18 protein-coding genes and 3 pseudogenes (1 of these 21 cut by a window edge) are annotated in these 95,974 nt (G+C 71.9%); 7 read left to right on the forward strand and 14 right to left on the reverse strand.

Annotation, left to right across the window (positions count from 1 at the left end; genetic code table 11):
* The 3 genes from ACZ4XD_RS14445 to ACZ4XD_RS14455 all read left to right on the forward strand — a co-directional run.
* On the forward strand, positions 1-631 hold the 3' portion of the coding sequence (locus ACZ4XD_RS14445; RefSeq protein ID WP_468041922.1) for a GNAT family N-acetyltransferase. The gene continues 242 nt to the left of window position 1, outside the view; 631 of the gene's 873 nt are visible here — the last part of the coding sequence; its start codon lies beyond the left edge, outside the window; it ends in the stop codon at positions 629-631.
* 612 nt (positions 632-1,243) lie between these two features.
* Complete coding sequence (locus ACZ4XD_RS14450; RefSeq protein WP_468041925.1) at positions 1,244-4,705, forward strand: NACHT domain-containing protein; 3,462 nt, start codon at positions 1,244-1,246, stop codon at positions 4,703-4,705.
* Between the two features lie 259 nt (positions 4,706-4,964).
* Entirely contained in the window at positions 4,965-5,408 is a 444-nt protein-coding gene (locus ACZ4XD_RS14455; protein ID WP_468041928.1) for a hypothetical protein, read from the forward strand.
* A gap of 187 nt (positions 5,409-5,595) precedes the next feature.
* On the opposite strand, the gene ACZ4XD_RS14460 is transcribed toward ACZ4XD_RS14455, so the two are convergent.
* A complete protein-coding gene (locus ACZ4XD_RS14460; protein ID WP_468041930.1) occupies positions 5,596-6,093 on the reverse strand; it encodes a hypothetical protein in 498 nt (165 codons plus the stop codon).
* Positions 6,094-6,549: 456 nt separating this feature from the next.
* Between ACZ4XD_RS14460 and ACZ4XD_RS14465 the strand changes: the two genes are divergently transcribed.
* Together ACZ4XD_RS14465 and ACZ4XD_RS14470 are read left to right on the forward strand one after the other, a co-directional pair.
* Positions 6,550-8,106: an AbgT family transporter gene (locus ACZ4XD_RS14465; RefSeq protein ID WP_468041932.1), complete on the forward strand. Its 1,557-nt coding sequence runs from the start codon at positions 6,550-6,552 to the stop codon at positions 8,104-8,106.
* A 55-nt stretch (positions 8,107-8,161) separates the two neighbouring features.
* Positions 8,162-9,652, forward strand: a complete 1,491-nt coding sequence (locus ACZ4XD_RS14470; RefSeq protein WP_468041935.1) for an amidase family protein — start codon at positions 8,162-8,164, stop codon at positions 9,650-9,652.
* On the opposite strand, the gene ACZ4XD_RS14475 is transcribed toward ACZ4XD_RS14470, so the two are convergent.
* A complete protein-coding gene (locus tag ACZ4XD_RS14475; protein ID WP_468041937.1) occupies positions 9,642-10,694 on the reverse strand; it encodes an Lrp/AsnC family transcriptional regulator in 1,053 nt (350 codons plus the stop codon). The genes ACZ4XD_RS14470 and ACZ4XD_RS14475 overlap by 11 nt on opposite strands.
* 429 nt (positions 10,695-11,123) lie before the next feature.
* On the opposite strand from ACZ4XD_RS14475, the gene ACZ4XD_RS14480 reads away from it, so the two are divergent.
* Positions 11,124-12,779 (forward strand): flavin monoamine oxidase family protein, encoded by a 1,656-nt coding sequence (locus tag ACZ4XD_RS14480; protein WP_468041940.1) that lies wholly within the window; start codon positions 11,124-11,126, stop codon positions 12,777-12,779.
* Positions 12,780-12,851: 72 nt separating this feature from the next.
* Here ACZ4XD_RS14480 and ACZ4XD_RS14485 read toward each other — a convergent pair whose 3' ends face one another.
* Both ACZ4XD_RS14485 and ACZ4XD_RS14490 read right to left on the reverse strand, forming a co-directional pair.
* Positions 12,852-13,613: a thioesterase II family protein gene (locus ACZ4XD_RS14485; protein ID WP_468041942.1), complete on the reverse strand. Its 762-nt coding sequence runs from the start codon at positions 13,611-13,613 to the stop codon at positions 12,852-12,854.
* 263 nt (positions 13,614-13,876) lie between these two features.
* Positions 13,877-14,659 (reverse strand): DUF3159 domain-containing protein, encoded by a 783-nt coding sequence (locus ACZ4XD_RS14490; RefSeq protein WP_468041945.1) that lies wholly within the window; start codon positions 14,657-14,659, stop codon positions 13,877-13,879.
* Between the two features lie 540 nt (positions 14,660-15,199).
* Between ACZ4XD_RS14490 and ACZ4XD_RS14495 the strand changes: the two genes are divergently transcribed.
* Complete coding sequence (locus tag ACZ4XD_RS14495; protein WP_468041947.1) at positions 15,200-16,489, forward strand: cytochrome P450; 1,290 nt, start codon at positions 15,200-15,202, stop codon at positions 16,487-16,489.
* Positions 16,490-16,571: 82 nt separating this feature from the next.
* On the opposite strand, the pseudogene ACZ4XD_RS14500 reads toward ACZ4XD_RS14495, so the two are convergent.
* From ACZ4XD_RS14500 to ACZ4XD_RS14545, 10 genes and pseudogenes are all read right to left on the reverse strand, one after another.
* Positions 16,572-22,352, reverse strand: a pseudogene (locus ACZ4XD_RS14500) (SDR family NAD(P)-dependent oxidoreductase); the annotation flags it as partial.
* A 28-nt stretch (positions 22,353-22,380) separates the two neighbouring features.
* On the reverse strand, positions 22,381-23,283 hold the full coding sequence (locus ACZ4XD_RS14505; RefSeq protein ID WP_468041949.1) for an FG-GAP repeat domain-containing protein: 903 nt from the start codon (positions 23,281-23,283) through the stop codon (positions 22,381-22,383).
* A 56-nt stretch (positions 23,284-23,339) separates the two neighbouring features.
* Positions 23,340-26,435, reverse strand: a complete 3,096-nt coding sequence (locus ACZ4XD_RS14510; protein WP_468041952.1) for a non-ribosomal peptide synthetase — start codon at positions 26,433-26,435, stop codon at positions 23,340-23,342.
* Positions 26,436-26,471: 36 nt separating this feature from the next.
* Positions 26,472-27,257, reverse strand: a complete 786-nt coding sequence (locus ACZ4XD_RS14515; protein WP_468041954.1) for a hypothetical protein — start codon at positions 27,255-27,257, stop codon at positions 26,472-26,474.
* Between the two features lie 198 nt (positions 27,258-27,455).
* Positions 27,456-37,259 carry a type I polyketide synthase gene (locus ACZ4XD_RS14520; protein ID WP_468041974.1) on the reverse strand — a complete coding sequence of 3,268 codons (9,804 nt, stop codon included), beginning with the start codon at positions 37,257-37,259 and terminating at the stop codon, positions 27,456-27,458.
* 33 nt (positions 37,260-37,292) lie between these two features.
* Positions 37,293-48,323, reverse strand: coding sequence for a type I polyketide synthase (locus ACZ4XD_RS14525; RefSeq protein WP_468041956.1), 11,031 nt, complete (start codon positions 48,321-48,323; stop codon positions 37,293-37,295).
* 8 nt (positions 48,324-48,331) lie between these two features.
* Entirely contained in the window at positions 48,332-65,323 is a 16,992-nt protein-coding gene (locus ACZ4XD_RS14530; protein ID WP_468041958.1) for an SDR family NAD(P)-dependent oxidoreductase, read from the reverse strand.
* Positions 65,324-65,330: 7 nt separating this feature from the next.
* Positions 65,331-70,832 (reverse strand): annotated as a pseudogene (locus ACZ4XD_RS14535) (type I polyketide synthase); the annotation flags it as partial.
* Positions 70,833-70,917: 85 nt separating this feature from the next.
* Positions 70,918-81,597: pseudogene (locus ACZ4XD_RS14540) on the reverse strand (SDR family NAD(P)-dependent oxidoreductase); the annotation flags it as partial.
* A 49-nt stretch (positions 81,598-81,646) separates the two neighbouring features.
* On the reverse strand, positions 81,647-95,974 hold a 14,328-nt coding region (locus tag ACZ4XD_RS14545), incomplete at its 5' end, for an SDR family NAD(P)-dependent oxidoreductase (RefSeq protein WP_468041961.1).

Consider the following 95,974-nt stretch of genomic DNA (forward strand, 5'->3'; position numbering starts at 1 on the left):
CGAACACGCCGACACCCTCGCCGCCCACCTGGCCGCCCTTGGGCACTCCCTTCCCTTCGTCAGCGCGGACCACAGCACCGCCACCGCCTTCGCCGAGGCGTGGCAGCGGCGCACCGGCGCCACACCCACACTGCGCGACCGGATCCGCCTGTACCGCCTCGGCACCCTCATCCCACCCACGCCGGCCCCAGTAGGCCGGGGCCGACCGGTGGGCGAACAGGACCGTGAGCAACTCATGCTCTTCTTGCGCGAGTTCACCACGGACGTCAGGGAAGCCGTGACCATAGACGCCGCTTCCTGGGCCGGCACACGCTTCGCCGACAAACACTTCACCTTCTGGGAGACCCCGGACGGCACGGCGGTCTCCCTGGCAGGCGCGACGTCGATGGTCGGAGGCATGGTCCGGGTGGACCCCGTCTACACCCCGGCTCATCTCCGGGGCCGAGGCTACGCGGGCGCCGTGACGGCCGAGGTGAGCCAGGCCGCGCTGACCGCAGGGGCCACCGACGTCGTGCTGTACGCCGACCCGGCCAACCCCACCAGCAACGCCCTCTACCAGCGCCTCGGGTACCTCCCCCTCGCCGAGTGGGCCGTGTACGACTTCGCTTCGACCGAACCGGAAGCCGGGTAGGGACCCGGAACCGGTCAGCCGGCGCCGGTCCCGGAAGCGGCCGGAATGGCGTGCTCTCCGATCGCCATCGCGTTGATGTGGCGGGCCGTCCCCTTCGTCCGGCGCGCTGGAGGGGGCGGGTCGCCCCCCTCGTCCGGCGCGCTGGAGGGGGTGGCGTAGCGGCAGGACGAGGAGCACGTGGGCAAGCACATCGCGACAGGCGTGACACGGGCGGTCTCGCGGTCTGCCCGCGTACCCCCTGTGTGGTCCGGTGGCGAGGTCGGGCGAGGGCTGGTAGCTGTGGATGGAGGGCGCACATCACCTCATCGTCTCGCCCCCGGAAGTATCGGAGTCCGGCGACGCACAGGCTCGCATACTGATCGTTCCTTCCACCCAACCCGGCCGCGGGCGCCCTTTCCGGTGACAGCGTGGGAGTTGGTGTTCATGACCCATGGAGCCCACCCGCCCCCGGTCAGGATCGTCGTGGGTTCACCGGAGGGTGGCGTCTTCAGGGAGAACTGGACGCGAGTGCGGCGCCCGGTCGTGGCCGTGTTCTGGCACTGGCGGACACGGTGGCTGCTGCACCGGGGAATGATTCACCCGAGACGATGGTGGAATCCGTGGGGGACCACTGTGGGGATCGCGTTCCTCTGCGTTCTGACTCTGGTGCTCGTGGCGTGGGGCATTGGCGGCTTGCTGGTCGTCATTCATCACGGCTGGCGTCAGCAGTGGTTCAGCCCGGACCACATGTGCTCCAGCGGTGTCGGCGCTTCCTGCGGAGCGTTCACCGGGGTCGTGATGCCGGTGTTCCTGCTGGCCGCCTCGACCGTGCTCTTCGTGGTGTGGAGGCTGTGGCGGGTACGCCGGTTCGCCACGCTCCCGGCGAGGAAGGAGCCTGGCCGCTTCGTTCAGACGGCGGGCAGCCTCATGGACGAGGTGGTCGGTCGCGATCAGCTCTGCAACGCGATCATGAACAACCTGCGGGACAGGAATGTCCGGCGCCCCCATGTCATCACCGGCAAGGTCGGATCGGGTAAGACGGCGGTCCTGGTCCATCTGGCCGGCAAACTCGCCGCCCAGGGAGCCGTCCCCATTCCGGTGCGGCTGCGCGACGCCCAAGAGGGGCTGGATTTCTGCAAGCTGGCCAAAGAGCGGTTCGACGCCGTGGTGCAGCCGGTAGTCCGGTCCCCCGCGGAGTCGGACAGAGTCTGGCAGTGGCTCCGGCAGCACTCGGACCGGATCGTCGTACTCGCGGACGGCCTGGAAGAGGCGCTCAACCAGGACGACAAGGTGAGCGGTCAGCGCGACATCCTCATCCGGGAGGCGATCGCGCGGGCGGACGACGAAGAGCTGCCGCTGGTGATCGCCTCGCGGCCGCACGATCCGTTGCGCGCGATGCAGGCCGCGATCTCGGAGCTGGAGCCGTTGAGCGATGAAGCGTCCTTGCAGTACGTCGCCCGCAGTGGCAGCTGGCGCGCCGACCCGATGCTGCTCGACCGGATCGTGGAAGCCGCCAAGATGTCCGAGTCCCCGCTCTACCTCCAGATCGCCAAGGATCTGCACAGCAGGGATTTGCTGGAGTCGCTGTGGACGGAGGACGAAGGCGGGGCCGATGTCGTACTCCATGACAGCTGGGCGCTGCGGGCGGACCTCTTGGAGAGGTGGCTCGACGCGCTGGTCGACGGGGAGATCTACCCCGAACTGCCCATCGGCCGTGACACGAGGCAGACGGTGGTGGAGTACATCTCGGCGCTGGCCTGCATCGGGCTGGCCGCCGACCACGGTGTTGTCGGGCTCTGGGAGCTCGATCCGTCCATAGGCCGGGACCAGAGCGACAAACCCGGGAGCGACGGCGAGGCGCGGCGCGCCGATGACGGATGGAACAAGCGCATCGCCATGACACTTGACTGCCAGGTGCGCCGGTTGCGGTGGGCGCAGGTCACGCAGAAGTCTGATCAGGGTAGGGAGGGCGACGCCCCTCATCGCGTGGGCAACCCCGGGCAGGGCTGGTCAACCCCTGTGGAGGGCCCCCGAATCGATGTCCGGCTGGCGGCGACTTGGGGCATGCGTATGGGGCTGGTGCATGAGGATGGGAAGGCGGTTCACTTCCAGCACAGCATCATGCAGTCCTATCTCGGATCCCGCCTCCTGCCGAGGATCTGCGACAGCAAGGACGAAGGCCGGCTCACGAAAGTGCTGAAAACGGGCGGACGAGAACTCCTGATAGCCCTCACGCTCCACTCGCGCTCGCTGAATGGGCATTGCGAAGGCGGTGGCTGCGGAAAGCCTGAGCCCAAAAAATGCCCGGACTTCGTCATATGCAGGCTGCTGCAGGACCGAGCCATGGAATTGCTGAAGGAAGCGGATGAGGGAAAGGATATGTGGGGCCGGTGGCGGGCCAGCAGGGACGGGGAGCTTGACGATCGCGGCAGTCCGCGCCTGAGGGCACTGGAAATGTTCGGCGCCGCCGTGGAAATAGACAGCGTCGCAGCAGCCCCGGAGCAGGACTGCATCCTTAAGATGATCAGGAGGAACTGGGGTCGCCTGGGCCGGGGCGAGGACCCCGTGAGACTCCGCGAGGCGAAACTCACTCTGGTGAAGCAGTGCGGTGCGGCGGCACGCCGGGTGGCTGCCGACCGGAGATGTAATCCGGCCTACGGGAAATTGTTTGACATTGGCTGCCATGAATTTGACTACCACGTGCGCGCCGGAATAGCGCAGGAGATAGGAACAGGCGGCGAGCAGGCGTACATGGCCGTGCATGACCGCCTGCTTGAGCCCGCACTCGACGTGCGGGAAACCGAATGCAGCTCGCGGCACGCATGTGTGCCGCCGCTGGGGCCGCCGGAGGACCGGGCACAGGGGGAACGGATGCACCGCGCGCGGCGGCGGGAGCGCGTGCGAGGCCGGCTGCGGGAAGAGTGGAAGGCAGCCGAGCAGGAGGCCCGGTGGGAGAAGTGGAGATGGAACTGCGACACGATGCGGGCTTGGGTCCTCCCCATGCTCGTGGACTCCACCATGATGACCCGTCACCTGGACTCCCCACGGGACGACTTGGAGAACTGGGTGGACATCGCGACCGGGGAAGCCGGCCACTCGGCCGATGTCGTGGCGCCGGGCACCGACATCGGCCTGGGCGTGACACTGGCTCAGGGGTTCAAGTTCGCCGCCAACCGCCGACCTGGCCCGCAGTCCGACAGACAGGCCCGGGAGTGGCTGGTCAAGCACGCCCAGGAGATGCTGAAGCGCAGCACGTTCTGGTACACCCGGCTGACGCTGCTACAGGCCCTGACCCTGTGGGCCCTGCCCGATGACGTCAACGAGGACCGGCCGATCCGTGGGCACGGGGCGGACCCCCGGGGCCAGGTCGAGGAGTGGCTGACTCTGGAGGAAGGGAGACGGAACGGGGAAGGCCGGTGGACGGAGCACCCGCTGGTGAAGGCGGCCGGCGAATTGGCGGTCCGTGCGCTACAGACCCGGCGCCCCGAACGGTTCCTGTGGATCGATGAGGCTGCCACCGCCAACGGTGTGGGCACCGAGGTCGGCCTTCCCGAGGACCGGCGTGCCCATAACCTCTGGATCCCGCCGTCCACGGGCTGGAGCACGATGGATCCCCTGGCCCAGCAGTTGCTCGCCGATGTGCTGCTGCTGGTGGTGCTCGGCGAGCGGGGGTACCGGCCGAGGGATCTGTTCCGCATCCTGGACTTCTGTTCCCGCGAGCGTACGCAGGTCCCGTCCTGCGTCATCAAGAACCGCAGCAGGCTGGACCCCGTACGGGGAGTGGAGCGCACTCTGCAACCCGGGTCCAACTGCACGGACGAGTGCCGACTGAGGCTGTGCCCGTATCCGGCAAAGGTGGAGAACCTGCGGATGGAGTTCAGCGAGGTCTTCTGCCTCCAACAACGCGACCTGCTGCAACGGTGGCGGCCCCGGACATGGCTCGGCCTGCGTTTCCGGCGGAAGGCTCCTTGGCAGCACAAGGTGCCGGTCGCCGGTATGCGCCGGTTCTGGGACCAGATGGGAGAGCGGGCGCGGGACGTGAACCCCGACGAGGCGGACCGCACCCGGACACGAGCCCGCGGGTACAGCCCTTAGGGTGCGCCACCATCTCTATTCCTCCCGCGCGCCCGCCGCGCGTCTCGTCGGGCTCGGACGGGCCGGTCAAGGCCCCTGACCATCCCTCTCGCCACAACCCCGAGAGCAGGGGCGGGGAGCCATTACGGGCCATCCCCGGCGAGACCCTGACAGCGGCGGGGCGTGCGCTTCGTCCGGGTGGACGAGGAACGGGCGGCGGGTGGGCTAGATCCTGGAGACGGCCGTCGAGGGGGCGGTGCTTCAAAGCGGAAGGGACATGATGAGCACGCACAGGTCGCGCCCCGCCGGGGTTTCCGAGGACAGGCTGAGCCGGCCACGCATACGGCAGGGGTTCCGTAGCGCCAGGTTGCTCGTCGGCTGCTATGTCGGCCTCAGTGCGCTGACGCTCCTCGCCATCATCCTGCTGCGCAACCACCCTGACCTCGTGACCGATGCCGTCTGGGTCCGCGCGACCATCGTCGTAGTCACGTCCCTGCTCATGGCCTCCTTCGCCACTCGGGCGGCGCGCGGCCACCGTCGCTCCTACCTCCGACTGCGGTGGGCCTCCGGCATCATGGTGGTGGCCATTGCGGTCATCATCGCGGTGCCCAGCGCCTTTCCGCTGTGGCTGAAGATGGAGCAGGGGGTCTGCGGTCTTCTGCTGGCCGGGGTCTTTGTGATCGTGCATGGCAAGCAGTTGCGCGCTGCGTTCGCCGAAAGGTAGGGCGGGTTCGCGCGGAAGGACGTGCGACTGCGGGCGCGGGCTCGTCTCGTCCCGCCCGGTGCGCGAGACCGCGCCTGTTCCCTTTCCCTCCGCACACTCCGCAGTCCCGCGCTCAGGCGGGCCGCCCGCGACCGGCGTACAGATCTGCGCGGACGAGAGCAGCCCGCGCAGATCCGTCGGTGGGAGGTCAGTCGAGGTCGTCCGAGTAGTCGGTGGTGGAGCAGCCGTCGATCTCGCCGTCGTCCGTCGAATTGCCGGAAGGAGCCTTGAAGTCCGGGGTGCAGTTGAGGAACAGCAGTCCGGCCTTGAGGAGTTGGCGCCGCTGGTCGTCGCTGCTCGGGTCGACGGCGAAGTCGTCGCCGATCATGAGGTCGTCCTGCTCGTCCTCGTCTCCCTTGACGGCGGTCTGGAACGCCTCCATGTCCTCGACGGTGAGGAAGTCGACGTCACCGCCGCCGCCCGCCGGGTCCTCGCACTCGCCGCCGCCGTTGATGCCCGTCAGCCCCATGGCTTCCACTCGCTGCACCTCGGGAGGCGTGGCGATGTCGACGCTCTCGCAGTGGAGCGTCGACCGGAGAAAGTCCCCGGCGTCCTGGGGTGAACCCACGGAGGGCAGACCGCAAGCGGAGACCGACGCCAAGGCGCAGACGGTTCCGGCAGTGGCGAGTATTCGGTGGAAACGCATGACGTCCCTTTGCAGTTGTGGCTTTGGGCCGAGCGCGCGCTTACCGGTTAGGGCGGGCGGTGCCTCGGCTGCGAGGGTGAAGAAAGCCCTCGGCTCTCTCCCCCGCTCCCCCGCCGTGATCAGTTGACCGGGACATGGTAAGCGGAAGCCAGGTCAAGGACGCACCGTCACTTGACCCGTCGGCTGCCGGGGCGGGCCGGCGGCCGTAATCGTCAAGCGGCGCCGCGGGCTCCACCGGCCCGGCCGGGCCGGGCACGTCGAGCTGAGCCCAGACCAACCCAGCCGAGCCCGGTCGAGCCGAGCCGAGCCGATGAACCGGGCCTCGATGGCCGTTTTTCTGCGAATTCGGGGCTCCGATAGACATTCCTCTTCACCTTTCCCGAGCCTTGCACCGCCCGCCCGATAGTGGCCCGCACGCACACCGCCGACACGCTCCGGGACGAGAGGCAGGCAGCAATGAAGGCACTGGAACGGAACGTGCTTCCGCTGGACGGGTGGCTGGGACGAGTGGAGCGGATGGTCAACCGGCTGCCCCATCCGTTTGTGCTCTTCGCCGGCATCTTCGGGCTGGTCGCCGTGGTGTCGACGGTGATTGCCGCCTGCGGTGTGTCGGTTCAGGTGCCGGGGGAGAAAAGCCCGACTCCCGTGCTCGGCGCGCTGACGCCGGAGGGCCTCAGTCATCTTCTCGGCACGGCCATCGACTCCTTCACGGCCTTCCCCGCACTCGGGCCGGTGCTGGTCATCGCCATGGGCATAGGGGTCGCGCAGGGTACCGGCGCCTTGGAATGTCTGATGCGGATCGCGTTCCTGCGGGTGTCGCGGCGCTGGGTTCCCTACCTTGTCGCCTTCGTCGCGTGTCAGGGGCACGTACTGGCCGATTCCGCCTACATCCTGCTGCCGTCGCTGGCCGCGATCGTCTTCAAGGCGGTGGGGCGGAACCCGGTGGCGGGCCTGCTCGGTGCCTTTGTGTGCGTGGGGAGCGGCTATGACGGCGGGATTCTGCTCGGCACTCTCGATGTGACCACGACCGGGATCACGAAGAGCGCGGCGGAGCTGCTGCCGGGCATCGACGGCTATCACGTACATATCGCCATGAACTGGTTCTTCACCGCGACGACCGGACTTCTGCTGCCCCTGGTCGGCGGTTTCCTCATCGACCGGGTGCTCGAACCACGGCTGGCGCCCTGGAACCCCAAGTACGACCCGGCGCATTCCGGAGCGGAGGACGGTGCGGCCACGGAGGCCCTGGCGACCCCGGCGCAGCGTCGGGCGCTGCTGATCAGCGGTGGGGTGACGCTGGCGGCCGCCGCGGCGATGGTCACCGCGTGGCTGCTGCCGGGCAGTCCGCTGCGTGGGGAGGACGGGGTGCTGGCGCCCTCCCCCTTCGTCGACAGCCTCGCCCTCGTGTTGTCCGGGCTGTTCTTCGTCTTCGGTGTCGTCTACGCCCGCTGTGGCGGGGTCGGCAAGGAGGCGCGTGCCGTCTATCCGCACCTCGTCGGCGCGGTGCGGGACATGTCCGGGTTCGTGGTGCTCGTCTTCGCCATCGCGCAGACCATCAATCTGCTGACGTGGAGCAACTTGGGCAAGCTGTTCGCCATCGGACTCGCGGAGGGTGCGAAGTCCGCCGGGCTCGGCGGATTCGGGATTCTGCTCGCCGTCGTCCTGGTGACCTCGCTGCTGAACCTGCTGATCACCTCGGGCTCCGCCCTGTGGTCGATCCTGGGCACCGTCATGGTGCCGGCCGGGATGCTACTGGGCCTGTCGCCCGCCGCCATGCACGCGGCCTTCCGGATCGGCGACTCCGTGACCGGGGCGATCACGCCCATGCAGGTCTTCCTGTACTTCGCGCTGGTCTCGGCGCAGAAGTACCAGCCCGAGCTGAGACTCGGCACGGTCATCTCCCGGCTGGTGCCGTTCGCGCTGTCCTTCGCGACGGTCTGGACCGTGATCCTCACCGGGTTCTACTTCCTCGACCTTCCGCTGGGCCCCGGCGCCCCCATCCATCTGCCGTAAACATCGCCCCCCTCAAGCAACTCCCCCTCGACCAAGGCAAGGACTGCAGATCTCTGTGACCGAGAATGACCTCCTGTGGCTGCCGGCCCGGGAACTGGTGGAGCTCCAGCGGCGCCGTGAGGTGTCGGCGCGCGAACTCCTCGCTGCGCACCTCGCCCAGATCGACGCGGTGAACCCGAAGGTCAACGCGATCATCACGCTCGCCGAGGACCGCGCCCATGAGCTCGCCGCCCGCGCCGATGCCGCCGTCGCACGGGGCGAACTGCTGGGCCCCCTGCACGGCCTCCCGGTCGCGCACAAGGACCTCGCCCCGACCAAAGGCATCCGCACGACCTACGGTTCTCCGCTCTACGCCGACCATGTGCCGGACCATGACGCGCTGGTCGTGGAGCAGTTGGTGCACGCGGGTGCCGTCACGGTGGGCAAGACCAATGTGCCCGAGTTCGGTGCGGGCATCCAGAGCACCAACGAGCTGTTCGGCCCCACCCGCAACCCCTACGACCTGAGCCTGACGGCCGGTGGCAGCAGCGGGGGCGCGGCGGCCGCCGTCGCGACGGGCATGGTGGCCCTCGCCGACGGCGGTGACACCGGCGGCTCGCTGCGCAACCCGGCGGCCTTCTGCAATGTGGTGGGGCTGCGGCCCTCGGTGGGCACGGTGCCGATGTGGCCGGCCAACGATCCGTTCGCACCGCTGAGCATCCAGGGCCCGATCGGCCGCACCGTCGACGATGTCGCGCTCCAGATGGCGGTGCTGACCCGGGCCGATCCGAGGTCCCCCTGGGGCCTGGGCGATCCGTCCCGGTTCCAGGTCGGCCTGGAGGGCGACTTCTCGGACGTACCGGTGGCGTGGAGTCCGGACCTCGGCGGCCAACTGGCGGTGGACGACGCCGTACGCACCGCGATGGAGCCGGTGCCCGGGGCCCTGGCCGGGATCTCCCGCAAGGTCGGCGTTGCGGCCCCGGACATGACCGGCGCCGACGAGGCGTTCCGCACCCTGCGCGGCTGGTACCGGGCGCTCAACTACGGTGACCGGTACGCCGCGAACCCGGAGGCGTTCGGCATCAGGGTCCGCCAGGACATCGAGAACGGGCTGGCAACGACCTCGGCCGGTCTGATGCGCGCACACCAGCTGCGCGGGCTGCTCTTCCAGCGGTTCGTGGAATTCACCCGCGAGTACCGCTATCTGGTGACGGTCACGACCCAGGTGCTGCCGTGGAGCGCGGATCAGCTGTGGCCGGAGCGCATCGGGCACACCAGGAGCGAGAACTATCTCGACTGCATGCGCTCCATGTACTGGTTCACGGTGCTCGGTGTGCCCGCCCTGTCGGTGCCGGCCGGCTTCACGGCGGACGGGCTGCCGGTCGGGGTGCAGATCGTCGGGCGCAGCGGTGACGACCTCGGCGTGCTGCGGCTGGCCCGGCAGATCGAGCGGACGCTCGGTGCGGGGCTGCGGCGGCCGGCCGTCGCGCTCCCGGTCCCCGGCGACGGTACGGACCGCGCCCACGTCACCGGCAACCGTACGGGCAGCGCCCGCGTCACCGGCTGAGGCCGCTCGGCCGCCAGATGTCGAGGGGGACGACGCCACGGCTTCGTCCCCACACATCCAGCAGATGACCGCACAGCTTGTCCTGGCGCAGCACCACGGAACGGTCCGCGATCTCCGCGTACGGCAGCGCCCGGCGCAGCTGCACCGCCCAGTCGTGGAGCGCGTCCACCGAGTGCAGGGTGACGGTGACCAGCAGGTTGTTCGCGCCGGACAGCGCCGCGCAGCTGCGGGTCTCGGGGAAGGCGCCGAGCCTGCGGCCGGCCTCCTCCAGCCGCTCGTCCGGGACGTTGAGCCACAGCAGGGCGCCGGTCGGCCAGCCCGCGAGCGGCCGGGCGACATCGCAGCGCAGGAGCAGGTCACGGTTGCCCAGCAGCCGGTTCAGCCGGCGCTGCACGGTCCGGGGTGTGACACCCAGCTCGGTGGCGATATCGGAGTAGCGGAGCCGGCCGTCTTTGCTCAGCGCGACGATCAGTTCGCGCTCCCAGGTGCTGTACGCGGTGGCCTCGGCGCCCTGCGGTTCCGGCCCGGTGCGGAGCAGAGTCCGCTCCTGGCGCTGGTTCAGCACGCCCAGGCGCCACTGCGAGCCCGTGCGGAAGTTGCGGGTCACCAGATGGGAACGGACCCGGACGACGCCCTCCTGCCGGGGCAGGCTCGTGAGGAGGTAGTCGGACATCGAGGCGAAGTCCGGGGTGAAGGCGATCGCGAACAGGTCATAGGTGCCGGCGACATGCTGGAGGGTGAGCACATGGGGCTGGTGGGACAGCTCGGCCGAGACCTGAGCGGCGCTGCCCGGCTCGCAGTGGATTTCGACGAAGGCCCGGCACGTCCGGTAGAGGAGACCGGGGCCCAGCGCGGGGGTGACCCAGGCCAGGCCCTTGCTGCTGAGGCGCTCCCATCGGCGGGCCAGTGTCACCGCGTCCTGGCCGAGCACCTTTCCCAGCTCGCTCCATGTCGCGCGGGGCGCGGTCTGGAGGGCGTTGGCCAGCAGCAGATCGGCCTCGTCCAGCTGTTCCGGACGCGGCACCTCGATTTCGCTGCTCACCTGACGAGTCTATAGAGGGGGCACTTCCCTCTCCAGGATGCCGCCCCATATGGCGCCGGACCGTAATCCCGGGGCCTGGAAGCCGGCCCCGCCCGCAGCGAAACAGCGCGGCCGGTGGCACCGAATTCCGGTATGCGGAGTTCTTGGTCCGGCGGTCCCGAGGGGCGGGCAAAATACGCTCCGGACTCGTCGGGCAGATACCCCTGAATCGCCTTCAGGGGGTGCGCGCGGGCCTGCGGGCCCGGCTTTGTGAAGCCGGGGTCGGTAGGGGTTGCCGCGCGTTATGCGCAAAAATTAGGTTCCCACCGGGGAATACCGGTGGCCCACGGGGAACTTCGTACGGCGCGTGCCGGCACTCCTCTCTGCGGGAACGCCGACCCGAGTGGTATCGGGATCCGCTCCGACCGCGACCGATCGAGAGGTTGCCTCATGACCTTGGCCAGTTCGGAACGAGTGACCATGTTCGTGCCGGATTTCCCTTTCGCCTATGACGACTGGCTGCGACATCCGGCCGGGCTCGGCACCGTACCCCGGCACCGGCACGGCACTCCGGTGGCGGTGATCGGCGGCGGGATGTCCGGGATGACCGCGGCCTATGAGCTGATGCGGCTCGGGCTGCGGCCGGTGGTGTACGAAGCCGAGCAGCTGGGCGGGCGGATGCGTTCGGTGCCGTTCCCGGAATATCCCGCGTTACAGGCCGAGATGGGCGCGATGCGCTTTCCGCTGTCGGCGACCACGCTGTTCCATTACATCGACGCGCTCGGGCTGCGTACCTCGCCGTTCCCCAATCCGCTGGCGGCCTGCACGCCCGCCACTCTGGTGAATCTGGAGGGGCGCACACACCGGGCGCGGTCGGCGGCCGATCTGCCCTCGGAGTTCCAGGAAGTGGCGGATGCCTGGGCCAAGGCGTTGCAGGACCGCGCCGAACTCTCCAGCTTGCAGGACGCGATCCGCCGCCGCGATATACCCGTACTGAAGGCGATTTGGAATCAGCTGGTCAAGGAGTACGACGACCAGTCCTTCTACGGTTTCCTCGCCACCAGTCCGGCCTTCGCGTCCTTCCGGCACCGGGAGATCTTCGGCCAGGTCGGTTTCGGCACCGGCGGCTGGGACACGGACTTCCCGAATTCCATCATCGAGATCCTCCGTGTCGTGTGCACCGCGGCGGACGACGACCAGATGACGATCGAGGGCGGCGCCCAGCAAGTGCCCCGTGGGCTGTGGACGCTTCGGCCCGACCGGCTCGCGCACTGGCCGGCCGGCACCTCGCTCGCCGGTCTGCACGAGGGCGCTCCCCGGCCCGCCGCCGTGGGCATCCGGCGCGATGCCGAGGGCTATACGGTGACGGACGCCGACGGGCGCCGGGACCGGTATCCGGCCGTGGTGTTCAGCCCGCACGTCTGGGCCCTGCTCAATCACGTGGACAGCGATCCGGAGCTGCTCCCGGCCGACCTGTGGAGCGCCGTCGAACGTACCCACTACATGGGTTCCTCCAAGGTGTTCGTGCTGACGGACCGGCCGTTCTGGCTGGACACCGATCCGGACACCGGCCGGATGGCGATGGGTATGACCCTCACGGACCGGATGCCGCGCAGCGTCTATCTCTTCGACTCGGGCCCGGACCGGCCGGGTGTGATGTGCCTGTCCTACACCTGGAACGACGACTCCCTGAAGTTCGCCACCCTGTCGGCGGAGCAGCGGCTGGAGCTGCTGCTGACCAAACTGGGCGAGATCTATCCCGGGGTGGATATCCGCTCGCACCTCATCAGCGCGCCGCTGACGATCACCTGGGAGACCGAGCCGCGGTTCATGGGGGCCTTCAAGGCCAATCTGCCCGGTCATTACCGTTACCAGCGCCGCCTGTTCAGCCACTTCATGCAGCACGAGCTCGATCCGCGGCATCGCGGCTTCTTCCTGTGCGGCGACGACATCTCCTGGACCGGCGGGTTCGCCGAGGGCGCCGTGACCACGGCGCTGAACGCGGTCTGGGGCGTGGTCAACCACCTAGGCGGCAGCACGGCTCCGGAGAATCCCGGTCCCGGCGATGTCTTCCACGAGATCGCGCCGGTCCGGCTCCCGGAGTGAGCCCGCGGGGTCTTCGGGCCGCGTACGGAGGGCCTGCACCGGACGGTGCAGGCCCTCGTCATCTCTCTGCGGTCAGACGGTTCCGGAAGTCGCCGACACCGCTTGGGAGATGGCGGCAATGATGCGGGGCGCTTGGGCGTTCAGGTAGAAGTGCCCGCCGGGGTAGGTCTGCAACTCGAAGCGGCCCATGGTGTGGTCGACCCAGGAACGGGCCTCGTCGACGCTCACCTTCGGGTCGCTTTCCCCGATCATGGCGTAGACGGGGCAGTTGAGCGGCGGCCCCGGCTGATAGCGGTAGGTCTCCGCGGCCCGGTAGTCGCTGCGGATCGCGGGCAGCACCGCGCGGAGCATCTCCTCGTCGTCCAGCGTCTGGGACTCGGTGCCGTTGAGCGCCTTGATCTCCCGGACCAGGGCGGCGTCGTCGTACAGGTGCGCCGTCTCCTCGCGGTGCCGGGACGGTGCCCGGCGGCCGGAGGCGAACAGGGCCTGGAGGGTGATGCCGCGCTGTTCGAGACGGAGTGCCACCTCGAAGGCGAGGGTGGCGCCCATGCTGTGTCCGAAGATCGCCAGCGGCCGGTCGGTCCAGGGCAGCAGCCGCTCGGTCACCTCGTCGGCGAGGTCCGCGATGTTGTCCAGGCAGGGCTCGGTCCGGCGGTCCTGACGGCCGGGGTACTGCACCGCCAGCACATCGATCGCCGGGGCGAGCGCCCTGGACACCGGGAAGTAGAAACTGGCCGAGCCGCCGGCATGGGGCAGGCAGACCAGCCTGGTCGCCGCCTCCGGCGCGGGATGGAACCGTCGGATCCACAGATCCTCATCGGCGTGCGCATTCACGTGTGCGTCCCCTCAGATTTCCGTACGGGTGAGAAACCCCTCGCACGACAGTGCTTGCCGGCCGTGCCGTCGGCAACCCCTAACCCTCGGCGGACGCCCCTACGGTAAGGGAGCAGAAACCACGATTTCCGGTCCGCGACAACGGACCGGAAATCGTGGCGGTGTCATACCCCTGGCAGCGACGTTCGCGAACCGCCACCGACACGGGGGAGGGGCATTCACCGGGGTCGCCTCACCCACCGTCTTGCGTGGGCTCGGCGTCGCTATTCTCCGCGGCTTTTGGCGGTCTCCGTATCCGCCGGTCCGCTCTCCTCGGAATCCGCCTGCTGCTTGGGATCCTTGTAATTCGGGTCGTGCAGTTTGCGCCGCCCGTCGACCTTACGGACCGCCCAAATACTGGTCATGACGGCGAAGAAGGTCAGCGGCCAGCCCATGACGAGCCGCGCGATGCCGAGCCAGGTGGTCTCGTCCATGTTGTAGAGCCACCGCTCCACCGCGAACCGGGAGAAGCTCAGGAACGACCAGAGCAGCGTCGCCAGGTCGTAGTAGAACAGCGACTTGCGGTCCTTGCGCCAGAATGCGCCCTGGAGGTTGGCCGCCGACCAGACCTGGCCGATCAGGGGCCGGCGCACCAGGACGGACAGCAGCAGAATGCTCCCGATACCGACGGTGATCCAGTTGCCCAGCAGGTAGTAGCCCTTGGCCTCGCCGACGAACACGGCGACGCCGGAGGTGATGAGGACGGTGCCGAGCCCGACGAACGCGGCGGCCAGCTTCTCCTTGCGCAGCAGTTGGAAGATGCCCACCAGGACCGCGGTGCCGATGGAGGCCCAGATCGCCGGCCACATGCTGGTCAGCGCGTTGACCACGATGTAGGTGATGACCGGCAGGATGGTCAGGATCGTGCCGTAGACCCCGCCGATGTACTCCCAGGCGTAGGCCAGCTGGTCCTGGAAATTCTCCGGTACCTTCTTCGGCTCGTCCTTGCCGGCCTGTTCCGGTGCGTCGGTCACGGACGAGGAGTGCGACTCGGCCGAGTGGTTCACGTCTCCCCCAGGTGAGAGTTTCCGGCCTTGGCTCGGTGGCGGCTATGCGGCCTGGTCACATCGGTGTCGTGCACGGTTCGTTCTCCCCACGAGGCTCTTCAACATGTCCCATGGTGGCCGGAGACGGTCCCTCGGACATCCCAGCTAGGTCCCAAGAAAGGGTGGAGGTAGCTCTACCCCCCGGCCGCCGGAGGTGCCCGGGGCGGTCGCTTCGCCCACCGCCGGGACGCGGCCGCTCACGCACGGACGATTCACCGCATAGCGCCGGCCCATTCCACCCGGGTCCGGCGAGTTGAGCAGGGGTTTTACGCTGCATGGCGCGCGTATTTCGGATTATTCATCCGCCGCCGAATTGGCGTCCGAAATGAGTAATGCGAGGGCATTTCTTCGTTCGCTCTTCGTCGCTCTGCGGGACGTCTGGCGCGCAATGGCGAACACCTCGATAAATGCCTGGCAAAAACTTTTCGATCTTGACGGCGCCACCTCTCGCTAATAAGTTCCTGGCCTGTCGCCTGGCAATTACCTTGAGGGGAGCATTCCATGACGGAGATTGACAGCAACGGGTCGGTGCGGGAATTGAGCTTCCCCATGGCCCGGCGCTGCCCCTTCGCCCCGCCACCGGAGTACGAAAGGCTGCGAGCGGACTCGCCGCTGGTGCGGGTGCGGCTGCCGCACGGCGGTTCCGCGTGGGTGGTGACCCGGCATGCGGAGGCCCAGCAGCTGCTGACCGACCCACGCGTCAGCTCGGATGCGAACCGTCCGGGCTTCCCCAGCGTCCGGCCGCCCCAGGAGCCGCCGGCCGACGAGGGCACGGACGCGGCCGAACCGCTCACCGCCGAGCAGCTCACCGAGCTGGCGGAGATCGCCCAGTTCCACGAGGGCCAGTTCATCAACCTGGATCCGCCCCGGCACAGTCACTACCGGCGCATGCTCATCTCCGAGTTCGGTGCGCGGCGGATGAACGAACTGCGGCCGGAGGTCCAGCGCATCACCGACCGGCTGGTCGACGACATGCTGGCGAAGGGCTCCCCGGCGGACCTCGTGGAGGATCTGGGGCTGCCGCTCTCCTCGCTGGTCATCTGCCGGTTACTCGGTGTCCCGTACGAGGATCACGAGTACTTCCAGTCCGCGACCAGGACCCTGGTCCAGCTGGACGCCGAGCCCGAGCAGCTCAAGGCGGCGATGGAGGGGCTCATCGACTTCCTCGACGAGCTGGTCAAGGCGGCCGTGCGGGAACCCGGCGACAACCTCATCGGCCGGCTGATCAACGAACAGGTCGGCAGCGGTGAGCTGACCCGTGCGGCGCTGGTGGGCATGGCCTTCCTGCTGCTGACCGCCGGACACGAGGCGACCGCGAACATGCTTCCGCTGGGCATGCTGACCCTGCTGGAGCATCCGCGGCAGCTGGCCGAACTCCGCGCGGACCCCGCGCTGTTGCCCGGCGCCGTCGATGAGCTGCTGCGGTTTCACTCCGTGTCGGACTGGGCGGCCTTCGACCGGGTCGCCGTTGAGGACATCGAGATCGACGGCCGGAAAATCATGGCCGGTGAGGGCATTTTCGTGCTGAGCGCGTCGGCCAACCGGGACGAGCGGGCCTTCGAGCGCCCCGATACGTTCGACATCCACCGCAAGGCCCGGCACCACATCGCGTTCGGATACGGGGTGCATCAGTGCATCGGGCAGAATCTGGCCCGCGCCGAGTTGGAGATCGGTCTGGGCACGCTGCTGCGGCGGATGCCCACTCTGCGGCTCGACAAGCCGATGGATGAACTGCCGTTCAAATACCAGAACTTCGTCTTCGGACTGCATGCGATGCCGGTCCGCTGGTAGCCGGTCCGCTGGTAGCCGCTCCCCCGGCGTCACCGGCCCCCTGTGGGCCGGGGCCGGTGACCCGCCGTGGGGAGACCGGTCGTTATCGGCCGGCCTCCAGTTCGCTGTCGAGGATGTCGAAGAGTTCCTCGGCCGTGGCGGCCCCCAGGGCGGACTCCTCCGGCCGCTCTCCGGGGCGATGCGTTTCGGTCCATGTGGTGAGCAGTCCGCGCAGCCGGGCCGCGACACCGGCGTACTCCTCGTCGTCCGGCGCCACGGCCGCCAGCTCCGCCTCCAGCCGGCGGATTCCGGCGAACACCGAGGCGGTCCGGTCCGCTTCGCTCTCGATGAGGCGACCGGCCAAGTGCTCCGCGACGGCCTCGGGCGTGGGGTGGTCGAAGACCAGCGTGGAGGACAGGGTCACCCCGGTGGCGGTGGTCAGCCGGTTGCGCAGTTCGACCGCGGCGAGCGAGTCCAGGCCGAGTTCGAGGAAGCCCCGGCCGCTGACCACCGCATCCGGGCGGTCGTAGCCGAGGACCTCGGCGACCTGCGCGCGGACGAGGTCCCGCAGGGTGCGCCGCTGCTCCTCGGCGGAGAGCGCCGCCAGCCGGGTGGCCAGGGATTCCGCGGCCGGGGCCGGTGCCTGGGCGTCGGCGGCAGGCCGGGACGGTGCCCGGACCACCCCGGCCAGCAGCGCGGGGACGCCCCCGGGGCGGGCCCGCAGCACGGCCTGGTCGATGCGCAGCGGGACCAGGGTGGTCTCCGCGGTGGCGAGCGCGGCGTCGAACAGCGCCAGGCCCTCGGCCGGGGCGAGCGGCGGGAAGCCGGACCGGGCGGCCCGGCGCAGACCGGCCTCGCCGAGCCGGCCGGCCATCCCGTCGGCCTCGTCCCACAGCGTCCAGGCCAGCGCGGTCGCCGGGCGGCCGGTGGCCCGGCGGTGCCGGGCGAGCGCTTCGAGGAACAGGTTGGCGGCGGCGTAGTTCGCCTGGCCCGCCCCGTCGAGCAAGGTGGCGGTGGAGGAGAACAGCACGAACCGGGTGAGTTCCAGGTCCGCGGTCAGTTCGTGCAGCAGCCAGGCCGCCTCCGCCTTGGGCCGGAAGACGTCGTCGAAGCGTTGCGGGGTCAGCGAGGTGAGGACCCCGTCGTCGAGCACCCCGGCGGCGTGGACCACGGCGCGCAGCGGATGCGCGGCGGGGACCCCGGCGAGCAGCCCGGCCAGGGCCGCACGGTCGGAGACATCGCAGGCGGCCACGGTCACGGTGGCGCCGAGCGCGGTCAGCTCGGCGCGCAGGTCCGCCGCACCCGGTGCGTCCGGTCCCCGGCGGCTGACCAGCAGCAGGTGCCGCACCCCGTGCGTGCTGACGAGGTGCCGGGCGACGAGCGCGCCGAGCCCGCCGGTGCCGCCGGTGATCAGCACGGTGCCCTCCGGGTCCCAGTCCGTACCGGTGTCCGGTGGGGCGACCCGCGCCAGCCGTGGCAGGCACAACTCGCCGTTTTTCAGGGCCAGTTGGGGCTCCTCGGTGGCCAGCGCACCGGCCACGGCCGGGCCGGAGGCCGGCCAGGAATCCACGTCGAGCACGGTGATCCGGTCCGGGTGTTCGGCCTGCGCCGAGCGCACCAGGCCCCAGACCACCGAGGCGGCGAAGTCGTCGCCCTCGGTCACCAGGGCGAGCCGGGAGCCGGCGAACCGCTCGTCGGCGAGCCAGGACCGCAGCAGCGTGAGGACGCGGTGCGCGATGCGGCGGGCGGCCTCGGGCGGCGCGCCCTCGGCGGGGGCACAGGGCACCACCAGGAGGTCCGGTACGTCCATGGCGGCGAGGTCGGTGTGACAGCGCAGGCGGACCCCGCCGGACCGTAGCGCGCGGCCGAGGGGGCCGTCGCCGTCGCCCAGCAGCGCCCAGTCGCCGGCCGGTGTGCCCGGGGTGGCCTTGGTGCTCCAGTCCGGCCGGAACAGCGACTGGGCCACCACGCCCTTCCGGGCCGCCGCGGTCTGTTCGGCGGCCACCGGCCGGGAGACCAGGGAGCGCACCGAGGCGACCGGGGCGCCCGTGGAGTCGGCGAGGTCCAGGGCGACCGCATGGTCCCCCGCGGCGGACAGCCGCACCCGCAGCGCCTTCGCGCCGACGGCCCGCAGGGTCACCCCGGACCAGGCGAACGGCACCCAGGGCCGTCCGTCCCGTGGGACGAACTCCCCCAGGTCCAGGGCGTGCAGGGCCGCGTCGAGGAGCGCCGGGGACAGCGCGAAGTCCGTGCCGGCGGCCCCCTCGGGCAGTGCGGCCTCGGCGAACACCTCCGCGCCACGGCGCCAGGCGGCGCGCAGGCCCTGGAACTCCGGCCCGTAGTCGTAACCGCGCTGCGCCATACCGTCGTAGAGCCCGCCGAGATCCACCGGTTCCGCCTCGGCCGGCGGCCAGACGCGCAGGTCGGGGCCGTCGTGGTCCGGGGCGGTGGCGGTGAGCCGGCCGGTGGCGTGCCGGGTCCAGGGCACCTCGTCCGGATCGTCCTCGGCGCGGGAGGACACCAGGACCCCGCGGTCGCCCTGTTCGTCCGGCGCGGCCACCTCGACCTGGAGCCGTACCGCACCGGATTCCGGCAGCACCAGCGGGCTTTCCAGGGTCAGTTCGGCCAGGACGGGGCAGCCCGTGCGGTCGCCGGCGTGCAGGGCGAGGTCGACGAAGGCGGTGCCCGGCAGGAGGACGGCGCCGTTGATGGCGTGGTCGGCCAGCCAAGGGTGGGAGCGCAGCGAGAGACGGCCGGTGTATGAGCGGGTGTCCGCCTGCGCGGACTCGATCACCGCGCCGAGCAGCGGATGTCCGGCATCGGCCTGGCCGAGCGCGGCCGCGTCCAGCTGCTGGTCCCCGGCGTCCAGCCAGAACCGCCGCCGCTGGAAGGCATAGGTGGGCAGGTCCACCGGGTGACCGCAACCGCCGTGGAACGCGGTCCAGTCCACCTCCGCGCCGTGCGCCCAGGCAGCGGCCAGGGCACCGGTGACCTCGCGGGTCTCCGCGCGGTCGCGGCGAAGGGTGGGCAGGAACACGGGCCGGTCCTCGCCGGGCACACAGTCCGGTGCCATCGCGGACAGCACCGCGTCCGGCCCCACTTCCAGGAAGGTGCGCACCCCGTGGTCCGCCAGCGCGCGGATACCGTCGGCGAACCGGACGGCGCCGCGGACATGGTCCACCCAGTAGTCCGGTGCGCACAGTTCCTCGCCGGTGGCGATCCGGCCGGTGAGGTTGGAGACCACCGGAATCTTCGGCGGCTTATAGGACATCACGCGGGTCACCCAGCGGAAGCTGTCCAGCATCGGCTGCATCCGCTGGGAGTGGAAGGCATGGCTCACCCGCAGCCGCTGGGTCTTGTGGCCGCGCGCGGCGAGGGTGGCGGCGATCCCGGTGACGGCGTCCTCGTCCCCGGAGAGCACCACCGAGGCGGGCCCGTTGACCGCGGCGAGGCCCACCCTCCCCTCGAATCGGCTGAGTTCGGCGGTGACCTCCTCCTCGGTGGCCCGTACGGACACCATCGCGCCGCCGGCCGGGAGTTCCTGCATCAGCCGGCCACGGGCGGCGACCAGGGCGGCCGCGTCGGGCAGCGACCACACCCCGGCCACATACGCGGCGGTGACCTCGCCGAGGGAGTGGCCCAGCAGGAAGTCCGGCCGCAGCCCCCAGGACTCCAGCAGCCGGAACAGCGCGGCCTCCAGGGCGAACAGCGCCGACTGGGCGTACACCGTCTCGTCCAGCAGGGCGGCCTCGGGACTCCCCGGCTCCGCCCACACCACGGCGCGCAGCGGGCCGGGCAGATGGACGTCCAGCTCGGCGCAGATCTCGTCCCAGGCGCGGGCGAACACCGGGTGGGCGGCGTACAGTTCGCGGCCCATCCCGAGCCGCTGGGCGCCCTGGCCGGTGAACAGCACGGCGACCGCGCCGGACCCGGCCTGTCCTTGGCGGACCCCCGGCCCCGGCGCGCCCGCGGCCAGGGCGTCGAGGTCGCGGGTGAGCTCCTCCCGGTCGGCGGCGACCAGTACGGCGCGGTGTTCCAGCTGTGCCCGGGTGGTGCCCAGTGCGCGGCCGACCTCGGTGAGGGCCTGCTCGGGGTGCTCGTCGAGGAAGGACTTCAGCCGGGCGGCCTGCGCCCGCAGGGCGTCGGGGGTGCGCGCGGAGACCGGCAGCGCGAGGACCGGGGGGTGTGCGGTGACGGGCGGCGGTGCGGGGGCGGGCGGGGCCTGTTCCAGGATGAGGTGCGCGTTGGTGCCGCTGAAGCCGAACGAGGAGATGCCGGCCCGGCGCGGACGGTCCGTGCGCGGCCAGGGCCGTGCCTCGGTGAGCAGTGCGGCCGTGCCCTGCGCCCAGTCGACATGCGGGGTGGGCTCGGTGACATGCAGGGTGCGGGGCAGCAGTTCCTGCCGCATCGCCATGATCATTTTGATGATCCCGGCGGCACCGGCGGCGGCCTGGGTGTGGCCCAGGTTGGATTTGACCGAGCCCAGCCACAGCGGTTCGGTACGTCCGGTGCCATAGGCCGCGATCAGGGACCGGGCCTCGATCGGGTCGCCGAGCCTGGTGCCGGTGCCGTGCGCCTCCACCGCGTCGACCTCGTGCGGGTCCAGTCCGGCGGCGGCCAGGGCCTGGCGGATCACCCGCTGCTGGGCGGGGCCGTTGGGCGCCGTGAGGCCGTTGGAGGCGCCGTCGGAGTTGACCGCCGAGCCGCGGACCAGGGCGAGTACGGGATGCCCGGCGCGGCGGGCGTCGGAGAGCCGCTCCACGACCAGTACGCCGACGCCCTCGGACCAGCCGGTGCCGTCCGCGTCGGCCGAGAAGGGCTTGCACCGGCCGTCCGGGGCGAGGCCGCGCTGCCGGGAGAAGGACAGGAAGGTGCCGGGCGCGGCCATCACGGCCACCCCGCCGGCCAGGGCCACCGAGCACTCCCCCTGCCGCAGGGCCTGGCAGGCCAGATGCAGCGCGACCAGGGAACCCGAACAGGCGGTGTCCACCGTCATCGTGGGGCCTTCCAGGCCCAGGGCGTAGGCGACCCGGCCGGCGATGACGCTGGTGGTGTTGCCGGTGGAGAGATGGCCCTCCAGCCCGCCGGCCCGGGTCAGCCGGGGGCCGTACTCCTGGGGCTCGGCGCCGAGAAAGACCCCGGCGCGGCTGCCGCGCAGCGCGGTCGGGTCGATGCCGGCCCGCTCCAGCGCCTCCCACGAGGTTTCCAGTACGAGCCGCTGCTGCGGGTCCATCGCCTGCGCCTCACGCGGGCCGATCCCGAAGAACTCCGCGTCGAACTCCGCCGCGTCGTGGAGGAATCCGCCGCGGCGGACGTACGTCTTGCCCGGGGCGTCCGGGTCCGGGTCGTACAGGGTCTCCGGGTCCCAGCCGCGGTCCTCGGGCAGTGCGGTGATGACCTCGCCGCCCTCGGCGACCAGCCGCCACAGCTGTTCCGGGCCGCCGATCCCGCCGGGGTAGCGACAGCCGATCCCGACGATGGCGATCGGGTCCGCTTCGTCGGCCGCACCCGTCTGCCGCGGGGGCTCGGAGCTGGTCTCCGTGCCGTCCGTGCCGTCCGTGCCGTCCGCACCGAGCAGTCCGGTGCGCAGCTGCCGGGCCAGCCGTACCGGGGTCGGATGGTCGAAGGCCACGGTGACCGGGAGCGGCAGTCCGGTGGCCGCCACCAGCCGGACATGCAGATCGGCCGCGGTGAGCGAGTCGAATCCGAGGTCGGTGAAGGGGCGGTCCGGGGCCAGGGTCCGCGGTGCGTCGTCGGGCCGGACCCGGCGCAGCGCCCCGAGGGCGTGGTGGCACACCAGATCCAGCAGCGCCCGGTCCTGCTCGGGCCGGGACAGCCCGTGCAACTTCTGGATCAGTGAGGGGTTTTCGTCGAGGGCATTCATACGCGGACTCCGACCGAGGGCCTGTGGATCAGGTGAGCGTGTGGTACTCCGCGCAGTCCTGGAGGACGGCGACCGGGGGGTGGAAGGTGTTCATCGGCTTCTTCCGGTCGAAGCTGCCGGAGTGCGCGTACGCCACCAGGACGCCGTCCCGCTGCCGGACGAGCAGATCGGGGTTGCCGTCCAGGTCGATATCGGTCACCGCGAGCGCGTCCTCCAGCGGGTTCCAGTCCGCTCCGAGGTTGCCGACGGTGTACCAGGTGCCCTGACCGGCTCCGTCGCCGAGGAAGCCGTCCGGTCCGGGCGGGAACTCGTAGACGCACAGATCGCCGTTGTCGCGCAGGATCAGCAGATCGAGCCGGCCGGTGCCGGTCACATCGGCCATGCCGAAGGGGAAGTCGGTGGGTTCGGTGACGGTCAGCCGCTGCGGCGTCTTGTCGAAGGTGTCGTTCTCCACCACGTCGCCGGTGTTGCGGAACCAGTCCACATGGCCGAGTTCGCTCTCCCGGCCGAAGGTGTCGTCCTTGCCGTCCCCGCTGACGTCGGCGACGCCGATGCTCTCCCAGATCCGGCCGTCGTCGCGGCGGCCGGACATCCGGATCGGCTCGCTGAGGGTGTTCAGGCCGTTGAGGCCGCCCTTGTTCTCGTAGAGGTAGACCCCGTGCGGATGCTCGGTGTTGACCGATTCCTCGCTGCCGGCGAGCACGCTGGCCAGACCGTTGCCGCGGATGTCGATGGTCCGGATGATCAGGTGCTTCTCCCAGCTGAAGTCCACACCGATCGTTACCGGGTCGAGAAAGGTGCGGGTGCCGTCGAACGTTCCGCTGTGCGGGAAGACCAGCAGTTCACCACTGGTGTCGTGGCGAACGAGCAGATCCCGCTTGCCGTCGCCGTTGAAGGATTTGCAATGGCCGTTCATGATCATCGCCGGCATGTCTCAACTCTCCTCGGTCAGCCGATCGTGTGCCTGGTGGCGCGGGTACCCGGGGGTCAGTCGGTACCGGGATCCACCCCGCGGGACCGCAGGAACGCGGCAAGCCCCAGGGGGGTGGGCAGTGCGAAGAACTCGGCGAGGCGGATCTCCGCTCCGAAGGACTCCTGGATCCGCTGCACCAGCAGCGCGGCGAGCAGGGAATGCCCGCCCAGGACGAAGAAGTTCGCGTCGGCGGTGACGTCCTCCCGGCCGAGCAGCTCGCGGAACATCGAGAGCAGCGCGTCGACCAGGGCATCCTCGTGGTGTTCCGCCGCCGCGCCGTGGCCGGCCGCGGCGCGGCGGGCGGTGGCCAGCCGGGTGAGATGCGGGTAGTCCACCTTCTCGTTGGCGTTGGTGGGGAGTTCATCGGTGAGGACGAAGTCGTGCGGCACCGCGGACGAGGGCAGCTTCGCCCTGGCGTGTTCCCACAGCCGCTCGGCGAGGCCCTCGGTGGGGTGGGCCACCACGAAGGCCACCAGCACGGCGTCCGCGCTGAGATCGCCGACGGTGACCACGGCGGCGTCCGTCACCTCGGGGTGTTCCCGCAACACCGCCTCGATCTCGGCGAGTTCCAGGCGGTTGCCGCGGAGCTTGATCTGTCGGTCCACCCGGCCGAGCACCTCCAGTGTTCCGTTGTCCCGCCAGCGGGCCAGGTCTCCGGTGCGGTAGAAGCGCCCGTACTCGGGGTGCTCGCCGAACCGTTCGGCGGTGAGTTCCGGGCGGTTGTGGTAGCCGATCGCGACTCCGGCGCCCGCCAGGCACAGTTCGCCGTGCACCCCGAGCGGGAGTTCCCGGCCGACCGGATCCAGGACGAACGCGGTGGTGTTCCGCAGCGGGGTGCCGGCGTGCACCGCCCCGTCAGCGGCGTCGAGCCTGCCCGCGGTGGACCAGATGGTGGTCTCGGTGGGGCCGTAGACATTGCGGACCTCAGCGGCGGCCTCCAGCAGCCGCGCCGCCAGGTCGGCGGGGAGCGCCTCGCCGCCGCACAGCACCCGCCGGCCGGCCAGCTGGTCGCCCACCTGATCGAGCACGGTCCGCCAGGTGGTGGGGGTGGCCTGCACGATGCCCACGTCGTGCCGGACCAGCAGGTCCCGCAGCACGCCGCCGTTCACCCGGGCCTCGTCGGGGGCGACGGCCAGCCGTCCGCCGGAGGTCAGCGGGAGGAACAGCTCCAGCGCGGAGATGTCGAAGGCGAAGGTGGTCATCCAGAGCGTGGCATCGCCGGGGCCGGGCGCGAGCTCGTCGAGGAAGTGCCGGACGAGGTTGGCCAGGTTGCCGTGCGAGACCTTGGTGCCCTTGGGGCGGCCGGTGGAGCCGGAGGTGTAGATGAGATACGCGCAGGAGGCGGGGTCCGGGTCCGCCGGGAGGGCGGCGGGCCCGCCCTCCGCGGTGCGGAGACCGACCATGTCCAGGCGGGGGGTGCCGTCGGGCAGGGTGACCGTGTCACCGGCCAGTACGGCACGGGCGCCGGAATCCGAGAGCTGGTAGGCGATCCGGTCCGCGGGATGGTCGGGGTCGACCGGGAGGTAGGCGCCGCCGGCCAGCCAGACGCCCAGGGCCGCGGCGGCGAGTTCGGGTCCGCGGCGGGCGGCCACGGCGACCACCTCGCCCTCGGTCACCCCGGAGGCGGTCAGCAGCGCCCGGGTGTCCGCGGCCGCCTGCCACAGCTCGGCGTAGGTCACGTTCCGGTCGCCGTGCGCGACGGCGACCGCGTCCGGTGCGGCGGCCGCCCGTTCGGCGACGGTGCGCAGCACGGACGGGGTCGGTGCGTCGGTGGCGGTGCGGTTGGCCGCGGCGATGACCGTACGGTCCCGCTCCGACCACGCGGACAGTTCGCCGACCGGCCGGTCCGGTTCGGCGCCGGCCGCGACCAGCAGTGCGTCATAGCGCTGGAGAAGGAGTGCGACATCGGCGCGGCGGTGGGACTCCACCCCGTACAGCGCCTCGACGGTGATGCGGTCCGGCTCCGAGAGGATGTCGAATTCGAGGTTCATCCGGCTGTAGCCGTTGCGGACCATCAGGGCCCGCGCCGGGAGACCGCCGATGGTCGTCTCCGCGGACAGCCCGCCGGGCAGGTAGTTGAACATATGCCGGAACAGCGTGGTGCTCCAAGCGGAGTTGACCCGCGGGATCTCCGGCAGCAGCAGGTCCACATGCACATCGACATGGGAGACCGCCTCCAGGAACACGTCCCGGGCCTGCCGCACCAGCGCGCGAAAGCTCTGTGCCGGGTCGGTCCGGACGCGCAGCGCCAGGATGTTCACGTAGTAGCCGATGGCACCGGCGGCCTGCTGCCCGCGGATGTCGGCGGGCGAGCCGATCACGATGTCCGGCCCGGCGCCGTGCCGGGCGAGCAGCAGATAGTAGGCGGCGAGCAGGATGACGGGTTCGGAGGCCCGCAGCTCCCTGCGCAGCCGGCGGACCACGTCCCGGGCCTCGTCGGAGAGGTCGTGCGCGACGGTGGCCCCCTTCAGGGTGGTCTCCGCGCTCCCCTGCCGGTCCATCCACAGATCCAGCGCGCCGGCGTCGAAGCCGCTCAGATGGTCGCGCCAGAACCGGAAGCTCTCCGGCCGGGGTTCGTCGGCGGCGACCGCCGCGACCGGCACGATCGCCTCGCCGGAGAGATCCTTTCCGGCGAGGACCGCGTCGTAGAGCCGGGTGAGCTCACCCATCACGATCTGCGCGGACGCCACATCGAACACCAGGTGGTGGGCCACGACGCAGAGCACATCGCCCTCGGGCGCCTCGACCTGGCAGATCCGCAGCATGGGCCGGCCGTTGAACTTGAACGGGCGGGCGGCGAGCGCGGTGAGATCGTCCGCCAGCCCGTCCGCCGTCGACCGGCTCACCTCGATGTCGACCGTGGCGTCCGCCGGGGCCAGGACCGCCTTGCGCAGCCCGGCGCCCTCGTCATGGAAGACGGTGCGCAGCACCTCGTGCTTGCGCAGGAGCCGGGCGGCGGCCTCGCGCAGAGCCGTGGTCCGCAGCCGGCCCGCCACCTGGATGGCGGCCGGGATGTTGTTCACCCCGCTGTCCGGGACCAGCTTGTCGAGCAGCCACAACGCCTCCTCTTTCTGACTGGCCCGGGAGAGGGGCGTACTCATGGGCTGCATGCGCGAGTTCCTTTCGACGTGCTGGGGGGCGGTCCGTCAGCTCAGCAGGCCGGTGACCGTGGTGGCGACGTCGGGCGTGCGCAGCAGATCGGCGTGCTCGACGGGGAAGCGGATCTCCTTGGCCACCCGGTCGGCCCGGTCGGCTTCGGACAGCGGGTTGAGGCCGCTGGTGGGGGTCGCGGAGGTCATCGCGGTCAGCGACTTCCAGCCGGCCGTCGGGTCGAGGTCGCTGCCCCGGACGAAGAAGTGCAGGAACAGGCCGAAGGTGGCGACGAATTCCTCGCTGCGCTTGGCGTCCAGGCCCACCCGTGCGAAGGCCGCGCCGCCGACCTCCCGGAAGATCTCCAGCAGCCGCTCACCGAACTGCTTGATGTCGCCCTCGTCGGTCAGCGCCTGCCCCGCGGCCTGCTGGGCGTGCGCGACCTCCTCCGGCGTGAGCAGCCCGGACATCCCCTCCATGGTGGTCAGGAAGTGGTGACAGACCACATCACGCCGGGGCAGCTCGGGGTCGAAGCCGATGAGTGCGGGCGTCTCGCCCTGGCTGCGCCCGATGCGCTCGGCCAGCGCCGCCGCGTAGACCGCTCCGACGCAGTAGCCCATGACGGCCCGGACCGGGCGGCCCTCCCGGAGCACGTCCGCCGCCCAGCGCTCGACGTAGTCGGCGCCGGTCATTCCGGCGTCCTCCTCCGGGGCGGGCGGCAGTGTCTCCCAGAGCGAGAATTGCGGATGGGTGAGCGCGACGAAATCCGGAAAACCTGCCTGCGGCCTTCCGGTCACCGCGAAATCGACCGCGAGTACCAGATCCTTTCCGTCCGAAGTCAACGATTTCCACGAGCCGGGAACTGCCATGTGGATTCACTCTCCGAGCTGAGCGTGTCGGTGCACGCAGCGTATGGGCGTACCAGGAGCCGGAACACCCCTAAGGAACCCCTTAGTACCCCGAACCGGCCCAGGGGGAAGGCCGGTTCGCCGGACGGGACGGGCCCGTCCGGCGAGGACCTGAACAACACCCGGGCGGTGTCAGGCGAGTTCGGATTCCAGGAACTCGACGACCGCGTTGGGGGTCGGATAATCGTAGACAAGCGCGGCGGGCAGCGACAGTCCGGTGATGCGGTTCAGCGCATTACGGAATTCGACGGCGGACAGCGAATTGAATCCGGCATCGAGGAAATCGAGGTCGGGTTCGACCGCCGCGGCGCTTTCGTGTCCCAGTGCCCGGGCCGCCACACCGCGGGCGATTTCCAGCAGTGTTTCCTGCCGGCCCGCCGCGTCCTGCTCCTTCAGGTAGGCCCGCAGCGCGTCCGGATCCACCTCGTCGCCGGTGTCCGCCGCCGCGGGTTCCTGGGCGAGCCGGCGCACCTCGGGCAGGGCACGCAGCAGCGAACCGGTCCGGGTGACGGCGAGTTCCGCCCAGTCCGCCTCGGCGACCGTGACGGACTGCTCGCCGCACTCGACCGCCCGGACGAACACGCTCTCCGGGGAGAGCGCACCGTCCCAGCAGAGCACCGTTCCGCTGAGCCCCTCGGCCCGGCGCCGGCGCACCAGCTCCTCGCGGTACGCGCCCGCCGCGGTGACCGCGGCCCGCGACGGATCGCCCCAGGTGCTCGCCGCCGGGGCGAGCAGGACGAACGCGGCGGTGTCACGGGCGAGTTCGTGCAGAATCTCGGACTCGTGCACGGCCCGCTCCAGCACCTGGCCGAACTGCGCGACGGTGGCGGAGCCGACCGGCTGGTCCTCGGCGCTGCCGATGCCGTGCACGACGGTGCTCAGCGGATGCGCCGCGGGGACGCGGCCCAGCAGCCGGGTCACCGCCTCGCGGTCCGTCAGTGCCTCGTCGATGACGGTCACCGGGACGCCGAGGGACTCCCCCGCGAGTGCCGGGGGCACCAGCAGATGCGCGGCGCCGTTGCGGGCCAGCCAGCGGGCGAGGGGCGCCCCGGCGGCGCCCAGTTCACCGGCGAGCAGCACGGTGCCCGTGGGCCGCCAGGGCCGGTGGGCGGCGCCCCGGCCGGCGTGGCCGAGCCGGCGGGCGAACACCCCGGAGGGGCGCAGGGCCAGCTCGTCCTCACCGTCGGCATCGGCCAGCAGCTGGGCCAGCCAGGCTCCTTGACGTGCGTCCAAGGACTCCGGGAGGTCGATCAGGCCGCCCCGGTGTCCGGGCCGGGCCGCGGCGACCGCCCGGCCGAGACCCCACACCAGCGCCGCTGCCGTCCCGGCCGTACGGCCCGTACGGGTCAGCGAGACCGCGCCCCGGGTCAGGGACCACAGCGGTGCTTCCGGCGCCGCGTCGTCGAGCGCCTGGGCCAGTGCCATGGTTCCGGCCACGCCGGACGGGACCGCGGGGTGGTCCGGATGCGGCTGCTCGTCCAGCGCCCACAGGGAGACCACTCCGGCGATGCCGGCCGGGAGTCCGGCGAGCAGCCCGGTCAGCCGTTCCCGGCCGGCGTCCGCGCCGGTCACGGTGAGCTGCCGCACCTCGGCGCCGTGCGCCCGCAGCGCCTCGGCGACCGACCGTGCGCAGTCTCCCTCCAGGTGCTGCTCCGGGACGAGCAGCGCCCAGGTGCCGGACAGTTCGGCGGTGGGCAGGTCGCTCACCGCGTGCCAGTCGGCCCGGTAGCGCGTGCCGTCCACCGCGGACTCCCCACGGCGGAGGGCGGACAGCGCCGGGAGCAGCGCACCGATCGGCTGGTTCTCGTCGAGGTCCAGGGTACGCAGCAGTGCCCCGAGGTCCTCCCGTTCCACCAGCTCCCAGAAGCGGGATTCGACCGGGTCGGAGGCGTCCGGCCGGCCTTCGCCGGACGGGCCGTCGGCCTCGGGCCAGTACCGCTGCCGCTGGAAGGCGTAGGTGGGCAGGGCGACCCGGCGGCCACCGCCGCACAGCGGGAGCCAGTCCACCGTGGCGCCGCGGACATGGGCACCGGCCAGGGCCTGGAGCAGTGCTTCGTCCTCCGTCCGGTCCTTGCGCAGCGCGGGCAGGAACTCCCCGCCGGGCAGACTCTCCTGGCCCATGGCGCTGAGCACACCGCCGGGGCCGAGTTCGAGGAAGGTGTCCAGCCCCTCGGTGTGCAGCGCCTGCATGCCGTCGTGGAAGCGGACGGCTTCCCGCACGTGCCGGACCCAGTAGCCGGGGTCGCGCAACTGGTCCGGCTCGGCGAGCCGGCCGGTCAGGTTGGAGACCACCGGGAGGCGCGGTTCGGCGTAGGTCAGGCTTTCGGCGACGGTGCGGAACTCGTCCAGGACGGGGTCCATCAGCGGCGAGTGGAACGCATGGCTGACCCGGAGCTGCTTGGTGCGGTACCCCTTGTCCGCCAGGGTCGCGGCGAGTTCGGTCACCGCGGCCCCGTCGCCGGAGAGCACCACGGCCTCCGGCCCGTTCACCGCGGCGATGCTCACCTGGCCGGAGAGCAGCGGAAGTACCGCGTCCTCGGGGGCCCGTACGGCGACCATCACGCCGCCGGGGGGCAGGCTCTGCATGAGCCGGCCGCGGGCCGCGACCAGCTTCGCCGCGTCGGCGAGCGACCAGACACCCGCGAGATGGGCCGCGGTGACCTCGCCGATGGAGTGGCCCAGCAGGGCGTCCGGGACCACGCCGAGGGATTTCACCAGCCGGAACAGCGCGACCTCGACGGCGAACAGCGCGGCCTGGGCGTACTGCGTCTGGTCCAGCAAAGCCGCCTCGGGGGTACCTGGTCCGGCCCACACCACCTCGCGCAACGGCCGGGGCAGCAGGGCGTCGAACGCCGCGCACACCTCGTCCCAGGCCCGGGCGAACACCGGGTAATTCTGGTGGAGTTCGCGGCCCATCCCGAGGCGCTGGGCACCCTGGCCGGTGAAGAGCACGCCGATCCGGCCCTCCCCCGCGACCCCGGAGACCACGCCCGCCGGGGTCGTCCCCGCGGCCAGCGCCCGGGCGCCGGTGAGCAGCGTCTCGCGGTCCCCGACCAGCACGGCGCGGTGCCGTAGCGCGGACCGGGTCGACACCAGGGAGAAGCCCACGTCCACCGGGTCCGGGCCGTCCTCGGTGAGGGCGGCCAGCCGTCCGGCCTGGGCCCGCAGGGCCTGGGCCGAGTGCGCGGAGAGCACCCACGGCAGCACCGCGGGAGCCGGTCCGGTGCCGGCGGCGGCCGGGGTACGGGCCGCCGAGGGCTGTTCCAGGATCAGATGCGCGTTGGTGCCGCTGATCCCGAACGAGGAGACCGCGGCCCGCCGGGGCTGTCCGGTCTCCGGCCACTCGCGGGCCTCGGTGAGCAGCTCCACCGCGCCGGACTCCCAGTCCACGTGGGTGGAGGGCCGGTCCACATGCAGGGTCCGGGGCAGTACGCCGTGCTGCATGGCGAGGACCATCTTCATCACCCCGGCCACACCGGCCGCGGCCTGGGTGTGCCCGATGTTGGACTTGATCGAGCCGAGCCACATCGGGTGGTCCTCGGGCCGGTCCTGTCCGTACGTCGCCAGCAGGGCCTGCGCCTCGATGGGGTCACCGAGGGTGGTGCCCGTGCCGTGTGCCTCCACCGCGTCGATCTGATCGGCGTTCAGCCGGGCGTTGGCCAGGGCCTGGCGGATCAGCCGCTGCTGGGACGGGCCGTTCGGCGCGGTCATCCCGTTGGAGGCGCCGTCCTGGTTCACCGCCGACCCCCGCACCACGGCGAGGACCGGGTGCCCGTTGCGCACCGCGTCGGACAGCCGCTCGACGAGCAGGACGCCCGCGCCCTCGGCCCAGCCGGCGCCGTCGGCCGCGTCCGCGAAGGACTTGCACCGGCCGTCCGGGGCGAGCCCGCGCTGCCGGGAGAAGTCGACGAAGGTGCCCGGCGTCGCCATCACCGACACCCCGCCGGCCAGGGCGAGGGAGCACTCCCCCTGCCGCAGGGCCTGTACCGCGAGGTGCAGGGCGACCAGCGAGGACGAACAGGCCGTGTCCACGGTGACCGCGGGGCCCTCCAGGCCGAAGGTGTAGGAGATCCGGCCGGAGACGGCGCCACCGGCGACGCCGACGCCCACATAGCCGTCGAGCTGTTCGGACGCGGCGGTCAGCATGCCGTAGTCGTTGTACATCACCCCGGCGAACACACCGGTGCCACTGCCCTTCAGCGTCGCCGGGTCGATCCCGGCGCGTTCGAAGGTCTCCCAGGAGGTCTCCAGCAGCAGCCGCTGCTGCGGGTCCATCGCCAGGGCCTCCTTCGGGCTGATCCCGAAGAAGCCGGCGTCGAACCGCGCCGCGTCGTAGAGGAATCCGCCCTCGGTGCAGTAGCTGGTGCCCGGGTGGTCCGGGTCCGGGTCGAAGAGGCGCTCCATGTCCCAGCCCCGGTCCGCGGGGAAGGCGGACACCGCGTCCGTGCCGCTGGTCAGCAGCTGCCACAGCTTCTCCGGTGAGTCGACGCCACCGGGGTAGCGACAGCTCATCCCGATGATGGCGACCGGCTCATCGGCGCGGACGGCGGCCGGTGCACCGGTCGTGGGGCCGGCGGCCGCGCCCAGCAGTTCGTTCCCGACGAACCCGGCGAGCTCCAGCGGGGTCGGATAGTCGAACACCAGGGTCGCGGGCAGCCGGAGGCCGACCGCCGCGCCGAGCCGGTTGCGGAGCTCGACCGCGGTCAGCGAGTCAAAGCCGATCTCCTTGAACGGCCGGGTGGATTCCACGGCGTGCGGACCGGCGTAGCCGAGCACGGCCGCGACCTGGGCACGGACCAGGTCGAGCAGGGTGCGGTCCCGTTCCGCCGCGGACATCCCGGTCAGACGCTCACGCAGTTCGGAGGTGGCGGCGGCGCCGCTGTCCACCTGCCGTCGGCCGGGCGTCCGGACCAGGCCGCGCAGCAGCTCGGGCACCATCCCGGAACCGGCCTGCTGCCGCAGTGCGTCCAGGTCGAGCCGCGCGGGGACCAGCAGCGCGTCCCCCGCGGCGCGTGCCGCGTCGAACAGCGCGACGCCCTGTGCCGTGGACAGGCCGGTCATGCCGGAGCGGGACATCCGGGCGAGCGCGGCCTCGTCCAGTGCCTCGGTCAGCCCGCTCGCTTCCGTCCAGCGGCCCCAGGCCAGGGAGAGCGCGGGAAGCCCGGTGGCCCGCCGGTGTGCGGCGAGGGCGTCGACGAAGGCGTTGGCAGCGGCGTAGTTCGCCTGGCCGGAGCCGCCGAGGACACCGGCGGCGGAGGAGAACACCACGAAGGCCGCCAGGTCGAGGTCCCGGGTCAGCTCGTGCAGATGCCAGGCGGCGTCCACCTTGGGCCGCATCACGGCGTCCAGGCGCTCCTGGTCCAGCGACTCCAGCACCCCGTCGTCCAGGGTGCCGGCGGCGCTGATCACGCCCGTCAGCGGACGGTCTTCGGGGATGGCGGCGAGCAGTTCGCGCAGCGCCGTACGGTCGGCCGCGTCACAGGCGGCGATCTCCACCTCGGCGCCCAGGTCCCGCAGTTCGGCCTCCAGCGCGGCCGCGCCCTTGGCGGTGTGGCCACTGCGGCTGGTCAGCAGGAGGTGCCGGACGCCGTGTTCGGTCACCAGATGACGGGCGAACAGCGCGCCCAGGGTTCCGGTGCCGCCGATGATCAGTACGCTGCCGCCCGGGGTGAACTCGGGTGCGGGGTCGGCGGATACGGCCATCCTGGCCAACCGCGGCAGCCGGATCTCACCGGATCGCAGGGCGAGCTGGTCCGCGCCGAGGGCCAGTGCGGCGGGCAGGGCACGGGCAGAGGTCTCCAGCCCGTCGGAGTCCAGGAGGACGAACCGGCCGGGGTGTTCGGACTGGGCGGTGCGCAGCAGGCCCCAGACCGGGGCGTGCACCAGATCCGTCAGGTCCGCCCCGGGCTCGGTGGCCACCGCGCCCTGGGTGGCGATCACCAGCCGGGCGTCGGCGAACCGCTCCTCGGCCAGCCAGTCCTGGGCGAGTCGGAGCAGCCGGCCGGTCGCTTCCCTGACCGCCGCGGTGACCTCGGGCGCCTCCGGCGGGGCGCAGGAGACGAGCACGGTGTCGGGCACCGGCGCACCGGCGTCCATGGCGCGGCGCAGCGCGGCCAGTTCCGGGTACTCGTCGACCCGGGAGCCGGCAGCTTCGAGTGCCGCGCGGTGGTCCGGCCCGGCCGCGCCGAGCAGGGCGACGGTGCCGGCGGGGAGCTCCGCCGGGACCGGCGCCGGGGTCCAGTCGACCCGGAAGAGCGCGTCGTGGAAGCTGGGGCCGGTTCCGTCGAGAGTGTCCGCAGTCAGCTGACGCAGCATCAGGGAGCCCACCGAGGCGACCGGGGCTCCGGTGGCGTCCGCGACGGTCACCGAGAGCGCGTTCGTGCCCGTCGGGGACAGCCGTACCCGCACGGTGCCGGCGCCCGCGGCGTGCAGGCGCACCCCGGACCAGGAGAACGGCAGCCACGGCCGGTCGCCGCCCCCGTCCTCGACGAACCCGCCGAGGGCGAGCGGGTGCAGGGCCGCGTCCAGCAGCGCGGGATGCAGTCCGAACGCGGCGCCCTCGTCCTCGGCCGCCTCGGGCAGCGCGACCTCGGCGAACAGCTCGCCGCCGCGTCGCCACACCGCGCGCAGGCCCTGGAACACCGGGCCGTAGGACAGTCCGGTGCCCTCGAACCGTTCGTAGAGGCCGTCCCACTCGACGGGTTCGGCCCCCTCGGGCGGCCAGGACTCCGCGCGCGGGCCGACGGCGCCCGCACCCGTGGCCAGGGTGCCGGTGGCGTGGGTGGTCCAGAGCTCCTCGTCGGGTGCGTCCTCCGGCCGGGAGCGCACACTCAGCTCACGGCGGCCGGCGTCGTCGGGCCCGCCGACGGCGAGCTGGAGCCGGATGCCGCCCCGGTCGGGCAGTACCAGCGGGGCCGCGAGGGTGAGTTCCTCCAGGACCTCGCAGCCGACCTCGTCTCCGGCGCGTACGGCCAGTTCCACGAACGCGGTGCCGGGCAGGACCGCCCGCCCGGCGACCACATGGTCGGCCAGCCAGGCGTGGGTGGACAGCGACAGCCGCCCGGTGAACAGCACTCCCTCGTCATCGGCCAGGGTCACCACGGCGCCGAGCAGCGGGTGCCGGGCGGCGCTCAGCCCGAAGCCGGCGGCGTCACCGGCCGCGGTCATCGTGCCCTTCGGCCAGTACCGCTGCCGCTCGAAGGCGTAGGTCGGCAGGGCGACCGTCCCGTGCGCGGCCCCGGCGAACACGGCGGCCCAGTCCGGGCTCCGCCCGTGGGCATGCACCTGGCCGAGCGAGGTGAGGAACCGGGCCACCCCGCCCTCGTCGCGCCGCAGCGAACCGGTGACCAGCGCGGATCCGCCGGCCGCCTCGATGGTGTCCTGCACGCCGAGCGCGAGCACGGGGTGCGCGCTGACCTCGATCAGGGTGCCGTAGCCGGCGTCGAGCAGACCGCGGACGGCGGGCTCGAACAGCACGGTCTGCCGCAGACTGCGGTACCAGTAGTCCGCGTCCATGGTCGTGGTGTCCAGCCAGTCCCCGGTGAGCGTGGAGTACACCGGGGTGTCGGCGGCCCGCGGGCGGACCGGTGCGAGCACCTCCAGCAGCCGCTCCCGGATCTGCTCCACCTGCGCCGAGTGCGAGGCGTAGTCCACCTCGATCCGGCGGGCGCGCACCCCGTCGGCCGCGCAGCCGTCCAGCAGCTCTTGCAGGGCCCGCGGTTCACCGGAGACCACCACCGAGCCCGGCCCGTTGACCGCGGCGACGGACAACCGCTCGCCCCAGGCCCGCAGCCGCTCCTCGACCTGGTCCAGCGGCAGCGGAACGGACACCATGCCGCCGTGGCCGGCCAGTTCGATCAGGGTCTTGCTGCGCAGGGCGACCACCCGGGCCGCGTCCTCCAGGGACAGGGCCCCGGCCACACAGGCGGCGGCGATCTCGCCCTGGCTGTGCCCGACCACGGCGGAGGGGGTGACGCCGCAGGACTGCCACAGCGCGGCCAGTGAGACCATCACCGCCCACAGCGCGGGCTGCACCACGTCCACCCGGTCGAAGCCCGGTGCGCCCTTGGCGCCCCGCAGTACGTCGGTCAGCGACCAGTCGGTGAACGCCGACAGCGCGGTCTCGCACTCCCGTATCCGGGCGGCGAACACCGGGGCGGTGTCGAGCAGTTCCACGGCCATGCCGGCCCACTGCGATCCCTGGCCGGGGAAGAGGAAGGCGGCCTTGCCCCGGCTGCCGGCGATGCCTTCCACCAGGTTCCCGGCGGGTTCACCGTGTTCCAGCGCGGTCAGCCCGCCGAGCAGCTCCGCGCGGTCCGCGCCGACCACGACAGCCCGGTGCTCCAGGGCGGCCCGGGTGGTGGCCAGGGAGTATCCGACGGTGGCCGGGTCCAGCTCCGGCCGGTCCGCCACGAAGGACCGGAGCCGGGCGGCCTGTGCCCGCAGCGCCCCGGCGGTCGCACCGGACAGGATCCAGGGCACGGTGCCGGTCGCGGCCAGGCCCGGGGTCCGGGCCGGGGCCTCCTCGGCGGCCGGGGGTCCGGCCTCGGCGGCGGGGGCCTCCTCCAGAATCAGATGCACATTGGTGCCGCTGATGCCGAACGAGGACACCCCGGCGCGCCGCGGATGGTCGGCGCTCTCCCACGGCTTGGCCTCGGTGAGCAGTTCCACCGCGCCGGACTCCCAGTCCACATGCGGGGTGGGCGCGTCCACGTGCAGCGTCTTCGGCAGCACCCGGTGGCGCAGCGCCATGATCATCTTGATCACGCCGGCGATACCGGCGGCCTGCTGGGCGTGCCCGATGTTGGACTTGACCGAGCCGAGCCACAGCGGCCGTTCCCCGGTCCGTGCCTTGCCGTACGTGGCGAGCAGCGCCTGCGCCTCGATGGGGTCACCGAGGGTGGTGCCGGTGCCGTGCGCCTCTACCGCGTCGACCTGGGCCGCGGTGATGCCCGCGTTCTCCAGGGCCCGGCGGATGACCCGTATCTGGGACGGCCCGTTGGGCGCGGTCAGGCCGTTCGAGGCGCCGTCCTGGTTCACCGCGGAACCGCGCAGCACCGCGAGCACCGGATGCCCGTTGCGGAGCGCGTCGGAGAGCCGCTCGACGAGCACCACGCCGACGCCCTCCGCCCAGCCGGTGCCGTCGGCCCCGGCAGCGAAGGCCTTGCAGCGGCCGTCCGGGGACAGTCCGCGCTGCCGGGAGAAGCTGGTGAACACCCCGGGGGTGCCCATCACGGTGACCCCGCCGGCCAGCGCCAGGGAGCACTCCCCCTGGCGCAGCGCCTGGGCCGCCATGTGCAGGGCGACCAGCGAGGACGAACAGGCGGTGTCCACGGTCACCGCGGGGCCCTCGAAGCCGAAGGAGTACGAGACCCGGCCGGACAGCACGCTGCTGGCCACGCCGGTCATCGTGTAGCCCTCGGACGCGTCCGGCAGCTGCTGGATCACCGGGACGTACTCGGCGCCGCTGGCACCGAAGAAGACCCCGGTGTCGCTGCCCCGCACGCTGGACGGGTCGATCCGCGCGTCTTCGAAGGCCGCCCAGGCGGCTTCCAGGACCACCCGCTGCTGGGGGTCCATGGCGAGCGCCTCGCGCGGGCTGATGCCGAAGAACGCGGCGTCGAAGTCGATCGCGTCGTAGACGAATCCGCCTTGTTTCACATAGCTCTTGCCGGATTTCTCCGGGTCGGCGTCGTACAGCTCGTCGGTGTCCCAGCCGCGGTCGGCGGGGAAGTCGGAGATCGGGTCCGCGCCTGCGGCGACCAGATCCCAGAGCTGCTCCGGGGTAGCCGCCCCCGGGTAGCGGCAGTTCATGCCGATGATCGCGAGCGGCTGCCGGCCCTTCTCCTCGGCCTCGCGCAGGCGCTGCCGGGTGTCGTGCAGATCAGCCGCGACCCGCTTGAGATAGTCGACCAGCTTCTCTTCATCCGCCATCAGGCGCGCCTTCCTTGTCGGTCTCCGGCTTGCGCATCAGGAGAGTCCGAGTTCGTCGTTGATGAACGCGAAGACCTCGTCGGTGCTCGCCGCTTGGAGCCTGTCCTTGACATCGGTCGGGCCGGCCGTGGACCGCCGGTCCTCCCAGGCTTTGGTGAGGGCCTGCAACCGGCTGGTGATGGAGGCTCCGGCGCCCTCGTCCGGGGAGAGGGCGGCGAGGGCGCCCGCCAGCCGTTCGAGTTCGCCGAGCACCACGGCGGCCGGATCGGCGGCCTCGGGGGCCAGCGTCTCCTTGAGGTGCGCCGCCAGCACGTCCGCGTTGGGGTAGTCGAAGACCAGCGTGGCGGGCAGCCGGAGTCCGGCGGCCCCGTTCAGCCGGTTGCGGAACTCGACCGCGGTCAGCGAGTCGAAGCCCATTTCGTTGAACGCCCGGCCCGGTTCCACCGCGGCCGGCGAGCCGTGGCCGAGGACGGCCGCGGCCTGCTCCCGGACGAAGTCCAGCAGGACGCCGTCGATCTCCTCGGCGGTCAGGCCGGTCAGCCGCTGGGTGAAGTCGTCCGCCGAGCGGGTTGCCGCCGCCACCGTCCGCCGGGCCGGTGTCCGCACCAGCCCGCGCAGCAGTGGTGGTACGGCCTCGGCGGGGGCGCCGCGGAACACCGAGACGTCCAGCCGGGCCGGCAGCATCGCCGGTTCGTCGGCCCGCAGTGCCGCGTCGAAGAGCGTCATGCCCTCTTCCGTGGACAGCGGGGGCATTCCGGCCCGGCTCATCCGCCGGACATCGGCCTCGCCGAGGTGCCGGGTGATACCGCTGGTCTCCGTCCACAGGCCCCAGGCCAGCGCGGTGGCGGGCAGCCCGTTGGCGCGCCGGTGGGCGGCCAGCGCGTCCAGGAACACATTCGCCGCCGCGTAGTTGCCCTGCCCGGCGCCGCCGAAGGTGCCGGCGGCGGCGGAGTACAGGACGAAGGCGGCGAGGTCCTGGCCGGCGGTGAGCTCGTGCAGATTCACCGCGGCGTCCACCTTGGGCCGCAGCACCGTGTCGAGCCGTTCCGGGGTCAGCGAGCCGATCACCCCGTCGTCCAGGACTCCGGCGGTGTGCACCACCGCGGTCAGCGGACGGTCGGCGGGGATGCCGGCGAGCAGTTCGCGCAGCGCCGTGCGGTCGGCCGCGTCGCAGGCGGCGATCTCCACCTCGGCGCCGAGTGCCCGCAGTTCGCTCTCCAGCTCCGGTGCGCCGTCCGCCGACCGGCCGGTGCGGCTGGTCAACAGGAGGTGCCGGACGCCGTGTTCGCGTACCAGGCGCCGGGCGGCCAGTCCGCCGAGGGTGCCGGTGCCGCCGGTGACGAGGACCGTGCCCCGTTCGTCGAGGCTCTCCGGCATGGTCAGCACGATCTTGCCGGTGTGCCGGGCCTTCGCGAGGTACCGGAAGGCGTCCGGAGCACGTCGGACATCCCAGGTGGTGACCGGGATCGGCCGCAGCGCACCGGAGTCGAGCAGGCGCACCACCTCCCGGAGTACCTCGCCGACCCGCTGCGGACCGGCGCCTGCCATCAGGTCGAAGGCCCGGTACTCCACACCGGGGTAGGCGGCCGCGACCTCCTCGGGGGTACGCACATCGGTCTTGCCCATTTCCAGGAACCGGCCGCCGCGGGGCATCAGACGCAGCGAGGCGTCCACGAACTCGCGGGCCAGCGCGTCCAGGACGACATCCATACCGCGGCCGCCGGTCGTACGGCGGAACTTCTCCTCGAAGTCGAGGTCACGGGAGGAGGCGATGTGCTCCTCGTCGAGACCGCTCGCGCGCAGGGTGTCCCACTTCCCGGCGCTGGCCGTGCCGAAGACCTCAGCGCCGAGGTGCCGGGCCAGCTGTACGGCGGCCATGCCGACACCGCCGGCCGCGTTGTGTACCAGCACCGACTCCCCGGCCTGGAGTCCGCCCAGTTCCACCAGGCCGTAGTAGGCGGTGGAGAAGACGATCGGCACCGAGGCGGCCCGGACGTAGGACCAGTCGTCGGGGATCCGCGCCAGCATCCGGCTGTCGGTGATGGCCACCGGTCCGAACGCGCCGGCGAACATGCCGATCACCCGGTCGCCGGGGGCGAAGGCGGTGACCTCGGGGCCGACTTCGAGGATGACGCCGGCCGCTTCGATGCCCATGGCCGCCTTCTCCGGGTACATCCCGAGGGCGATCATGACATCACGGAAGTTCAGCCCGGCCGCGCGCACCCCGATCCGGACCTCGCCGGGGACCAGGGCACGGTCCGCGTCCGAGGGCACCAGCGCGAGGTTGTCGAACGTACCGGCGCTGGTGACATCCAGCTTCCAGGCCGGGCCCCGGGCCGGTGGCACCAGCGCGCCGCCGGAGGCGAGGGACGCCAGCCGCGGGGTGCGCAACTCACCTTTACGCAAGGCAAGTTGCGGTTCGCCGGAGCCGAGCGCCGCGGCGAGCAGCTCCGGGCCGCCCGAACCGTCCGAGTCGATCAGGACGATCCGCTCCGGGTTCTCCGACTGCGCGGACCGGAGCAGGCCCCAGACCGGGGCGGCGGCGAGATCCGCGATGCCCTCGTCGGCGTGCACCGCGACCGCGCCGCGGGTGACCACGGCCAGTGTCGTGTTCTCCAGGCGGTCGTCGGCCAGCCAGTCCCGGGCCAGCTCCAGCATCCGTCCGCTCAACTCCCGTATCGCATAGGGGAGTTCGTCGGAACCGGTGTCGCCGGTGCAGGGGACGAGTACCACCTCCGGCGCCGAGGTGCCACTGTCGAGCGCGGTGGTCAGCGCGGCCAGGTCGGCGTACCGAACGGCCTGCTCCGGTGCCTCGTCGAGCGTTCCGAGGGTCGCCCAGCCCGTGGTGCCGGCGGGCTCGGCGGCGACCGCCGGCCAGTCGACCCGGTACAGCGAGTCGGGCAGGGACGGCGCCGCGACCGTGGCGGCCGGGTCCTGCCTGCGCAGGACCAGGGACTCCACGGTGGCGACCGGGGTGTTCGTCTCGTCCGCCGCGGCCACCGAGACGGCGTCCGTACCGGCCGGTGCGATCCGCACCCGCAAGGTGGCGGCGCCGGCCGCGTGCAGCGTCAGACCGCTCCAGGCGAACGGGAGCCGTGCGCCCCCTCCGTCGGTGAAGAAGGAGCCCAGCCCGGCCGCGTGCAGTGCGGCGTCCAGCAGGGCGGGATGCAGCCCGAAGGAATTGGCGTCCTCGGCAGCCGCCTCGGGCAGTGCGACCTCGGCGAAGACCTCCTCGCCACGCCGCCAGGCCGCCCGCAGGCCCTGGAAGACCGGGCCGTAGTTCATGCCGGCCTCGGCCAGCCGCGGGTAGTAGTCCGCGGTGTCGACGGGCTCGGCGCCGGCCGGGGGCCAGGCGGTTTCGGCGAACGCGCCGGGGGCGCCGGCGGGAGCCAGGACACCGGTGGCGTGCTGGGTCCAGGTCTGCCCGGTGGCGTCCGACTCCGGCTGGGAGTGCACGGTCAGCGAGCGGCGGCCGTCCTCGTCCGCGGCGCCGACCACGAGCTGGAGCCGGACCGCGCCCCGTGCGGGCAGCGCCAGGGGCGCCGCCAGCGTCAGTTCCTCCAGCAGGCCGCAGCCGACCTCGTCACCGGCGCGTATCGCCATCTCGACGAACGCGGTGCCGGGCAGCAGGACCAGGTCGCCGATGGCGTGGTCGGCGAGCCAGGGGTGGCTGTGGGTGCCGATCCGCCCGGTGAACAGGATCTCGTCGGCTCCGGCCACCGCGACGGCGGCGCCGAGCAGCGGATGACCGGCCGCGCCCAGTCCGGCGGCGGTGACATCACCGGCCGTACCGGAGGGCCGCGGCCAGTACCGCTCGCCCTGGAAGGCGTAGGTGGGCAGGTCCACCCGCCGCGCACCGCGTCCGGAGAAGAAGGCCGTCCAGTCGACCGGGACGCCCCGCAGCCGCAGCCGGGCGAGCGCGGTCACCGCGGCCCCGTCCTCGGCGCGGTCCCGGCGCAGCGTCGGCACCAGCACGGTGTCCTCGCCGGTCACACACTCCTGGCCCATGCCGGACAGCACACCGTCCGGGCCGACTTCGAGGAAGGTCCGCACCCCGGCGGCCTCCAGGGCCCGCACCCCGTCGCAGAACCGCACCGCACCGCGGACATGGCCGACCCAGTAGTCCGGCGAGCAGGCCTCCTCCGCGGTGAGCGGCCGGCCGGTCACGTTGGACACGATCTCCATCCGCGGTGCCCGGAAGGTCAGCCCGGCCACGGTCCGCCGGAAGGCGTCCAGCATCGGTTCCATCAGCGGGGAGTGGAAGGCGTGGCTGACCGCCAGCCGCTTGGTGGTGACCCCCGCGGCGGCGAGGGTTTCCGCGACCTCCAGTACGGCCTTCTCCGCACCCGAGATGACCACGGAGGCGGGGCCGTTCACGGCCGCGATACCGACCTCGTGCTCGCGCCCGGCCAGCAGTGCGGTGACCTCGTCCTCGGTGGTGCGGACCGACACCATGGCGCCCTCGGCGGGCAGTTCCTGCATCAGCCGGCCGCGCGCGGCGACCAGGGCACAGGCGTCCGGCAGCGACCACACCCCGGCCACATGGGCCGCGACCACTTCACCGATGGAGTGGCCGACCAGCCGGTCGGGGCGGACGCCCCAGGACTCCAGCAGCCGGTACAGGGCGACCTCGACCGCGAACAGGGCGGCCTGGGTGTATTGCGTGCGGTCCAGTAACGCGGCGTCCGGGGAGCCGGGTTCGGCCCAGACGATCTCCCGGAGCGGGCGGGGCAGCCACCGGTCCAGTTCGGCGGCGGCCTCGTCGAAGGCCCGCGCGAAGACCGGGTAGCGGCGGTGGAGTCCGGCGCCCATGCCGACCCGCTGGGCGCCCTGGCCGGTGAACATCACCGCGAGCGCACCGGTGGTGGCCGTGCCGGTCACCACCTCGGCCCCGGCGGCACCGGAGGCGAGCGACGCCAGTCCGCGCCGGAGGTCGTCAAGGTCCGTACCGATCACCGCGGCCCGGTGTTCGAAGGCCGACCGGGAGGTGAGCAGCGACCAGGCGATGTCGGCGGGCGCGGGGTCCGGGACGGCCGTGAGGTGCTCCGCGAGCCGTGCGGCCTGGGCGGCCAGCGCCTGCGGGGTCTTGCCGGAGAGCACCCACGGGAGCGGGCCGTCCGCCACCGCGTCGTCCACGGGAGGCGCCGGAAGGTCCGGTGCCTGCTCCAGGATCAGATGGGCGTTGGTGCCGCTGAAGCCGAAGGAGGACACCCCGGCCCGCCGGGGCCGGTCCAGTTCGGGCCAGGTCCGGGGCGCGGTCACCAGTTCCACCGCGCCGCTGGACCAGTCCACATGGGTCGAGGGCGCGTCCACGTGCAGGGTCTGCGGCAGCATCCCGTGCCGCATGGCGAGCACCATCTTGATCACGCCGGCGACCCCGGCGGCGGCCTGGGTGTGCCCGATGTTCGACTTCACCGAACCGAGCCACAGCGGCCGGTCGGCCTCGCGCTCCGCCCCGTACGTGCTGAGCAGGGCCTGCGCCTCGATGGGATCGCCGAGGCGGGTGCCGGTGCCGTGCGCCTCCACCGCGTCCACCTCGGAGGCTTGGAGACCGGCGGCGGCCAGGGCCTGCCGGATCACCCGGGCCTGGGAGGGCCCGTTGGGCGCGGTCAGCCCGTTCGAGGCACCGTCCTGGTTGATCGCGGAACCCCGGACCACGGCGAGCACCGGATGGCCGTTGCGCACCGCGTCGGAGAGCCGCTCGACGAGCAGGACGCCGACGCCCTCGCCCCAGTTGGTGCCGTCGGCGCCCTCGGCGAAGGCCTTGCACTTGCCGTCGGGGGCCAGTCCGCGCAGCCGGCTGAACTCGATGAAGGAACCGGGGGTGGTCATCAGCGTCACCCCGCCGGCCAGGGCCAGCGAGCACTCCCCCGACCGCAGGGCGGCGGCCGCGAGATGCAGCGCCACCAGCGAGGAGGAGCAGGCGCTGTCGATGGTCATCGTGGGGCCTTCGAGGCCGAGGGCGTAGGCGACCCGGCCGGACATCACGCTGTAGCTGGTGCCGGTGCCCAGGAACCCGTCGGGCCCCTGCCCGGCACCGGCCAGGACACTCATGTAGTCGTTGCCGTTGGCGCCGACGAACACGCCGGTGTCGGTGCCGTGCACGGTCGCCGGGTCGATCCCGGCGGTCTCGATGGCCTCCCAGGCCACTTCGAGCAGCAGCCGCTGCTGCGGGTCCATCGAGAGCGCCTCCCGCGGGCTGATCTCGAAGAAGCCGGCGTCGAATTCGGCCAGACCGTCGATGAACCCGCCGTGCCGCACATAGCTGGCGCCGGCCTGGTCGGGGTCGCTGTCGTACATCCCCTCGGTGTCCCAGCCCCGGTCGGCGGGGAACGGAGTGATCCCGTCCCGCCCCTCGGCCAGGAGCTGCCACAGCTGCTCCGGGGTGCGTACCCCGCCGGGCAGCCGGCAGCCCATGCCGACGATGGCGATGGGTTCGTCGGACGCCGCGACGGTGGCCGGGGTGGCCGACGGGGTGCCGGCGGAGTCCGTGATCTTGTCCCGCAGATGGCGGACGAGGACCGCCGGGCTCGGATAGTCGAAGATCATCGTGGCGGGCAGGGTCAACCCCGACGCGGTGGTGAGCCGGTTGCGGAACTCCACCGCGCTCAGCGAGTCGAAGCCCAGATCCTTGAACGCCCGTGCCGGGTCGACGAGTTCGGGGCTGTCGTAGCCGAGGACGTCCGCGATCTGGGTGCGGACGAAGTCCAGCAGCGCCTTGTCCCGGTCGGCGTCGGTCAGCCCGGCGAGTTCCCGGCGCAGCGCCGAATCGGCGACCGCCGGGCCGTCACCCCCGCTCAGCAGACCGCGTGCCTCGGGCACCCCGGCGAACAGCGGGCTCGGCCGGGCGAAGGTGAAGCCGGGGATGAACCGGTCCCAGTCGACATCGGCGACGGTCAGACAGGTCTCGTCCTGGCCGAGCGCCGCGACCAGCGCGCTGATGGCCAGTTCCGGTGCCATCGCGGGCAGTCCGCGCTGACGGAGCTGGTCCTGTACGGCGGCGTCCTCGGCGAGGCCGCCCCCGCCCCAGGGGGCCCAGGCCACCGAGGTGGCGGTGAGTCCGCGGGCCCGGCGCTGTTCGGCGAGGGCGTCGAGGTAGGCGTTGGCCGCGCCGTAACCGGCCTGGCCGCCGCTGCCCCAGATCCCGGCGACGGAGGAGAACAGCACGAAGGCGTCCAGCTGCCGGTCCCCGAGAAGGGCGTCCAGGTGGGCCGCACCGGCGACCTTGGAGGCGAGGACCCCGTCGAGGTCCGCTTCGCCGAGCTCGGTGACCGGCACGACCGGCCCGCCGGTGCCGGCGATGTGCAGCACCGCCGAGGGGGGTTCGGGCAGGCCGTCGAGCAGCCGGGCGAGGCTTGCCCGGTCGGCCACGTCGCAGGCGGCGAGAGTGACCCGGGCACCCAACGCGGTGAGTTCCGCGACGAGTTCGGTGGCGCCGGGGGCGTCCGGGCCGCGGCGGCTGGTGAGCACCAGGTGCTCGGCCCCGTTGGCGGCGAGCCAGCGGGCGGACGCGGCGCCCAGCGCGCCGGTACCGCCGGTGATCAGTACGGTGCCGCGGGGCTTCCAGGGCGCGGCGTCCCGGTCGAGGCGGGCGCGGACCAGCCGGCGGGCGAACACCCCGGCCGGCCTGATCGCGAGCTGGTCCTCGTCTCCGGCGCCGCTGAGGACGGCGCAGAGCCGGGCCGCGGCGGTCCGGTCCAGTTCGGCGGGCAGGTCGATGAGTCCGCCCCAGCGGTCGGACTGCTCCAGGGCGACGGTCCGGCCGAGTCCCCATACCTGGGCGAACTCCGGCTCCCGCAGCGGGTCCGCCGTGCCGGTCGACACCGCCCCGCTGGTCACACACCACAGCGGCGCGCCGATACCCGCGTCGCCCAGCGCCTGTACCAGGGCCAGGGCGTCGGTCACCGTCGGCCGGGCCAGCACTCCGGCGATCTCGCCGTCGAGTGCCGCCAGGGCGGTGGCGAGTTCCTCGCGGCCGCCGCCGAGGGCGAGACGTACCACGTGGGCGCCGTGCGCGGTGAGTGCCTCCGCGACGGGGTCGTCCTCGTCCGGTCCGGCGAGGAGCCAGGTGCCGTTCAGCGCGGCGGCCCCGGTCGGCACCGGCTTCCAGGAGATCCGGTAGGCCCACTTGTCCACCGTGGACTCGTGCTCCTGACGCCGGCGCCAGGCGGACAGCGCCGGCAGGATCGTGCCGAGCGGCTGGTCCTCGTCCAGCTCCAGGGTGTGCAGCAGTGCAGGGAGGTCCTCGCGGGCGACCAGGTCCCAGAACCGGGCGTCGTCCGCGGCGGCCGGCCGGTCCGGCTCCCCCATGACCTCCGCTTCGTCCAGCCAGTACCGCCGCCGCTGGAAGGGGTAGGTGGGCAGCTCGACCCGCCGGGCTCCGGTGAGCAGCGGGTTCCAGTCCACGGTGGCGCCACGGGCGTACGCCCCGCCCACCGCCTCCAGCAGCGCCACCGGCTCGGTGCGGTTCTCGCGCAGGGCGGGCAGGAACCGGACGGTGTCGTGCCCGGGCAGGCAGTCCTGGCCCATGGCGGAGAGCACCCCGCCGGGCCCGAGTTCGAGGAAGGTGGTCACCCCGTCGGCGTGCCCGGCGAGCAGGCCGTCGTGGAAGCGCACCGCCTCGCGGACGTGCCGCACCCAGTACTCGGGGTCGCACAGTTCCTGGGCGGTGGCGAGCCGTCCGGTCACGTTGGACACCACGGGCATCCGCGGCTCGGCGTAGGTGAGGCCCTTCGTGACCGCGCGGAAGGCGTCGAGCATCGGTTCCATCAGCGGCGAGTGGAAGGCATGGCTGACCCGCAGCCGCTTGACCTTGCGGCCGCGCGAGGACAGTTCCGCGGCGATCCGGCCGACCGCGTCCTCGGCGCCGGACAGCACCACGGACTCGGGTCCGTTGACGGCCGCGAGACCGACCTGGTCCTCGCCCGCCAGCAGGGGGCGGACCTCGTCCTCGGTGGCCCGTACCGACACCATGGCGCCGCCGGACGGGAGTTCCTGCATCAGCCGGCCACGGGCCGCCACCAGGGTGGCGGCGTCCGTCAGCGACCACACTCCGGCCACATGGGCGGCGGTGATCTCACCGATGGAGTGGCCCATGAGGAGGTCCGGCGCCAGGCCCCAGGATTCGGTGAGCCGGTACAGCGCGACCTCAAGGGCGAACAGGGCGGCCTGGGTGTACTGCGTCTGGTCGAGGAGTTCGCTCGCGCCGTGCACGACCTCGCGCAGCGGCTTCGGCAGCCGGCCGTCGAACGCGGCACAGACCTCGTCGAAGGCGCGGGCGAACACCGGGTACGTCGCGTACAGTTCCCGGCCCATTCCGGGCCGCTGGGAGCCCTGCCCGGTGAACAGCACACCGAGCTTGCCGTCGGCGACGACATCGGCGACCACTCCGGCCGGGCGCCGTCCGGAGGCCAGGCCGCGGGCGGCGGACAGCAGTCCGTCCCGGTCGGCGCCGAGGACCACCGCGCGGTGTTCCAGCGCGGAGCGGGTGTTGACCAGCGACCAGCCGATGTCGGCCGGCGTGGCCTCCGGCCGGCCCTCGGCGAACGCCGCGATCCGGCCGGCCTGCGCGGCGAGCGCCTCCTCGGAACGTGCGGACAGCGCCCAGGGCACCGGCCCGGCGGCCGGCAACGGCTCTGCGGCGGACTCCGCCCCGGCCCCGGCGTCGGCCCCGGCCCCGTCGGCCGCCACCGCTTCGGCCTGCTCCAGCACCACATGCGCATTGGTGCCGCTGAACCCGAAGGAGGACACCGCGGCCCGCCGGGGCTGCCCGGTCCGTGGCCACTCCCGGGCGTCGGTGAGCAGCTCCACCGCACCGGCGGTCCAGTCCACATGGGTGGAGGGCCGGTCCACATGCAGCGTCTTCGGCAGCACGCCGTGCCGCATGGCCAGCACCATCTTCATGATGCCGGCGACTCCGGCGGCGGCCTGGGTGTGCCCGATGTTCGACTTGACCGAGCCGAGCCACAGCGGCCGCTCCCGGTCCTGCCCGTACGACGCCAGCAGCGCCTGCGCCTCTATGGGGTCACCGAGGGTGGTACCGGTGCCATGCGCCTCGACCGCGTCGATCTGGCCGGGGGCCAGTCCCGCGTTGACCAGGGCCTGTTCAATGACGCGCTGCTGGGCGGGGCCGTTCGGGGCGCTCAGCCCGTTCGAGGCGCCGTCGGAGTTCACCGCGGTACCGCGCACCACGGCCAGCACCGGGTGTCCGTTCCGCCGGGCGTCGGAGAGCTTCTCCACCAGCAGCACGCCGGCACCCTCGGCCCAGCCGGTGCCGTCGGCGGCGTCCGCGAAGGACTTGCACCGGCCGTCCGCGGCCAGCCCGCGCTGCCGGGAGAACTCGATGAAGGTCCACGGGGTGGCCATCACGGTCACCCCGCCGACCAGGGCCAGCGAGCAGTCGCCCTTACGGAGGGCGTGTCCGGCCAGGTGCAGCGCCACCAGCGACGACGAGCACGCGGTGTCCACGGTGATCGCGGGGCCCTCGAAGCCGAAGTTGTAGGCGACCCGGCCGGAGAGCGCGGAGCCGGAACTCGTGCTGCCGAAGTAGTCGTGGTACATGAGCCCGGCGAACACCCCGGTCCGGCTGCCGCGGAGGCTCGCCGGATCGATCCCGGCCCGTTCCAGGGCCTCCCAGGAGGTCTCCAGGAGCAGCCGCTGCTGCGGGTCCACCGCGGCCGCGTCCTTGGGGCTGATCCCGAAGAACGCGGGGTCAAAGTCGGCCGCCTCGTGCAGGAAGCCGCCTTCCTTCGCGTACGACGTGCCCTCGGCCCGGCCCGTCGGGTCGTACAGACCCTCCGTGTCCCAGCCGCGGTCGACGGGGAATCCGGTGATTCCCTCGCCACCGGAGTCGAGCAGCCGCCACAGGTCCTCGGGCGAGGCCACCCCGCCCGGGTACCGGCAGCTCATGCCCACGATGGCGAGCGGCTCATGGCTCTTCTCCTGGGCGTCCTGAAGGCGTTGACGCGTCTCGTAGAGATCGGCCGTCATCCGCTTGAGGTACTCGCGGAGCTTCTCCTCATTCGCCATCTGCTGCGGCCCTCCAGGTGACGCCCGCGACGTGTGCACGTGCCATATCAGGAACTCCCGAACTCTCGCTCAATGAAGTCGAAGACCTCGTCGTCGCTCGCCGCGTCCAGCGTCGCGGCGACCGTCCCGGCCCCGTCGTCCTCCTGCGCCCCGCCCAGCTCCGACAGCAGGCTCTGGAGCCGGACGGCGAGCCGGTCCCGGGCGACCTCGTCCGTGGCGATCTCGGGCAGCGAGAGTTCCAGCCGGTCGAGCCCGGCGAAGACGGAGAGGAGGCCGGACTGTTCGTCCCGTTCGCCGAGGAGTTCCGCACGGAGCTTCTCGGCGAGGACTTCCGAGGTCGGATAGTCGAAGACCAGGGTGGCCGGCAGCCGCAGTCCGGTGACCGCGGTCAGGGTGTTGCGCAGCTCCACAGCGGTCAGCGAGTCAAATCCGAGCTCGCTGAACGGCCGCCCGCCGGGAACCTCGTCCGGCCCGGAGTAGCCCAGCACCGCGGCCACCTGCGTACGCACCACGGTGAGCAGCAGCTGCTGCCGCTCGGGGTCGCTGAGCCCGGCGAGGCGCCGGCCCAGGTCCTCGGCCATGGCCTTCCCGCCGGCCGCGGAGCGGCGCACGCGCGCCCTGACCAGGTCCCGCATGACCGGTGGCAGCATCCCTTCGGCCGCACGGGCATGCAGCGCGGCGGTGTTCAGCCGCACCGGAATCAGCAGGCTCTCCGCCGAGACGGTCCCCGCGTCGAACAGGGCGAGCCCCTCCGCGGGGGTCAGCGCGTCGATGCCGCCACTGCTCATCCGCCGCAGGTCGGCCTGGTCGAGCCCGTCGGTCATCTCACTGGTGCCGGCCCAGCGTCCCCATGCGAGGGAGACCGCCGGGAGGCCCAGCGCACGGCGATGGTCGGCCAGGGCGTCCAGGAAGCTGTTGGCCGCCGCGTAGTTCGCCTGCCCCGGGGCGCCGAGCACCCCGGCCGCGGAGGAGAACAGCACGAACGCGGAGAGCTCGCGGTCCTTGGTGAGTTCATGCAGGTTCACCGCGGCGTCCACCTTCGGCGACAGCACCGCGTCGAGCCGCTCCGGGGTGAGCGAACCGAACACCCCGTCGTCCAGGACACCTGCCGTGTGCACCACTCCGGTGAGCGGCGCTTCGGCGGGCAGCCCGTCCAGGACCCGGGCCAGGGCGTCCCGGTCGGCCGCATCGCAGGCGACGATCTCGGCGCTCGCACCGAGCCCGGCGAGTTCCGCCCGAAGCTCCCCGGCGCCCTCGGCGGCCGGACCCTGACGACTGATCAACAGCAGCTTGCGCACCCCGTGTTCGGTGGCCAGATGCCGCGCCACCAAGGCACCGAGGGCTCCGGTTCCCCCCGTGATCAGCACGGTGCCCCCGGCATTCCACCTCGGTGCAGCTTCCTGTCCGGGTGCCGCGAACCGAGCCAGCCTGGGCACGAGAACACTCCCGCCGCGCAGGGCCAACTGCGGTTCACCGGACGCCACGGCGGCACGCAGAGCATCTCCGGCGCCCTCGTCGCCAAGGGCGTCTGCATCGGCATCGACCAGCACGATCCGGTCCGGGTGCTCCGACTGCGCGGACCGGACGAGCCCCCAGACCGCCGCTGCCGCCGGGGAGACCGTGGCACCGTCCAGCAGGACCGCACCACGGGTCAGGATCACCAACCGCGCATCCTGATACCGCTCCTCGGCGAGCCAGCTCTGAAGCCGCTCCAGCACCAGGCGCGCGAGGGCATGTGCCCCCTCGGCCAGGCCCTCCCCCACGGCGTCCGGCACGGACCACAGCACCACGTCCGGTACCTCGTCCTGCTCGGCGAACGCGGGCCAGTCGTACGCGGGCGCATCGAGGACGGCCTTCAGACCGATCCCGTTCTCGTCCAGCACCGCCCAGCTCCCGGCCGACACCGTCGTGGTCTCCGGCAGGGGCAGCGGAGTCCAGCGCAGCTGGAGCATCGACTCCCCGCGGCCAGCGGCCAGTTGCTCGGTACGCACCGGCCGGACGGTCAGCCCGTCGATGGTGGCCACGAGCGCACCGGTCTCGTCGGAGACCTTCACCCGCACACCGTCGCCGTCCCGGGTCAGCGTGGTACGCAGCGCGCCCGCGCCCACCGCGTGCAGCCGGATCCCGCGCCAGGCGAACGGCAGCCCCGCTGCTACGTCGTCGAGCAGTCCCACGGTCTGGAGCGCGGCATCGAGCAGGGCCGGGTGCAGGGCGAACCTCGCCGCATCGGCGGTGGCGTCCTCGGGCAGCGTGACCTCGGCATGGACCTCGTCCCCGTGCCGCCAGGCGGCCTGGACACCCTGGAACATGGGGCCGTACCCGAAGCCGGCGGCGGCCAGTTCGTCGTAGAAGCCGTCCACGGAGACGGACTCGGCCCCGGCCGGCGGCCAGACCTCCGCCCCCTCGCCGGCCGGCCCGGCACTCCCCTCGGCCAGCACACCGACGGCGTGCCGGGTCCAGTTCTCCTCCGTGTCCTCCTCCCACCGGGAGTACACGGTCAGTGGCCGGCGGCCGTCCTCCTCGGGCTCCGCGACGACCACGCGCAGCTGCACGCCGCCCCGCTCCGGCAGAACCAGCGGTTCCTGGAGGGTCAGTTCCTCGATGAGGTCACAACCGAGCCGGTCGCCGGCCTGGAGGGCCAGTTCGACCAGAGCGGTTCCCGGCAGCAGCACGGTGTCCATGACGGCGTGGTCGGCCAGCCACGGATGCGTGGCCAGGGACAGCCGCCCGCTCAGGACGACGGCATCCGGCAGGGTCACGGTGGCACCGAGCAGCGGGTGCTCGGCATTGCCCAGCCCAGCAGCCGTCATATCGCCGGCTCCGGTGGTCCCCTCCAACCAGTAGCGCCGCCGCTGGAAGGCGTAGGTCGGCAGCTCCACGGTGCGGGCGCCCGGGAACAGCGGCGTCCAGTCCACCGGGACGCCCCGGGCGTAGGCGACGCCGAGAGCATGCAGCAGGGCGACGGGTTCGGGGCGGTCCTTGCGGAGGGTCGGCTGGAGGGTGGTGGGGGCGGTGGTTGCGGGGGTAGTAGTGGCGGTCTGCGGTAGGCAGTCCTGGGCCATGGCGGACAGGACGCCGTCGGGGCCGAGTTCGAGGAAGGTGGTGATGCCTTCGGCGTGGGCAGCCTGGATGCCGTCGTGGAAACGGACGGCTTCCCGGACGTGCCGCACCCAGTACTCGGGGTCGCGGAGGTCGGCGGGGTCGGCGAGCGAGCCGGTCACGTTCGAGACCAGCGTCAACTGAGCGTTGTTGTAGGTGAGTTGGTCCAGGACCGCGCGGAATTCCGCCAGCATCGGGTCCATCAGCGGCGAGTGGAAAGCGTGGCTTACGCGCAGCCGCTTGACCTTGCGGCCCTCGGCCTCCAGGGCGGCGGTGATCTGCTCGACCTCGGTCTCGGCGCCGGAGATCACGACGGACTCGGGACCGTTGACGGCAGCGATACCGACCTGGGCGCGGCCCTCCAGCAGTGGCAGGGCCTCATCCTCCGAGGCCCGCACCGAGACCATGACGCCACCGGCCGGCAGGGCCTGCATCAGCCGCCCACGTGCGGCAACCAGCTTCGCCGCGTCCGCCAGCGACCACACACCGGCAAGGTAGGCAGCCGTCACCTCACCGATGGAATGCCCCAGCAGCACCTCCGGCGTCACACCATGGGATTCGACGAGACGGTAGAGCGCGACTTCGAGGGCGAACAGCGCCGCCTGCGCGTACTGCGTCTGATCGAGCAGGTCCTCCTCGCCCCAGACCACCTCACGCAAGGGCCGCGGCAACAGACCGTCCAGCTCCGCGCACACCTCGTCCCAGGCCCGCGCGAACACCGGGTAGGCGTCGTACAGCTCACGGCCCATGCCGAGTCGCTGCGCGCCCTGGCCGGTGAACAGCACACCGAGTCGTGGGTCGCCGATGACGTCGGCGTCCGGAGTGACGTTCCGGAGGGCGGCGAGGAGTTCCGTACGGTCGGTGCCCAGGACCACCGCGCGGTGGTCCAGCGGGGTACGGGTGGTGACCAGCGAGAACCCGATGTCGGCCGGGCTCAGGTCCGGTTGCGCTGCCACGAAGGACGCCAGCCGTCCGGCCTGTGCGGCGAGGGACTCCGCGGAGCGGGCCGAGAGCACCCAGGGCACGACCCCGGTGTCGGAGCCGGTGCCGGAGCCAGTATCGGAGCCGGTGTCCGCGTCGGCACCGATCGCAGCGGGCCCTTCGGCCACCGTCCCCGGCGCCTCTTCCAGCACGACATGCGCATTGGTGCCGCTGATCCCGAAGGAGGACACGCCCGCCCGGCGCGGCCGCCCGGTGGTCGGCCAGTCGCGCGCCTCGGTGAGCAGTTCGACCGCACCGGCCGACCAGTCGACGTGCGAGGAGGGTTCATCGACATGCAGGGTCCGTGGAAGGACACCGCGCCGCATGGCAAGGACCATCTTCATCACACCGGCCACGCCGGCCGCGGCCTGGGTGTGCCCGATGTTCGACTTGACCGTGCCCAGCCACAGCGGCTCTTCCCGGTCCTGCCCGTAGGTCGCCAGCAGCGCCTGGGCCTCGATCGGGTCGCCGAGCGTCGTACCGGTGCCGTGCGCCTCCACCGCGTCCACCTCGGACGCTTCGAGACCGGCGTTGGCGAGCGCCTGACGGATCACCCGCTGCTGCGACGGGCCGTTGGGGGCAGTCAGACCGTTGGACGCACCGTCCTGGTTCACCGCCGAACCCCGGACGACAGCCAGGACCGGGTGACCGTTCCGCCGGGCATCCGACAGCCGCTCCACCAGGAGCATTCCGGCGCCCTCGGCGAGGGTGGTGCCGTCCGCGCCCGAGGCGAAGGCCTTGACCCGGCCGTCGACCGCGAGATTCCGCTGCCGCGAGAAGTCGACGAAGGTGCCCGGGGTCGCCATCACCGAGGCGCCACCCGCCAGCGCGAGCTCGCACTCCCCCGCCCGCAGCGCCTGCATCGCCTGATGCAGCGCCACCAGCGAAGAGGAGCAGGCCGTGTCCACGGTGACCGCGGCACCTTCAAAACCGAAGGTGTACGCCACCCGGCCGGAGGCGACACTGCCGGACGTCCCCGTACCGAGGTGTCCTTCGACCTCCTCCGGTATGGAGTCGGTCTGCAAGCCGTAGTCGTGGTACATGATGCCGGCGAAGACGCCGGTCCGGCTGCCGTGCAGGGAGGCCGGGGCGATCCCGGCCCGTTCGACGGCCTCCCAGGACATCTCCAGCAGGAGCCGCTGCTGCGGGTCCATGGCCAGCGCCTCGCGCGGGGAGATGCCGAAGAATGCGGGGTCGAACTCGCCCGCGTCGTAAAGGAATCCGCCCTCACGGGTGTAGGTCTTGCCGGGCAGACCGGGTTCGGGGGCATAGAGCCGGTCGAGGTCCCAGCCACGGTCGGCGGGGAACTCACCGATGGCGTCGGTCCCGGCCGCCAGCAGCTGCCAGAGCTCCTCGGGCGAGGTGACACCGCCGGGGAACCGGCAGGCCATACCGACGATCGCGATGGCCTCGTCGTCCGTGCCGGCGGCCCGCGTGGTGGGTACGACCGCCGTCTCCTCCTCCAGCAGTTCGCGACGCAGACAGTCGGTGAGCGCGAGGGGTGTCGGATAGTCGAACACCAAGGTGGCGGGCAGCCGCAGCCCGGTGGCCCCGGTCAGGCGGTTGCGCAGCTCCACGGCGGTCAGCGAATCAAAGCCGAGATCCTTGAACACCTGGTCCGTACGGACCGCGCCGGAGTCCTCGTAGCCCAGTACGGCCGCGACCTGAGTGGTCACCAGGTCGAGCAGCAGCTCCGCACGGTCCTCGGCCGGCAGTCCGGCCAGCCGCTCCCGCAGGGACGCGGCCTCACCGGCCGCTGCGGTGGCGCGCCGCACCGGCACCCGTACGACGTTCCGCAGCACCGCCGGCACCGCGCCGGAAGCGGCCAGACCACGCAGGTCGAGCCGGATCGGCACGAGCAGTCCGGAGCCGGGCGCGGCACAGGCGAGGTCGAACAGGGCCACCCCCTCGGCCTGGTCGAGCGCCAGCGCACCACCGCGGGCCATCCGCCGGACATCGGCGGAGCCGACCTCCCGGGTCATCGCACTGCGCTCCGCCCAGAACCCCCAGGCCAGTGAGGTGCCCGGGAGGCCACTGAGGCGACGGTGCTGTGCGAGGGCGTCGAGGAACGTATTCGCCGCCGCGTAGTTGGCCTGTCCGGCGCTGCCGAGCACACCGGCGGCCGAGGAGAACAGTACGAAGGCCGACAGGTCCAGGTCCTGGGTCAGTTCGTGCAGGTTCCAGGCCGCGTCCACCTTCGGGCGAAGCACGGTGTCGAGGCGCTCCGGGGTCAGCGAGCCGATGATGCCGTCGTCCAAGACTCCGGCGGTGTGCACCACACCCGTCAGCGGGGCATCGGCCCGGATCCCGGCCAGTACGCCGGCCAGCGCGTCACGGTCAGCCGCGTCACACGCCACGACCTCAACCCGGGCACCCAGCTCCACCAGCTCGGACTGCAACTCCCTGGCGCCGCCCGCTTCCAGACCACGGCGGCTGGTCAACACCAAGCTACGAACGCCGTGCTCAGACACCAGATGGCGGGCGAACAGTGCACCCAACGTGCCCGTGCCACCCGTGATCAGCACCGTGCCCTCGGGGTCCCATACCGGCGCACTATCCGCATCCGACGGTACGGACCGCACCAGCCGCGGCACGGAAGCCACCCCGTCGCGAACCGCCAACTGCGGCTCACCCGAAGCAACCGCCGCGGCGATGACCTCCACCGACGACTCACACTCGTCAAGGTCGATGAGCACGAACTGATCCGGGTTCTCGGTCTGCGCGGAACGCAGCAGACCCCACACCGCGCCGCTCACCGCATCCAGCGGCTCCCCCGCCACCGATACGGCGCCACGGGTCGCGATCACCAGCTTCGAACGCGTGCAACGCTCATCAGCCAGCCAGGACTGCACACCCTCCAGCACCCGGCCCACCGTGGCCCGGACCGCCTGCGGCACCTGCAACGCACCATCCGAGCGAGGCACCGCCAGCACCACACACTCCGGCACCTCCACCAGCTCACTCAGCACGTCCGCACCCGACGCACCCAACGCAGCAGCCAGCCCCGCATCCTCGCCAAGGACCGCCCACGAACCCGCCACCGGCTCCGACCGAAGCGGCAACTCCGACCACTCCATGGTGAACAGGGCATCCGTGCTCGGGCCTTCGTTGAGCTTGCCGGCGGTCACCGGCCTGGTCACCAGGGAGTCGACGGAGGCGACCACGGTTCCCGTGCCATCGGCGACCAGGACCGAGAAGCCGCCACCGGCCGGGCTCAGTTTCACCCGCAGTGCGGCCGCTCCTACGGCGTGCAGACGGACCGTGTTCCAGGCGAAAGGCAGCTGGGCCTGTCCCCCGGCCTCTGTGGCCGGGTGGAGACCGATCGCATGCAGCGCGGAGTCGAGCAGGGCCGGATGCAGCCCGAACTTCGCCGCGTCGGCAGCCAGGTCCTCGGGCAGGGCGACCTCGGCGAAGATCTCCTCACCACGCCGCCATGCTGCGCTCAGACCCTGGAACACCGGGCCGTAAGTCATACCCACCGCAGCGAATTCGTCATACACGCCGGTCACCGAGACCGGCTCAGCGCCGCGGGGAGGCCAGCTCTCCTCACCGAAGTCCACCGGCTCGGCACCCAGCGCGAGCGTGCCGGTGGCGTGCCGGGTCCACTGCTGGTCTGCCGGCGCCTCCTCGGCACGGGAGTACACGGCGAGTTCACGACGACCGTCCGCATCGGACTCACCGACGGTGACACGGAGTTGCCGCCCTCCGATCGCCGGGACGATCAGCGGTGCCTCAAGGGTGAGTTCCTCCAGCAGATCGCAACCGACCTGGTCACCGGCCCGGATGGCGAGTTCCACCAGTCCGGTTCCGGGGAGCAGCACGGTGTCCAGTACGGAGTGATCGGCCAGCCAGGGGTGCGTGGCGAGCGACAGCCGGCCACTGAAGAGGAAGCCGTCGGAGTCCGGCAGCGCCATCGCGGCACCGAGCAGCGGGTGATCGGCCGCATCGAGTCCGAGCCCCGAGGCGTCCCCGCCGAAGAACACACCGGAGGGCCAGTAGCGCTTGTGCTGGAAGGCGTAAGTGGGCAGGTCGATCCGCCGGCCGGCCGGGAGCAGGGTGCTCCAGTCCACCGGGACGCCATGCGCCCAGAGCCGGCCCAGCGATTGCGCGAACCGGGACCAGCCGCCTTCGTCGCGGCGCAGGGTGCCGGTGACGACGACGGGGCTGCCCGCTTCCTGCGCCGTGTCCTCGATTCCGGGCGTCAGTACGGGGTGCGCACTGCACTCCACGAAGACGCCGTGCCCGTCGGACAGCAGCGCCTGCACGGCCTCCTCGAACCGCACCGGATTGCGCAGGTTCTCAAACCAGTACCCGGCCTCCAGCTCCTCGCCCGATATGAGCGAAGCGTTCACCGCCGAGTAGAACGGGATACGGCCTTCCGCAGGCGTCACCTCGGCCAGGACCGTGGCGAGCTCCTCGCGCAGCTCCTCGACCTGCGGGCCGTGCGAGGCGTAGTCCACCGGAATCTGCCGGGCCCGCACCTCCTGATCGGCGCACTCCGCCAGCAACTCCTGCAAAGCATCCGGCTCACCGGAAACCACCGTGGCGGACGGCCCGTTGATGGCCGCGACAGACAGCCGCTCGCCCCACTTGGCGATGCGCTCCTCAACCGCCGCACGCGAGCCGGCGACCGACACCATGCCGCCGCGTCCGGCAAGAACCCGGCCGATGGCCTGACTGCGCAACGCCACCACCCGGGCACCATCACGCAGGGACAAGATCCCGGCAACGCAGGCCGCGGCGATCTCACCCTGCGAATGCCCCACCACAGCCGACGACACCACGCCACAGTCCTCCCAGACCGCGGCCAGCGACACCATCACCGCCCACAGCACCGGCTGCACCACATCAACCCGCGCCAACGCATCCTCATCCGACAGCACCGCCATCAGATCCCAGGACACAAACTCCGACAGCGCCGCACCACACTCAGCCATCCGCCCCGCAAACACCGGCGACGAAGCGAGCAGTTCATCCGCCATACCCAGCCACTGCGAACCCTGACCAGGGAACACCAGCGCCACACGGCTACCGGCTCCCGTTCCGGTGGCACCCCGCACCACACCCGCGGGATCCACCCCCGCAGCCAGCCCACGGAGGCCGTCAAGAAGGTCCGCACCGTCAGCACCGAGCACCACCGCCCGGTGCTCCAACCCCGCCCGGGTACTCAGCAGGGAGAACCCCACATCAGCAGGATTCAGCCCCGTACGGTCCGCCACGAAGGACGCCAACCGCCCCGCCTGGGCAACCAACGCCTGCTCCGAACGCGCCGACAGCACCCACGGCACCACCCCAGCAGGCACGCCCCCAGCAGGCGCAACCTCAGCCGGTTCCACGGCCTCCGGCTCAGCCGCCGGGGCCTGCTCCAGCACCACATGCGCATTCGTCCCGCTGATGCCGAAGGACGACACACCCGCCCGGCGCGGCTGACCGCTCTCCGGCCAGTCCCGGGGCTCGGTCAGCAACTCCACCGCACCCGCGGACCAGTCCACATGCGACGACGGCTCGTCCACATGCAGCGTCTTGGGCAGCACGCCGTGCCGCAGCGCCATGACCATCTTGATGACGCCGGCCGCGCCGGCCGCCGACTGGGTGTGTCCGATGTTGGACTTGATCGAGCCCAGCCACAGGGGCCGGTCCTCGGGGCGGTCCTGGCCGTACGTGGCGAGCAGCGCCTGGGCCTCGATCGGGTCGCCGAGCGTCGTTCCCGTGCCGTGTGCCTCCACCGCGTCCACATCCGACGCTTCGAGTCCGGCGTTGGCGAGCGCCTGGCGGATCACCCGCTGCTGCGAGGGGCCGTTCGGGGCCGTCAGACCGTTGGACGCACCGTCCTGGTTGACCGCCGAACCCCGCACCACCGCGAGGACCGGATGGCCGTTGCGCCGGGCATCCGACAGCCGCTCGACGAGCACCATGCCGGCGCCTTCGCCCCAGCCCGTGCCGTCCGCCGCGTCCGCGAAGGGCTTGCAGCGGCCGTCGGCGGCGAGGCCGCGCTGGCGGGAGAACTCGATGAACACGTCCGGGGTGGCCAGCACCGTGACACCGCCGGCCAGTGCCAGTGAGCATTCGCCGGAGCGCAGCGCCTGGATGGCCAGATGCAGGGCCACCAGGGAGGACGAGCAGGCCGTGTCGACGGTCAGTGCCGGGCCCTCCAGGCCGAAGGAGTACGCGATGCGGCCGGAGACGACGCTGCCCGCGGTGCCGGTGCTGGCGTACCCCTCGGTCTGGTCGTACACCGGGGCCAGTTGGGTCGCGTAGTCATCCGAGGTCGCGCCGGCGAACACACCGGTCTTGGTACCGCGGACCGACTGGGGGTCGATTCCGGCGCTCTCGAAGGCCTCCCAGGAGGTTTCCAGCAGCAGTCGCTGCTGGGGGTCCATGGCCAGCGCCTCGCGCGGTGAGATCCCGAAGAAGGCGGGGTCGAAGCCGGTGGCGTCGGCGAGGAAGCCGCCCGCGCGCGCATAGGAGGTGCCGCGGTGGTCGGGGTCCGGGTGGTACAGCTCGTCGAGGTTCCAGCCCCGGTCCGCGGGGAAGCCGGACAGCGCGTCGGTGCCGTCGGCGAGCAGTCGCCAGAGGTCCTCGGGCGACTCCACTCCGCCGGGATACCGGCAGGCCATGCCGACGATGGCGATCGGCTCGTCGTCGGCGGCAGCGGAGGACCGCACGGGCGCCGGGGTGTCGGTCTGCCGGCCGAGCAGTTCGCCGCGCAGGTGGTTCACCAGGGCGAGCGAGTTCGGGTAGTCGAAGACAAGGGTCGCGGGCAGCCGCAGTGCGGTGCCGCTGTTGATCCGGTTGCGGAGCTCCACCGCGGTCAGCGAGTCGAAGCCGAGCTCGGAGAAGGCGCGCTCGGCCTCCACCGCCTCGGGACCCGGATAGCCGAGCACCGCGGCCACCTGCGTACGTACCAGGTCGAGCAGGGTCCGTTCCTGGTCGGCGATGGAGAGTGCGGCGAGCCGCTGGACGAGGGTGTTGCCGGCGTCCGGTGCGGTGAGCGCGGCGGCGGCGCGCCGGGACGGGGTGCGTACCAGGCCGCTGAGCACGGGCGGCAGTTCCGTCGCGGTGGCGCCCTTCAGTTCCAGCTTGGCGGGTGTGACCACCGCCCGGGCGACGGTGGCGGCCGCGTCGTACAGCGCGACGCCCTCCTCCGAGGTCATCGGCAGGACGCCACCGGAGGCGGCGCGCCGCACATCGTGCTCGGCCAGCTTCCCGGTCATGGCGCTGGCCTCGGCCCACAGTCCCCACGGCAGGGAGAGCGCGGGCAGGCCGAGCGCGCGGCGGTGTGCGGCCAGGGCATCCAGGAAGGTGTTCGCGGCGGCGTAGTTGCCCTGCCCCGGGCCGCCGAACATCCCGGACACCGAGGAGAACAGGACGAAGGCGGAGAGGTCGAGGTCCTTGGTGAGTTCGTGGAGGTGCCAGGCGCCGTCCACCTTCGGTCGCAGGACGTGGTCGAGCCGCTCGGGGGTGAGCGAGTCGATCACTCCGTCGGAGAGCACCCCGGCGGTGTGCACGACACCGGTCAGCGGGGTCTCCGCGGGGATGTCGGCGAGCAGCGCGGCCACCGCGGTCCGGTCGGCGATGTCGCAGGAGGCCAGGGTGACCTCGGCGCCGAGTGCGGTGAGTTCGGCGCGCAGGCCGTCCGCGCCGGGCGCGTCGGCGCCGCGCCGGCTGACCAGCAGGAGGTGGCGCACCCGGTGCTCGGCCACCAGGTGCCGCGCGATGACGGCGGCGAGGGTGCCGCTGGCCCCGGTGATCAGTACCGTGCCGTCCGGGTGCGGGGCCGGCGGGAGGGTGAGTACCACCTTGCCGATCTGGCGGGCCTGGCTGATGTACCGGTAGGCGTCCGGGGCGCGGCGCACATCCCAGGTGGTGAGCGGCAGCGGGCGCAGCACGCCGCGGTCGAACAGGGCGAGGAGGTCGGTGAACATCTCGCGGGTGCGTTCCGGCCCGGCTTCGGGGAGGTCGAAGGCGCGGTAACGGACGCCGGGGTAGGTGGTGGCGATCTCGTCCGCGTCGCGGACGTCGGCCTTGCCCATCTCGATGAACCGGCCGCCCGAGGGCAGCAGCCGCAGGGAGGCGTCCACGAACTCGCCGGCCAGGGAGTCGAGTACGACGTCCATGCCCCGGCCCCCGGTGGCGGCCAGGAACCGGTGCTCGAAGTCCAGGGCCCGGGAGGAGGCGATGTGGTCGTCGTCCAGGCCGAGTTCGCGCAGGGCGTCCCACTTCGCCGGGCTGGCGGTGCCGTAGACCTCGGCGCCGAGGTGGGTGGCCAGCTGGACCGCGGCCATGCCCACGCCGCCGGCGGCGGAGTTCACCAGCACGGTGTCGCCCGGCCGCACTCCGGCCAGATCGACCAGGGCGTAGTAGGCGGTGAGGAAGACGATCGGGGTGGCCGCGGCCTCGGCGAAGGACCAGCCCTCGGGGATGCGGACGATGGCCCGGTGGTCGGCGACGGCGAGCGGGCCGAAGGCTTCGGTGAACGTACCCATCACCCGGTCGCCGGGGGCGAGGCCGGTCACGCCGGAGCCGACCTCGACGATCACGCCGGCGCCTTCCAGGCCCATCGCTCCGGCGTCGCCGGGGTACATGTCCAGGGCGCTGAGCACGTCGCGGAAGTTGAGGCCGGCGGCGCGTACCTCGATCCGGACGTGGTGCCCGGCCAGCGGCCCGCAGGCCCGGTCGCTGTCCACCAGCGCGAGGGCGTCCAGGTTGCCCTTGGCGGTGCTGGTGAGCTGCCAGGCCCGGCCGTCCGGCGGGGTCAGCGGGGCGGCGGAGGCGGCCTTCATCAGACGGGTGGCGTGCAGGGTGCCGCCGCGCAGCGCGAGCTGCGGTTCGCCGGAGGCGAGGGCGGCGGGCAGCGCGCGGCAGGAGGCTTCCTGGTCGTCGAGGTCGATGAGCAGAAAGCGGTCCGGGTTCTCGGTCTGCGCGGAGCGGACCAGTCCCCATACGGGGGCGGGGGCGAGGTCCGGGCTGCGCTCCTCGGTGACGGAGACCGCGCCCCGGGTGAGGATGACCAGCCGGGACGCGGCGAACCGCTCCTCGGCCAGCCAGCCGCGCAGCGCGGCCAGCGTCCGGGTGGTGGTCTCCCGTACCCGGTCCGGCAGTTCGCCGGGGGCGGCCTCCGGCAGGGCCCAGAGCACGGCGTCGGGCACGGTGTCCCGCGCGGCGAGGGCCGCGAAGTCCTCGGCCGTCGCCACCTCGGTGCCGGCGGCGCGCAGCGTTCCGGCCACGGTCTCGGTGCCGCTGCCGACGGCCGCCCAGGTGGCGGGGCGGGCGGGTTCCCCCACTTCGGGCAGCGTGATCCAGTCGAGGTGGAAGAGCGAGGACCAGTGGTCGCGGGCGGCGGACTTGAGGGTGCCGGAGACGGGCCGGATCGCCAGGGAGTCGATGGTGGCCACGGGTGCGCCGGTGTCGTCGGCGACGAGGACCGTGACCCCGCCGTCCGGGGACGGGGAGAGTCTGGCGCGCAGGGTGGCCGCGCCGACGGCGTGCAGCCGGACGCCGGTCCAGGAGAACGGCAGGCCGGGCCCGCCGTTGGTGAGGGAGGTACCGAGGCTCACGGTCTGTACGGCCGCGTCGAGCAGCGCCGGATGCAGACCGAACCGGCCCGCCTGTTCGGCCGCTTCCGCGGGCAGCGCGACCTCGGCGAACACCTCGTCGCCGCGCCGCCACGCGGCCCGCACGCCCTGGAACACCGGTCCGTACGCGAATCCGGCGGCGGACAGCTCCTCGTAGAAGCCGTCGACGGCGACGGGCTCGGCCTCGGCGGGTGGCCAGGACTCCCCGAGTCCGGCGGGTGTGCCGGTGCCGGCCGCCGTGGCGAGGAAGCCGGTGGCGTGCTGCGTCCAGGGTTCATCGCCGTCGGCGTCTTCGGGGCGGGAGAACACCGCGATCTCCCGGCGGCCGTCCGCGGCGGGCTCGCCGACGGTGACGCGGGTCTGCACCGCGCCCTGGCCGGGGAGGGTCAGGGGCGTCTGGAGGGTGAGTTCCTCCAGCAGGTCGCAGCCGACCTGGTCCCCGGCGCGGATGGCGAGTTCGACCAGTGCGGTGCCCGGTACCAGCACGGTGCCGGAGACCGCGTGGTCGGCGAGCCAGGGGTGGGTGGCCAGGGACAGCCGGCCGGTGAAGAGGAAGCCGTCGGAGTCGGGCAGCGCCACGGCGGCGCCGAGGAGGGGGTGTCCGGCCGGGCCGAGTCCGGCGGCCGTCACATCCCCGGCGTCGGCGGAGCCTTCGAGCCAGTACCGCCGGCGCTGGAAGGCGTAGGTGGGCAGGGCGGTGCGCCGGCCGCCCTGGAGGTGTGGGGTCCAGTCGACGGTGGCACCGCGGACGTGGGCACCGGCCAGGGTGTCGCGCAGGGCCTCGGGTTCGGGGCGGTCGGCGCGCAGGCTCGGCCGGAACGCGACGGTCTCCGGCAGACAGTCCTGGCCCATGGCGGAGAGCACCCCGCCGGGGCCGAGTTCCACGAAGAGGTCCACGCCTTCGCGGTGTGCGGCCCGGATGCCGTCGTGGAAGCGGACGGCCTCGCGGACATGGCGGACCCAGTAGGCCGGATCGCACAGTTCCGCGGGCTCGGCCAGGCGTCCGGTCACGTTGGACACCACCGCGAACTGCGGTTCCTGATAGGTGAGTTGCTCCGTGACGGCGCGGAACTCGGCGAGCATCGGCGCCATGAGCGGCGAGTGGAAGGCATGGCTCACCCGCAGCCGCTTGACCTTACGGCCGTCGGCCTCCAGAGCGGCGACGACCTCCTCCACCGCGTCCTCGGCACCCGAGAGCACGACGGACTCGGGGCCGTTGACGGCGGCGATCCCGACCTGCTCGCGGCCTTCCAGCAGCGGCAGGACCTCGTCCTCAGAGGCCCGCACCGACACCATGACGCCACCGGCCGGCAGGGCCTGCATCAGCCGTCCGCGCGCCGCGACCAGCTGCGCCGCGTCCGCCGTCGACCACACACCCGCCAGGTAGGCGGCCGTGACCTCACCGATGGAGTGGCCCAGCAGCACGTCCGGGGTCAGGCCCCAGGACCGCATGAGCCGGTAGAGGGCGACCTCGACGGTGAACAGGGCGGCCTGGGCGTACTGAGTCTGGTGGAGGAGGTGCTGGTCCTCGCCCCATACGACCTCCCGCAGGGGCCGGGGCAGCCGCGGGTCGAGCTCCGCGCACACCTCGTCCCAGGCCTGCGCGAAGACCGGGTAGGTCTCGTACAGCTCACGGCCCATCCCGAGCCGCTGCGATCCCTGGCCGGTGAACAGCACACCGACCCGGCCGTCGCCCGCGACCCCGCACAGCGCGCCGGTGGCGTCCGACCCGCGCTCGGCCAACTCCTCGACACGGCCGAGGAGTTCGGCGCGTCCGGTGCCGAAGACGACCGCACGGTGCTCCAGTGCGGCACGGCTGGTCGCCAGGGAGAAGCCGATGTCGACCGGGTCCAGATCCGGCCGGTCGGCCACGAAGGACAGCAGTTCACGGGCCTGGGCGGCGAGGGCCTGCCGGGAACGGGCGGACAGCACCCAGGGCAGCACCGCGGCCGACGGAGCGGGCGGCGCCACCGGGGCCTCTGCCGGGGCCGGTTCGCCTTCCGGGGCCTGTTCGAGGATGACATGGGCGTTGGTGCCGCTGATCCCGAAGGACGACACCCCGGACCTGCGGGGGCGGCCGGTCTCCGGCCAGTCGCGGGCCTCGGTGAGCAGCCGCACCGCGCCGGCCGACCAGTCGACATGCGGGGTGGGCTCGTCGACGTACAGGGTCTTGGGCAGCACACCGTGCCGCAGGGCCATCACCATCTTGATGACCCCGGCGGCTCCGGCGGCGGCCTGGGTGTGTCCGATGTTGGACTTCACCGAACCGAGCCAGAGCGGCCGGTCGGCGGGGCGGTCCTGCCCGTAGGTCGCCAGCAGCGCCTGGGCCTCGATGGGGTCGCCGAGGGTCGTGCCGGTGCCGTGCGCCTCCACCGCGTCGACCTGGTCGGCCGACAGCCGGCTGCTGGCCAGGGCCTGCCGGATCACCCGCTGCTGCGAGGGGCCGTTGGGGGCGGTCAGACCGTTGGACGCACCGTCCTGGTTCACCGCCGAACCACGCACCACCGCGAGGACCGGATGGCCGTTGCGCTGGGCGTCCGACAGCCGCTCGACCAGCAGCAGCCCGGCGCCCTCACCCCAGCCGGTGCCGTCCGCGGCGCCGGCGAAGGCCTTGCACCGGCCGTCCTCGGCGAGACCACGCTGCCGGGAGAACTCCACGAACAGATCGGGGGTGGACATCACCGACACACCGCCGGCCACGGCCAGCGAGCACTCGCCCGCGCGCAGGGCCTGCATCGCCCAGTGCAGCGCCACCAGCGACGAGGAACAGGCGGTGTCCACGGTGATCGCGGGGCCTTCGAGGCCGAACGTGTAGGCAATACGGCCGGACAGCACGCTCGCCGAGGCGCCGGTGACGCCGTAGCCCTCGGCCACCTCGGGCGCCACCCGCAGCTGCGAGGCGTAGTCCTGGTAGTTCACCCCGACGAAGACGCCGGTACGGCTGCCGCGCAGCGAGAGCCCGTCGATGCCGGCCCGCTCGAAGGTCTCCCAGGAGGCTTCGAGCAGCAGCCGCTGCTGCGGGTCCATCGCGGTCGCCTCACGCGGCGAGATCCCGAAGAACCCGGCATCGAACTCGCCGACGCCGTCCAGGAAGCCGCCTTCCCGGACGTAGGAGGTCCCGCGGTGGTCCGGGTCCGGGTGGTACAGGCTCGCCGCATCCCAGCCGCGGTCGGCCGGGAATTCGGTCATGGCGTCGGTACCGGAGGCCAGGATCCGCCACAGTTCCTCGGGAGAGTTCGCGCCGGGGAACCGGCACGCCATCGCGACGATGGCGATCGGCTCCCGCATCGCGCCCGCGAGCTTGCGGTTCTGTTCACGCAACCGTTCGGTCTCCTTGAGCGATGCTCGCAGAGCCTCAGCGACGCGGTCTTTCTGCACGGCCATCGTGAACTCACAGTCCTCGCGTCATGTCGTCTTCGGCGCCGGAACCGTCGAGCGCGAGCTGGATCATGGCTTCCATGTCCATCGTGTCGAGCGATTCACGGTCGTCGTCTTCGGTGGTCTCGGACGCTTCCTCGGTGATCCCGGCCAGTTCCAGCAGGGAGTTCAGCAGCCCGGCCTCGGCAAGACGGTTCAGCGGAATCGAGGTCAGCATCCGGCGGATGGTCTCCTCGTTGTCGTCGGCACCGGAGCCGGCGTCCCCGTACGGCGCGAAGTGCGTGCCGAGGTATTCGGCGAGCACCCGCGAGTTGGGGTAGTCGAAGATCGTGGTCGCCGGGAGTTTCAGCCCGGTGTCCCGATTGAGCCGGTTCCGCAGCTCCACGGCGGTCAGCGAATCGAACCCCAGGTCCTTGAAGGCCCGGCCCGCTTCCACCGCGTCCGCGTCGGCGTAGCCCAGTACGGCGACCACATGGCCACGCACCAGGTTCAGCAGCAGCCGCGACCGCTGCGCCGGGGAGGCGGTCTTCAGCCGCTCCGGCAGTCCGTCCGCACCGCCCTGGCCGGCCGCGGCGCTGCGCCGGGTCCCGCGGACCAGGTTGCGCAGGAGCGGCGGGACCTCGTCGGTACGCAAGCCCGCGCCGAGCGCCGTGAGATCGAGGCGGACCGGCACGGTGAGCGCCCGTCCCCCCGCGACCGAGGCGTCGAACAGTGCCAGCGCCTCCGCCGAGGACATCGGACGCAGCCCGTCCCGGGCCTTGCGCTGCCGGTCGGCCTCGCTGAGCGTGCCGGTCAGCCCGCTGCTCTCCTCCCACAGCCCCCACGCCAGGGACTCGGCTGGCAGCGCCTGGGCGCGACGGTAGGCGGCGAGCGCGTCCAGGAACGCATTGGCGGTGGCGTAGTTGCCCTGCCCCGGTGCGCCGAACACGCCGGCGGCCGAGGAGAACAGCACGAAGGCGGACAGGTCGAGGTCCTTGGTGAGCTCGTGCAGATTCCAGGCGGCGTCGACCTTCGGCCGCAGTACCGCGTCGATCCGCTCCCGGGTCAGGGACCCGAGGACGCCGTCGTCCAGCACGCCCGCGGTGTGCACGACACCGGTCAGCGGAGCCTTTGCCGGGATACCGGCGAGCAGTCCGGCCAGCGCGTCCCGGTCGGCGGTGTCACAGGCGGCGATGGTCACCCGGGCCCCCAGAGCGGTGAGCTCGTCCCGGAGTGCCTCGGCACCCTCGGCGTCCGGGCCGCGGCGGCTGGTCAGCAGCAGGTTCTGCACCTGGTGCTCGGTGACCAGATGCCGGGCGACCAGCGTGCCCAGGGTTCCGGTACCACCGGTGATCAGCACGGTGCCCGACGGCTTCCACACCGGTCCGCCGTCCTTCTCGGACGGCTCCAGCATGGTGAGCCGCGGTACCGCCAACTTCCCGTCCCGAATGGTCACTTGGGGCTCGCCCAGGGCGACGGCCGCCGTCAGCGCAGCGCGCGACGCCTGCTGGTCATCGCTGTCGACCAGCACGAAATGATCCGGGTTCTCCGACTGTGCGGAACGCACCAATCCCCATACCGGTGCCGTCACCAGATCTACTTCCTCCCCCGTCACAGACACCGCGCTCCGGGTCAGAATCACCAACCGCGACCCGGCGAACCGTTCTTCAGCCAACCAGCCCCGCAGCGTCTCCAACACCCCATATGCGACCTCCCGAACCCCACCGGAAACCCCGACAACCCCTGAGTCGGGTACCGGGAGAACCACTACTTCCGGGGCCGGATCGAGCGCCTTCAGGGCGTCCAGGTCCATGACGTCGCCACCCGTTGCCGTACCAACCCCTAGGCCGTCGCCCCCGAGCACCACCAGGGAACTCCCCTCGGGGCCGCCTGGCGCAGCGGCCGGGGCCGGGTCCGGGTCCACCCAGTCCACCCCGTACAGCGATTCCCGGCGGCCGGCACCTTCCGCGAGCCGCTCCGCCGACACCTCATCCCAGGTCACGGACGCGATGGAGGCGACGGGAGCGCCCTCGACATCCGCGATCCGTACGGCGTACCCGTCCCCGGCCGGGGTCAGCGCCACCCGCAGTGCGGTCGCCCCTACGGCATGCAGGCTCACCCCCGTCCAGGCGAGCGGCAGTCGCGCCCCGTCCGGCCCGGCGCAGTGCAGCGCCGCGTCAAGCAGTGCCGGGTGCAGCCCGAAGCCGCTCGTGTCGCCCGTATCCCCCTCGGGCAGGGCCACCTCGGCGAACAGCTCGCCACCGCGCCGCCAGACCGCGCGCAGCCCCTGGAACACCGGGCCGTAGCCCAGCCCCAGCTCGGCCCGTTCACGGTAGAAGTCCGCCAGCTCGACGGGCGCGGCGTCCGTGGGAGGCCAGCTCCGTGCGTCAAAGCCGGCCGGCTCGGCACTTCGGGCGAGGACACCGGTCGCATGCCGGGTCCACGCCTGCTCGTCCGGGACGTCCTCGGGCCGCGAGTAGACACTGAGCTCCCGGCCGCCGTCCGCGTCGGGCTCCGCGACCAGCACCCGCAGCAGCACGGCAGCGCGGTCCGGGAGCACCAGCGGTACGTCCACGGTGAGTTCACGTACGACGTCACAGCCCACCTGGTCCCCGGCCCGGATGGCAAGGTCGACCAGCGCGCTCTCGGGTACCACCGCGGTGTTGAGGACGATCCGCTCGGCCAGCCAGGGGTGGGTGGCCTGTGACAGCCGCCCGGTGAGCACCTGAGTGCCGGGCATCGAGACGGCCGCACCGAGCAGGGGGTGATCGGCGCTGCTCAGTCCGGCGGCGGTGACATCGCCGACGGTGCCGGTGTCGTCCAGCCAGTAGCGCTGTCGCTGGAAGGCGTAGGTGGGGAGGTCGGTCCGCCGGCCGGTGGGCAGCAGAGTGCTCCAGTCCACCGGGACGCCATGCGCCCACAGTTGGGCGAGCGAGTACGCGAAGCGGGGCCAGCCACCCTCGTCGCGGCGGAGAGATCCCGTCACCACGACGGGGTTGCCCGCCTCCTGCGCGGTGTCCTCGATTCCCGGGGTCAGGACGGGGTGCGCGCTGCACTCGACGAAGACGCCGTGGCCGTCGGCAAGGAGGGCCTGGATCGCTTCCTCGAACCGCACCGGATTGCGGAGGTTCTCGAACCAGTAGGCGGCGTCCAGCTCCTCGCCGGAGAGGACCGAGGCGTGCACCGCCGAGTAGAACGGGATACGGCCTTCAGCAGGGGTCACCTCCGCCAGGACGGTGGCGAGTTCCTCGCGCAGTTCCTCGACCTGGGCGCCGTGCGAGGCGTAGTCCACCGGGACCTGCCGGGCCCGCACCTCCTGCTCGGCGCACTCCGCCAGCAACTCCCGCAAGGCCTCGGGTTCGCCCGAAACGACGGTCGAAGTCGGGCCGTTGATGGCGGCGACCGACAGCCGCTCGCCCCACCTGGCGAGGCGCTCCTGCACGGCGTTGCGCGAGCCGGCGACCGACACCATGCCGCCGCGTCCGGCCAGGACACGGCCGATGGCCTGGCTGCGCAACGCCACCACCCGCGCGCCGTCACGCAGGGACAAGATGCCGGCAACGCAGGCCGCGGCGATCTCACCCTGCGAATGCCCCACCACAGCCGACGGCACCACGCCACAGTCCTCCCAGACCGCGGCCAACGACACCATCACCGCCCACAGCACCGGCTGCACCACATCAACCCGCGCCAGCATGTCCTCGTCGGACAGCACCTCGTCCAACTTCCAGGACACGAACTCCGACAGCGCCTCGCCACACTCAGCCATCCGCCCCGCGAACACCGGGGAGGCGGCGAGCAGTTCGTCCGCCATGCCCAGCCACTGCGAGCCCTGGCCAGGGAAGACGAGCGCCACACGGCTACCGGCTCCCGTACCGGTCGAACCCCGCACCACGCCCGCGGGATCCACCCCCGAAGCCAGCCCACGGAGGCCGTCAAGAAGGTCCGCACCGTCAGCACCGAGCACCACCGCCCGGTACTCCAACCCCGCCCGCGTGCTCAGCAGGGAGAAGCCCACGTCAGCAGCGTCCAGCTCGGGGTGCTCCGCCACGAAGGACGCCAAGCGCTCCGCCTGAGCCGACAACGCCTGCTCCGAACACGCCGACAGCATCCACGGCACCACCCCGGCCCGCGCCGCCGCCTCGACCGGCTCGTCGTCAGCCGTTTCGACGGCCTCCAGCTCAGAGACGGGAGGTGCCTGCTCCAGCACGACATGTGCGTTCGTCCCGCTGATACCGAAGGACGACACACCCGCCCGCCGCAGCTGACCACTCTCCGGCCAGTCCCTGGCCTCCGTCAGCAACTCCACCGCACCCGCCGACCAGTCCACATGCGACGACGGCTCATCCACATGCAGCGTCTTCGGCAGCACACCGTGCCGCATGGCCAGCACCATCTTCATCACACCGGCCACCCCGGCCGCGGCCTGGGTATGGCCGAGGTTCGACTTCACCGAACCCAGCCACAACGGCCGGTCCTCCGGCCGCCCCTGCCCATATGTGGCCAGCAGCGCCTGAGCCTCGATCGGGTCGCCGAGGGCGGTGCCGGTGCCGTGGGCCTCCACCGCGTCGACCTGATCGGCGGAGAGCCGGGCGTTCGCCAGGGCCTGCTCCACGACGCGCTGCTGGGAGGGTCCGTTGGGGGCGGTCAGACCGTTGGACGCACCGTCCTGGTTCACCGCCGAACCACGCACCACCGCCAGGATCGGATGGCCGTTGCGCTCGGCGTCCGACAGCCGCTCCACCAGCAGCATTCCGGCGCCCTCGGCGAGGGTGGTGCCGTCCGCGCCCGAGGCGAACGCCTTGCAGCGCCCGTTGCGTGCCAGGTTCTGCTGACGGGAGAAGTCGATGAACGTATCGGGGGTGGACATCACGGTCACCCCGCCGGCCAGGGCCAGTGAGCACTCCCCGGTCCGCAGCGCCTGGATCGCCAGATGCAGGGCCACCAGGGAGGACGAGCAGGCGGTGTCCACGGTCACCGCCGGGCCCTCCAGGCCGAAGGAGTACGAGATCCGGCCGGACAGCACGCTGCCGATGCTCCCGGTGCCGAGGAATCCCGCGGCTTCGGGGGCGACATGGTTCAGCCGCGACGCGTACTCGTGATACATCAGCCCGGCGAACACCCCGGTGGAACTGCCGCGCAGGGCCATCGGGTCGATTCCCGCATGCTCGAACGCCTCCCAGGACGCCTCCAGCAGCAGCCGCTGCTGGGGGTCCATGGCGGTGGCCTCATGCGGGGAAATGCCGAACATTTCGGGGTCGAATTCGAGGGCGTCGTGCAGGAATCCGCCCTCGCGGACATAAGAGGTGTAGGGGCGCCCGGAATCCGGGTCGTGCAGGGATTCCAGGTCCCAGCCCCGGTTGTCCGGGAAGGTGGTGACGGCGTCCCGGCCGTCGGCCACCAGCTGCCAGAGTTCTTCGGGTGAACTCACTCCTCCCGGGTACCGGCAGGCCATGCCGATAATGGCGATCGGCTCGTGCTGCTTCTCCTCGACCTCGCGCAACCTCTGGCGCGTGCGGCGGAGATCAGCCGTAGCTCGCTTGAGATAATCCCGGAGTTTGGCTTCATTCTCCATCCGGTACCTTCCCCCAAAAAACTGTCAGGCGCTTGATCCGCACGCGTTAGGACATTCCGAGTTCGTTGTCGAGAGCGTCGAAGAGTTCGTCATCGGTGGCTGAGTCGAAGTCCTCTTCGGGGTTCTCCGGACTCTCGCCGTTCCTGCTCTCGTCCCACTGCCACAAGATGCTTCGCAGCCGAGCGGTGATCTTGTCCCGGCCGGCGGCGTCGGGGGCGATCTCCGGCAGTCCGGCGGCGATCCGGTCGAGTTCGGCGAGCAGCCGGGCCGAGGGGTTCGCCTCGGCCGGTACGAGTTCCGCCCGCAGGAACTCGGCGAGCGCGACCGGGGTCGGATGGTCGAAGACCAGGGTGGCGGGCAGGGTCAGGCCACCGGCCGCGGCGAGCTGATTGCGCAGTTTCACGGCGGTCAGCGAGTCGAACCCCAGGTCCTTGAACGGCCGGTGGTCCTCGACCTGATCGGCGGACTCGTAGGCGAGTACCGACGCAACCTGAGTACGCACCAAGGCCAGTACGGTCTCCCGCTGTTTGTCCGCCGGCATGGCGATCAGCCGGTCCGTCCAGCCCTTCTCGCCAGGCCCCTCGGTGCCGGCCGAGCGCCGGGTGTCGCCCGGCATCAGACCGTGCAGCAGGATCGGTATCCGGTCCTTCGGCAGGGCCCGGATCGCCGGGATGTCCAGCGGAATCGGCACCAGCACCGGTTCGGCGGCCCGGCGGGCGTGGTCGAAGAGGACCATGCCGAGTTCCGCGGTCATCGCTCCCGCCGAGATCCGCTCCGCCCGCATCTCCTCGCTCTGGTCCGCGGCCTGGACCCGCTCGGCCCAGACGCTCCACGCCATCGAGACGGCGGGCAGGCCCTGGGCGCGCCGGTGGTGTGCCAGTGCGTCCAAGAAGGCGTTGGCGGCGGCGTAGTTGCCCTGCCCCGCGTTGCCGAAGTGCGCGGCCGCCGAGGAGAACAGGATGAACGCCGACAGGCCAAGCTCCTTGGTGAGCTCATGCAGGTTCCAGGCCGCGTCCACCTTGGGCCGCAGCACGGTGTCCAGATGCCCCGCGGTGAGCGAGGTGACCACACTGTCCTCGACCACCCCTGCCGCGTGCACGACCGCGGTCAGCGGACGGTCCTGCGGAACAGCCGCCAGCAGCTCCGCCAGCGCGGTCCGGTCCGCGGCGTCGCAGGCGGCAAGGGTGACTTCCGCCCCGAGTCCGGCCAGCTCGTCCCGCAGTTCCGTGGCCCCCGGGCTCGCCGCGCCACGGCGGCTGGTGAGCAGCAGATGACGTATCCCGTGCTGCGTCACCAGATGACGGGCCACCAGGGTGCCGATCATTCCCGTACCGCCGGTGATCAGCACCGTGCCCTGTGGGTCGAAGGCCGGGGCCTCGCCGGTCAGGTGGACCCGGGTGAGCCGTACGGCGCGCGGCGTGCCGGCCCGGACCACGGCCTGGGGCTCGCCGGAGCCGATGACCTCCGGCAGGGCGGCGGCCGAGGAGTCCTGCTCGTCCAGATCGACGAGGACGAACCGGTCGGGATGCTCGGACTGGGCGGACCGGAACAGTCCCCAGCTCGCTGCGTACGGCAGATCGGTCACCGGGTCGGTGGCCTCGGCCGCCATGGCCCCGCTCGTCACCAGCACCAGACGGGAGGTGGCGAACCGGTCGTCGCCCAGCCAGCGCTGGATGAGTTCCAGCGCATCGCGCACGGCTCCGTGTACCACCCCCGGGAGGAATCCGTCCCGGTCGCTGCGCGGTGCGGCGGTCAGTACGACCTCGGGGACGGGCGCGCCCGCCTCGACCGCCGCGGTGAGCGCGGCGAGATCGGTGTAGGTCTCGCCGTTCCCGGTGAACGCGGCCGCCAGGCCCGCTCGGTCCGCACCGAGCACCGCCCAGGAGCCGGTGAACTTCGGCCCGTGGAGGGCCGTCCACTCGGGGCGGAAGAGGGTGTCGCGCGGTGCCGCGCCGGTCAGTGCGGTGGCGGTGACGGCCCGGAGCCGCAGCGCGTCGACGGAGGCGATGGGCTCACCGAGGCCGTCGGCGATGTCCAGCGTCACGGCCCCGGTGGGCGCGGTGCTGAGGCGGGCCCGCAGGGTGGTCGCCCCGGTCGCGAAGAGCGAGACGCCGTTCCAGGTGAAGGGCATCCAGGGGCCACCGTCCTGCTCCGCGAGCGGAGACCACGACAGGGCGTGCAGTACGGAGTCGAGCAGGGCCGGGTGCAGCCCGAACCGCTCGGCCTGGTCCCGCTGGTCCTGCGGCAGGGTCACCTCCGCGTAGAGGTCGTCACCCTGACGCCAGACCTCCCGCAGGCCCTGGAACACGGGCCCGTAGTCCACTCCGGCGGCGGCCAGCTGGTCGTAAATGCCGTCCAGATCCACCGGGCTGGCTCCCTCAGGGGGCCACACGTCGAGGCCGGTTCCACTGTCGGCGGCGGTGTCCGGTCCGAGCAGCCCGGTGGCATGGCCGGTCCATGGCTCACCGTCGAGTGCATCGTCGGCGCGCGAGTGCACCGTGACCGGTCGGCGGCCCTGATCGTCCGGAGCGCCGACGCTGACCTGGAGCTGCACCCCGCCCTGATCCGGGAGGATCAGCGGGGCCTCCAGCACGAGTTCCTCGACCCTGGGGCAGCCGACCTGGTCACCCGCCCTGATGGCAAGGTCCACAAAGCCGGTGCCGGGGAGGATGGTGACGCCCCGGACGGTGTGGTCGGCGATCCACGGGTGGGTGGCCGTACTGATCCGCCCGGTGAGGACGACCGTGTCCGTACCGGCCATGGAAACGGCGGCCGGGACGAGCGGATGCTCCACCGGTTGCAGCCCGAGACCGGCCGCATCCTGAGTACCCGCTGAGGCCGACAGCCAGTAGCGCTGCCGCTGGAAGGCGTAGGTGGGGAGATCGACCCGTCGGCCGGCCGGAAGCAGGGTGCTCCAGTCCACCGGGACGCCATGCGTCCAGAGTTGGGCGAGCGAGTACGCGAAGCGGGGCCAGCCGCCTTCGTCGCGGCGGAGAGATCCCGTCACCACGACGGGGTTGCCCGCCTCCTGCGCGGTGTCCTCGATTCCCGGGGTCAGGACGGGGTGCGCGCTGCACTCGACGAAGACGCCGTGGCCGTCGGCAAGGAGGGCCTGGATCGCTTCCTCGAACCGCACGGTGTTGCGCAGGTTCTCGAACCAGTAGGCGGCGTCCAGCTCCTCGCCGGAGAGGACCGAGGCGTGCACCGCGGAGTAGAAGGGGATCCGGCCTTCAGCAGGGGTCACCTCCGCCAGGACGGTGGCGAGTTCCTCGCGCAGTTCCTCGACCTGGGCGCCGTGCGAGGCGTAGTCCACCGGGATCTGCCGGGCCCGTACGTCCTGCTCGGCGCACTCCGCCAGCAACTCCTGCAAGGCCTCGGGTTCGCCCGAAACGACGGTCGAAGTCGGGCCGTTGATGGCGGCTACGGACACCCGCTCACCCCACCTGGCGATGCGCTCCTGGACGGCGTCTCGCGAGCCGGCGACGGAGACCATGCCGCCGCGTCCGGCCAGGACACGGCCGATGGCCTGACTGCGCAACGCCACCACCCGGGCGCCATCACGCAGAGACAAGATGCCGGCAACGCAGGCCGCGGCGATCTCGCCCTGAGAGTGCCCCACCACAGCCGACGGCACCACGCCACAGTCCTCCCAGACCGCGGCCAACGACACCATCACCGCCCACAGCACCGGCTGCACCACATCAACGCGCGCCAGCATGTCCTCGTCGGACAGCACCTCGTCCAACTTCCAGGACACGAACTCCGACAGCGCCGCACCACACTCAGCCATCCGCCCCGCGAACACCGGGGAGACGGCGAGCAGTTCATCCGCCATACCCAGCCACTGCGAACCCTGGCCAGGGAAAACCAGCGCCACACGGCTACTGGCTCCCGTACCGGTCGCACCCCGCACCACACCCGCGGGATCCACCCCCGAAGCCAGCCCACGAAGGCCGTCAACAAGGTCCGCACCGTCAGCACCGAGCACCACCGCCCGGTACTCCAACCCCGCCCGCGTGCTCAGCAGGGAGAAGCCCACATCAACGGGATCCGGCTCCTTGCGGTCCTCGACGAAGGACGCCAACCGGCCCGCCTGAGCGGCCAACGCACGCTCGGAGCGCGCGGAGAGCACCCACGGCAGAACACCGGGCGGTGCCTCCTCGACCGGCTCCGCCAGTGTCTCTTCAGGTGCCTCTTCAGGTGCCTGCTCCAGCACGACATGTGCGTTCGTCCCGCTGATGCCGAAGGACGAGACACCCGCCCGCCGCAGCTGACCACTCTCGGGCCACTCCCTGGCCTCCGTCAGCAGCTCCACCGCACCCGCCGACCAGTCCACATGCGACGACGGCTCATCCACATGCAGCGTCTTCGGCAGCACACCGTGCCGCATGGCCAGCACCATCTTCATCACCCCGGCCACCCCGGCCGCGGCCTGGGCGTGCCCGAGGTTCGACTTCACCGAACCCAGCCACAACGGCCGCTCCTCCGGCCGCCCCTGCCCATATGTGGCCAGCAGCGCCTGAGCCTCGATCGGGTCGCCGAGCGTCGTACCGGTGCCGTGCGCCTCCACCGCGTCCACCTCGGACGCTTCGAGACCGGCGTTGGCAAGGGCTTGACGGATCACCCGCTGCTGCGAGGGGCCGTTGGGGGCGGTCAGACCGTTGGACGCACCGTCCTGGTTGACCGCAGAACCACGCACCACCGCCAGGACCGTATGGCCATTGCGCCGGGCATCGGAGAGCCGCTCCACGAGCAGCAGACCGACGCCCTCGCCCCAGCCCGCGCCGTCCGCGCTCTCGGCGAAAGCCTTGCTGCGGCCGTTCGGAGCGAGGGCGCGCTGGCGGGAGAACTCGATGAACTCCATCGGTGTGGACATGATCGTCACACCACCGGCCAGGGCCAGTGAGCATTCGCCGGACCGCAGCGCCTGGATGGCCCAGTGCAGGGCCACCAGCGAGGATGAGCACGCGGTGTCGACCGTTACCGCGGGGCCCTCGAAGCCGAAGGTGTAGGAGATCCGGCCGGATACCACGCTGCCCGCGGTGCCGGTGGCGAGGTGGCCGTCCACCTCGGCGGAGCTCTGGGCCAGGAAGGAGCCGTAGTCCTGGCCGTTGGTGCCGACGAAGACGCCGGTGTCGGCACCGCGCAGCGTCGTCGGGTCGATCCCCGCGTCCTCCAGTGCCTCCCAGGAGGTTTCCAGCAGCAGCCGCTGCTGCGGGTCCATGGCGGTCGCCTCACGCGGTGAGATGCCGAAGAACCCGGGGTCGAAGTCGGCCACGTCCCGCAGGAAGCCGCCTTCTCGGACGTATGAGGTGCCGTGGTGGTCGGGGTCCGGGTGGTAGAGCCGCTCGACGTCCCAGCCGCGGTCGCCGGGGAAGTCGCTGACCGCGTCCTCGCCGCGGGCCAGCAGGTCCCAGAGCTCCGCCGGCGAGGCGACGCCGCCGGGGAAGCGGCAGGCCATACCGACGATGGCGATGGGATCGTCGTCCACGGTCCCGCGGGACCGCACCACGGTGGTGGCGGTCTGCCCGCCGAGCAGTTCTTCCCGCAGGAACCGCACGAGTGCGGCCGGGGTCGGATAGTCGAAGATCAGGGTCGCCGGGAGGCTGAGTCCGGTCGCGGTGTCCATGCGGTTGCGCAGTTCCACCGCGGTCAGCGAATCGAACCCGAGGTCCTTGAACGCGCGGGATGCCTCCACCGCGCCGCTGCCCGCGTACCCGAGCACCAGGGCGACCTGGGCCGTGACCAGTTCCCTCAGCGCCCGGTCCTGGTCGGCCTGCGGCAGGCCGACGAGACGGTCCCGTAACGCGTTACCGGCACCGACGCCGGCCGTGGCGGCACGCCGACGCACCGGCACCAGTCCCCGCAGGACGGGCGCCACCTCCCCGGAGGCGGCAAGCGCCCGCAGATCCAGCCGTATCGGGACGGACAGTGCGGTGTCCGTGGTGAGCGCGGCATCGAACAGGGCCACGCCGTCCTCCGCCGTGAGCGGGACGAGTCCGCCGCGGGCCATCCGTCGCAGATCGGTGTCGCTGAGCTGCTTGGTGATCTCGCTGGTCTCGGCCCAGAGCCCCCAGGCCAGGGAGGTGCCCGGCAGGCCGTTGTTCCGGCGATGGCGGGCGAGCGTGTCCAGGAAGGTGTTGGCGGTGGCGTAGTTGCCCTGGCCGGCCGCGCCGAGTACCGCCGCGGCCGACGAGAAGAGGACGAACGCGGAGAGATCGGCGTCCTGGGTGAGTTCGTGCAGGTTCCAGGCGGCATCCATCTTGGGCCGCAGCACGGTGTCCAGGCTTTCCCCGGTGAGGGAGCCGAGGGTTCCGTCGGCGGTGACCCCCGCGGTGTGCACGACTCCGGTCAGTGGAGCGTCCGCCGGGATTCCCGCCAGCAGTTCGGCGAGGGCGTCGCGATCCGCCGCGTCGCAGGCGGCGATCTCCACCTGGGCGCCCAGCGCGGTGAGTTCCTCGCGGAGTACGGCCGCGCCCTCGGCGTCCTGGCCGCGCCGGCTCGTCAGCAGGAGGCTGCGGATGCCGTGCGCGGTCACCAGGTGCCGGGCGATCAGGCTGCCCAGGGTTCCGGTGCCGCCGGTGATCAGTACGGTGCCGTCGGGGTTCCAGACCGAGGCCGTACCGGAGGGTCCGGAGGATCCCAGGGGCCCGGACGGTCCGGAGGGCCCGGGCGGTACGGACGGTATGGACGGCCCAGACGGTTCGAGCCTGGCGAGCCTCGGTACCGACAACGCGCCGTCCCGGAGCGCCAGTTCAGTTTCACCGGTGGCCACGGCGGCACGGATCGCGGCGGAGGACGTCTCATGGCCGTCGATATCGACCAGCACGAAACGGCCCGGGTGCTCCGACTGCGCCGAGCGCACCAGCCCCCAGAGCGGTGCCATGGTCAGATCCACCGGCTCACCGGCGACCGAGACGGCACCCCGGGTCACCACGACGAGCCGGGCAGCGGCGTTCCGGTCATCGGCGACCCAGCTCTGAAGCTGTTCCAGCACCTGGTGGGTCACCGCACGCACGCCGTCAGGAACGGTCGTCCCCTCCCCCGCCACCGACGGATGCAGAAGGACGAGGTCGTCGTCGCCCTCGGCATCGGAAGTCTCGGGAAGGTCCGGCAGGGACACCCACTCCACCGCGAACAGCGAGTCGTGGTGGTCGCCCGGGACAGTCATGGTCAGCTGCTCGGGAACCACCGGCTCCCAGCGCACCGCGTCTACGGAGGCGACCACGCCGCCGGCCTCATCGGCGACGAGGAGCGCATACCCGTCAGCCGCCCTGCTCAGCTTCACCCGGAGCGCGGTGGCACCCACGGCGTGCAGGCGCACCCCGGTCCAGGACGCGGGGAGCCGCAGCCCGTCGAGCGCTGGTTGCAGCGCCGCGTCGAGCAGGGCCGGATGCAGCCCGAACTTCGCGGCGTCGGCGGCGACTTCGTTCAGCAGGGCGACCTCGGCGTAGATCTCGTCGCCCCGCCGCCAGGCGGCCTGGACGCCCTGGAACACGGGGCCGTGGTGGAATCCGGCGGCACCGAGAGCGTCGTAGCAGCCGTCCACGGAGAGCGCCTCGGCGCCGGCCGGCGGCCAGACCGCTTCGCCGAACGCCATCGTCCCGGCACCCGCCGCCAGCGCACCCATGGCGTGCGCGGTCCAGGACTGTTCGGGGGACTCCTCAAGCCGCGAGTACACGGCCAGTTCCCGGCGGCCGTCCTCGTCGGGCTCCGCGACGACGACGCGCAGCTGGACTCCGCCCCGCTCCGGCAGAACCAGTGGCCGCCGCACGGTGAGTTCTTCGATCAGGTCGCAGCCGACCTGGTCCCCGGCCCGGATGGCGAGTTCGACCAAGGCCGAGCCGGGCAGTACGGCGGCGCCGAGTACGGCATGGTCGGCGAGCCAGGGGTGGGTGGCCAGGGACAGCCGGCCGGCCAGGACCACGGCGTCCGGCAGGGTCACGGTGGCACCGAGCAGCGGGTGATCGGCAGCGCCCAGACCCGCGGCGGTCATATCGCCCGCCCCGGTGTCACCTTCCAGCCAGAAGTGCTGCCGCTGGAAGGCGTACGTCGGCAGTTCCACCCGGCGGCCGTCGGCGAGCATCGGCTGCCAGTCGACGGGGACCCCACGGACCCACAGCCCGGCGAGCGCCTCCGTCGCCACCTCGGGTTCGGGACGGTCCTTGCGCAGCGTGGGCACGAAGGCCACGTCCTCCGCCAGGCAGTCCTGTCCCATGGCGGACAGGACGCCGTCCGGGCCGAGTTCGAGGAAGGTGGTGACGCCTTCGGCGTGGGCGGCGCGCATACCGTCGTGGAAGCGGACGGCTTCCCGGACGTGCCGCACCCAGTACTCGGGGTCGCGGAGTTCGGCCGAGTCGGCCGGCGCACCGGTCACGTTCGATATCACCGGCAACTGAGCATCCGCGTACGTGAGTTGCCTCAGCACCGCGCGGAACTCGGCCAGCATCGGGTCCATCAGCGGCGAGTGGAAGGCATGGCTCACCCGCAGCCGCTTGACCTTACGCCCCTCCGCCTCCAAGGCAGCAGCGATCTGCTCCACCTCGGCCTCGGCACCCGAGAGCACCACGGACTCAGGACCATTGACGGCAGCGATCCCGACCAGATCCCGGCCCTCCAGCAGCGGCGCGACCTCGTCCCCCGACGCCCGCACCGACACCATGACGCCACCGGCCGGCAGAGCCTGCATCAACCGCCCACGCGCCGCGACCAACTTCGCCGCATCCGCCAGCGACCACACACCCGCCAAATAGGCAGCCGTGATCTCACCAATGGAATGCCCCAGCAGCACAGCCGGCGTCACACCATGAGACTCAACGAGACGGTAGAGGGCGACTTCGAGAGCGAACAGCGCCGCCTGCGCATACTGCGTCTGGTCGAGGAGGTCGCCCCCGTCCCGGACCACCTCCGTCAGCGGCCGGGGCAGCAGACCGTCCAGCTCCGCACACACCTCATCCCAGGCCCGCGCGAACACCGGATACGTCTCATACAACTCACGGCCCATCCCCAGCCGCTGCGCCCCCTGACCGGTGAACAGCACACCGAGTTTGCCGTCGCTGACCAGTCCGGTGAGCACGCCGGGCGCGGCGTCACCGGTGGCCAGGGCGGCCACCGCGGTGCGCAGTCCGGCCCGGTCGGTGGCCAGGGCGACCGCGCGATGGTCGAGGGCGGCACGCGTGGTGACCAGCGAGAAGCCGGTGTCCACGGGGTTCAGCTCCGGCTGCCCGTCCACGAAGGCGGCGAGTCCGGCTGCCTGCGCGGCGAGCGCCTGCCGGGAACGGGCGGACAGCACCCAGGGCACCAGACCGGAGGGGTCGGATGCCACGGGGACGGGTCCGGCCTCTGCACGGTCGTTGGCGGGGGCCTGTTCGAGGACGACATGGGCGTTGGTGCCGCTGATGCCGAAGGAGGACACCCCGGCCCGGCGCGGTCGTTCGGCCTCCGGCCAGTCCCTGGCTTCGGCGAGGAGTTCCACCGCGCCGGCGGACCAGTCCACATGCGGTGAAGGGGCGTCCAGATGCAGGGTCTTGGGCAGCACGCCGTGCTGCATGGCGAGCACCATCTTGATGATTCCGGCGACTCCGGCGGCGGCCTGGGTGTGCCCGAGGTTGGACTTGATACCGCCCAGCCACAGTGGGCGGTCCGCCGGGCGGTCCTGCCCGTAGGTCGCCAGAAGCGCCTGGGCCTCGATGGGGTCTCCCAGGGTCGTCCCGGTGCCGTGCGCCTCCACCGCGTCCACATCCGACGGCGAGAGATGCGCGTTGGCGAGCGCCTGGCGGATCACCCGCTGCTGCGAGGGCCCGTTGGGGGCGGTCAGACCGTTGGACGCACCGTCCTGGTTCACCGCCGAACCCCGCACCACCGCGAGCACGGGATGGCCGTTGCGCTGGGCGTCCGACAGCCGCTCCACCAGCAGCAGGCCGGCGCCCTCGCCCCAGCCGGTGCCGTCCGCGGCGGCGGCGAACGGCTTGCAGCGGCCGTCCGCCGCGAGACCGCGCTGGTAGGAGAAGTCGACGAAGGTATCCGCGGTGGCCATCACGGTCACGCCGCCGGCCAGCGCGAGATCGCAGTCCCCCGCCCGGAGCGCCAGTACCGCCTGGTGCAGCGCCACCAGCGAGGAGGAGCAGGCGGTGTCCACGGTGATCGCGGGGCCTTCGAAGCCGAACAGATAGGAGATCCGGCCGGAGACCACACTGCTCACCGCGCCGGTGCTCATAAAGCTGGCGATGTCGTCGGGGACATCGAGGACCCGCGCGGCGTAATTGTGGTACATCAGCCCGGCATAAACGCCGGTCTTGCTGCCCCGCAGGGTTCCCGGGTCGATTCCGGCGCGTTCGAAGACCTCCCACGACGTTTCCAGGAGCAGCCGCTGCTGCGGGTCCATCGCGAGCGCCTCGTGCGGCGATATTCCGAAGAACCCCGGGTCGAACTCCGCGGCGTTCTGAAGGAATCCGCCCTCCCGGACATAGGACGTGCCGGGGTTTTCCGGGTCGGGGTGGTACAGCCCCTCCACGTCCCAGCCCCGGTCCGCCGGGAAGGCGGACATGCCGTCGCGTCCCTCGGACAACAGCGTCCACAGGTCTTCCGGAGAGGCGACTCCACCGGGATAGCGGCAGGCCATGCCGACAATGGCGATCGGTTCCGATTCGAGTTCCCAGATCCGGCGGCGACTTTGCCGCAGATCGATTGTGGCCTGCTTGAGATACTCGACAAGTTTCTTGTCGTTGGTCACCTGGTTCCGCCCCTTCGACCGGCACGAAAAATGTTCTGGAAGATCATGAGTTACCGAACTCCCGGTCAAAGACGTCCAGCAGTTCATCGGTGGAGGCGTCCCGGATATCGCTGTCCGTGTCGTCGCCGTATTCCGCCGTATCGCCGTCGCGGTACTGGCTCAGCGCACGCTCCAGCCGCTTGGTGATATCCCTTCGGTCACCGCTCTCCGTCCGCAGCATCGAGAGACCGGCTTCCAGCTTTTCGATGGTGGCCAGCACCGTCGCGACGGGGTCGGGCTCGTTCGCCACCACCTCGCCGAGGATGTGGTCCGCGAGTGCGGCGGAGGTCGGATAGTCGAAGATCAGGGTGGCCGGCAGCCGCAGACCGGTGGCGGTGTGCAAACGGTTGCGCAGTTCCACGGCGGTCAGCGAGTCGAAGCCCAGCTCGGTGAACTGCTGGTCCGCCTTCATCTTCGCGGTCTCCGCATGTCCGAGGACCGCGGCGACATGGGTGCGCACCAGATCGAGCACCATGCCGGACCGTTCGGCCGCCGGTACCGCCCCCAGCCGGTCGCCCAGCGATACCTCCGCCACGACCGGTCCGGCTGCCGCCGCCCGCCGTGCGGGGGCCCGCACCACTCCGCGCAGCACCGCGGGGATGTCCCCCGACGCCGCGAGCTTCCGCGGGTCCAGGTCCATCGGGAGCACCACGGCCGGACCGGCCACGGCGGCCGCGTCGAGCAGTGCCACCCCCGCCTCGGAAGACAGCGGTACCAGCCCGCCGCTGCCGATGCGCCGCAGGTCGGCCTCGCCGAGCTTGCCGGTCATTCCACTGCTCCGCGCCCACAGGCCCCAGGGCAACGAGACCGCGGGGAGACCCGCCGCCCTCCGGTGCGCGGCGAGCGCGTCCAGGAAGGTGTTGGCGGCGGCGTAGTTGCCCTGTCCCGGCGCGCCGAGGATGCCAGCGACCGAGGAGAACAGCACGAACGCGGACAGGTCCAGGTCCTGGGTCAGCTCGTGCAGATTCCAGGCGGCGTCCACCTTGGGCCGCAGCACCCGGTCCACCCGGTCGGGGGTCAGCGAGGTGATCACCCCGTCGTCGGTGACGCCGGCGGTGTGCACCACCCCGGTCAGCGGAGCGTCCGCCGGAATACCGGCCAGCACCGCGGCGAGCGCGTCCCGGTCGGCCGCATCGCAGGCGAGGATCTCCACCCGGGCGCCGGCTTCGGTGAGTTGGGCCCGCAGTTCCTCGGCGCCTTCGGCCGTCGGGCCGCTGCGGCTGGTCAGCACCAGGTTCCGTACGCCGTGTCCGGACACCAGGTGCCGTGCGACCTCGGCGCCCAGCACACCGGTCCCGCCGGTGATCAGCACCGTGCCTCGGGTGTTCCACACCGGGGCGCTGTCCTGCCCGGACGGTGCGAGCACGGCCAGGCGGGGCACCGACAGGACTCCCCGGCGGATCGCGGCCTGCGGTTCACCGGCGGCGATCAGCGCGGGCAGCTGCGCCATCGAGGTGTCCTCGTCGTCGAGGTCGGCCAGCACGATCCGCCCCGGGTGCTCCGACTGCGCGGAACGCAGCAGGCCCCAGACCGGCGCGGTCGCCAGGTCGGCCGGTGCCCCGTCGGGTGAGACCGCGCCCCGGGTGAGGACGATCAGCCGGGTGTCCGCGAGACGTTCGTCGGCCAGCCACGTCTGGACCGTGTCCAGGACGCTGTGCACCGCCGCACGCGCCGCGGCCGGCGTCGCCTCCGTCCCGGCACCGGTCGCCGGGACCGCTACCGGCAGCACCACGAAGTCCGGTGCCGCGCCCTGGCCCGCGGCGTTCGCCGGCTCCGGGCAGGTGCTGACGTCCCCGCCTGCCCGCCGCAGGGTTTCGGCGATCTTCCCGTCATCCGGACCGACCACGGTCCAGCTACCGGATACCGGCTCGGCGGGCGCCTCTTCGAGGGCGGTCCAGGCGAGCTCGTACAGCGCTCCGCACCGCGTGGTCGAGCCGAGCTGTTCGGCCGGCACCGGCCGGGTCACCAGCGAATCGATGGTCGCCACCGGCGCACCGGTCTCGTCGGCCACCAGGACCTGCACCCCGCCGTCACCGGTCGGCGAGAGACGGACGCGCAGTGCGCTCGCACCGACGGCGTGCAGCCGGACACCGGTCCAGGCGAACGGCAGCCCCGATACGGCGTCCCCGAGCAGTCCCACGGTCTGTAGCGCGGCATCGAGCAGCGCAGGGTGCAGGGCGAACTTCGCCGCATCGGCTCCCGGCTCCTCGGGCAGGGCCACTTCGGCGTACACCTCCGCGCCCCGCCGCCAGGCCGCGCGCAGCCCCTGGAAGACCGGCCCGTACGCGAAGCCGACCGAGACCAGTTCCTCGTAGAACCCGTCCACCGGGATGGGCTCGGCATCGGCCGGCGGCCAGACGGTTTCGCTGAAGCGCACCGGTGTATCGGTCGCGACGGTCAGTGTGCCGGTCGCATTCCGGGTCCACTCCAGCTCGGTCTCGTTCTCGTTCCGGGAATACACCGCGAGTTCGCGGCGCCCGTCCCCGGCCGACTCCTCCCCCACCGTGACGCGCAGCTGCATTCCGCCGTGCGGCGGGAGAATCAGCGGGGCGTGCAGGGTGAGTTCGTCCAGGAGATCGCAGCCGACCTGGTCCCCGGCCTGGATGGCCAGTTCGACCAGGGCGGTTCCCGGCAGCAGAACGGTGTCCATGATGGTGTGGTCGGCCAGCCACGGATGGGTGGCCAGGGACAGCCGCCCGGTGAGGACCACCGCATCCGGCAGGCTGACCGCCGCGCCGAGCAGCGGATGGTCCGCGGCGCCCAGCCCGATCGAGGACACGTTGCCGCTCCCCGCGTTGGCCGGCAGCCAGTAGTTCTGCCGCTGGAACGCGTAGGTGGGCAGCGCCACCCGGCGGGCCCCCGGGAACAGCGGGGTCCAGTCCACCGCGACGCCACGGGCCCACAGCCCGCCCAGTGCGTCAATCAGCGCTCCGGGTTCGGGGCGGTCCTTGCGCAGGGTCGGCTGGAGGGTGGTGGGGGCGGTGGTAGTAGTGGCCGTCTGCGGTAGGCAGTCCTGGGCCATGGCGGACAGGACGCCAACGGGGCCGAGTTCGAGGAAGGTGGTGATGCCTTCGGCGTGGGCGGCCTGGATACCGTCGTGGAAACGGACGGCTTCGCGGACGTGCCGCACCCAGTACTCGGGATCGCGGAGTTCGGCGGGGTCGGCGAGACGGCCGGTCACGTTCGAGACCAGCGTCAACTGAGCGTTTTTGTAGGTCAGTTGGTCCAGGACCGTGCGGAATTCCGCCAGCATCGGGTCCATCAGCGGCGAGTGGAAAGCGTGGCTTACGCGCAGCCGCTTGACCTTGCGGCCCTCCGCCTCCAGGGCGGCGGCGATCTGCTCGACCTCGGTCTCGGCGCCGGAGATCACGACGGACTCGGGGCCGTTGACGGCGGCGATACCGACCTGCTCCCGGCCCTCCAGCAGCGGCGCGACCTCGTCCTCCGAAGCCCGCACCGACGCCATCACGCCACCGGCCGGCAGGGCCTGCATCAGCCGCCCACGGGCCGCGACCAGCTTCGCCGCATCCGCCAGCGACCACACACCGGCCAGATAGGCGGCCGTGACCTCACCGATGGAATGCCCCAGCAGCACCTCCGGCGTCACGCCATGGGATTCGATGAGACGGTAGAGGGCGACTTCGAGGGCGAACAGCGCCGCCTGCGCATACTGCGTCTGATCGAGCAGGTCCTCCTCGCCCCAGACCACCTCACGCAAAGGCCGCGGCAGCAGACCGTCCAGCTCCCCGCACACCTCATCCCAGGCCCGCGCGAACACCGGGTAGGCGTCGTACAGCTCACGGCCCATGCCGAGTCGCTGCGCGCCCTGGCCGGTGAACAGCACACCGACCCGGCCATCGCCGACGGCCGCTGTGGGGTGCTCGCCCGCGGCCAGTCGTCCGGCCGCGGCCAGCAGGGCATCCCGGTCCGTCCCGGCAACGACCGCGCGGTGCTCCAACGCCGCGCGAGTGGTGGCCAGTGAGAACCCGATGTCGGCCGGGGCCAGTTCCGGGTGTTCGGCGGCGAAGGACACCAGCCGTGCCGCCTGCGCGTACAGGGCTTCCTGCGTCCGCGCGGAGAGTGTCCAGGCCAGCGCATCGGCAGACCCGCTCGCGGCGGACGCGGCCGCGCCGGGTTCCGCCTTCGCGAGTTCCGTCTTGGTGGCTTCCGCCTTGCCGGCCTCCGTCGTGACGGGTTCCTCTACGGGAGCCTGCTCAAGGATGACGTGGGCGTTGGTGCCGCTGATGCCGAAGGCGGAGATACCGGTCCGGCGCGGGCGGCCGGTCTCCGGCCACTTCCGAGTCTCGGTGAGCAGCTCCACCGCGCCCACGGACCAGTCGACATGCGGGGTGGGCTCGTCCACGTGCAGAGTCTTGGGCAGCAGCCCTTGCTGGAGCGCGTAGACCATCTTGATGACTCCGGCCGCACCGGCCGCCGCCTGGGTGTGCCCGATGTTGGACTTGACCGCACCGAGCCACAGCGGCTGGTCGGCGGGCCGGTTCTGCCCGTACGTGGCGAGCAGCGCCTGGGCCTCGATCGGGTCGCCCAGCGTCGTACCGGTGCCATGTGCCTCCACCGCGTCCACCTCGGACGCTTCGAGACCGGCGTTGGCGAGCGCCTGACGGATCACCCGCTGCTGCGACGGACCGTTGGGGGCAGTCAGACCGTTGGACGCACCGTCCTGGTTCACCGCCGAACCCCGGACGACAGCCAGGACCGGGTGACCGTTCCGCCGGGCATCCGACAGCCGCTCGACGAGCACCATGCCGGCTCCTTCGGCCCAGCCGGTGCCGTCCGCGGCGGCGGCGAACGGCTTGCAGCGGCCGTCCGCCGCGAGACCGCGCTGCCGGGAGAACTCCACGAAGTTGCCGGGGGTGGCCATGACGCAGACACCGCCGGCCAGGGCCATCGAGCACTCCCCGGAGCGCAGCGCCTGGATCGCCAGATGCAGTGCCACCAGTGACGAGGAGCAGGCCGTGTCCACGGTCACCGCGGGCCCTTCCAGGCCGAGTGAGTAGGAGATACGGCCGGAGAGCACACTGCCCGCGCCACCGGTGGTGAGGTAGCCCTCGATGTCCTCGGGGACGTTTCCGTCGGCGGGCGCGTAGTCGTGGTAGTTGATCCCGGTGAACACCCCGGTCTGGCTGCCGTTCAAGGCCAGCGGGTCGATGCCCGCGTTCTCGAAGGTCTCCCAGGCGGCCTCCAGCAGAATGCGCTGCTGCGGATCGGCCGCCAGGGCCTCCCGGGGGCTGATCCCGAAGAAGCCGGCATCGAACTCGCCCGCGTCGTAAAGGAATCCGCCCTGCTGGGTGATGCTCTTGCCGGTTTCGGCGGAGTCGCTACCGAACAGGTTGTCCAGGTCCCAGCCGCGGTTCACGGGGAAGCCGGAAATGGCGTCCCCGCCGCTGGTCACGAGCTGCCAGAGGTCGTCCGGCGAAGCCACCCCTCCGGGGTAGCGGCAGGCCATGCCGACGATCACGATGGGGTCGTCGTCGACGGGCCGCGCCACCGGAACCGTGGCGACCGGCGCGGCCACCGTGCCCAGCAGTTCCTCGCGTACGTAACGGGCGAGGGCCTCCGGGTTCGGGTAGTCGAAGATCAGCGTGGCCGGCAGGGTCAGCCCGGTGGCCGCGTTCAGCCGGTTCCGCAGTTCGACCGCGGTGAGGGAATCGAAGCCGAGTTCCTTGAAGGCCCGTGTGGTCCCCACGGCGTCGCCGCCGTCGTAGCCGAGGACGGCGGAGGCCTGCCGGCGGACCAGCTCCACCAAGGTCCGCTCGCGCTCCGCCTCGGTCATCGGGCGCAGTCGCTCGGCGAGGGTGTCGGCCGTTGCGCTGCCGGTGGTCACGGCACGGCGCCGGACCCGCACCAGGCTGCGCAGCAGCGACGGAACCTCTCCGGTGGCGGCGATGGCGTTCAGGTCGAGATGGGCGGACAGCGCAACCGGCCGGCTCGTGGCCATGGCCGCATCGAACAGCGCGGTGCCTTCGGCCTGGCCGAGCGGGATCATCCCGCCCCGGGCCATCCGCCGCAGGTCGGTTTCGCTGAGCTGCCCCGTCATTCCACTGGCATCAGCCCACAGGCCCCAGGCCAGGGAGGTACCCGGTAGGCCACCGAGGCGACGGTGCTCAGCGAGGGCATCGAGGAAGGAGTTGGCCGCCGCGTAGTTGCCCTGTCCGGCACTGCCGAGCACACCGGCAGCCGAGGAGAACAGTACGAAGGCCGACAGGTCCAGGTCCTGGGTCAGTTCGTGCAGATTCCAGGCCGCGTCCACCTTCGGCCGCAGAACAGTGTCGAGACGTTCCGGATTCAGCGAGCCGATGATGCCGTCGTCCAGAACACCTGCCGTGTGCACCACACCTGTCAGCGGGGCATCGGCCCGGATCCCGGCCAGCACGGCGGCCAGCGCGTCACGGTCAGCCGCATCACACGCCACGACCTCAACCCGGGCACCCAGCTCCACCAGCTCGGACTGCAACTCCCGGGCGCCGCCAGCCTCCAAGCCACGGCGGCTCGTCAACACCAAGCTGCGAACGCCATGCTCAGACACCAGGTGCCGGGCGAACAGTGCACCCAACGTGCCCGTGCCACCCGTAATCAGCACCGTGCCCTCGGAACCCCACACCGGCGCACCCTCCGACGGCGCAGTCCGCACCAGCCGCGGCACGGAGACCACCCCGTCGCGAACCGCCAACTGCGGCTCACCCGAAGCAACCGCCGCCGCAATGACCTCCACCGAGGACTGCTGCTCATCAAGGTCGATGAGCACGAACTGATCCGGGTTCTCGGTCTGCGCGGAACGCAGCAGACCCCAGACCGCGCCACCCACCGCATCCAGCGGTTCTCCGGCCACGGAGACAGCACCACGGGTCGCCACCACCAGCTTCGAACGCATGCAACGCTCATCCGCCAGCCACGACTGCACACCCTCCAGCACCCGACCCACCGCGGCCCGAACCGCCGCCGGCACCTCCAACGCACCATCCGAGCGAGGCACCGCCAGCACCACACACTCCGGCACCTCCACCAGCTCACTCAGCACGTCCGCACCCGACGCACCCAACGCAGCAGCCAGCCCCACATCCTCACCAAGGATCGCCCACGAACCCGCCACCGGCTCCGACCGAAGCGGCAACTCCGACCACTCCACCCCGAACAGCGAATCCCGGTGCCCCGGGCCGGCGACCGTCGCCACCTCCGCTTCGGAAATCGCCGTCCAGGCAATGGATTCGGCCGCGGCGACCACTTCGCCGTCGTGATCGGCGACTACGAGGGCGTAGCCGTCCCGCACGCTGGAGAGCTTGACTCGTAGCGCGGTCGCGCCCTCGGCGAACAGCGTCACACCCGTCCACTGAGTGGCGAGTTGTGTCCCGTCCGCGGCTTCCTGGCGGGTCACCGGCTGGAGCGCGGCGTCGAGCAGGGCGGGGTGCAGACCAAATCGGCCCGCCTCGCCCGCGATCTCCTCCGTGAGAGCGACCTCGGCGAACAGGTCCGCACCACGGCGCCAGGCCGCCCGAACGTTCTCGAAGACCGGGCCATGGGCGATCCCGGCGGCGGCGAGTTCGTCGTAGAGCCCGTCCACCGTCAAGGTATCGGCGCCGGTCGGGGGCCAGACCGCTTCGCCGAATCCAACGGACGCAGCGCCCGCGGCCAGTACACCGGTGGCGTGCCGGGTCCAGGGCAGATCTGCCTCGGCGTCCTCATTGCGGGAGAACACGGCCAGCTCCCGCCGCCCGTCCGCGTCGGACTCGCCGACGGTGACACGGAGTTGGAGCCCGGCGCTGTCCGGCAGGACAGGCGGAGCCAGCACGGTGAGTTCTTCCAGCAGATCGCAACCGACCTGGTCACCGGCCCGGATGGCCAGCTCCACGAGGGCGGAACTCGGCAGGACCACGGCGCCGAGCACCGAGTGGTCGGCCAGCCAGGGGTGCGTGGCCAGGGACAGCCGCGCGGTGAAGAGGTAGCCGTCGGACTCGGGCAGGGTCACGGCCGCGCCCAGCAGGGGATGCTGAGAGTCCGCCTGGCCGAGGCCGGTGGCGTCACCGGCCGCGACCACAGTGGCGGGCCAGTAGCGCTTGTGCTGGAAGGCGTACGTGGGCAGGTCGACCCGTCGGCCGGCCGGGAGCAGGGTGCTCCAGTCCACCGGGACGCCATGCGCCCAGAGCCGGCCCAGCGATTGCGCGAACCGGGACCAGCCGCCTTCGTCGCGGCGCAGAGTGCCCGTCACCACGACGGGGCTGCCCGCTTCCTGCGCCGTGTCCTCGATTCCGGGCGTCAGTACGGGATGCGCACTGCACTCCACGAACACTCCATGCCCGTCGGACAGCAGCGCCTGCACGGCCTCCTCGAACCGCACCGGATTGCGCAGGTTCTCAAACCAGTACCCGGCATCCAGCCCCTCGCCCGAGACCACCGACGCATGCACCGCCGAGTAGAACGGGATACGGCCTTCCGCAGGCGCCACCTCGGCCAGGACCGTGGCGAGCTCCTCGCGCAACAACTCGACCTGCGCGCCGTGCGAGGCGTAGTCCACCGGAATCTGCCGGGCCCGCACCTCCTGCTCAGCGCACTCCGCCAGCAACTCCTGCAAAGCATCCGGCTCACCGGAAACCACCGTGGCGGACGGCCCGTTGATGGCCGCGACAGACAGCCGCTCGCCCCACTTGGCGATGCGCTCCTCAACCGCCGCACGCGAGCCGGCAACCGACACCATGCCACCACGTCCGGCCAACACCCGCCCGATGGCCTGACTGCGCAACGCCACCACCCGGGCACCATCACGCAGGGACAAGATCCCGGCAACGCAGGCCGCAGCGATCTCACCCTGCGAATGACCCACCACGGCAGCGGGCACCACGCCGCAGTGCTCCCAGACCGCGGCCAGCGACACCATCACCGCCCACAGCACCGGCTGCACCACATCAACCCGCGCCAACGCATCCTCATCCGACAGCACCGCCATCAGATCCCAGGACACAAACTCCGACAGCGCCGCACCACACTCAGCCATCCGCCCCGCAAACACCGGGGAAGCGGCCAGCAGTTCATCCGCCATACCCAGCCACTGCGAACCCTGGCCAGGGAACACCAGCACCGCACCAGAAGCTGCCGTAGCCGCCACACTGCCCTGGACCACACCGGCACCATCCAGGCCACCGGCAAACCCACCGGCCAGCCCACGCAAGCCGCTCAACAACTGATCCTGATCGGCGCCGACCACCACGGCCCGGTGCTCCAACTCCGCCCGCAAAGCCACCAGCGAGAACCCGACATCAGCCGGGCCCACCTCCGGGCGCTGCTCCACGAAGGACACCAACCGGCCCGCCTGAGCCGCCAACGCCTGCTCCGAACGTGCCGACAGCACCCATGGCAGGGCCCCGGGCCGGGGCTCCTCAACCGGCTCGGCCGGCACGTCTTCAGGGGCTTGCTCCAGCACCACATGCGCATTCGTCCCGCTGATGCCGAACGACGACACACCCGCCCGCCGCGGACGGCCGGTGTCCGGCCATTCGCGTGCCTCGGCGAGCAGTTCGACCGCGCCGGCGGCCCAGTCCACATGCGGGGAGGGCTCATCCACGTGCAGCGACTTGGGCAGGATGCCCTGCTGCATGGCAAGGATCATCTTCATCACGCCGGCGACTCCGGCCGCGGCTTGAGTGTGACCGATGTTCGACTTGATGGACCCCAGCCACAGCGGCCGGTCCTCGGGGCGGTCCTGGCCGTACGTGGCCAGCAGCGCCTGGGCCTCGATCGGGTCACCCAGTCTCGTACCGGTGCCGTGCGCCTCCACCGCGTCCACCTCGGACGGGGACAGTCGTGCGCCGGCCAGGGCCTGCCGGATCACCCGCTGCTGCGAGGGACCGTTCGGCGCGGTCAGACCGTTGGACGCACCGTCCTGGTTGACCGCCGAACCCCGCACCACCGCAAGGATCCGGTGACCGTTGCGCCGGGCGTCCGAAAGCCGCTCGACGAGCAGCATGCCGACGCCCTCGCCCCAGCCCGTGCCGTCCGCGGCCGCGGCGAACGGCTTGCAGCGGCCGTCCGCGGACAGGCCGCGCTGCCGGGAGAAGTCGATGAACGTATCGGGGGTGGCCATCACGGTCACGCCGCCGGCCAGGGCCAGCGAGCATTCGCCGGACCGCAGCGCCTGCACCGCGAAGTGCAGGGCCACCAGAGAGGACGAGCACGCGGTGTCCACGGTGACCGCGGGCCCTTCGAATCCGAAGGAGTAGGCCAGCCGGCCGGAGGTCACACTGCCGGAGTTGCCGGTGCCCATGAAGCCCTCGACGCCCTCGCCCACGGACTGCAACTGGTGGACGTAGTCGTGGTACATGAGCCCGGCGTATACGCCGGTCGGGGTGCCGCGCAGGGTGGTGGGGTCGATTCCCGCGCTCTCCAGGGCCTCCCAGGAGGTTTCCAGCAGCAGTCGCTGCTGCGGGTCCATGGCCAGCGCCTCGTTCGGGCTGATCCCGAAGAATGTGGGGTCGAAGTCCGCGGCGCCGTCCAGGAAACCTCCCTCGCGCGTGTAGGAGGTGCCCTGGTGGTCGGGGTCCGGGTGGTACAGGGCATCGAGGTTCCAGCCGCGGTCGCCGGGGAAGGCGGAGATGCCGTCCCGCCCGGTTTCCAGCATGCGCCAGAGGTCCTCGGGGCTGTGCACGTTGCCGGGCAGGTGACAGGCCATACCGATGATGGCGATGGGTTCGTCCACCGTCGTACCGGTGGCGACGCCGGTGACTGTCGGCTGGTCCCGGTCCCCGACCAACTCGTCCCGCAGGTGGTCCAGCAGCGCGGCCGGCGTCGGGTAGTCGAACACCAGGGTCGCGGGCAGCCGGAGGCCGGTGGCCGAGTTGAGCCGGTTGCGCAGTTCGACCGCCGTCAGCGAGTCGAATCCGAGGTCCTTGAATACCTGGTCGATACGGACCGCACCCGAGTTCTCGTAGCCCAGTACGGCCGCCACCTGGGTGGTCACCAGGTCGAGCAGCAGCTCATCGCGTTCCTCGACGGGGAGGCCGAGCAGGCGGTCGCCCAGCGTTCCGGCCGAGGTGGCCTCGGCCGCGGTGCGGCGTGCCGGAGCCCGCACGACTCCGCGCAGAATCGCCGGCACCGCCCCGGATGCCGCGAGGGCCCGCGGGTCCAGTCGGATCGGTGCGATCACGGCCTCTTCGGCGCCGACGGCCGCGTCGAACATCGCGGTCCCATCGGCCGCGGAGATCGCCAGGAACCCGTCCGCGGCCATCCGCCGCAGATGGGTGTCCTCGACCTGGCCGGTCATTCCGCTGGTGTCCGCCGCCCACGGCCCCCAGGCCAGAGAGGTACCCGGCAGACCACTGAGCCGACGGTGCTCGGCGAGCGCGTCGAGGAAGGAGTTGGCCGCCGCGTAGTTGCCCTGCCCGGCGCTGCCGAGCACACCGGCGGCCGAGGAGAACAGCACGAACGCCGACAGGTCCAGGCCCTGGGTCAGCTCATGAAGGTTCCAGGCCGCGTCCACCTTCGGGCGAAGCACGGTGTCGAGACGTTCCGGGGTGAGCGAGCCGATGATGCCGTCGTCCAGGACACCGGCCGTGTGCACCACACCCGTCAGCGGGGCATCGGCCGGAATGCCCGCCAGCAACTCCCCGAGTGCCTCCCGGTCAGCCGCGTCACACGCCACGACCTCAACCCGGGCGCCAAGCTCCGTCAGCTCGGACTGCAACTCCCGGGCGCCGCCGGCCTCCAGGCCCCGTCGACTCGTCAACACCAGGCTGCGGACACCGTGTTCGGACACCAGATGACGGGCGAACAACGCACCCAGGTTTCCCGTGCCACCGGTGATCAGCACCGTGCCCTCGGGGTCCCACACCCGCGCACCCTCCACTCCGGACGGCACGGACCGCGCCAACCGCGGCACCGAGACCGCACCGTTCCGGATCGCCAGCTGCGGCTCGCCGGACGCCACGGCCGCACGGACGGCCTGGAGCGAATTCGCCGCACCGTCCACATCGACCAGCACGAGCCGGCCCGGATTCTCCGACTGCGCGGACCGCACCAGCCCCCACACCGCGGCCGCCGCCACCTCAACCGGCTCGCTCGCCATCGAGACGGCGCCCCGGGTCACCACGACCAGCGTCGAACCGTCGAACCGCTCATCCGCCAGCCAGACCTGTACCCGCTGCAACACCTCAGCCGTGGCCCCGCGCACCGAGCCCGGAACCCCCGCGCTCGCACCGGTCTCCACGTCCGGGGACCAGGCCACATGACCCGGCACCGACTCCGCCGACGGATCCAGGACCGCCACGCCCAGACCGGCCGCCGGCACCACATCCTCGTCGGCCACCGCCCACGAGCCGTCCACGTCCCCGGCGGGCAGCGCGACCGGCGCCCACTCCACCGCGAACAACGCCTCCCGCTGTCCGCCACCAGCACTCGCCAGCTGCCCGGCGGCAGGCACCGGTCGGGTGGTCAGGGCGTCGATGGTGGCCACCGGGGCGCCCGCCTCATCGACGGCCAGGATCCGCATCCCGCCGTCACCGGTCGGCGTCAGCCGGGCCCGCAAGGAGGCCGCGCCGACGGCGTGCAGACGGACTCCGGCCCAGGCGAAGGGCAGACCGGGGCCGTCCGTGCCGAGGTCGTCGCTGAGACCGAAGGTCTGGAGTACGGCGTCGAGCAGGGCAGGGTGCAGCCCGAACTCGGCGGCCTGCTCGGCCGCGCCCTCGGGCAGCGCGACCTCGACGAACAGCTCCGCGCCGCGCCGCCAGGCCGCCCGTACGCCCTGGAACACCGGGCCGTAGCCGAATCCGGCGTCGACGAGTTCCGGGTAGAAGCCGTCCACGGAGACGGCCTCCGCCCCGGCCGGCGGCCAGGCCGCTTCACCCAGGTCCGGGACCGGGGTGGCACCTGCGGTGGTCAGCACGCCCAGGGCATGCTGGGTCCATGGCTCCGCGCCGTCCTCGCCACGGGAGAACATGGACAGCTCGCGTCGGCCGTGGGCGTCCGGACCATCCACGGTGATCTGGATCTGTATGCCGCCGGCCGACGGGATGATCATCGGCGCCTGAAGGGTCAGTTCCTCCAGCAGATCGCAACCGACCTGGTCCCCGGCACGGATGGCGAGTTCGACCAGCGCGGTGCCGGGCACCAGCACGGTGTCCATGACGGCGTGGTCGGCCAGCCAGGGGTGAGTGGCCAGGGACAGCCGCCCGGTGAAGAGGAACCCGTCAGATCCGGGCAGCGGCACCGCGGCGCTGAGCAGCGGGTGATCCGCGGCGGCCAGACCGGCCGAGGTCACATCGCCGGTACCCATACCGGTGCGGTCAAGCCAGTACCGCTGGCGCTGGAACGCGTAGGTGGGCAGGGCCACTCGGCGGGCGCCGGGGAAGGACGTCGCCCAGTCCACGACGACACCCCGCGCGTAAACGGCGCCCAGAGCCTGGAGAACGGCTTCCGGCTCGGACCGGTTCTTGCGCAGACTCGGCTGAAGGGTGACGGTCTCCGGCAGGCAGTCCTGACCCATGGCGCAGAGCACACCGTCGGGGCCGAGTTCAAGGAAGGTGGTGATGCCTTCAGCGTGGGCGGCCTGGACGCCGTCGTGGAAGCGGACGGCTTCCCGGACGTGCCGCACCCAGTACTCGGGGTCGCGGAGTTCGGCCGAGTCGGCGAGCGAGCCGGTCACGTTCGAGACCAGCGTCAACTGGGCTTCGTTGTAGGTGAGTTGCTCCAGGACCGTGCGGAATTCCGCCAGCATCGGGTCCATCAGCGGCGAGTGGAAGGCATGGCTCACCCGCAGCCGCTTGACCTTGCGGCCCTCCGCCTCCAAGGCGGCGGCGATCTGCGCCACCTCGGCCTTGGCACCCGAGAGCACGACGGACTCGGGACCGTTGACGGCGGCGATGCCGACCTGCTCCCGGCCCTCCAGCAGCGGAGCGACCTCGTCCCCCGACGCCCGCACCGACACCATGACGCCACCGGCCGGCAGAGCCTGCATCAACCGCCCACGCGCCGCGACCAACTTCGCCGCATCCGCCAGCGACCACACACCCGCCAGATAGGCAGCCGTCACCTCACCAATGGAGTGCCCCAGCAGCACAGCCGGCGTCACACCATGAGACTCAACGAGACGGTAGAGGGCGACTTCGAGGGCGAACAGCGCCGCCTGCGCATACTGCGTCTGATCGAGCAGGTCACCCCCGTCCCGGACCACCTCCGTCAGCGGCCGAGGCAGCAGACCATCCAGCTCCGCACACACCTCATCCCAGGCCCGCGCGAACACCGGATACGTCTCATACAACTCACGGCCCATCCCCAGCCGCTGCGCCCCCTGACCGGTGAACAGCACACCAAGGCGCCCCTCACCAGCCAC

The organism is Streptomyces sp. NPDC029466, from assembly GCF_055574515.1.

Excerpts from the sequence above, each read along its gene's own strand:
- ACZ4XD_RS14455 (WP_468041928.1), top strand. The coding sequence starts at position 4,965 with ATGAGCACGCACAGGTCGCGCCCCGCCGGGGTTTCCGAGGACAGGCTG.
- ACZ4XD_RS14460 (WP_468041930.1), bottom strand. The coding sequence starts at position 6,093 with ATGCGTTTCCACCGAATACTCGCCACTGCCGGAACCGTCTGCGCCTTG.
- ACZ4XD_RS14465 (WP_468041932.1), top strand. The coding sequence starts at position 6,550 with ATGAAGGCACTGGAACGGAACGTGCTTCCGCTGGACGGGTGGCTGGGA.
- ACZ4XD_RS14480 (WP_468041940.1), top strand. The coding sequence starts at position 11,124 with ATGACCTTGGCCAGTTCGGAACGAGTGACCATGTTCGTGCCGGATTTC.
- ACZ4XD_RS14495 (WP_468041947.1), top strand. The coding sequence starts at position 15,200 with ATGACGGAGATTGACAGCAACGGGTCGGTGCGGGAATTGAGCTTCCCC.
- ACZ4XD_RS14505 (WP_468041949.1), bottom strand. The coding sequence starts at position 23,283 with ATGCCGGCGATGATCATGAACGGCCATTGCAAATCCTTCAACGGCGAC.
- ACZ4XD_RS14510 (WP_468041952.1), bottom strand. The coding sequence starts at position 26,435 with ATGCAGCCCATGAGTACGCCCCTCTCCCGGGCCAGTCAGAAAGAGGAG.
- ACZ4XD_RS14530 (WP_468041958.1), bottom strand. The coding sequence starts at position 65,323 with ATGGCCGTGCAGAAAGACCGCGTCGCTGAGGCTCTGCGAGCATCGCTC.